This is a genomic window from Oceanibaculum indicum P24, from assembly GCF_000299935.1.
In the GTDB taxonomy this organism is placed as follows: Bacteria; Pseudomonadota; Alphaproteobacteria; order Oceanibaculales; family Oceanibaculaceae; genus Oceanibaculum; species Oceanibaculum indicum.
In genome coordinates this window covers 1-110,789 of record NZ_AMRL01000008.1, presented here as the reverse complement: position 1 = coordinate 110,789, position 110,789 = coordinate 1, and the positions used below count along the sequence as shown (strand labels likewise).

General features: G+C 65.8%; 110 protein-coding genes, 1 tRNA gene, 2 pseudogenes and 1 riboswitch (1 of these 114 running past the window's edge). Of the genes and pseudogenes, 47 read left to right on the top strand and 66 right to left on the bottom strand.

Annotated features, from left to right (window positions below):
- The 6 genes from P24_RS08675 to P24_RS19210 all read left to right on the top strand — a co-directional run.
- On the top strand, positions 1-201 hold the final stretch of the coding sequence (locus tag P24_RS08675) for an ABC transporter substrate-binding protein (RefSeq protein WP_008944333.1). The gene continues 891 nt to the left of window position 1, outside the view; 201 of the gene's 1,092 nt are visible here — the last part of the coding sequence; its start codon lies beyond the left edge, outside the window; the stop codon is at positions 199-201.
- A 129-nt stretch (positions 202-330) separates the two neighbouring features.
- Complete coding sequence (betI, locus tag P24_RS08670; RefSeq protein ID WP_008944332.1) at positions 331-1,056, top strand: transcriptional regulator BetI; 726 nt, start codon at positions 331-333, stop codon at positions 1,054-1,056.
- A gap of 156 nt (positions 1,057-1,212) precedes the next feature.
- Positions 1,213-2,118, top strand: a complete 906-nt coding sequence (locus tag P24_RS08665) for an ABC transporter permease (RefSeq protein WP_202802375.1) — start codon at positions 1,213-1,215, stop codon at positions 2,116-2,118.
- Positions 2,115-2,930, top strand: coding sequence for an ABC transporter permease (locus P24_RS08660; protein WP_008944330.1), 816 nt, complete (start codon positions 2,115-2,117; stop codon positions 2,928-2,930). The genes P24_RS08665 and P24_RS08660 overlap by 4 nt, the downstream gene beginning before the upstream one ends.
- A gap of 10 nt (positions 2,931-2,940) precedes the next feature.
- Entirely contained in the window at positions 2,941-4,035 is a 1,095-nt protein-coding gene (locus P24_RS08655) for an ABC transporter ATP-binding protein (protein WP_008944329.1), read from the top strand.
- 20 nt (positions 4,036-4,055) lie between these two features.
- Entirely contained in the window at positions 4,056-4,961 is a 906-nt protein-coding gene (locus P24_RS19210) for an FkbM family methyltransferase (protein ID WP_008944328.1), read from the top strand.
- Here the strand turns inward: P24_RS19210 and P24_RS08645 are convergent.
- From P24_RS08645 to P24_RS08625, 5 genes are read right to left on the bottom strand one after another with little or no spacing between them, the layout of a single operon-like run.
- Entirely contained in the window at positions 4,958-5,491 is a 534-nt protein-coding gene (locus P24_RS08645) for a sarcosine oxidase subunit gamma (RefSeq protein WP_008944327.1), read from the bottom strand. The genes P24_RS19210 and P24_RS08645 overlap by 4 nt on opposite strands.
- The gene (locus P24_RS08640) at positions 5,484-8,510 is read right to left on the bottom strand and encodes a sarcosine oxidase subunit alpha family protein (RefSeq protein WP_008944326.1); all 3,027 of its coding nucleotides are present in this window, start codon (positions 8,508-8,510) and stop codon (positions 5,484-5,486) included. The genes P24_RS08645 and P24_RS08640 overlap by 8 nt, the downstream gene beginning before the upstream one ends.
- The gene (locus P24_RS08635) at positions 8,507-8,788 is read right to left on the bottom strand and encodes a sarcosine oxidase subunit delta (protein ID WP_008944325.1); all 282 of its coding nucleotides are present in this window, start codon (positions 8,786-8,788) and stop codon (positions 8,507-8,509) included. Before P24_RS08635 ends, P24_RS08640 begins: the two co-directional genes overlap by 4 nt.
- Before the next feature lie 11 nt (positions 8,789-8,799).
- Positions 8,800-10,050, bottom strand: a complete 1,251-nt coding sequence (locus P24_RS08630) for a sarcosine oxidase subunit beta family protein (RefSeq protein WP_008944324.1) — start codon at positions 10,048-10,050, stop codon at positions 8,800-8,802.
- A gap of 58 nt (positions 10,051-10,108) precedes the next feature.
- Positions 10,109-10,480 carry a hypothetical protein gene (locus P24_RS08625; protein ID WP_008944323.1) on the bottom strand — a complete coding sequence of 124 codons (372 nt, stop codon included), beginning with the start codon at positions 10,478-10,480 and terminating at the stop codon, positions 10,109-10,111.
- A 79-nt stretch (positions 10,481-10,559) separates the two neighbouring features.
- On the opposite strand from P24_RS08625, the gene P24_RS08620 reads away from it, so the two are divergent.
- Entirely contained in the window at positions 10,560-10,979 is a 420-nt protein-coding gene (locus P24_RS08620) for a nuclear transport factor 2 family protein (RefSeq protein WP_008944322.1), read from the top strand.
- A gap of 2 nt (positions 10,980-10,981) precedes the next feature.
- Here P24_RS08620 and P24_RS08615 read toward each other — a convergent pair whose 3' ends face one another.
- Complete coding sequence (locus P24_RS08615; protein ID WP_008944321.1) at positions 10,982-12,256, bottom strand: M20 family metallo-hydrolase; 1,275 nt, start codon at positions 12,254-12,256, stop codon at positions 10,982-10,984.
- 62 nt (positions 12,257-12,318) lie between these two features.
- Between P24_RS08615 and P24_RS08610 the strand changes: the two genes are divergently transcribed.
- Positions 12,319-13,203, top strand: coding sequence for a polysaccharide deacetylase family protein (locus tag P24_RS08610; protein ID WP_008944320.1), 885 nt, complete (start codon positions 12,319-12,321; stop codon positions 13,201-13,203).
- A 4-nt stretch (positions 13,204-13,207) separates the two neighbouring features.
- On the opposite strand, the gene P24_RS08605 is transcribed toward P24_RS08610, so the two are convergent.
- From P24_RS08605 to P24_RS08590, 4 genes are all read right to left on the bottom strand, one after another.
- The gene (locus tag P24_RS08605) at positions 13,208-13,438 is read right to left on the bottom strand and encodes a hypothetical protein (RefSeq protein WP_008944319.1); all 231 of its coding nucleotides are present in this window, start codon (positions 13,436-13,438) and stop codon (positions 13,208-13,210) included.
- 224 nt (positions 13,439-13,662) lie between these two features.
- Positions 13,663-14,838, bottom strand: a complete 1,176-nt coding sequence (locus P24_RS08600; RefSeq protein ID WP_008944318.1) for an aminotransferase class V-fold PLP-dependent enzyme — start codon at positions 14,836-14,838, stop codon at positions 13,663-13,665.
- 74 nt (positions 14,839-14,912) lie between these two features.
- Complete coding sequence (locus P24_RS08595) at positions 14,913-16,238, bottom strand: branched-chain amino acid ABC transporter permease (RefSeq protein ID WP_008944317.1); 1,326 nt, start codon at positions 16,236-16,238, stop codon at positions 14,913-14,915.
- A 17-nt stretch (positions 16,239-16,255) separates the two neighbouring features.
- On the bottom strand, positions 16,256-16,855 hold the full coding sequence (locus tag P24_RS08590) for a cysteine hydrolase family protein (RefSeq protein ID WP_008944316.1): 600 nt from the start codon (positions 16,853-16,855) through the stop codon (positions 16,256-16,258).
- Positions 16,856-17,090: 235 nt separating this feature from the next.
- Between P24_RS08590 and P24_RS08585 the strand changes: the two genes are divergently transcribed.
- Positions 17,091-18,314: a multidrug effflux MFS transporter gene (locus P24_RS08585; protein ID WP_040707088.1), complete on the top strand. Its 1,224-nt coding sequence runs from the start codon at positions 17,091-17,093 to the stop codon at positions 18,312-18,314.
- 3 nt (positions 18,315-18,317) lie between these two features.
- On the opposite strand, the gene ggt is transcribed toward P24_RS08585, so the two are convergent.
- A complete protein-coding gene (ggt, locus tag P24_RS08580; protein WP_008944314.1) occupies positions 18,318-19,916 on the bottom strand; it encodes a gamma-glutamyltransferase in 1,599 nt (532 codons plus the stop codon).
- 149 nt (positions 19,917-20,065) lie between these two features.
- On the opposite strand from ggt, the gene P24_RS08575 reads away from it, so the two are divergent.
- Genes P24_RS08575 through P24_RS08565 form a run of 3 tightly spaced genes read left to right on the top strand, consistent with a single transcriptional unit; the run spans position 20,066 to position 22,078 of the window.
- Positions 20,066-20,812, top strand: coding sequence for a CDP-alcohol phosphatidyltransferase family protein (locus P24_RS08575; protein WP_008944313.1), 747 nt, complete (start codon positions 20,066-20,068; stop codon positions 20,810-20,812).
- Positions 20,809-21,420 (top strand): YceI family protein, encoded by a 612-nt coding sequence (locus tag P24_RS08570; RefSeq protein ID WP_008944312.1) that lies wholly within the window; start codon positions 20,809-20,811, stop codon positions 21,418-21,420. Before P24_RS08575 ends, P24_RS08570 begins: the two co-directional genes overlap by 4 nt.
- 1 nt (position 21,421) lies before the next feature.
- The gene (locus P24_RS08565) at positions 21,422-22,078 is read left to right on the top strand and encodes a RibD family protein (protein ID WP_008944311.1); all 657 of its coding nucleotides are present in this window, start codon (positions 21,422-21,424) and stop codon (positions 22,076-22,078) included.
- Here P24_RS08565 and P24_RS08560 read toward each other — a convergent pair.
- The 5 genes from P24_RS08560 to P24_RS08540 are packed head-to-tail and all read right to left on the bottom strand — an operon-like array spanning position 22,075 to position 26,290.
- Positions 22,075-22,929 carry a class I SAM-dependent methyltransferase gene (locus P24_RS08560; protein ID WP_008944310.1) on the bottom strand — a complete coding sequence of 285 codons (855 nt, stop codon included), beginning with the start codon at positions 22,927-22,929 and terminating at the stop codon, positions 22,075-22,077. The two genes, P24_RS08565 and P24_RS08560, sit on opposite strands and share 4 nt — an antisense overlap.
- Complete coding sequence (locus P24_RS08555) at positions 22,926-23,966, bottom strand: glycosyltransferase family 4 protein (RefSeq protein WP_008944309.1); 1,041 nt, start codon at positions 23,964-23,966, stop codon at positions 22,926-22,928. Before P24_RS08555 ends, P24_RS08560 begins: the two co-directional genes overlap by 4 nt.
- Positions 23,963-24,367, bottom strand: a complete 405-nt coding sequence (locus P24_RS08550; RefSeq protein ID WP_008944308.1) for a 6-pyruvoyl trahydropterin synthase family protein — start codon at positions 24,365-24,367, stop codon at positions 23,963-23,965. Before P24_RS08550 ends, P24_RS08555 begins: the two co-directional genes overlap by 4 nt.
- Before the next feature lie 10 nt (positions 24,368-24,377).
- Entirely contained in the window at positions 24,378-25,349 is a 972-nt protein-coding gene (locus P24_RS08545; RefSeq protein WP_008944307.1) for a zinc-dependent alcohol dehydrogenase, read from the bottom strand.
- Between the two features lie 29 nt (positions 25,350-25,378).
- Positions 25,379-26,290, bottom strand: coding sequence for a hydrogen peroxide-inducible genes activator (locus tag P24_RS08540; protein ID WP_008944306.1), 912 nt, complete (start codon positions 26,288-26,290; stop codon positions 25,379-25,381).
- A 109-nt stretch (positions 26,291-26,399) separates the two neighbouring features.
- On the opposite strand from P24_RS08540, the gene P24_RS08535 reads away from it, so the two are divergent.
- From P24_RS08535 to P24_RS08520, 4 genes are all read left to right on the top strand, one after another.
- Positions 26,400-26,939 carry a peroxiredoxin gene (locus tag P24_RS08535; protein WP_008944305.1) on the top strand — a complete coding sequence of 180 codons (540 nt, stop codon included), beginning with the start codon at positions 26,400-26,402 and terminating at the stop codon, positions 26,937-26,939.
- Positions 26,940-27,050: 111 nt separating this feature from the next.
- The gene (locus P24_RS08530) at positions 27,051-27,608 is read left to right on the top strand and encodes a carboxymuconolactone decarboxylase family protein (protein ID WP_008944304.1); all 558 of its coding nucleotides are present in this window, start codon (positions 27,051-27,053) and stop codon (positions 27,606-27,608) included.
- 60 nt (positions 27,609-27,668) lie between these two features.
- Positions 27,669-28,148 (top strand): Dps family protein, encoded by a 480-nt coding sequence (locus P24_RS08525; RefSeq protein WP_008944303.1) that lies wholly within the window; start codon positions 27,669-27,671, stop codon positions 28,146-28,148.
- A gap of 86 nt (positions 28,149-28,234) precedes the next feature.
- On the top strand, positions 28,235-29,035 hold the full coding sequence (locus P24_RS08520; RefSeq protein ID WP_008944302.1) for a ZIP family metal transporter: 801 nt from the start codon (positions 28,235-28,237) through the stop codon (positions 29,033-29,035).
- Here P24_RS08520 and P24_RS08515 read toward each other — a convergent pair.
- From P24_RS08515 to P24_RS08500, 4 genes are read right to left on the bottom strand one after another with little or no spacing between them, the layout of a single operon-like run.
- Positions 29,032-29,994 (bottom strand): DMT family transporter, encoded by a 963-nt coding sequence (locus P24_RS08515; protein ID WP_008944301.1) that lies wholly within the window; start codon positions 29,992-29,994, stop codon positions 29,032-29,034. The genes P24_RS08520 and P24_RS08515 overlap by 4 nt on opposite strands.
- Positions 29,975-30,883: a DMT family transporter gene (locus P24_RS08510; protein WP_008944300.1), complete on the bottom strand. Its 909-nt coding sequence runs from the start codon at positions 30,881-30,883 to the stop codon at positions 29,975-29,977. The genes P24_RS08515 and P24_RS08510 overlap by 20 nt, the downstream gene beginning before the upstream one ends.
- A 9-nt stretch (positions 30,884-30,892) precedes the next feature.
- The gene (locus tag P24_RS08505; RefSeq protein WP_008944299.1) at positions 30,893-32,002 is read right to left on the bottom strand and encodes a serine hydrolase domain-containing protein; all 1,110 of its coding nucleotides are present in this window, start codon (positions 32,000-32,002) and stop codon (positions 30,893-30,895) included.
- Between the two features lie 44 nt (positions 32,003-32,046).
- Entirely contained in the window at positions 32,047-33,495 is a 1,449-nt protein-coding gene (locus tag P24_RS08500) for an amidohydrolase family protein (protein ID WP_008944298.1), read from the bottom strand.
- 148 nt (positions 33,496-33,643) lie between these two features.
- Between P24_RS08500 and P24_RS08495 the strand changes: the two genes are divergently transcribed.
- A complete protein-coding gene (locus tag P24_RS08495) occupies positions 33,644-35,233 on the top strand; it encodes a peptide chain release factor 3 (protein WP_040707135.1) in 1,590 nt (529 codons plus the stop codon).
- A gap of 198 nt (positions 35,234-35,431) precedes the next feature.
- On the opposite strand, the gene P24_RS08490 is transcribed toward P24_RS08495, so the two are convergent.
- Positions 35,432-37,165, bottom strand: coding sequence for a hydantoinase B/oxoprolinase family protein (locus P24_RS08490; protein WP_008944296.1), 1,734 nt, complete (start codon positions 37,163-37,165; stop codon positions 35,432-35,434).
- A 14-nt stretch (positions 37,166-37,179) separates the two neighbouring features.
- A complete protein-coding gene (locus P24_RS08485; RefSeq protein ID WP_008944295.1) occupies positions 37,180-39,288 on the bottom strand; it encodes a hydantoinase/oxoprolinase family protein in 2,109 nt (702 codons plus the stop codon).
- Between the two features lie 116 nt (positions 39,289-39,404).
- On the opposite strand from P24_RS08485, the gene P24_RS08480 reads away from it, so the two are divergent.
- A complete protein-coding gene (locus tag P24_RS08480) occupies positions 39,405-40,076 on the top strand; it encodes a DUF4286 family protein (protein ID WP_008944294.1) in 672 nt (223 codons plus the stop codon).
- A gap of 47 nt (positions 40,077-40,123) precedes the next feature.
- Here the strand turns inward: P24_RS08480 and P24_RS08475 are convergent, their stop codons facing one another.
- Positions 40,124-41,512 (bottom strand): amidase, encoded by a 1,389-nt coding sequence (locus tag P24_RS08475; RefSeq protein WP_040707133.1) that lies wholly within the window; start codon positions 41,510-41,512, stop codon positions 40,124-40,126.
- Between the two features lie 211 nt (positions 41,513-41,723).
- On the opposite strand from P24_RS08475, the gene P24_RS08470 reads away from it, so the two are divergent.
- From P24_RS08470 to P24_RS08455, 4 genes are all read left to right on the top strand, one after another.
- Complete coding sequence (locus P24_RS08470) at positions 41,724-42,197, top strand: RT0821/Lpp0805 family surface protein (protein WP_008944292.1); 474 nt, start codon at positions 41,724-41,726, stop codon at positions 42,195-42,197.
- Between the two features lie 12 nt (positions 42,198-42,209).
- The gene (locus P24_RS19205; RefSeq protein WP_008944291.1) at positions 42,210-42,854 is read left to right on the top strand and encodes a peptidoglycan-binding domain-containing protein; all 645 of its coding nucleotides are present in this window, start codon (positions 42,210-42,212) and stop codon (positions 42,852-42,854) included.
- A 76-nt stretch (positions 42,855-42,930) separates the two neighbouring features.
- Positions 42,931-44,565, top strand: coding sequence for an acyl-CoA synthetase (locus tag P24_RS08460; RefSeq protein WP_008944290.1), 1,635 nt, complete (start codon positions 42,931-42,933; stop codon positions 44,563-44,565).
- Positions 44,562-45,164, top strand: coding sequence for a 2-hydroxychromene-2-carboxylate isomerase (locus P24_RS08455; RefSeq protein ID WP_008944289.1), 603 nt, complete (start codon positions 44,562-44,564; stop codon positions 45,162-45,164). Before P24_RS08460 ends, P24_RS08455 begins: the two co-directional genes overlap by 4 nt.
- 334 nt (positions 45,165-45,498) lie before the next feature.
- Here the strand turns inward: P24_RS08455 and P24_RS08450 are convergent, their stop codons facing one another.
- Together P24_RS08450 and P24_RS08445 are read right to left on the bottom strand one after the other, a co-directional pair.
- Positions 45,499-46,671, bottom strand: a complete 1,173-nt coding sequence (locus P24_RS08450; protein ID WP_008944288.1) for an iron-containing alcohol dehydrogenase — start codon at positions 46,669-46,671, stop codon at positions 45,499-45,501.
- Between the two features lies 1 nt (position 46,672).
- Positions 46,673-48,040, bottom strand: a complete 1,368-nt coding sequence (locus tag P24_RS08445; protein WP_008944287.1) for a glutamine synthetase family protein — start codon at positions 48,038-48,040, stop codon at positions 46,673-46,675.
- A gap of 170 nt (positions 48,041-48,210) precedes the next feature.
- On the opposite strand from P24_RS08445, the gene P24_RS08440 reads away from it, so the two are divergent.
- Together P24_RS08440 and P24_RS08435 are read left to right on the top strand one after the other, a co-directional pair.
- Positions 48,211-48,771, top strand: coding sequence for a molybdopterin-dependent oxidoreductase (locus P24_RS08440; protein ID WP_008944286.1), 561 nt, complete (start codon positions 48,211-48,213; stop codon positions 48,769-48,771).
- Positions 48,772-48,781: 10 nt separating this feature from the next.
- Positions 48,782-49,780 carry an LLM class flavin-dependent oxidoreductase gene (locus P24_RS08435; RefSeq protein WP_008944285.1) on the top strand — a complete coding sequence of 333 codons (999 nt, stop codon included), beginning with the start codon at positions 48,782-48,784 and terminating at the stop codon, positions 49,778-49,780.
- A 328-nt stretch (positions 49,781-50,108) separates the two neighbouring features.
- Here the strand turns inward: P24_RS08435 and uvrB are convergent, their stop codons facing one another.
- The 3 genes from uvrB to P24_RS08420 form a co-directional block, all read right to left on the bottom strand.
- A complete protein-coding gene (gene uvrB / locus P24_RS08430) occupies positions 50,109-52,262 on the bottom strand; it encodes an excinuclease ABC subunit UvrB (RefSeq protein ID WP_156816230.1) in 2,154 nt (717 codons plus the stop codon).
- Positions 52,263-52,375: 113 nt separating this feature from the next.
- Positions 52,376-53,143 carry a class II aldolase/adducin family protein gene (locus P24_RS08425; RefSeq protein WP_008944283.1) on the bottom strand — a complete coding sequence of 256 codons (768 nt, stop codon included), beginning with the start codon at positions 53,141-53,143 and terminating at the stop codon, positions 52,376-52,378.
- 25 nt (positions 53,144-53,168) lie between these two features.
- Positions 53,169-54,404: an MFS transporter gene (locus P24_RS08420; protein ID WP_008944282.1), complete on the bottom strand. Its 1,236-nt coding sequence runs from the start codon at positions 54,402-54,404 to the stop codon at positions 53,169-53,171.
- Between the two features lie 183 nt (positions 54,405-54,587).
- Here P24_RS08420 and P24_RS08415 point away from each other — a divergent pair, with 183 nt between their 5' ends.
- Positions 54,588-55,790 (top strand): pyridoxal phosphate-dependent aminotransferase, encoded by a 1,203-nt coding sequence (locus P24_RS08415; RefSeq protein WP_008944281.1) that lies wholly within the window; start codon positions 54,588-54,590, stop codon positions 55,788-55,790.
- A gap of 59 nt (positions 55,791-55,849) precedes the next feature.
- On the opposite strand, the gene P24_RS08410 is transcribed toward P24_RS08415, so the two are convergent.
- The gene (locus tag P24_RS08410) at positions 55,850-56,992 is read right to left on the bottom strand and encodes an AI-2E family transporter (protein WP_083859640.1); all 1,143 of its coding nucleotides are present in this window, start codon (positions 56,990-56,992) and stop codon (positions 55,850-55,852) included.
- 247 nt (positions 56,993-57,239) lie between these two features.
- Here P24_RS08410 and P24_RS08405 point away from each other — a divergent pair, with 247 nt between their 5' ends.
- The 3 genes from P24_RS08405 (at position 57,240) to P24_RS08395 (ending at position 58,660) form a co-directional block, all read left to right on the top strand.
- Positions 57,240-57,554, top strand: coding sequence for a DUF883 family protein (locus tag P24_RS08405; protein WP_008944279.1), 315 nt, complete (start codon positions 57,240-57,242; stop codon positions 57,552-57,554).
- Positions 57,555-57,566: 12 nt separating this feature from the next.
- Positions 57,567-58,025 carry a sensor histidine kinase gene (locus tag P24_RS08400; RefSeq protein ID WP_008944278.1) on the top strand — a complete coding sequence of 153 codons (459 nt, stop codon included), beginning with the start codon at positions 57,567-57,569 and terminating at the stop codon, positions 58,023-58,025.
- A gap of 107 nt (positions 58,026-58,132) precedes the next feature.
- Positions 58,133-58,660 (top strand): GNAT family N-acetyltransferase, encoded by a 528-nt coding sequence (locus P24_RS08395; RefSeq protein ID WP_008944277.1) that lies wholly within the window; start codon positions 58,133-58,135, stop codon positions 58,658-58,660.
- Here the strand turns inward: P24_RS08395 and P24_RS08390 are convergent.
- The 4 genes from P24_RS08390 to P24_RS08375 form a co-directional block, all read right to left on the bottom strand.
- Positions 58,657-59,520: an alpha/beta hydrolase gene (locus P24_RS08390; protein WP_008944276.1), complete on the bottom strand. Its 864-nt coding sequence runs from the start codon at positions 59,518-59,520 to the stop codon at positions 58,657-58,659. The genes P24_RS08395 and P24_RS08390 overlap by 4 nt on opposite strands.
- Positions 59,520-60,368, bottom strand: a complete 849-nt coding sequence (locus P24_RS08385) for a fumarylacetoacetate hydrolase family protein (protein ID WP_008944275.1) — start codon at positions 60,366-60,368, stop codon at positions 59,520-59,522. Before P24_RS08385 ends, P24_RS08390 begins: the two co-directional genes overlap by 1 nt.
- Before the next feature lie 31 nt (positions 60,369-60,399).
- The gene (locus P24_RS08380; RefSeq protein WP_008944274.1) at positions 60,400-61,143 is read right to left on the bottom strand and encodes an SDR family oxidoreductase; all 744 of its coding nucleotides are present in this window, start codon (positions 61,141-61,143) and stop codon (positions 60,400-60,402) included.
- Between the two features lie 123 nt (positions 61,144-61,266).
- Positions 61,267-61,767 (bottom strand): hypothetical protein, encoded by a 501-nt coding sequence (locus tag P24_RS08375; protein WP_040707083.1) that lies wholly within the window; start codon positions 61,765-61,767, stop codon positions 61,267-61,269.
- A gap of 368 nt (positions 61,768-62,135) precedes the next feature.
- Here P24_RS08375 and P24_RS20625 point away from each other — a divergent pair, with 368 nt between their 5' ends.
- Positions 62,136-63,206, top strand: coding sequence for a methyl-accepting chemotaxis protein (locus tag P24_RS20625; protein ID WP_008944272.1), 1,071 nt, complete (start codon positions 62,136-62,138; stop codon positions 63,204-63,206).
- 21 nt (positions 63,207-63,227) lie between these two features.
- Here P24_RS20625 and P24_RS08365 read toward each other — a convergent pair.
- A tRNA-Val gene (locus P24_RS08365) sits at positions 63,228-63,302 on the bottom strand.
- 627 nt (positions 63,303-63,929) lie between these two features.
- On the opposite strand from P24_RS08365, the gene P24_RS08360 reads away from it, so the two are divergent.
- From P24_RS08360 to P24_RS08340, 6 genes and pseudogenes are all read left to right on the top strand, one after another.
- Positions 63,930-64,718, top strand: a complete 789-nt coding sequence (locus P24_RS08360; protein ID WP_008944271.1) for a substrate-binding domain-containing protein — start codon at positions 63,930-63,932, stop codon at positions 64,716-64,718.
- Positions 64,715-66,181, top strand: coding sequence for a sensor histidine kinase (locus P24_RS08355; protein WP_008944270.1), 1,467 nt, complete (start codon positions 64,715-64,717; stop codon positions 66,179-66,181). The genes P24_RS08360 and P24_RS08355 overlap by 4 nt, the downstream gene beginning before the upstream one ends.
- A pseudogene (locus P24_RS20475) lies at positions 66,093-67,006 on the top strand (sigma-54-dependent transcriptional regulator); the annotation flags it as partial. The gene P24_RS08355 and the pseudogene P24_RS20475, both read left to right, overlap by 89 nt.
- Complete coding sequence (locus P24_RS20465) at positions 67,007-67,498, top strand: AAA-type ATPase lid domain-containing protein (protein WP_456319889.1); 492 nt, start codon at positions 67,007-67,009, stop codon at positions 67,496-67,498.
- A 171-nt stretch (positions 67,499-67,669) separates the two neighbouring features.
- Positions 67,670-68,191: an arsenate reductase (azurin) small subunit gene (locus tag P24_RS08345; RefSeq protein WP_008944269.1), complete on the top strand. Its 522-nt coding sequence runs from the start codon at positions 67,670-67,672 to the stop codon at positions 68,189-68,191.
- 15 nt (positions 68,192-68,206) lie between these two features.
- Positions 68,207-70,666: an arsenate reductase (azurin) large subunit gene (locus P24_RS08340; RefSeq protein WP_008944268.1), complete on the top strand. Its 2,460-nt coding sequence runs from the start codon at positions 68,207-68,209 to the stop codon at positions 70,664-70,666.
- 117 nt (positions 70,667-70,783) lie between these two features.
- Here the strand turns inward: P24_RS08340 and P24_RS08335 are convergent, their stop codons facing one another.
- From P24_RS08335 to P24_RS08320, 5 genes are all read right to left on the bottom strand, one after another.
- Positions 70,784-71,620: a transglutaminase domain-containing protein gene (locus P24_RS08335; RefSeq protein WP_008944267.1), complete on the bottom strand. Its 837-nt coding sequence runs from the start codon at positions 71,618-71,620 to the stop codon at positions 70,784-70,786.
- Positions 71,617-72,648 carry a permease gene (locus tag P24_RS08330; RefSeq protein ID WP_008944266.1) on the bottom strand — a complete coding sequence of 344 codons (1,032 nt, stop codon included), beginning with the start codon at positions 72,646-72,648 and terminating at the stop codon, positions 71,617-71,619. The genes P24_RS08335 and P24_RS08330 overlap by 4 nt, the downstream gene beginning before the upstream one ends.
- Entirely contained in the window at positions 72,635-72,979 is a 345-nt protein-coding gene (locus P24_RS19645; protein ID WP_083859632.1) for a DUF1127 domain-containing protein, read from the bottom strand. The genes P24_RS08330 and P24_RS19645 overlap by 14 nt, the downstream gene beginning before the upstream one ends.
- Positions 72,976-73,299 (bottom strand): ArsR/SmtB family transcription factor, encoded by a 324-nt coding sequence (locus tag P24_RS08325; protein WP_008944265.1) that lies wholly within the window; start codon positions 73,297-73,299, stop codon positions 72,976-72,978. The genes P24_RS19645 and P24_RS08325 overlap by 4 nt, the downstream gene beginning before the upstream one ends.
- 298 nt (positions 73,300-73,597) lie before the next feature.
- The gene (locus P24_RS08320) at positions 73,598-74,641 is read right to left on the bottom strand and encodes an NAD-dependent epimerase/dehydratase family protein (protein ID WP_051013113.1); all 1,044 of its coding nucleotides are present in this window, start codon (positions 74,639-74,641) and stop codon (positions 73,598-73,600) included.
- 117 nt (positions 74,642-74,758) lie between these two features.
- Here P24_RS08320 and P24_RS08315 point away from each other — a divergent pair, with 117 nt between their 5' ends.
- The gene (locus P24_RS08315) at positions 74,759-75,367 is read left to right on the top strand and encodes a TetR family transcriptional regulator (RefSeq protein ID WP_008944263.1); all 609 of its coding nucleotides are present in this window, start codon (positions 74,759-74,761) and stop codon (positions 75,365-75,367) included.
- Positions 75,368-76,016: 649 nt separating this feature from the next.
- On the opposite strand, the gene P24_RS08310 is transcribed toward P24_RS08315, so the two are convergent.
- The 13 genes from P24_RS08310 to P24_RS08250 form a co-directional block, all read right to left on the bottom strand.
- Entirely contained in the window at positions 76,017-77,306 is a 1,290-nt protein-coding gene (locus P24_RS08310) for an MFS transporter (RefSeq protein WP_008944262.1), read from the bottom strand.
- Entirely contained in the window at positions 77,303-78,214 is a 912-nt protein-coding gene (locus P24_RS08305) for a DMT family transporter (protein ID WP_008944261.1), read from the bottom strand. The genes P24_RS08310 and P24_RS08305 overlap by 4 nt, the downstream gene beginning before the upstream one ends.
- A 438-nt stretch (positions 78,215-78,652) precedes the next feature.
- A complete protein-coding gene (locus P24_RS08300) occupies positions 78,653-79,822 on the bottom strand; it encodes a trans-sulfuration enzyme family protein (RefSeq protein ID WP_008944260.1) in 1,170 nt (389 codons plus the stop codon).
- Between the two features lie 3 nt (positions 79,823-79,825).
- Entirely contained in the window at positions 79,826-81,196 is a 1,371-nt protein-coding gene (locus P24_RS08295; protein ID WP_008944259.1) for a pyridoxal-phosphate dependent enzyme, read from the bottom strand.
- 169 nt (positions 81,197-81,365) lie between these two features.
- The gene (locus P24_RS08290) at positions 81,366-82,091 is read right to left on the bottom strand and encodes an ABC transporter ATP-binding protein (protein ID WP_008944258.1); all 726 of its coding nucleotides are present in this window, start codon (positions 82,089-82,091) and stop codon (positions 81,366-81,368) included.
- Positions 82,075-82,950 (bottom strand): ABC transporter permease, encoded by an 876-nt coding sequence (locus tag P24_RS08285; RefSeq protein WP_008944257.1) that lies wholly within the window; start codon positions 82,948-82,950, stop codon positions 82,075-82,077. The genes P24_RS08290 and P24_RS08285 overlap by 17 nt, the downstream gene beginning before the upstream one ends.
- Entirely contained in the window at positions 82,947-83,954 is a 1,008-nt protein-coding gene (locus P24_RS08280) for an aliphatic sulfonate ABC transporter substrate-binding protein (RefSeq protein WP_008944256.1), read from the bottom strand. Before P24_RS08280 ends, P24_RS08285 begins: the two co-directional genes overlap by 4 nt.
- A gap of 109 nt (positions 83,955-84,063) precedes the next feature.
- Positions 84,064-84,142, bottom strand: a riboswitch (SAM riboswitch).
- Between the two features lie 58 nt (positions 84,143-84,200).
- Positions 84,201-84,728 carry an OsmC family protein gene (locus tag P24_RS08275; RefSeq protein ID WP_008944255.1) on the bottom strand — a complete coding sequence of 176 codons (528 nt, stop codon included), beginning with the start codon at positions 84,726-84,728 and terminating at the stop codon, positions 84,201-84,203.
- 315 nt (positions 84,729-85,043) lie between these two features.
- Positions 85,044-86,159, bottom strand: coding sequence for a tRNA epoxyqueuosine(34) reductase QueG (queG, locus tag P24_RS08270; RefSeq protein ID WP_008944254.1), 1,116 nt, complete (start codon positions 86,157-86,159; stop codon positions 85,044-85,046).
- Complete coding sequence (queF, locus tag P24_RS08265; RefSeq protein WP_008944253.1) at positions 86,156-86,620, bottom strand: preQ(1) synthase; 465 nt, start codon at positions 86,618-86,620, stop codon at positions 86,156-86,158. Before queF ends, queG begins: the two co-directional genes overlap by 4 nt.
- A 169-nt stretch (positions 86,621-86,789) precedes the next feature.
- Positions 86,790-87,938 carry a tRNA guanosine(34) transglycosylase Tgt gene (tgt, locus tag P24_RS08260; RefSeq protein ID WP_008944252.1) on the bottom strand — a complete coding sequence of 383 codons (1,149 nt, stop codon included), beginning with the start codon at positions 87,936-87,938 and terminating at the stop codon, positions 86,790-86,792.
- Positions 87,914-88,942 carry a tRNA preQ1(34) S-adenosylmethionine ribosyltransferase-isomerase QueA gene (gene queA, locus P24_RS08255; RefSeq protein ID WP_008944251.1) on the bottom strand — a complete coding sequence of 343 codons (1,029 nt, stop codon included), beginning with the start codon at positions 88,940-88,942 and terminating at the stop codon, positions 87,914-87,916. Before queA ends, tgt begins: the two co-directional genes overlap by 25 nt.
- On the bottom strand, positions 88,939-89,499 hold the full coding sequence (locus P24_RS08250) for a queuosine precursor transporter (RefSeq protein WP_192813237.1): 561 nt from the start codon (positions 89,497-89,499) through the stop codon (positions 88,939-88,941). Before P24_RS08250 ends, queA begins: the two co-directional genes overlap by 4 nt.
- Positions 89,500-89,663: 164 nt before the next feature.
- Between P24_RS08250 and apbC the strand changes: the two genes are divergently transcribed.
- The 5 genes from apbC to P24_RS08225 are packed head-to-tail and all read left to right on the top strand — an operon-like array spanning position 89,664 to position 93,567.
- Positions 89,664-90,881, top strand: coding sequence for an iron-sulfur cluster carrier protein ApbC (apbC, locus tag P24_RS08245; protein WP_008944249.1), 1,218 nt, complete (start codon positions 89,664-89,666; stop codon positions 90,879-90,881).
- An 8-nt stretch (positions 90,882-90,889) separates the two neighbouring features.
- Positions 90,890-91,660: a biotin/lipoate--protein ligase family protein gene (locus P24_RS08240; RefSeq protein WP_008944248.1), complete on the top strand. Its 771-nt coding sequence runs from the start codon at positions 90,890-90,892 to the stop codon at positions 91,658-91,660.
- Between the two features lie 2 nt (positions 91,661-91,662).
- Positions 91,663-92,145, top strand: a complete 483-nt coding sequence (locus tag P24_RS08235) for a DUF6505 family protein (RefSeq protein ID WP_008944247.1) — start codon at positions 91,663-91,665, stop codon at positions 92,143-92,145.
- A 22-nt stretch (positions 92,146-92,167) separates the two neighbouring features.
- Complete coding sequence (locus P24_RS08230; protein ID WP_008944246.1) at positions 92,168-93,193, top strand: DUF6352 family protein; 1,026 nt, start codon at positions 92,168-92,170, stop codon at positions 93,191-93,193.
- 20 nt (positions 93,194-93,213) lie between these two features.
- Entirely contained in the window at positions 93,214-93,567 is a 354-nt protein-coding gene (locus tag P24_RS08225; protein ID WP_008944245.1) for a hypothetical protein, read from the top strand.
- 256 nt (positions 93,568-93,823) lie between these two features.
- On the opposite strand, the gene P24_RS08220 is transcribed toward P24_RS08225, so the two are convergent.
- The 4 genes from P24_RS08220 to P24_RS08205 all read right to left on the bottom strand — a co-directional run bounded on the left by P24_RS08220 (position 93,824) and on the right by P24_RS08205 (position 97,135).
- Positions 93,824-94,804: an ATP-grasp domain-containing protein gene (locus P24_RS08220; protein WP_008944244.1), complete on the bottom strand. Its 981-nt coding sequence runs from the start codon at positions 94,802-94,804 to the stop codon at positions 93,824-93,826.
- Positions 94,804-95,229: an OsmC family protein gene (locus P24_RS08215; RefSeq protein WP_456093835.1), complete on the bottom strand. Its 426-nt coding sequence runs from the start codon at positions 95,227-95,229 to the stop codon at positions 94,804-94,806. Before P24_RS08215 ends, P24_RS08220 begins: the two co-directional genes overlap by 1 nt.
- On the bottom strand, positions 95,226-96,419 hold the full coding sequence (metZ, locus tag P24_RS08210; RefSeq protein ID WP_008944242.1) for an O-succinylhomoserine sulfhydrylase: 1,194 nt from the start codon (positions 96,417-96,419) through the stop codon (positions 95,226-95,228). The genes P24_RS08215 and metZ overlap by 4 nt, the downstream gene beginning before the upstream one ends.
- 68 nt (positions 96,420-96,487) lie before the next feature.
- Positions 96,488-97,135 (bottom strand): LysE family translocator, encoded by a 648-nt coding sequence (locus P24_RS08205; RefSeq protein ID WP_008944241.1) that lies wholly within the window; start codon positions 97,133-97,135, stop codon positions 96,488-96,490.
- A gap of 162 nt (positions 97,136-97,297) precedes the next feature.
- Here P24_RS08205 and P24_RS08200 point away from each other — a divergent pair, with 162 nt between their 5' ends.
- From P24_RS08200 to P24_RS08185, 4 genes are all read left to right on the top strand, one after another.
- The gene (locus P24_RS08200) at positions 97,298-97,534 is read left to right on the top strand and encodes a DUF3297 family protein (RefSeq protein WP_008944240.1); all 237 of its coding nucleotides are present in this window, start codon (positions 97,298-97,300) and stop codon (positions 97,532-97,534) included.
- Between the two features lie 145 nt (positions 97,535-97,679).
- Entirely contained in the window at positions 97,680-98,297 is a 618-nt protein-coding gene (locus P24_RS08195) for an HD-GYP domain-containing protein (protein WP_008944239.1), read from the top strand.
- 86 nt (positions 98,298-98,383) lie between these two features.
- On the top strand, positions 98,384-99,016 hold the full coding sequence (locus P24_RS08190; protein WP_008944238.1) for an HD-GYP domain-containing protein: 633 nt from the start codon (positions 98,384-98,386) through the stop codon (positions 99,014-99,016).
- Between the two features lie 263 nt (positions 99,017-99,279).
- Positions 99,280-100,641 carry a hypothetical protein gene (locus P24_RS08185; RefSeq protein ID WP_008944237.1) on the top strand — a complete coding sequence of 454 codons (1,362 nt, stop codon included), beginning with the start codon at positions 99,280-99,282 and terminating at the stop codon, positions 100,639-100,641.
- Here the strand turns inward: P24_RS08185 and P24_RS08180 are convergent.
- The 8 genes and pseudogenes from P24_RS08180 to P24_RS08150 form a co-directional block, all read right to left on the bottom strand.
- The gene (locus tag P24_RS08180; protein ID WP_008944236.1) at positions 100,638-101,324 is read right to left on the bottom strand and encodes an ABC transporter ATP-binding protein; all 687 of its coding nucleotides are present in this window, start codon (positions 101,322-101,324) and stop codon (positions 100,638-100,640) included. The two genes, P24_RS08185 and P24_RS08180, sit on opposite strands and share 4 nt — an antisense overlap.
- Positions 101,324-101,455 carry an ABC transporter ATP-binding protein C-terminal domain-containing protein gene (locus P24_RS20700; RefSeq protein WP_407669829.1) on the bottom strand — a complete coding sequence of 44 codons (132 nt, stop codon included), beginning with the start codon at positions 101,453-101,455 and terminating at the stop codon, positions 101,324-101,326. Before P24_RS20700 ends, P24_RS08180 begins: the two co-directional genes overlap by 1 nt.
- Before the next feature lie 99 nt (positions 101,456-101,554).
- Positions 101,555-102,034: pseudogene (locus P24_RS20695) on the bottom strand (ATP-binding cassette domain-containing protein); the annotation flags it as partial.
- A gap of 32 nt (positions 102,035-102,066) precedes the next feature.
- Positions 102,067-103,023, bottom strand: a complete 957-nt coding sequence (locus tag P24_RS08170; protein ID WP_008944234.1) for a branched-chain amino acid ABC transporter permease — start codon at positions 103,021-103,023, stop codon at positions 102,067-102,069.
- Positions 103,016-103,888, bottom strand: a complete 873-nt coding sequence (locus P24_RS08165) for a branched-chain amino acid ABC transporter permease (RefSeq protein WP_008944233.1) — start codon at positions 103,886-103,888, stop codon at positions 103,016-103,018. The genes P24_RS08170 and P24_RS08165 overlap by 8 nt, the downstream gene beginning before the upstream one ends.
- 70 nt (positions 103,889-103,958) lie before the next feature.
- A complete protein-coding gene (locus tag P24_RS08160; RefSeq protein WP_008944232.1) occupies positions 103,959-105,137 on the bottom strand; it encodes an ABC transporter substrate-binding protein in 1,179 nt (392 codons plus the stop codon).
- A 232-nt stretch (positions 105,138-105,369) separates the two neighbouring features.
- The gene (locus tag P24_RS08155) at positions 105,370-105,612 is read right to left on the bottom strand and encodes an Lrp/AsnC ligand binding domain-containing protein (protein WP_008944231.1); all 243 of its coding nucleotides are present in this window, start codon (positions 105,610-105,612) and stop codon (positions 105,370-105,372) included.
- A 3-nt stretch (positions 105,613-105,615) separates the two neighbouring features.
- A complete protein-coding gene (locus P24_RS08150; protein ID WP_008944230.1) occupies positions 105,616-107,115 on the bottom strand; it encodes a DEAD/DEAH box helicase in 1,500 nt (499 codons plus the stop codon).
- A gap of 146 nt (positions 107,116-107,261) precedes the next feature.
- On the opposite strand from P24_RS08150, the gene P24_RS08145 reads away from it, so the two are divergent.
- Positions 107,262-107,822 carry an isochorismatase family protein gene (locus P24_RS08145; protein ID WP_008944229.1) on the top strand — a complete coding sequence of 187 codons (561 nt, stop codon included), beginning with the start codon at positions 107,262-107,264 and terminating at the stop codon, positions 107,820-107,822.
- A 6-nt stretch (positions 107,823-107,828) separates the two neighbouring features.
- Positions 107,829-108,530, top strand: coding sequence for an alpha/beta fold hydrolase (locus P24_RS08140; protein WP_008944228.1), 702 nt, complete (start codon positions 107,829-107,831; stop codon positions 108,528-108,530).
- A gap of 139 nt (positions 108,531-108,669) precedes the next feature.
- Here P24_RS08140 and P24_RS08135 read toward each other — a convergent pair whose 3' ends face one another.
- Positions 108,670-110,148, bottom strand: coding sequence for an N-acyl-D-amino-acid deacylase family protein (locus tag P24_RS08135; protein ID WP_008944227.1), 1,479 nt, complete (start codon positions 110,146-110,148; stop codon positions 108,670-108,672).
- A gap of 70 nt (positions 110,149-110,218) precedes the next feature.
- Positions 110,219-110,662: a DMT family transporter gene (locus P24_RS08130; protein WP_008944226.1), complete on the bottom strand. Its 444-nt coding sequence runs from the start codon at positions 110,660-110,662 to the stop codon at positions 110,219-110,221.
- Positions 110,663-110,789 lie beyond the last annotated feature (127 nt).

Here is a 110,789-nt window from a genome sequence, read left to right as displayed (position 1 = left end):
GACTTCCTGGTGAAGGAGATGGGCTATGGCCCGGCCAACACCAAGGCGCTGAAGGCGATCGATCCGGCGGTGCGCGAAGCAGCCGAACTGCCGGAGGACGTGGATGCCTTCCTCGCCAGCGGTTTCTTCCAGCAGGCGATCCCGGAGAAGGACAAGCTGGTCGCCATGTGGCAGGAAATCCGCGCGCTTTCGGGCCGCTGATCGTCTGAAGGTCCGGAGGAGGGTGGCGCCGTCGGGCACGGTGCCGCCCTTTTCCGTTTCGCGCTGGATTTTCGCGCCGCTTTACGCGAAACATACCGCCACATCGGAGGGACGGAGGTACGAGGGGAAATGGTGTCAGCGCCGCGTTCCACGGCCCGGCGGGGACGGCCGCCGAAATCCCTGACCGCGCCACAGAATTCCGGCCGGACCCAGCGCCCCGGCACGCAGCGCGCCGCCGCCAAGGAGGCGACCCGGCTGAAGCTTATCGAGGCCACCATCGATTCCATCGCCCATTCCGGATTCGCCGACACCACGCTGGCCAAGGTGTCCGAGGGGGCTGGCCTGTCGCGCGGCATCGTGAATTTCCACTTCACCAGCAAGGATGCGCTGCTGGTGGAGACGCTCACCCATCTGGCCGACGAATATACCGGCTTTTGGAAGGCGGCGGTGGAGAAGGCGGGCAGCGATCCCGCCGCGCGGCTGAGCGCCATCATCGACGCGGAATTCCATCCCACCGTCTGCAACCGCAAGAAGATCGCCGTCTGGTACGCCTTCTGGGGCGAGGCGCGGTCGCGCCCGACCTATCTGGATGTGTGCGAGCGCCAGGACCGCGAGCTGCTGGAGACGGTGCAGGCGCTGTGCGCCGAACTGGTGGTGCAGGGCGGCTATGAGACGGTCGAGGCGGAGGATGTCGCCACCGGCCTGATGGCGCTGACCGACGGGCTGTGGCTGGATTTGCTGCTGACCCCGACGCGGTTCGACCGCAATGGCGCACGGCGGGTGTGCATGGCCTTCCTGACCGGGATGTTCCCGCGGCATTTTCCCAGCACCGGGGCAGCTGTTCCAGCAGCCTGACCGGCCTTGCCGCACTTGCGAAACCGGGCTTTTTCCGAATAGATAGAAGGCGGGATTACCGGCTGCGCCAGATGGCCGGAATTCATGAGATGTCAGCAGTGATATCCGGGGGGCGTCATTCGGCATGAGCGGACCGAACCGAGGGAGAAGGCGCGGTTGAGCGACCCCATGACGGCCGGCTTTCAGGGCGGCGCACGGCTCCTCTGGGCGCGCAGCGAGGCGTTGCGCGGCTTCACGCTGCTGTCTCCCACCCTGTTCGTGGTGGTGGCGGCGATGGCGGTGCCGCTGGCTCTGATGGTGGCCTACAGCTTCTGGTCGCAGAGCTATGTGACGCTGGATACCAGCTTCACGCTGAAGAATTACCAGGATGTGTTCAGCCGCGAGATTTACCGCATCCTGTTCCTGCGCTCGGTCGGTATTTCCGCGATGGTGACGCTGGTCACCGTGCTGCTGGCCTATCCCATCGCCTATTTCGTCGCCTTCGACGTGAAGCGCCACAAGCTGCTCTGGCTGATCTTGCTGACGCTGCCCTTCTGGACCAGCTATCTGCTGCGCGTGTTCTCCTGGAAGGTCATCCTCGGCTATAACGGCGTCATCAATTCCGGGCTGATGTCGCTGGGGCTGATCTCGGAGCCGCTGCAGTTCCTGCTCTACAATCCCTTCGCCGTCATCGTGACGCTGGCCCATGCCTGGGCGGCCTTCGCCATCCTGCCGATCTATGTCTCGCTGGAGAAAATCGACCGCACGCTTCTGGAGGCCGCGACGGATCTGGGCGACGGGCCGGTCCGGCGCTTCTTCCGGGTGACGCTGCCGCTCTCCATGCCCGGCGTGATCGCCGCCTCGGTGCTGATCTTCATCCCGACGGTCGGTGACTATGTGACGCCGACCATGGTAGGCGGCACCGGTGGCGTGATGATCGCCAACATCATCCAGGCGCAGTTCGGCAAGGCGAATAACTGGCCGCTGGGCTCGGCGCTGGCGATCACCACCATGCTGGGAGTGACTGCGATTGCCTGCCTGACGATCTGGCTATCGAAACGCGGCGTGGCGAGCATCAAATGAGCGGGGCAACGCGCGATAGTGGGCAGCGGCTGCGCATGGTCTATGCCGGCCTGTATCTGGCCTTCCTCTATGTGCCGATCTTCGTGCTGCCAATCTTCTCCTTCAATGATTCGATCTTCGTCGCCTTTCCGCTGAAGGGCTTCACCACGCAATGGTATGCGCAGCTAGCGGAAACCCCGCGCATGTTCGATGCGCTGGCGGCCAGCCTGAAGGTCGCCATCTTCACTGCCGTCGCCAGCACTTTGCTGGGCATCCTGGCGGCCAAGGCGGTAACCCGCTATCGCTTCCCGCTGCAGCGGCCGCTGTTCGGGCTGGTCATGCTGCCGCTGGTGATCCCGGAGATCATCCTCGGTATCTCGCTGCTGATCCTGGTGAACCGGCTGGGCCTCAGCCTCTCGCTGCTGACCGTCGCCGCTGGCCATGTGCTGCTGTGCGTGCCGTTTGCCACCGGCGTGCTGATGTCACGCTTCGAGGGCTTCGACCGCAGCCTGGAGGAGGCCTCGATGGATCTGGGCGAAAGCGCCTGGATGACCTTCTGGCGGGTGACTTTCCCCATCGTGTTTCCGGGCATTGTCGCCAGCCTGCTGCTGTCCTTCACCATCAGCTTCGACGAATTCATCATTGCCTTCTTCCTGTCGGGCACCGAACCGACGCTGCCGCTCTATATCTTCAGCCAGTTGCGCTTCCCGCAGCGCCTGCCCGGCGTGCTGGCGCTGGGCACGCTGATCCTGCTGGGCTCTGCCCTGCTGATCGTGCTGGCGGAATGGCTGCGGCGGCGCGGCGTGCAACCCGACAAGCAACCCGATTTATGATGGGATCGCCATGAGCACAGACGAATCCTTCATCGATATCCAGGGCATCTACAAGCGCTTCGGCGGGTTCACCGCAGTGGACGGCGTCGATCTGGCGATCCAGCGCGGCGAGTTCTTCTCGCTGCTCGGCGCGTCGGGCTGCGGCAAGACCACGCTGCTGCGCATGATCGCCGGCTTCGAGACGCCGACCGAGGGGCGCATCCTGATCGACGGGCAGGACATGACGGTGGTGCCGCCGAACCGCCGCCCGACCAACATGGTGTTCCAGAGCTACGCGATCTTTCCGCACCTTACCGTGCGCGACAACATCGCCTACGGACTGCGCAAGGACCGGCTGCCGAAGGCGGAACTGGACCGCAAGGTGGCCGAGGCGCTGGAGATGATCAATCTGGCCGGCTATGGCGACCGGCGGTCCAACGAGCTGTCGGGCGGGCAGCGACAGCGCGTGGCGCTGGCGCGTGCCCTCATCAAACGCCCGAAGGTGCTGCTGCTGGACGAGCCGCTGGGCGCGCTGGACAAGAAGCTGCGCGAGAAGATGCAGCTGGAGCTGCGGCAAATCCAGGACGAGGTCGGCATCACCTTCGTGTTCGTGACCCACGATCAGGAGGAGGCGCTGACCATGTCCTGCCGGGTCGCCGTCATGTCCGAGGGTAAGGTCATGCAGGTGGCGACCCCGCGCGAGCTATACGAAGCGCCGAACTGCCGTATGGTGGCTGACTTCATCGGCAGCATGAATTTCTTCATGGCCTCGCCGCGCGGACAGGAGACCGACCGGCTGGTGCTGGAGGCGGAGGGGCTGGGCACGATCCGCGCGCCGCTGCCGGGCTTCGCCGTGAATGGCCGGGCCATCGCCGCGATCCGGCCGGAGAAGCTGGCGCTGACGACGGACAAGCCGCTGGAAAACCTGCCCGCCGTGCAGGGCAACATCGCCACCTCGGCTTATCTGGGTGACCGCAGCCAGTTCTATGTGCGGCTGCCGGGCATGGCCGCACCGGTTGCCGTGTCGGCGCAGAATGTCGAGCGAACGGTGCGCGAGGATCTGGATGACGGTACTCCGGTCTGGCTCTCCTGGCGGGATGACGCCATAGTAGTGCTGCCTGAATAACCCAGCGAACGGACTCTCCCATGATCGTCCTAGCCCGGCAGGCCCGTCGCCTGGCGGGCAAGGTCAAACGTACGCTCTTTCCGCCACCGCCGGCGCTCCTTCCGCCGACGACGCTGCATACCGGGGCCGTCGATGTGATCGAGACGCGGCATGGCTGGATGCTGATTCCACGCAGTGACACCACCATCGGCGAATCGCTGCGGCGCTATGGCGAATGGGCGGAATCGGAAATCGCCCTGATGGGAAATTTCGTCGGGCCGGGCGGCACGATTCTGGAGGTTGGCGCCAATCTGGGCGCGCACACGCTTGCCTTTGCGAAGATGGTCGGGCGCGAGGGGCGGGTGATTGCGGTGGAGCCGCAGCGCTACATCCATGCCTGCCTGTCCGGCAGCGTGGCGGCCAACGGCCACACGCAGGTGTTGATCCTGAATGCGCTGGCCGGCGACCGCACAGACCACGTCCTGCCGCCGCTCGTCGATTATGCGGCGGCAGGCAATTTTGGGGCGGTGCATTTCCGCGATGTCCAATCCACCACCCGCAGCTTCGAGGCGATCCCGATGATCTGCGCCGACGATCTGGCGCTTGACCGGCTCGACCTGGTGAAGATCGATGCGGAGGGCATGGAGGCGGAGGTGCTGCGCGGCATGGCCGGCACGCTGGAACGGCTGCATCCCGCCCTGTTCGTGGAGGCGACAACCAGGGGCAGGGCCGAGGCGGTGGAGGCCGTGCTGCACCCGCTGGGCTATCGCGGCTGGACGGCTAAAGCGATGGCCTACAACCCGGATAATTTCCGCGGCGACAGGTACAATATCTTCGGTGCTTCAACCGAGACCAACGTGCTGTACCTGACCGAAGATCAGGCCGCGCGCCATGCCGCCGCACTCGCTGACATGCCGCCCTTCAGCCCCTCGGATATGCCGCTTTAGCCGCCATATTCCCGCGCCGCATCTTCCAGCCACAGGCCGGCATAGTCGGCGAAGGAGCGCAGAACATAGAGCCGGAAACCCTCTGCGCTGCGCAGCAGCGTGATATCGGCCTTCGCCAGCGTGGTGCGCGCGACGTGGCCTTGCGCGAAGGCCGTCGGATGCAGGTCGAGGCTGCATCCCTTGGCCAGCAGCTCGGCCGCCTTCTCGCCGGCGACATCGAATCCGAGATAGACGTCCGAGACATCGACGATGGCGGCATGCTGCCCGGCCAGCCCGGTTTCCAGCGCGGCCTGCAGGGCTGCACGCTCCTCTTCCGTGCAGAGCAGCAGCCACTCGTCCGGGCCAAGCCAGCACACCGTCGCCTTGTCGCTGGCGGTGCTGGTCAGCGGTTCGGTCGGCAGGGCGACGCCCAGTGCCTTCTTCGCGGCAGCGGCGATCTTCTTGTCCGCCGCGTCGGCGCGCAGGATCAGCTTGCCCCCGGCTGGCAGCGGCGCGATGCGCACCGGCGTGTCCGTCATCGTGTCAGCCATTGGCGCGTTCCCCCTTGGGATCGAAGAAGACCGGCTCGGTCACCGTCACCTTGATGACCCGGTCCGGCATCGGCACGGACAGGGTCTTGCCGGCCAGCGAGCGGCCGCCCTTCAGCACCGCCAGCGCGATGGAGCGCCCGACATTCGGGCTGTAATAGCTGGAGGTCACATGCCCCAGCATCGGCATGGGCGGCTTGTCCAGCACCGTCTCCACGACATGCGCGCCTTCCTCCAGTACCTCTTTCGGGTCCTCGGTCAGCAGCCCGACCAGCTGCTTGCGGCCCTCGCGCACCGTGTCGGAGCGGGCGAGCGAGCGCTTGCCGACGAAGTCCGGCTTCTTCGCCGAGACGATCCAGCCCATGCCGAGATCATCCGGCGTCATCGAGCCATCGGTTTCCTGGCCGACGATGATGAAGCCCTTTTCGGCGCGCAGCACATGCATCGCCTCGGTACCGTAGGGGGTGATGCCGAAGGGCTCGCCGGCCTGAATCAGCGCTTCCCACAGCTCCCGGCCCCGGCTGGCGCGGACATTGATCTCGTAGGACAGCTCGCCGGTGAAGCTGATGCGGATGACCCGCGCCGGAATGCCGGCGACAGTGCCCTCACGCAGGCTCATATGCGGAAAGGTCTCGTTGCCGGTGTCGATGTCGCCGGTCAGACCCGCCAGCAGCTCGCGGCTCTTCGGCCCGTTGATGGTGATGGTGGCGTACTGCTCCGTGACCGAGGTGAGATAGACCTTCAGATCGGGCCATTCGGTCTGCAGGTAATCCTCCAGATGCACCAGCACCTGTGCGGCGTTGCCGGTGGTGGTGGACATCAGGAACCGGTCCTCCGCCAGCCGCACGGTCACGCCGTCGTCGAACACCATGCCGTCCTCGCGCAGCATCAGGCCGTATCGCGCCTTGCCGATGCCCAGCTTCAGCCAGGCATTGGTGTAGATGCGGTTCAGGAACTCCGCCGCATCCGGCCCCTTCACCTCGATCTTGCCGAGGGTGGAGGCATCCAGGATGCCCACGCCGGTACGCGCCGCCTTCACCTCGCGGTTCACGGCGGCGTGCATGTCCTCACCCACCTTCGGGTAATACCAGGCGCGCACCCACTGGCCGACATTCTCGAACTTCGCACCCTGCGCTTCGTGCCAGCCATGGATCGGCGTGCGCCGCACCGGGTCGAACAGCTTGCCGATATTGCGCCCGGCGATGGCGCCGAAGGCGACCGGCGTATAGGGCGGGCGGAAGGTGGTGGTGCCGACCGCCGGGATATCCTGCCCCAGCGTTGCCGACAGGATCGCCAGCGCATTCACATTGCTGGTGCGGCCCTGATCGGTACCCATGCCGGTGGTGGTGTAGCGCTTCACATGTTCGACCGACCGGAAACCCTCGCGCGCCGCCAGCTTCAGGTCGGCGGCGGTGACGTCATTCTGGAAATCGACAAAGCATTTGGCCCGCGCCAGCGGCTTCTCCGGTGGCAGCAGCCAGACCGGGGCGGCTGCCGGGACTTCCGGCTCCTCGATCTTCAGGCTGGGCGTCTTGCCGGCGGTGAAGCCGGCATCGCTTGCCGCTGCCGCCCCGGCGGCGAAGCCTTCCGCCAGGCACTCAGCCGTCGTCAGCGCACCATTGCCCATGCCGGCGCTGCGCAGGGGCTGGGTCGCCTCGCCAGGGATGAACACGCCGTCCGCCTCGCGGAAGGAGAGCTTGCCGCGCGACTGCGAGAACAGGCTGACATTGGGGTTCCAGCCGCCCGACATGGCGACGAGGTCGCAGGGAATGCCGAAGCCCTTGCCCTCAATGCGGCTGCCGTCCGGGGACAGCTTCGCCAGCCTGACGCCATCGACGCGCAGCCGGCCGGTGGTGCCGATCACGCCATGGCCCTGATAGAGCCGCAGGCCCGCCGTGCGCGCCGCCTGGGCCAAGGGGGCGGGCAGGGGACCGGTGGCCTCTGCCCGTGTATCGACGATGGCGGCGACACCAATGCCGGCCCTGTGCGCTTCCAGCGCGGTCAGGTAGCCGCTGTCGTTGCTGGTGACGACGACCAGCGCATTGCCGGGCCGCGTACCATAGCGCGCAATATAGCTGCGGACCGCACCGGCCAGCAGGATGCCGGGCCGGTCATTGCCGGCGAACACCAGCGGCCGCTCGATGGCGCCGGCCGCCAGCACCACCTGCTTCGCGCGGACCTTCCACAGCCGCTGGCGCGGCAGATGCGCGGGCGAAAACGGACCCAGATGGTCGGTCACGCGCTCCGCCAGCCCCAGCCAGTTATGGTCGTAATAGCCGAAGGCTGTGGTCCGGCGCAGCAGGGTGACATTCTCCATAGCGGCCAGCTCGGCCACGGTCTTTTCCACCCAGTCGGTGGCCGGGCGGCCACTGATGCGGATGCCGTCCCTGCCTTCGGTGAGCAGCCAGCCGCCCATCTCCGCCTGTTCGTCGGCCAGGATGACCCGCGCTCCGGCGCGGCCCGCCGCCAGCGCCGCCGCAAGGCCTGCAACGCCGCCGCCGGCGACCAGCACGTCGCAATGGGCGTGGCGGTGCTCATAGGTATCCGGGTCCGGCCCGTCCGGCGCGCGGCCAAGCCCGGCCATGCGGCGGATCGCGCGTTCATAGGTCATCCAGCCGCGCTTCGGCCACATGAAGGTCTTGTAGTAGAAGCCCGACGGGATCAGCGGCGAAGCGATATCGTTGACCTCCCCCAGATCGAAGGTGAGCGAGGGGAAGCGGTTCTGACTGGCTGCCACCAGCCCGTCATACAGCTCGATCTGCGGCGCGCGCAGGTTCGGCTCGGTATGGTTGCCGAGGCCAAGCTGGATCAGCGCGTTCGGCTCCTCCGACCCGGCGGAGAAGATTCCGCGCGGCCGGTGGTACTTGAAGCTGCGCCCGACCAGATGCACGCCATTGGCGATCAGTGCCGAGGCCAGCGTATCGCCGGGATGGCCCTCATAGCGGTTGCCGTCGAACAGGAAGGAAAGCGTGCGCGACCGGTCGATCCGGCCGCCATCGGGAAGGCGGTGCGACTGGCTCACTTGCGCACCTCCGGCTTTTTCTCGCCCGGCTTATAGACCGCCAGCACCGTATCCGTATGGGTGTTGCGGATGGCGTTGAACCAGCGTCGGCAGCCATGCGCGTGATACCAGCGTTCGGCATGGTCGCCCTTCGGGTTCGTGCGCAGGAACAGGAAGTCGGCCCATTCGGCGTCGGAAAGAGTATCCGCCCGGCTTTCGCGCTTCAGGTGCGCTTCGCCGCCATAGCGGAATTCATGGACGTCGCGGTCGCCGCACCAGGGGCAGGGGATGGTCAGCATATTTCTATTCCTCAGTGCGCAACAGCGGCGGCGCCATGCTCGTCCACCAGCTTGCCAGTGGTGAAGCGCTCTAGGCTGAAGGGAGCGGCCAGCGGATGCGGCTCGCCGCGCGCGATGGTGTGGGCGAAGACATGGCCGGAGCCGGGCGTGGCCTTGAAGCCGCCGGTGCCCCAGCCGCAATTGATGAACAGCCCCTCGACCGGAGTCTTCGACAGGATCGGGCTGGCATCCGGGCAGGTATCGACGATGCCGCCCCATTGCCGCAGCATCCGCATCCGGCTGAACATCGGGAACATCTCGACGATGGCGTGCAGCGTGTCCTCGACCACGTTGAAGCCGCCGCGCTGCGAATAGGAGGTGTAGGTGTCGATGCCGGCGCCGATCACCAGCTCGCCCTTGTCCGACTGGCTGACATAGGCATGCACCGTGTTCGACATGACCACCGTGTCCAGGATCGGCTTCACCGGCTCCGACACCAGCGCCTGCAGCGGGTGGCTCTCCACCGGCAGGCGGAAGCCCGCCATGCCGGCCAGCACGCCGGAATGGCCGGCGGTGACGATGCCCACCTTCTTCGCGCGGATGGTGCCCCGGCTGGTCTCCACACCGGTGACCTTGCCGCCCTCGCGCAGGATGGCGGTGACTTCGCAATTCTGCAGGATATCGACGCCGCGCGCATCGGCGGCGCGGGCATAGCCCCAGGCCACCGCATCGTGACGGGCGACGCCGCCGCGCCGCTGCACGGTGGCACCCAGCACCGGATGGCGGATATCGGGCGATAGATTGATGAGCGGGCAGAATTCGCCGACCTGCTCGCGGCTCAGGAAGTCGCAGTCGATACCATTCAGCCGGTTGGCATGCGCCCGGCGCTTCAGCTCGCGCAGATCGTGCAGGTTGTGCGCCAGGTTCATGACGCCGCGCTGGCTGAACATGACGTTGTAATTGATGTCCTGGCTCAGCCCTTCCCACAGCTTCAGCGAATGCTCGTAGAGGGCGGCACTCTCGTCCCACAGATAGTTGGAACGCACGATGGTGGTGTTGCGTCCGGTATTGCCGCCGCCGATCCAGCCCTTTTCCAGCACGGCGACATTGGTGATGCCGTGTTCCTTGGCCAGATAATAGGCGGTCGCCAGCCCATGCCCGCCGCCGCCGATGATGAGGACGTCGTATTCCGGCTTCGGGTCGGGACTGCGCCAGGCGCGCTCCCACCCCTCATGATAACCAAGCGCGTTGCGGGCCAGGGCCCAGATCGAATAGCGGCGCACGATGTTCTCCTAAAAGCTCGCGGGCAGCATAACGGGTTGCTCGCATCGCGGAAACGGCTCAACCCGCATGGCCGCCTGCACTATCTGCGGACCAGTAGGCGATGGCCTGTTCCAGCAGAATCCGGTAATGGGCGATGGCCTCATCGCCCTCAGGCGGGCCGTCATAGCGGCCAAGCTCGGTCAGCAGCCAGAAGAAGCCGCGGCCGGGGATCAGCCCGTCCTTGCGCGTCGCCAGTGCTGCCAGCAGCGGCAGGCCGGCGGCATGGTCGGCGCGGACCATCTGCTCCAGCGCCTCGGTCACGCGGTGCACCAGATGCGGCGGCTGCATGCCGGCAGCATGGGCAAGCTCCAGATAGGCGATGGTCTCGCCATTCCGGGCGCAGCCTTTCAGTACGGCGCGCAGCCGTTCCTGCAGATATTCATCTTCCATGGCCCTGCACAAACACCATCTATGGCTATAAGGCAATGGTGCAAGGATAAGGGCTGCAGGTCGGGGCAAGGGGGCAATCATGCATGAACGGATGGCGCTGCTGTTCGCCAACGAGGCGTTCTACGCGGCCTTCGCCGGGCGGGATTATCCGGCGATGGAGGCATTGTGGGCACGCCGGGCGCCGGTTGCCTGCATCCATCCCGGCTGGGGCGTGCTGGAAGGACGCGAGGCGGTGATGGAAAGCTGGCGCGGCATTCTGGGCAATACCGGCAACGCGCCGTCCGTCACCCCGCGCGACGCCCGCGCCTTCGTACTGGGCGAGGCCGGCTATGTCACCTGCTTCGAGGCGTTTCCCGAGGGCTTCCTGATTGCCACCAACCTGTTCGTCCGGGAAGAAGGCGAGTGGCGCCTCGTCCACCATCAGGCCGGCCCGACCCGCGATCAGCCGCCCGAAGACGAAGACGAGGACGACCCCACAAGGCCCCGGTCGGTGCAGTAGGGCTAGCTGTTCGCCAGTTCGACCATCGCCTCGGCGAGTACGCGCGCGCCGGCGGCGAGGTCGCTGGCGCTGGCGCGCTCCAGCTCGTTATGGCTGATGCCCTTCTCGCACGGCACGAACACCATGCCGACCGGCGCCACCGCGCTGATCAGGCCGGCATCGTGGCCAGCACCTGAGGGCATGTCCATCGAGGGCAGCTCCAGCCGTTCGGCGGCGCGGCGCACCGTATCCACAACCTGCTTCGGGAAATGCACCGGCGGGTTGGTGCCGAAACCCTTCACCGTGACCGGGCAGGGGGCGGCCTTTTCCTTGGCGATCCGCTCCACCGCATCGCCGCGCTGCTTCAGCACCTCCATGTCCGGGTGGCGGAAATCGATGGTGAAATGCACATGGCCGGGCACGACGTTGGGGGAGCCGGGCGAGACCTCCATGCGGCCGACGGTGAAGCGCACCACATCGTCAGGATCGTGCATCAGCTCCTCCAGCGCCGCGATCACGCGCACGGCGGCCGACAGCGCATCCTTGCGGTTGGCGCGTGGCGTGGTGCCGGCATGGGCTTCTTCGCCCTCGATATCGATCTCGAAGCGGCGCATGCCCTGGATCGAGGTGACGACGCCGATTTGCAGCCCCTCGGCCTCCAGACGCGGCCCCTGCTCGATATGGGCCTCCAGATAGGCGTGGATCGGCGTGCCCAGCGGGCGTCGGGTGGCGTCCGGCGTGGCGGCCAGGCAGGGTTGCAGCGCGTCGCGCACGCTGATGCCGGCGCGGTCCGTCATGGCCAGAATCTCATCCAGATTCTTGCGCCCGGTGAACACGCCGGAACCGACGCAGCCCGGCTGGAAGCGGCTGCCTTCCTCATTCATCCAGATACCAACTTCCAGCGGCCGGCGGGTCTTCACGCCATTGCGCTCCAGCGCTTCCAGCACCTCGAAGGCGGCCAGCACGCCATAGGCGCCGTCATATTTGCCGCCGGTCGGCTGGGTGTCGATGTGCGAGCCGGAAACCACGGGCGCGGCGTCGGGGTCAGTGCCCTCGCGCCGGATGAACATGTTGCCGATCGGGTCGGTGGCAATGGTGAAGCCTAGTCCCTTCGCCCAGCCGGCGATCAGCTTGCGCGCCTCCACCTCCTCGCCGGTCAGCGCCTGCCGGTTCACGCCGCCCTTGGGCGTGCCGCCGATGGCGCCCAGCGTCTCGTGGCGGTCCCACAGCCGCGCCTCGTCGATCAGCGGGCCGACCAGGTTGGGCCGTGCTGCAGACTGGGACGCTATATCGGTCATGCGCTATGCTCCTGTTTCTTCGGATTTCGGCGCAACCTTAACATCCACTTCGCGAGGTTTGAATGCTCCCGACCCATGGCCGCTATGAGTATGTGCCCATTGTTGGCCGGCCGGACTATTGCTGGCCGGGCGAGAAGCGGCTGGCCGTCTATATCGCACTGAATCTGGAGCATTTCGCCTTTGGCGAGGGGCTGGGTGCGGAGCTGGCGCCCGGCGGGCCGCAACCCGATGTGCTGAACTATGCCTGGCGCGACTATGGCAACCGGGTCGGCGCCTGGCGCATGCTGGAGCTGTTCGACGAGCTGAAGCTGCCGGTCAGCGTGCTGGTGAACAGCGAGATCTACGGCTATTGCCCGCAGCTGATGGATGCCTTCCGGGCGCGCGGCGACGAGGTGGTGGGGCATGGCCGCACCAATGCAGAGCGGCAGGGCGTGCTGGACGAGGCGGCGGAGCGCGCGCTGATCGCGGAGGCGACCACGATCATCGAACGGCATGAGGGAAAGCGGCCGCAAGGCTGGCTCGGCCCCTGGATATCGGAGAGCCGTTTGACGCCCGACCTGCTGCAGGAGGCCGGCTACCGCTATGTGCTGGACTGGTGCGCGGATGACCAGCCGATCTGGATGAAGACAAGGCAGGGGCGTATTCTGGCTATGCCCTACCCCCAGGAAATCAATGACATACCGGCGATTGCCGCACGCAAGGTCGAGGGTGATGTCTTCGCCGATATGATCGTCGATGCGTTCGAGGAAATGCTCCGCCAATCCGAAAACCAGCCACTGGTCTTCGGTATCGCCTTGCATGCCTATATCGTCGGCCAGCCGCACCGGCTGCGCCATCTGCGGCGGGCTCTCAGCCACATCGCGTCACGGCGCGACGATATCTGGCTCACCCATGCCGGCGCCATTGCCACGCATGCCCTGGCGCAGCCTGAGGGCGTGGTGCCCTAGGCTCTTAAAAGAGGGCCATGGTGCCCTTGATGCCGAAGATCAGCGCGCTGATCAGCAGGATCAGGTCGCCGATCACCAGCATCTCAAACCAGCTGGCATCGCCCACGGTGCCCTGGCCGCCGGTCCCGAGGACCTTGCCGTTGGGGCGGAGGGAGAGCTGTTTCAGGTAGCGCGAGAAGAAGACGAAGGACGCAAGCAGCAGCACGGCGAGGCCGAGCATCAGAAGCGCGTTCATGACCGGAGTGGCCCTTGGAACACGAGTTGCCGCCGGACGGTTCGCATCGACGACAGGGCGGACTCCCCGAAACGGGGCGCCTTTCGCCGTCCGGCACGGGCCGTACGATACGGCCAGCGGCAGCATCGCGCCGGGCGCCGCGCGGGAGTAACGCAAAGATAGCATGGGAGAGCCCGCAGCCATGCAGCAGCGTCATTTGGAGGGCTGGGGGCCTTAATCCCCTGTTATTTCACGCTTTCCAGAACCTCCAGGAAGCGGTCCAGCTCGGCATCGTTGTTGTAGTAATGCACGCCGGTGCGGAGCACCTTCTCCAGCCCGCGCTGGGTCATGTCGATACGGGTCGAGGTGATGCGCGAGACCGAACAGTTGATCTTGTTGGCGGTCATCGCCGCCATGATCGCCTCCGGCTCCACGCCGTCACGGGTGAAGGTGACGATGCCGCAGCGCTTCTCCCCAAGATCGCGCACGGTGACGCCGGGAATGGCGGAGAGCTTGTCGCGGAAGCCGTCCGCCAGCTCGGTCACCCGCGCCTCGATGGCGTCGATGCCCCAGCCCATCGCATAATCGATGGCGGTCTTCAGGCCAATCTGGCCGGCGACGTATTTCTCCCAGTTCTCGAAACGCTTCGCGTTGGGCTGCATCTTGTAGCTGTCAGGGCCGGTCCACAGCGCCGAATGCAGGTCGAGGAAGGGTGGCTCCAGCTTATCGAGCATCGACTTGCGGACATAGAGCAGGCCGGTGCCGCGCGGGCCGCGCATGTATTTGCGGCCGGTGACGGAGGCCATGTCACAGCCGATCTCCTGCATGTCCAGCTTCATCTGGCCGAAGGACTGGCAGGCATCCAGCAGGTAGGGGATGCCGGCGGCGCGGGCGACCTTGCCGATGGCGGCGGCCGGGTTCACCAGCCCGCCATTGGTCGGCACATGGGTGACGCTGATCAGCTTCACCCGGCTGTCGATCATGTTCTCCAGCGCCTTGACGTCAAGCTGGCCGCTATTGTCGTTCGGCACCACCTCGACCACCGCGCCGGTGCGCTTGGCCACCTGCAGATAGGCGATGTAATTGCTGGCATATTCGGCCGCGGCGGTCAGGATGCGGTCGCCCGGTTTGAAGGACATGGAATAGAAGGCCATGTCCCAGGCAACCGTCGCGTTCTCCACCGAGGCGATCTCGTCGGTCGAGCAGTTGAAATAGCGCGCCGCGCTTTCGTACAGCCCCTCGACCTCTTTGTCCCGCGCGCGCCGCGCCTCATAGCCGCCGATCTGCGCTTCCAGATCCAGATGGTCCTTCACCGCCTTCAGCACCGGTGCCGGCATCAGCCCGGCCCCGCCATTCGCCAGATGAATGACCGTCTCGCAACCCGGTGTCTCCGCCCGTGCGCGCGCCACATCGAAACCCATGTCCAAGCCCCTGATTGATTATCGTTCTGAATTGACCCTGCAGCCTGTCACCGCCGGCAGGCGGAGGCAACGCCTCAGTCGCCGCGCTCCTTACGCCTGCCCAACAGCCCGTGTGGGCGGAAGATCAGTATCACGGCCAGCAGGGCGAACACCGATACATCTTTGTAGGCCCCGGTAAAATAGGCGGACCAGAAGGTCTCCAGCGCGCCGATGACGAAGGCGCCGAGGATCGCCCCCGGCACCGAGCCGATGCCGCCGATAATGGCCGCCGCCAGCGCCTTGAAGCCGATCAGGAACCCCATGTGGAAGTTCACCCCGCCATAATAGAGCGCCAGCAGCAGGCCGGCCGCCGCGGCAAGCGCGCTGCCGATGGCGAAACACAGTGCCACCGTGCGGTCCACATCCACGCCCAGCAGCGCCGCCATGCGCGCATCCTCGCCGCAGGCCCGGATCGCCCGGCCGGTGCGGTGCCGGGCAAGCAGGAACAGCAACCCGGCCAGCAGCGAAGCGGCGGTCGCGATCAGCACCAGCTGGCCGAGGCTGGCATAGACCGCGAAATCGCCGCTGTCGGCGATGCGGTAGCGCGCCGAGAACACCGGTTGCAGCCAGCGGTCGCGCGTGCCCTGGACCAGCCGGACGCCCTCCTGCAGCAGGATCGACAGGCCGATGGCGGCGATCAGCACGGCATGGGACGGGCTGCCGCGCAGCGGGCGGAACACCAGCCGTTCGCTCTGCCAGCCATAGAAGCCGGTGATCGCCATGACGGCGGCCAGCAGGCCCAGCAGCACCAGCGGATTGGTGAGGACCCCTCCGGCCTCGCCCGCCAGCACGGCCAGCAGCACGGTGACATAGGCGCCCAGCATCGCCATCTCGCCGAAGGCGAAGTTGATCCGTCCGATGATGCCGTAGATCAGCGTGAAGCCCGCCGCCAGCAGCGCGTAGGGGCTGGCCACGGTCAGCGCGTTCAGCAGCTGCTGGAAGAAGTAGGCGGCCGGTTGCCAGGGGGAGGCGGGGCGCTCCGGGGCCGGGCCGGCCAGCCGCAGCGCCAGGAACAGCATGTGCCGCTGTACCGGCGTCAGCACACCCTTGCGGTCGGTCTCCAGCCGGATCAGCGCGAAGCTGCCATCCTCCTGCGCCTCGGCGGCGAAATCGCAGCGAATCCAGCGGGTGACCCCGCTGCCCGCCAGCCGGTACTCGCCGCGCACATTGTTCAGCGTGCCCTCGGGGTGGCGCCAGCGCAGCCAGTCGATGCGGTCATAGCCTGGCTCCAGCACCGACAGGAAGCGCTCGCAGGCGGCGCTGCGGGCGATATTGGTGCCGCAGCCGCCCAGCGGTGCCATCAGCAGCACCAGCAGCAGGCAGGCAAGACCGGTCCGGAGATGGTGTCGCGGGCCGGTCATGCCTGCGCCATCACCGCTTAGGCCGGCAGCGAAGCCGCGTTCGGCGCGATGATGGCGAAGCGGTCGGCCAGTGCCGCCAGCGAGGCGCGGTGCAGTTCCGCCGCGCCGATGGTGCCGCCGCCGGGTGCCGGCAGGTCGCGGGTTGCGCACGCACTCTCCACGATGGTGCAGCGATAGCCGAGATCGAGCGCCGCGCGCGCCGTGGAACTGACGCACATATGGGTCATGAAGCCGACCAGGATCAGCTCCTTGCGGCCAGTGGCCTTCACCGCCGCGTCCAGATCGGTCTGGGCGAAGGCGTTGGGCAGCGGCTTCCAGATCACCGTCTCGCCCTCCGCCGGCTTTACCGGTTCGGCGATCTGTCCGCGCGGGGCATCTGGATCGAACGCCCCGCCGGACTTGCCGCGATGGGCGATATGGATGATCGGCGTGCCGGCGGCGCGCGCGGCGGCGATCACCCGGGCGCATTCGGCCAGCGCGCTCGCCACGCCGGGCAGAGCCAGCGCACCATTCACATATTCGTTCTGGCAATCGATCGAGACGATGGCGGCAGCGGACAGGGCAGACGGCGTCAGCGGCGCGCCGGACATCTCAAGCAGGGTTTTCGGACCAGTCATGGGGTTCCTCTGGGAATTCCTTGGATGGGTTTGTTGATTGGTCAACAAGCTAGTGCCTTTCCCGGTTTCAGGGAAGCGGCAGCGCCATGCCCGCGCGAGTAGCCGCATGGATGTTTTTTGTGAATGCTCCTTACAGGCGGGATATTGAGTTTTGAAATCTCGTGCTACTTTTGCGGGAAGACACCGCGCCAGACAATTTCCTGTCGCCAATTTGCCCGTCTGTTTTTGGTACCGAATGAATTTGGAACGCCGGACGCCGCCGACCGCGATGCTGATCGCGGTGACCATGACCGGACCGCTGGCGCTGAATATCTTTCAGCCCTCCATGCCGAACATGGCGCGCGTCTTCGCCACCGATTACGCGACGATCCAGCTCAGCCTGACGCTGTTCCTGGCGGGCGTGGCGGTGGGGCAGCTGTTTTATGGCCCACTGTCCGACCGGTTCGGCCGGCGGCCTGTGCTGCTGGGCGGGCTGACGCTCTATGTCCTGTCCAGCCTGGTGGCGATGGTGGCGCCGACGGTCGAATTCCTGATCCTGGGCCGCATCGCGCAGGCGCTGGGCGGCTGTGCCGGTATGGTGCTGACCCGTGCCATGGTGCGCGATATCTATACGCGCGACCGCGCGGCCAGCGTGCTGGCCTATATCGTCATGGCGATGGCGGTCGCGCCGGCCATCGCGCCGGCCATCGGCGGCTATCTCGAATCCTGGTTCGGCTGGCAGGCGAGCTTCCTGTTCGTGGCCGTGTTCGGCGCGCTGGTCATGGCCGCTGCCACGCGCTGGCTGCATGAAACCAACTTCCAGCGTATTGAGGGGGCGAGCCTCGGGACCATGATCGGCATCTATGGCCGGCTGATGCGCCAGCCCGTCTATGCCGGCTATGCGCTGTCGGTTGCGTTCTCGACCGGGGCCTTCTTCGCCTTCATCGGTGGTGCGCCCTATGTGGTGATCGAGCTGATCGGCGCCTCGCCCCAGGATTACGGCATCTATTTCATCCTGGTGGCGGTCGGCTACATGACCGGCAGCTTCATCGCCGGGCGGCTCAGCATGCGCTATGGCGTGGACCGGATGATCCGGCTGGGCGTGGCGATCTCGACAGTGGGGGTGGTGGCGATGATCGCGGCGGCACTCTGGCTGCCGCTGTCGCTCTTCGGCCTGTTCGCGCCGATGGGGGTTATCGCCATGGGCAATGGCGTCAGCCAGCCGAGCGGGGTCTCGGGTGCAGTCAGCGTGGACCCGGGCGTTGCCGGATCGGCCTCCGGCCTGCTGGGCTTTTCCCAGATGGCGCTGGGCGGGTTGCTGACCTTCATCATCGGTCATGCGCTGTCCGACAGCGCCTGGCCGCTGATCATCATGATGGCGGTCTGCACGGCGGTCGGCTATGGCGCCTTCGTCCATGCCTGCCGCAGCCGGCTCAGGGCGGCCAGGGCCACCCTGAGCGAGGCACGGGCGGGTGACTAGCCTTTAATAGCCCAGCGCGCAGCCATCCTTGCGCGGGTCGGAGCCGGCGACCAGAACGCCGGTCTCCAGATCGCGGAAGATCGCCTGGCTGCCGCCGATCGGCTTCTTCGCCGGGGCACGTTCGACCGTGTGGCCGCGCTTTTCCAGATCGGCGATGGTCGCGTCATCGACGCCGTTCTCCACCTGCAGCGGACCGCCATAGGCGAAGGTACGGGGGGCATCCATCGCCTCCTGGATGTCCATGCCGCGATCCAGCATGTTGGTGATGAAGCCGGCATGGCCGGTGGACTGATACTGGCCGCCCATTACGCCGAACGGACCGACACAGGTGTCGCCCTTCATCGCCATCGCCGGGATGATGGTGTGCATCGGCCGCTTGCCCGGCGCGATGGAATTCACATGGCCCGGCGCGAACTTGAAGGACAGGCCGCGATTCTGCAGCACCACGCCGGTCTTCGGCGTAACGATGGTGCTGCCGAATCCGTGGAACACCGAGTTGATGAAGGAGATCGCGTTGCCGTCCTTGTCCACGACGCACAGATAGGTCGTGTCCTTGTGCTCCACGCTGTCCACATCGACGGAGACCGGCGCGCCGGCCTTGCTCATGTCGATCCGGGCGCGCAGCGCGTCGGCATAGCCGGCACTCAGGATCTTCTCCACCGGGATCTTCACCTGGGCCGGATCGCCGATATAGTCGTCGCGCTGGTGATAGGCCAGCTTGGTCGCCTCGGCCAGCAGATGGATGCGGTCGGCCTCGCTGAGGCCGGTATCCTTCAGGTCGAAGCCGGACAGGATGTTCAGGATGATCAGCGCGGTGATGCCCTGGCCGTTCGGCGGGCATTCATAGATGTCGAGGCCCTTGTAGGTGGTCTTGATCGGCTCGACATATTCCGGCGCGGCGTTGGCGAAATCCTCCAGCGTGTGCAGGCCGCCGCGACTGTTCAGGTGGCTGACGATATCCTCCGCCACCTCGCCGGTGTAGAAGCCGTCCCGGCCCTTAGCCGCGATCTTCTTCAGCGTGGCCGCCAACAGCGGCGCCTTGAAGACGGAGCCGATGGCCGGCGCCTTGCCGTCCACCAGCACGATCTTGCTGCTGACCGGATCGGCGGCCAGGCGCGGCGCATCGCCGGCCCAGTCGCTGCCGACCTTCGGGGCGACGACGAAGCCTTCCTCGGCCGCCTTGATGGCCGGCTGCAGCAGCTCGCCCAACGACTTGGTGCCATGATCGGCGACCAGTCGGTCCCAGGCGGCGACGGCGCCCGGAACGGTGACACCATGCGGGCTGTTCAGCGGCTGCGTGGTCTCGCCGCGCTCGGCATACCATTCGGCATGAGCGGCGGCCGGCGCCTTGCCGGACCCGTTCAGCGCGATCACCTTGCCCTTGCCCTTCGGCACGTACAGCACGAAGCAATCGCCGCCGATGCCGGTCATCGCCGGTTCGATGACACCCAGCAGCGCCACGGCGGCGACGGCAGCATCGACCGCGTTGCCGCCCTGCTGCAGGATGTTGAGGGCGGCCAGGGTGGCCTGCGGATGCGAGGTGGCGACCGCGGCGTTCTGGGCATAGACCGGCGAGCGGCCGGGACGGTGGAAGTCTCTCATGGGGCGTCCATCTTATATGTGTTTGCAAAGTGCCGGGCCGGTAGGAACTGGCGAGGGCGGCATGTCGAGTGCCATCTTTCAGAGTGGGTCGGCGCGGTCAAGCGTTACGGCATATGAACTGTCATGAATTATCGTGAGGCCAAGGGGCGATGATGTTTCCGGGCGAGGCTGGTACGGCGATAACGCCGCGTCTGCGCCGCGACGCGGTGCTGGCCGTCGCGCTGACGGCGGCAGCCATGCTGGCCCTGCTGATCGGCCAGATGGCGCACCCGCTGCAATTCGCGCAGAGCCTGCTGCCCTTCGCGCTGATCGGCGGGTTCCTGATCCGCGGGCTGTCCCACCACGCGCCGCATACCCGCTTTGGCGCCGCCAATCTGGTCACGCTGCTGCGCGCCGCCGGCGTGTGCCTGCTGGCCGGCCTCATCGGCCGCGTGGAGGAAGCCGCCAATCTGGGCTGGCTGCTGCCGCTGACGGCGCTGGCGATCCTGGCGCTGGACGGGCTGGATGGCTGGCTGGCGCGGCGGCTGGGTCTGGTCAGCGCCTTTGGCGCGCGCTTCGATATGGAGGTCGATGGCTTCCTCATCCTGGTGCTGTGCCTGCTGGTGGCGGAAGGCACGGCGGCCGGCCCCTGGGTCGTGCTGTGCGGCGCGCTGCGCTACCTGTTCCTAGCCTGGCTCACGCTGATGCCGCGCTATGACCGGCCGTTGCCGCCCAGCCTGCGCCGCAAGAGTGTCTTCGTCGTGCAGGCCATAGCGCTGGTGGCGGCACTGGTGCCTGGCCTGCCGGATTTCGCGGCCACTGCCCTGGCGGCGCTGGCGACCGGCCTTGTGACTGCCTCATTCGCCATCGATAGTCTCTTTCTGTACCGAACCGAACGGAAGGAGCGAACCTTATGACCCTGATGCGGCAACTTCCCGCGCTGACGCTGGCAGCCCTGCTGACGCTGGGCGCCGTGCGCGCCGAAGCGGCGCCGGAGGCCTACAAGATCGACCCGGAGCATCTGTCCATCGGCTTCCTGGTCGATCACATCGGCTATGCGAAGGTTCTGGGCCTGTTCCGCGAGGCCGAGGGCAGCTTCCGCTTCGACCGCGAGACGCGGCAGCTCTCCGACCTCACGGTCAAGATCAAGAGTGCCAGCGTCTATACCGCGCACGAGAAGCGCGACGAGCATCTGCGTGGCCCTGACTTCCTGAATGCCGGGGAATTTCCGGAGATGGTCTTCACCATGACCGGCAGCGAACCGACCGGCGAGCGTACCGGCAAGGTCACGGGCGACTTGACCATCCTTGGCGTCACCAGGCCGGTCACGCTGGACGTGACCTGGAACAAGAGCGCCGAGTACCCGTTCGGTGGCGGCCTGCTCTCCAAGCCCAATTTTGTCACCGGTATCTCCGCGCGCGGCAGCTTCAAGCGCAGCGATTTCGGCATGATGTACGCAGTCGAGAATGGCTGGGTCGGCGACAGGGTCGATCTCATCATCGAGGCCGAGGCGATCCGGCAATAGCATGGCCGACAGCGATCCCTGCGCCGGTCTGGAGGACGGCCCCTGGGTGCTGGCCCATCTGGGGCAGAGCCTGGATGGCCGCATCGCGACCGCCAGCGGCAAGTCGCATTATGTGACCGGGCAGGAGAATATCGTCCATCTGCACCGGCTGCGCGCACTGGCCGATTGCGTGCTGGTCGGTGCCGGCACGGTGGCGGCGGACGATCCGGCACTGACCGTGCGCCATGTGCCGGGCCGCAACCCGGTGCGCGCGGTGATCGACCCGATGGGCCGCCTCCCGCGTGATCGCAGGATATTCACCGACGGCGAGGCCCGCACGCTGGTGCTGACCGGCACCGTTGACGGGCCGGGGGAGCGGTTTGTGCTTCCGGCACGGCCGGAAGGCATCGCTCCCGCCGATATCCTGTCGGCGCTGCGCGGGCTGGGCTTGTCCCGCATCTTCATCGAAGGCGGCGGGCGCACCGTCTCCGGCTTCCTGCAGGCCGGGTTGCTGGACCGGCTGCAGATCGCGGTGGCGCCAATGCTGATCGGCTCCGGCGTACCGGCGATCACCCTGCCGGTCATCGACAGCCTAGACAGCGCCTTGCGGCCGCCCTGCCGCATCCATCCGATGGGGGCAGATGTGCTGTTCGACTTCGACCTCAGAAAGAATAGTTAGCCTGGCAGGGCCAGCAGATCGGTATGGCCGACGCGGTGGCGGCTGGTGCCGGCACCGATGGCGAAGCGACGGCGCTGCCGCCAATGTTCGATCTCCCCGGCGCGATCCGGCGCGATCTCCAGCGCGGCCTGGACATAGCCGGCCAGCAGCGCCTCCTGCATGTCGCGGTCGCCGGCCTCCATCTGCCAGTCGCTGCGGCCCGTCTGGACAGTGAACTCGGCGGCGCGGAAGGCGGCTGTCGCGGCCTGCGCGGCATCGGGGCCGAGCGCCGGGCCGAAGCTCTTGGTGCCGCGCTGGTGCCGGTCGAACAGCGCGTGCATCTCCGCATCCAGCCGGTCCACCGGTGTCCAGTCGAGCCGCCCGTCATAGGTCAGCGCGGCATAACAGGCGAGGCCGTGGCGACGGCAGAGATCGACAAGGCTTGCCAGCCAGTCCGCCGAGACCAGATCGAGCAGTGCCGAGGCGGTGACCAGGCGCACGCCGTCCAGCGGCAGATCATCCAGTCCGGCGGCCAGATCGGCCCGGTGCGGGACCAGACTGGCGGTGAAACCCGTGCCGGTGACAGCGTCTCCCGTCATCTCATGGCCAGCCGCCGACGCCCAGCGGGCGGTGTGGTCCGGGATCGCCTTCAGCAGGGCAGGGTCATGATCCGCCATCACCCAGCGCTGCGTGCCGCGCAGCAGCGGCGCCAGCGCCCGCAGGGAGGCACCGGTGCCGCAGCCGAGATCGAGAATGCCGATCCCGCCATAGCGCACGCGCCAGTCCCGCAATCGGTCTAGCAGCGCCTTGTCGCGCGCCGCATCGTCATAGGGTGCGCGCAGGGCGAGCCAGTCGGATGAGAAGCCGCTCATAGCGTCTCCAGCAGGGTTGCGAGGGCGCGGGCCTGATCCGGCCAGCGCGGCAGGGTATCGCGTGCCTTCAGCGCGCCATCGCGGAGAGTCTGACGCAGGGCATGATTGGTCATCAGTCTTTCCAGCGCCTGCGCGAAGGCATCGGCATCGCCGGGTGGCACCAGCAGCCCGGCCTCGGGCGGAACGGTGGTCGGGATCGCGCCGCCGGTGGTGCCGATGACCGGCAGGCCGCGCGCCAGCGCCTCGGCGAACACCATGCCATAGCCCTCATAATGCGAGGCCAGCGCGAACAGGTCGGCCCGGTCATAGAGGGCCGCCAGTGCCGCGCCATCGACTTCGCCAGCCATAGTGACACGATCCGATAAGTTCTTGTTCTGAAGCAATTTTTTGACCAGCGCCGCTGTTGCCTCGTCGCGTGCGCCGCCGGCCAGTGTCAGCGTCCAGTCATGGTGCAGCAGCGTGCCCAGCGCGGTCAGCAGCACGTCATGCCCCTTGCGCGGCGTCAGCGTGCCGACGGCGAGGATATGCAGACCGGGGTTGCCGGAGCCCTGCGCCACCGGGGCGGGGTCGGTGCCGGGCAGGATCACCGTGACGCGCTGTGCCGGCACGCCATAGGGGACCAGCGCCGTGGCTGTGAAGGGGCTGGTGACGACGACATGGCGGACCATCGCCAGCGCCGCCTTCTCGCTTTCGAACAGCCAGTGCCGGGCCGCTTCGTCCAGTCCGGTTTCCTCGGCGAGCGGATGGTGCACCAGTGCGGCGAGGCGCAGCCTTGTGGCGTGCGGAGCGATCACGGCGGGCAGCACGCCCAGCGCCAGCCCGTCGATCAGCACCAGCGCATCGTCCGGCAGGCTGGCGAGGATATCGCCCGCCTGGCCCAGATCTGTGGCGCCGGGGAAGGGGAAGCTGTCGGCCAGCCGATGGCGATGGAGCGTCCAGCCAAGCGCTTCCAGCCCGGCGGTGATGCGGGCATCATAGAGGTAGCCGCCGGTGCGCGTCTCCGGATCGCCCGGCAGCAAGAAATGCAGGCTGCTCACGCTTGCAGACTGCCCTCATAGGCGGCCCAGGCGGCGTGACTTTCATGCAGGGCGACCTTCATGCCGGTGAGGCCACCGGCCTGCGCGCCCAGATCGCCCGCCGCGATGCGCGCCGCCATGCGGTCGAACACCACCTTGGCCATGAATTCGGTGGTGGTGTTCTGGCCGCGGAACTGTTCTTCCTCGTCCAGATTCTTGAAGTTGAACTCCGCCAGCACGGCTTTCAGCGTGTCGGTCGCGCGGCCGATATCGACGACGATGCCGTCGCTGTCCAGCTTCGGGCGGCGGAACTCGACATCCACCACATAGGTGGCGCCATGCAGCGCCTGGGCAGGGCCGAACACTTCACCCACGAAGCTGTGGGCGATCATGAAATGGTCGCGGACGGTGACGCTGAACATGATGGATTCCTCAGTAACGGATGCGGTGGCAGAGCGTGCCGGCAGGGTTTGACGCGAGTGTGGGCATGAGGTCCGGCAGTTCCTCGAACGGGCTTTCACCGGTGATCAGCGCGTCCAGCCGGTCATCGGCCAGCAGCGACAGGGCCAGCGCCATGCGGTCGGCATAGCAGCGCCGCGCCCGCCGGGCCGGGGAGATGCCGCCGACCTGAGATGATTTCAAAATCAATCGTTTGGAATGAAACTCTTCACCCAATGGAAGAGGAACAAGCGTGCTGCCGTACCAGCTCATTTCCAGCACTGTGGCTTCATAGGCGGCGAAGGTCAGCGCGCTTTGCAGCCCCATCGGGTTACCGCTGGCATGGATGACGATATCGGCCTCGCGGGTGGCGTCGCGGGTCAGCGCGAAGGGGATGCCCAGCGCCTCGGCGATGGCGGCCTTGGCCGGATCGATATCGATCAGCTCGACCTTTGCGCCCGGCAGGCGGCTGGCCAGAAAGGCGACCAGACAGCCGACCACGCCGGCGCCGATCACCGCGATGCGGTCACCGACCAGCGGGGCGGCATCCCAGAGCCCGTTGATCGCGGTTTCCATATTGGCGGCCAGCACGGCACGTTCCGGCGGCAGGCTGTCGGGCAGGGGGGTGACGGCATCGGCCGGCACGACATAGCGGTCCTGATGCGGGTACAGGCAGAAGATTGGGGTGCCGGCGGGCAGGGCGCCATCCTCCACCACACCGATATTGATGTAGCCATATTTCAGCGGGGCGGGGAAGAAGCCGCCCTGGAAGGGAGCGCGCATCGCCTGCCACTGGCTCTGCGGCACCTTGCCCTGGAACACCAGGCTCTCCGTGCCCCGGCTGACGGCGCTGTAGAGCGTGCGTACGCGCACTTCGCCCCCGGCCGGTTCCGGCAGGCTCTCCTCGCGGATCACGCCCTTGCCGGGCCGGTCAATCCAGAAGGCGCGGGCTGTGTTGGTTATCATTCTATGGTCCTGCCGGAAAAGCTTTAAGGTCAGGTAGATAGCGCCGCCATCTGCGCTTTCAAGAAATCGGCGAGAAGCTGGAATTCCTCGCGCCGGGCGGTGCCGCGCCGCCAGACCAGCCCGATCTCACGCGTGGCCTCAGGGTCGTCCATGGGCCGCGCGACCAGACGGGTGCCGTCCAGCAGCTTGCCATCCAGCGCCAGCTTCGGCAGCAGCGTGACACCCAGCCCGTTATCGACCATCTGCACCAGCGTATGCAGGCTGGTGGCGCGGAAGCCCTGGCTGTTCCGCGCGCCTTCCAGCCGGCAGGCGGCCAGCGCATGGTCGCGCAGGCAATGCCCGTCTTCCAGCAGCAGCAGATTCTCGCCCTTCAGCGCTTCCACCGGGACAAGGTTGCGCTGCGCCAGCGGATGCTCCGGCAGGCAACAGAAATAGAAGCTGTCTCCGGCCAGGGAGACGGTCTCGACATCGCCGATGTCGTACGGCAGGGCCAGCAGCAGGATATCCAGCGCGCCCTCCTTCAACTGCTCGACCAGCCGTTCGGTGCGGTCCTCGGTCAGATACAGCTTCAGTGCCGGATAGGCCTCCCGCAGGGCGGGCAGGATGCGGGGCAGCAGGAACGGGCCCACCGTCGGGATGACGCCCATGCGCAGGCGGCCGGACAGCGGCTGCCGGCCGGCGGCGGCCTCCTCCACCAGTTCCTCCGCATCACTCAGCAGCTTTCTTGCGCGCTGCAGCACGGCCTCACCCACAGGGGTGAAGATCACACTGCGGTTGCCGCGATCCACCAGCACCGTGCCCAGCAGGGTTTCCAGCTCTTGGATGCCGGCGCTTAGGGTGGATTGGGTGACGAAGCAGGCCTCGGCGGCCTTACCGAAATGATGATGTTCGGCCAATGCCACGAGATAGCGGAGCTGCTTCAGGGTGGGGAGTGGGGTCATTGATTTTATCGATTGTAACTATCGGATTAACTCATTGGAAAGAATGCGTGCGCTGCAGCATATTCCGTTTGTCGGCTTACCCGAACCCAATTCATGGAGAGACATCAACATGCTTACCATTGGCGACAAGTTCCCCGCTTATTCCCTGAAGGCCGTTGAGTCGGCCGAGCTGCCGAAGGACTTCCCGGTTCTGAACCAGGACAGCTTCGAGGGCAAGTGGAAGGTCTACATGTTCTGGCCGAAGGACTTCACCTTCGTGTGCCCGACCGAGATCGTGGCGTTCGGCGAGCTGAACGAGGATTTCGCGGATCGCGACGCGGTTCTTATCGGCGGCTCCACCGACTCCGAGTTCGTGCATGTCGCCTGGCGCCAGAGCCGCGATGACCTGAAGGCTGTCACCTATCCGTGGCTGGCCGACATCAAGAAGGAGCTGAGCGCTGCCCTCGGCATTCTCGACAAGGAAGAGGGCGTCGCCAACCGCGCCACCTTCATCGTCGATCCGGACGGCATCATCCGCTTCGTGTCGGTGAACGACCTGTCGGTCGGCCGCAACCCGAAGGAAGTCATCCGCGTGCTGGACGCGCTGCAGACCGACGAGCTGTGCCCGTGCAACTGGCAGAAGGGCGAAGAGACCCTCAAGGCCGCCTAAACAGCGCCTGAGGGGCGGCGGATGGCCACCCGTCATCCCACCCTCTCATCCCCCGCGGGTGAACCGTCCGCCGCTCTCTGCCTCTACCGGATTTCCAATAAGGAGCCTGCCATGAGCATCGACACCCTGAAGAGCGCGCTGCCTGACTATGCGCGCGACCTGAAGCTGAACCTGTCCAGCCTCGCCGACGAGGAGACCCTGACCCAGCAGCAGCTGTGGGGCACCTTCCTCGCCTCCGCGATTGCCTCGCGCAATGCCGAGGTGATTGCCGCCATCGAGGCGCAGGCAGCTGAGAAGCTGTCGCCGGAGGCGCTGACTGCCGCGCGGTCTGCTGCCGCGATCATGGGCATGAACAACATCTACTATCGCTTCGTGCACCTCTCCTCGAACGAGGAGTATCACACCATGCCGGCGCGCCTGCGCATGAACGTGATCGGCAAGCCCGGCGTGGAGAAGGCGGATTTCGAGCTGTGGAGCCTGGCGGTTTCCGCCATCAATGGCTGCGGCATGTGCATCGATTCGCACGAGCGCGAGCTGCTGAAGCACGGCCTGAAGAGCGAGGCCATCCAGGCGTCGATCCGCATCGCCGCCGTGGTTCATGCGGTTGCAGTCACCCTTGAAGCGGAGGCTGTCAGCGCGCAAGTAAATAAGGCGCAGGAGGCCGCCTGATCCAGGTCATCATCGGCCATCCCCCCAGGGGCATCCTCGCCAACCGGAAGGAGAGTTCGGATGGGCACGAGTACGGAAATCGACATCGGCATCAGCAAGAAGGACCGCAAGGCGATTGCGGACGGGCTGTCCCGGCTGCTCGCGGATACCTACACGCTGTATCTGAAGACGCATAATTTCCACTGGAACGTGACCGGGCGCATGTTCAACACGCTGCACCTCATGTTCGAGGAGCAGTACAACGCCCTGGCGCTGGCGGTGGACGAGATTGCCGAGCGTATCCGTGCCCTCGGTTTCCCGGCGCCGGGCAGCTATTCGCAGTATGCGAAGCTGTCCAGCGTGAAGGAAGAGACCGGCGTTCCCTCCGCCGAGGAGATGATCGCCCAGCTGGTGAAGGACCAGGAGGCGGTGGTGCGCACCGCGCGCGAGTTGCTGCCGCTGGCCGACAAGGCCGGCGACGAACCGACGGTCGATCTGCTGACCCAGCGCATGCAGACGCATGAGAAGACCGCCTGGATGCTGCGCAGCCTGTTGCAGTAATCCTCCGCGAATAGTCTCGCACAGGGCGCCGGACCGTCTTAAATAGTCCGGCGCCCTTTTTGCGTCCGCTCAAGGAAAGAATCCCAATGGCGAGTGTCGAACTGTTCTTTGCCGGCCTGCCGATGATCTGGATCGGCGTCATCGCCAGCCTTGCGGCGGGCGCGGCGACCGGTGTCGGCGCCTTGCCGGTCTTCGCCGTTACCACCATCTCGCAGCGCACCCAGGACATGCTGCTGGGCTATGCGGCGGGTATCATGCTGGCGGCGGCCTGCTTCTCGCTGATCCTGCAGGGCGTGGATATCGGCGCGGAGCAGTATGGCAGCGCGCTGGCCGGCGTCGTTGTGGTCACGCTGGGCATGATGATCGGCGCTTACGGCCTCTATGTCGTGCACCGGTTCCTGCCGCATGAGCACATGATCAAAGGGCCGGAAAATGTCGATGCCGTCGAAATCCGTCGGGTCTGGCTGTTCGTGCTGGCCATCACCTTCCACAATTTCCCGGAAGGTCTGGCGGTCGGCGTCGGATTCGGCGGCGGCGATATTTCCAACGGGCTGTCACTGACCAGCGGCATCTTCATCCAGAACCTGCCGGAAGGCTTCATCGTGGCGCTGGTCATGCTGGGCCTCGGCTACAGCCGCGCAGTGGCCATCGGCATCGCGCTGCTGACTGGCGTGGTGGAGGTGTTCGGCGGCTTCATTGGCGCCGGCCTCGTCAGCGTCGTGGAGCCGGCGCTGCCCTGGGCGCTGGCGGCGGCGGCAGGGGCGATGATCTTCGTCATCAGCCATGAGGTCATCCCCGAGACCCACCGCAATGGCTATGAGACGCCGGCGACCTTCGCGCTGATGGCCGGGTTCGTGACCATGATGCTGCTGGACGTTGTCATCTAGCGACGCTTAGCCAGCCGCGTCTCGCGGTGCCAGATGAACAGGTTGGAGCCGATGACCACGGCGGCGCCGGCCAGCATGGTCGCGTTCGGGACATCGCCCCAGAACAGATAGCCGAAGATCGCCGCCCACAGCAGGTTGATGAAGCGGAAGGGCGCGATCAGTGCCGCCTCGGCGAAGCGATAGGCGGTGATCAGCAGGAAATGCGCCGAGGCCAACAGGATGCTGGTGGCGGCCAGCAGCAGCGTCAGCTGGCTGTCCAGCGGCACCCAGCCCAGCGGCCAGGTGGCGAGGCCGGACAGGGTGACGCAGAAGGTCGTCACCAGCAGCGTACCGGAGGTGGTCTCGGTCGCCATCAGCTTGCGGGTGACGATGTCGCGCACGGCGCCCGTGCAGGCACCGCACAGCGGCAGCAGCACGATCCAGCCAAGCTCCCCGGTGAAGGCGGCCTGTGGGCGGACCATCAGCAGCACGCCGCCGAAGCCGATCAGCACAGCACTCCAGCGCCGCCAGCCCACCCGCTCGCCCAGGAAGAACGGTGCCAGTGCGGTGGTGAAGAGCGGCCCGGCGAAACCGATGGCCACTACATCGGCCAGCGGCAGGTATTTCACCGAGTAGAAGAAGAAATAGGAGCCGGCGACCACAAGCGAGCCGCGCAGCAGCTGCGCCTTCCAGCGGCCCACGCGCAGCGTGCGCCAGCCACCGGTCAGGCAGGCCAGCAGGCAGATGAAGGGTATGGCGAAGCCGCCGCGCACGAACAGCGCCTCGCCGACCGGCAGGAAGGCCGACAGCCATTTCATGATGGCGTCGTTGAAGGTGATGATCGCCGTGCCGCCGACGGTCAGTCCGATGCCCTTGCCCGGTGCTGTCGAGACCGAGACAGGCCGTACCGGCGGCGCCGACTGCGCGGTCGGCGAACTGGGCAGCGGAATGGCCGAGGGCCTATCGTCTCTGTCGGGCAAGGGTGATCTCCCGGCGGAAGATGAACAGCCCGCTGCCGATCACCACGGCGGCACCGATCCATTGCCAGATATCCGGCACATAGCCCCAGATCGCGAAGCCGATGACAGCACCCCAGATCAGCTGGGTGTACTTGAACGGCACCACGAGGCCGGCCTCGGCCAGGCGCAGGCTCTCGATAACCAGATAATGCGCCAGCACCATGCAGCAGGCAGCCGCTACCATGATCGCCAGATGCGAAGGCTCGGGCATGATCCAGTCGCCGGCGAAGGCGGTCGGCACGCTGGTCAGCGTGACCATCACCGTGGTGACCATCAGGATCGAGGCGGAGGTCTCGGTCGCGCTCATCTTGCGGGTCAGGATGTCGCGCACCGCGCCGACGAAGGCGGCGATGATCGGCAGGGTGGCGAAGATCAGCACGATGTCGCCGCCTGGCCGCATCATGATCAGCATGCCGGCAAAGCCGACCAGCACGGCCGTCCAGCGCCGCCAGCCGACCCGCTCGCCCAGCAGCGGCACCGCCAGCGCGGTGACGAACAGCGGAGCGACGAAGGACAGGCTGATGGCGGTCGCCAGCGGCAGATGGTGCAGCGCGTGGTTATAGATGAAGGCCGCCAGCCAGAACAGGAAGCCGCGGGCAAGCTGCGCCTTCCAGCTGTTCACCCGCAGCGACTCGCGGCCGAACAGCCGGCGCATCGTCAGATAGACCAGCACGATGGCAACGCAGCCGCGGATGAACATGACCTGGCCGACCGGCACGCCGTCGGTCGTCAGCCATTTCATCGCGGTGTCGTTCAGCGTGATGATCGCCGATCCGGTGATCATGCACAGGATGCCCTTCACCGCGTTGGGAAGGGCGCCCGAATCCGGGGAGGGGGTGGGGGAGGACATGGCACCCCCTTAGCGCATCGCCTCCATCACGCGTCGGCAGAAACCGTCGAAGCCCGGCTTGGCGATCCAGCGCACCACGGCGACGAGGTCGTGCGTCGGGTCCATCCAGATGATCGAATTGCCGGCGCCGACCGCAAAGAAGCTGGTCTCCGGCGCGCTGGGATATTGCTTCCGGTCGGTGTTCAGCCACCACATATAGCCGTAGATCGGCTGCAGGTCGCAGGGCTGCAGCGAGGCGTCGATCCAGCTCTCCGGCAGGATTTCCGTGCCGCTCCACTTGCCCTTGTTGGCCATCAGCAGGCCGACGCGGGCATGGTCGCGCGAGCCGATCATCATGCCGCCGCCCCAGTGGCCGCCGCCGGAGACGGACTGCACCTGCTTGCCGCCGATCTCGACATAGGAATTGCGGTAGCCATGCCATTCCCAGTCCTGCGAGGCGCCGATCGGGTCCATCACCTCGCGCTTCAGCACGGCAGGCAGGCCTTCGCCCAGCACGCGCAGCAGGGCCAGCGACAGCCGGTTCACGCGGATGTCGTTATATTCCCAGAAGCTGCCCGGCTTCTGCAGGTCGCGGTGGGTGCCCTTCTTGGAATTGGCACCCTCGCTGGTCAGGTCGCGGTGGCGGTCCAGCAGGTCCGGCTTGTCCCACAGCGTGCCTTCCCATTCGCTGGTCTGCTGCAGCAGATGATGCCAGGTGATGTCGCGGTTCTGCTCCGACTCGAAGCCGCCATCCTTCACCAGCTCGCGGATCGGGGCGTGGATGTCCTTGATCAGCCCCTTCTTCACGGCAAGGCCGGCGCAGATCGACAGGTAGCTCTTGGAGACCGAGAAGGTCATGTCGGCGCGGCTGGTATCGCCCCATTCGGCGACGATGCGCCCGCCCTTCAGGATCAGGCCGTTCGGCCCCGTGCGCTCGCGCACCGGCCCCAGGATCTCGTTATAGGGCGGCGGCTCGAAATGGCCCTCGGTCAGCACCTTCATGATGTCGCGGTCCCAGCCGGTCTCGTGCGAGATGGCGTGATCGACGGCGGCCTGAAGGGCCGTGGCATCGAAACCGGCAGCCGCCGGCTCCTGCCGTTCCCAGTCGGAACCGGCAGCCGGAAAATAGGTCTTGGTCATGGTTTGGGCGTTTCTTTTTTTGAAGGTTGAGTGACGATTCGAGGTCAGTTTAGCCGGTCAACGGTGCGATAGGCCATAGGGGCCAGCTCATCCGCGCTGCGATTGTTCCAGTCCAGCTTGGAGACCTTCTTCAGGGAGCGCTTCTGCGCCTCCTCCAGTGCCTCGGAGGCAGTCTGCAGATCGATGGTCAGGCACTTGCCGTCCTGCACCACCTGTCGTCCATCGACGAACACATCGTTCACCGCGCGGTCGCCGGCGACATAGACCAGGCTGCGCACCGGCTCACGCAGCGGCATCATCGCCGGGTGCTTGGCGTCCAGCAGCACGATATCGGCCTTGAAGCCGGGCGCGATGCCGCCGATGTCCGGCTGGCGCAGGGCCTTGGCACCGCCCAGCGTGGCGGCGTTGAACACGTCGGAGGTGTTCAGGTCGTCCACACTCTCGCCGATGACGCGGGCATACATGGCGACGCAGCGCATCTCCTCCAGGAAATTATGCGGATAGGTGTCGGTGCCGATGCCCATATTCACGCCGGCCCGGATATAGCCGCCGAAGGTGCGCAGCGTGATGCCGCGCCGGGCGAACACGGTCGGGCAGTGCGCCACGGTCGAGCCGCTGTCGGCCAGCAGGCCCAGATCCTTGCGCGTCGTCCAGTGCAGCCAGGGATGATGGTCGAGGAAGATGCCGTGGCCGATGATCGAATGCTCGCCCAGCGCGCCGATGGACTCCATCCACTGGATCGGCGTCAGCCCGTGGCGGCGCTGCATCTCCAGGAATTCGGTCACCGCCTGCGCGGCGTGGATCTGGAACGGCAGGTTCTTCTCCACCGCATAGTCGAAGCTGTCGCGGATCAGCTCCGGCGTGCAGGTGTCGATCTGCGCCGGGCAGACCATGCCGGACAGCCGGCCGGACGGGTGCTGGTTGGCAAGGTCGATGATCCGCCGTGCCTTCTCGAAGCCCTTGCGGCCATTCTCCGGGTTCCAGTCATATTTCAGCTCGTGCCCGTCGGTCGTGTACCAGCGCGCGTCGCGGTACATCGGCGCGACCACGGCGCGGATGCCACTGTCGGCCAGCGTGTCGAGCCACCCCTCGAAGGCAATCGACAGGTCGGCCACGGTGGTGCAGCCGCTCATCAGCAGCTCCGCCATCGCCACCTGCATGCAGGCCTGATAGCCGTCGGGATCGTTCTCGAAGACAGTCAGGTACTCGTACAGCGAGGAATGCCAGAAGCCGGGGCTGCGGGTCTCGTCGGTGATGCCCTTGCGCAGCGGCTCGCTGGTCGGGTGCGAATGGGCATTGACCATGCCCGGCATGACGACACGGTTGCGGCCGTCGATCTCGCGGTCTGCCTTGCCCTCGTAGCCCTTGCCGACATGGGTGATGCGGTTGCCCTCGAAGGCGACGTCGGCATCGCGCAGATAGACATGCTCGCCCTTCGCCTTGTCGAAGGCCACGACCCAGTCGGCATTGCGGATTAAGGTGGTTTCGGTCATCGCGATGGCATCCCTGAAATGTAACTCTTGCTATCAAGTTGGCCGCAGAACGGCCCGGCAGGCAAGGGGGAATTTCCCAGCGGCCATTGACTTCGCGGGCGCGACGGGGCACCTAACGCCCACGTTTCGAAACGCCCTTATGAGTTCCATGACCGAGTTCGCCGACACCGTGTCGCGGCGCCGGACCTTCGCGATCATCGCGCATCCGGACGCCGGCAAGACCACGCTGACCGAAAAGCTGCTGCTGTTCGGCGGCGCCATCCAGCTTGCGGGTGCCGTGAAGGCGCGCGGTGACGCGCGGCGTGCGCGCTCCGACTGGATGAAGGTGGAGAAGGAGCGGGGCATCTCGGTCACCGTCTCGGTGATGACCTTCGACTATGAGAACCGCACCTTCAACCTGCTCGACACGCCGGGCCATGAGGATTTCAGCGAGGACACCTACCGCACGCTGACGGCGGTGGATTCGGCTGTCATGGTGATCGACGCCGCCAAGGGCATCGAGGAGCAGACCCGCAAGCTGTTCGAGGTCTGCCGCCTGCGCAACGTGCCGATCATCACCTTCATCAACAAGATGGACCGCGAGGCGCGCGATCCGTTCGAGCTGCTGTCGCAGATTGAGGACGAACTGCAGCTGCATGTCACACCGGCCTCCTGGCCGATCGGCATGGGGCCGGGCTTCCTTGGCTGCTATGACCTGATGAAGGACCGGCTGGTGCTGATGCCGAAGAGCCGCAGTTCGCTGGCCGGCGAGACCACGACATGCGACGGGCTGGACGATCCGAAGATCGACCAGCTGCTGCCGTCCCATGCGGCGGCGGAGCTGCGCGAGCAGGTGGAGATGGCGCGCGGGCTGATGCCGGAATTCGATCTGGAAATGTACCGCGAGGGGCATCTGACCCCGGTCTATTTCGGCAGTGCGGTGAACAGCTTTGGCGTGCGCGAGCTGCTGGACGGGCTGGCCGAGCTGGCGCCGCCGCCGCGCCCGCAGCCGGCGGTCGGCCGCAATATCGACCCGCTGGAGGACAAGGTTAGCGGCTTCGTGTTCAAGATTCAGGCGAACATGGACCCGAAGCACCGCGACCGCATCGCCTTCTTCCGGCTGGCCTCGGGCCATTTCAAGCGCGGCATGAAGCTGAAGCATGTGCGTACCGACAAGCAGGTGAACCTGCACAATCCGCTGCTGTTCCTGGCGCAGGACCGCGAGATCGCGGAGGAGGCGGTGGCCGGCGACATCATCGGCATCCCGAACCATGGCAATCTGCGCATCGGCGACGCGCTGACCGAGGGCGAGCCGATCCAGTTCACCGGCATTCCCAGCTTCGCGCCGGAAATGCTGCAGCGGGTGCGCCCGGAAGACCCGATGAAGGCGAAGCATCTGGGGGCCGCACTGATTCAGCTGGCGGAGGAGGGGGCGGCCCGCGTGTTCAAGCCGAACCTCGATTCCGGCTGGATTGTCGGCGTGGTCGGCGTACTGCAGTTCGACGTGCTGGCCGACCGCATCCGCACCGAATACGGCATCCCGGTAAAGTTCGAGCAGACCCAGTACATCACCGCGCGCTGGATCGAATCGGATGATCCCGTGCTGCTGAAGAAGTTCCGCGATGCCAACGGCTCGACCCTGGCGGAGGATCATGACGGCGATCCCGTCTTCCTCGCGCGCAACAACTGGCACCTCGACACCGCCATTGAGCAGAACCCCAAGCTGCGCTTCCTGAAGACGAAAGAGAAGTTGGCTTAGGGGTTCTTAATACCGCGGGAGGCGCAAAGTCGGCGCAGCTTCCCCAGACTGTCATTCCCGGGCTTGTCCCGGGAATCCAGGATTCAGCCTACTCGGGCGGGCATCCAGCAAGCTGAAGCCTGGACCCCCGCAACAAGTGCGGGGGTGACGGGCGGAGTATATGGCGTGTGATGGGCGGGGGCGGGGGAGAGGGAAACTCTACTCCGCGGCCGCCTGCGCGCGGCGCTGCTGCGTGGCGGCCTCGTCCACGGCGAAATTGTCGTTCAGGACCACGCCATAGTCGCGCTCGGCTGCCTCGCGGGAGACGAAGCCGGCCAGCACGTCCGCCGCAACCTCCGCCGCTGGCCGCTCATAGGGGCGTCCGAAGCCGCCGCCGCCCGGCATCTCCAGCACCAGCGTCTCCCCGGCGGGGATCGGCTGGCGGCCCTTCGGCTTCATGCCGGTGCCGGTCCCGCGCTGGTACATCTTGCCGACCTGCCCCTCGGCGCCGCCCTTGCGGCCACGCGGCGGGTGGATCATGCGATCGAACATGGAGGAAATGGCGAAGGGCGCGCCCTCGGCATGGGAGATCACCATGACCTGCCCGGTGCCGCCGCGATAGCGCCCGGCGCCACCGGAATCGGTCCGGTATTCCTTCTTCCAGACGATCAGCGGGGCGACCGTCTCGTTGATCTCCACCGGAGTGTTGCGCACGCCGGACGGGAAGGCGGTGGCCGAGAGGCCATCCTTTCCGGGCCGCGCGCCGGTGCCGCCGGTATGGAACAGGTTCACCGCGAACGGCGTGGCCTTACCGTAATCGGCATCGCCGACCAGCCCATGGCCGCCCAGCAGCATCGGGTTCCACAGGCAGGAGGTACCTTCCGCCGGCACATCGCCGATCACCTGCTCCAGGCAGCCCAGCACCACATCCGGCAGCATCTGGCCGATGGCGTGGCGCGCGGCGACGGCGCAGGGATGTGGCGCGTTCAGGATGGAGCCTTCCGTCGCGGTGACGCGAACCGGCTCCAGCGAGCCGGCATTGTTCGGCACCTTGCCGCCGATCATGCAGCGCACGCCGAAGCTGGCATAGGCCTGGGTATAGGTCAGCGGCACGTTGATGCCGTAGGTGGAGACCGGCGAGGTGCCATCGAAATCGACATCGATGCCGTCCTCGCCGACCTTCATGGTGGCGACGATGTCGATCGGCTTGTCATAGCCGTCGATGCGCATGGCGTTCTTGTAGGTGCCGGCCTTCAGCGCGCGGATTTCCTCCAGCATTGCCGCCCGGCTGTGCTCAATGATGTGCTCGCCCAGCGGGTCGATGCTGTCCAGGCTGAATTCCCGCATCATGTCCACCAGCCGGCGGCTGCCGGTCTCGTTGCAGGCGGCCAGCGAATAGAGATCGCCTTCGACCTGCACCGGTTCGCGTACATTGGCGCGCACGATCTGCAGCAGCGACTCGTTCATCGTGCCGGCATGGGCCAGATGCATGATCGGGATGTTGATGCCTTCCTCATAGACCTGCCGGCCATCGGCGCCGAAGCCGCGCCCGCCGACATCGACGACATGGCTGGTGGAGGCGAACAGCGCAACGATCTTCCCGTCCTTGAAGGTGGGCGTAACGACGGTGAAATCGTGCAGATGGCCGGTGCCGAGCCAGGGGTCGTTGGTGACGAAGACGTCGCCTTCCTTCATCGTTTCCGCCGGGAACCGCTCCAGGAAGAAACCGACCGAGGCGGCCATCGCGTTCACATGGCCGGGCGTGCCGGTAACGGCCTGCGCCAGCATGCGGCCGCGCGTGTCGAACACGCCGGCTGACAAATCGCCGGCCTCGCGCACGGAGGTGGAGAAGGCGGTGCGGATCAGGGCCTGCGCCTGTTCCTCGACAACCGAGAGCAGGCGGTTCCACATGATCTGCAGATGGATCTGGTCGAGGGCGGAATTCCGGGTCATCGCGATGTCCTTCCTCAGGCGGCCGTCTTGCGGACGAGAACAATATACTCCAGCTCGTTGATCAGCGCATCGAAGCTGGAGGAGACGACGGTGGTGGTCTGTTCCTCGGCGATCAGCGCCGGGCCGGGAATGCGCATGCCGGGCTTCAGGTCGGGCCGCCAGTAGATGCCGGCCTCGACATGGTCGGTCTTCACCGGATCGAAGATCGGCTTGCGCGATTTCGGTTCCGGAGCCGGCAGGCTCTCCACCGGCATCGGCACGGTCGCGGGCTTCTCCACCTTGGTGCTGACGGTCAGCGTCCAGCTCAGGATCTCGATATCGAGATTGGGGATGGTCCGGCCATACAGCGCCGCATAGGCTTTGGCGAACACATCGGCCATATGCTGCGCGTCGGCCTGCGTCAGGTCGCGCACCGGCACATCGACGGCGATCTCGTGGCCCTGGCCGACATAGCGCATATAGGCCTGTCGGATTTCCACCAGTTCCGCCTTCGGCGCGCCCTCGCGCACGATGGCCAGCGCCTCCTCCTGCATCTCCTTCAGCGTCGCGTTGGCGATGGAGGCGTCGAATTGCGACAGCTTCATGTGCCGGCTGCGCACCACCTCATAGGCGACGGGGGCCTTCAGGAAGCCCAGCGCCGAGCCGACACCGGCCCCGGTCGGGATGATGACGCGGTCGATCTCCAGCTTCTCCGCCAGCCGTGCGGCGTGCAGCGGGGCGGCACCGCCGAAGGCGATCATCGCGCGCTTGGCGATGTCCTTGCCCCATTCGATGGCGTGCACGCGCGCCGCGTTGGCCATGTTCTCGTCCACCACCTCGGCGATGCCGAAGGCGGCCAGCGCGTCGGAGAGGTTCAGCTTCGCGCCGATCTCTGTCGCCATCGCCGCCTTGGACGCATCGGGGGCCAGGCTGACCGAGCCGCCGGCGAAGACATCGGGGTCGATGCGGCCCATCACCACATCGGCGTCGGTCACGGTGGGCTGCGTGCCGCCCCGTCCATAGCAGGCCGGGCCGGGGACGGAGCCGGCGGATTCCGGGCCGACGGTGATGCGCTTCATCGTATCGACATGGGCGATGGAGCCGCCGCCGGCGCCGATCTCCACCATCTCGATGACCGGAATGCGGATGGGCAGGCCGCTGCCCTTCATGAAGCGATAGACGCGGTCCACCTCGAAGGTGCGCGAGGCCAGCGGCTGCGCTTTGTCGATCAGGCACAGCTTCGCCGTGGTGCCGCCCATATCGTAGGACACCACTTCGTCGAGCCCGCATTCGGCGGCGATGCGGCTGGCCAGGATGGCGCCGCCGGCCGGGCCGGATTCGACCAGCCGGATCGGGAATTTCATCGCCGTTTCCAGCGCCGTCAGACCGCCGCCGGAGGTGATCATGAAGAACGGGCAGCCATAGCCCAGATCGTGCAGCTGCGCCTTCAGCCGGGCGAGGTAGCTGGCCATCAGCGGCTGCACATAGGCGTTGGCGCAGGTGGTCGATTGCCGCTCATACTCGCGCACTTCCGGGCAGACCTCGGAGGACAGCGTATAGGACAGGTCGGGCAGGGCCTCGCGCAGGATATCCGCCGTGCGCTGCTCATGCGCCGGGTTGGCGTAGGCATGGATGAAGCCGATGGCGATGCTCTCCACGCCTTCCCGCTTCAGCACCGGGATCAGGTCGCGCACGGACTGCTCGTCCAGCGGGATCAGCGCCTCGCCCTTCACATTCAGCCGCTCGCGCACCGGCAGGCGCAGATGGCGCGGCACCAGCGGCTTCGGCCGGTCGATATTGATGTCGTACTGCTCGAACCGGTTCTCGTAGGCCATCTCCACGGAATCGCGGAAGCCCTCGGTGGTCAGCAGCGCGGTCTTCGCACCCTTGCGCTCGATCAGCGCATTGGTCGCCAGTGTCGTGCCATGGATGATGATCGACACGTCGGACGGCGCGATGACGGCCTGTTCGATCACCTTGGCGATGCCGGTCAGCACGCCTTCCTCCGGGGCTGCCGGCGTGGTCAGCACCTTGGTCGTCACCAGCCGGCCGCCAACCTCCAGCGCCACATCGGTGAAGGTGCCGCCGATATCGACGGCGAGACGCGCACCAGCGGATGAGCCAGCGGGAGAGGAAGCAGTCATGAAGGCACTCCATTCGGGCGGGCCGGAAAGGGAAGGAACGGCACGCTACAATCGCCCCCGGAGTTGTGCAACATTGATGACAACTTTGGTCATACGCCACGCGAAAAGGAGACGAGATGGCGCTGCAGGGCACCGGCATGCTGATCGTGGGAACCGACATTCCCGCCGCTTGGGAAGAGGAGTTCAACCGCTGGTACGACCGCGAGCATATTGCGGAGCGGGTGGGAATTCCGGGCTTCCTGTCGGCGCGGCGCTATATCGCCGTCTCGGCCAGCCCGAAATATATCTCCTTCTACGAGACGGAGGATTTCGCCGTCCTCTCCAGTCCGTCCTACAAGCAGATGCTGGCGAACCAGACCGACTGGTCGAAGAAGGTGATGGCGAATTTCCAGAATGTGAAGCGCCAGGTCGCCCGCACGACCGCCGGCCTTGGCGCCGGCCTTGGCGGGGCTGCCGCCGTGATCCGGCTGCGCCCGGCGGACAATGATTCCGCCACGGCGCGCGAGGCGCTGAAGGTGGTTCTGGCGGACCTTGTGACGAAGGATGGCACGCTGGCCGCCCATATCATGGAAAGCGACCCGGAACTGTCCAAGCCGCTGGCCGAGCACAAGGACGCGCCGAAAGACGCGCCGGAAGCGAAGGACTGGATCGTGCTGGTCGATACCACCTCGGCGGAGGTCGCCGCTGCCGCCGCCAAGGCGGTTTCATCGGCCAGCCTGCCGGGGCTGAAAGCCATCGACAGCGGCACCTACGCGCTGATGTGGATACTCGGCAAGCCGGAGCTTTAGCGGCTTTCCCTCGCCCCGGCAGGGGCGAGGGGGTTCTCAGCTACCCCTTACACAAACCCCTTCAGGTTCGGGGCAGGCGGCGTGCCGAACAGCTCCTCCATCGCCAGAGCGATCGAAAGCGCGCGTTCCTCTGCGAAGCCGGGGCAGAGCAGCTGCAGGCCGATCGGCAGGTCGCCATCGCCGAGATGCTGGATTGGCGTCGAGGTGCCGGACTGGCGGAAAAGGTTGCCGGGCTGGGTGTTCTGCGTCACCAGCCGCGCATATTTGCCGCCGACTTCCGGGTCTTCGAGATCAGCCACCGGTGCCGGCAGGATCGGCGAGGTCGGCGTGATCCAGCCATCCAGCCCCGCCATGCGCTGTTCGGCGATCTTCTCCAGATCGCGGGTGCGCCAGATCGCGTGCAGATATTCCGGCGCGCCAACCGTGAGGCCGGATTCGGCGCGGGAGCCGACGACCGGGTCCATCTTACGGCGGCCGGCCTTGAAGCGCTTGCGCCCCAGCGCCGCCACCAGCTCGACCGGAAGCACGACCGGGAAGATCTTCGCGCGTTCGGCGGCTTCCGGCACCTCGATATCGACGATGGAAGCCCCGGCCTTGGCCAGCTTCTCCAGCGCCTTCTTGGTCGCCTGCGCTACCGGCTTTTCCAGATTATCGAAGAAATAGCCCACCGGCCGGCCAAGCCGCAGCCCGTCCAGCGGTGCGGCCTGCACCACCGGGCGGCCGGTCAGGCCGGCGAAGACCTGCGCCGCGTCCGCTGCCGACTTGGTCAGCGGGCCGATGGTGTCGAAGGTCGGCGACAGCGGGAACACGCCGTCCGTCGCCCACAGCCCGACCGTGGTCTTCAGCCCGAACAGCCCGCACAGCGCCGCCGGAATGCGCACCGAGCCGCCAGTGTCGGAGCCGATGGCGAACCCGCACAGGCCGGCAGCCGTCGCCACGGCGGAGCCGCTGGAGGAGCCGCCGGGCAGGCGCGCCACCTTGGCGTCCCATGGGTTCCACGGCGTGCCGCGCGGCTTGCTGATACCGGTGGCGCCCAGCGCGAACTCGACGGTCTTGGTCTTGCCCAGGATGACGCAGCCGGCGCGCCGCAGCATCCTCACGAAGCTGCCTTCCCCGCCGATCAGGTCGGCGACGTCCAGCTTCGTGCCGGCGAAGGCCTTGGTGCCCTCGATGGCGAACAGGTCCTTCACCGCCACCGGTACGCCCATCAGCGGGCCGAGATCGGTGCCGGCGGCCAGCAGCCGGTCGATGGCCTTCGCGGCGGTCAGCGCCTGCTTGACCATCACCAGCTGGAAGGCACCCAGCTTCGGGTCCAGTGCCTTGATGCGGTCGAGATAGGCGCGGGTCGCGGCTTCGGCTGTGGTCTTGCCGGCGCGCAGGTCGCGGCCATAGGCAGCGATACCGGATGCGAGGGGATCGGGCGGAAGGGCGGTCATGGAATGTCTCTCGAAATTGGTAAGGGGCGAATGTGGGGCAGGCAGGGAATCGGTGGCGCCATCCTGCCGCGCTTTCACCGCATGGGCCAAGTGCGATCTTTACAAAGCCGCGACGGAATTTCGCCGCAATGGCGTTGAAAGGTGAGGAACCGGGTAGCGCTGGACCCGTTACACCGGTGTACAGGATTGCATCCCACAAGGGAGAATAAAGATGCGTACCAGGATCATCGCCATCGCACTTGCCGCTCCGCTGGCGCTTGCCGCCTGCGAGAATAGCGGTGTCGGCACCAAGCAGGGCATCGGCGGCGTTCTCGGCGGTGTCGGCGGCGCCGTTGCGGGCGCGCAGTTCGGCAGTGGCACCGGCCAGCTGGCGGCGACGGCGGCGGGCGCGCTGCTGGGCGCCTATCTCGGCTCCGAGGTTGGCCGCGGGCTGGACGAGGTGGACCGCCAGCGCGCGCAGAACGCCTTCAGCCGGGCCAACACCGCACCGATTGGCCAGACCATCACCTGGAACAACCCGAATACCGGCAATTCCGGCAGCGTGACGCCGGTGCGCGACGGCACCGCCTCCAGCGGCGAATATTGCCGCGAGTATCAGACAACGGTCTATGTCGACGGCAAGTCGCAGAACGCCCATGGCGTGGCCTGCCGACAGGCTGACGGCAGCTGGAAGATGGTGAATTAGGGAGCCGGTCCGATGCGCGCCAAATCTCTTGTGACGGCTGCGAAAACCGAACCAGGCCGGGTCGCGTTGCTGGCACTGGCCGCCATCGCCTTCTGGGCGCTGGCCAAGCCGGCGGCCGGCATGACCCTGCCGCCGGTGCCCGACCACGCGCCGGTGCCGACGCCGCTGGTCATGGCACAGGCGGTGGAGAGCATGCCGGAGCAGATGCGCACCGCCACGATCCGCGCGATCCAGGAGACGCTGAACGAGAAGGGCTTCAAGGCCGGCCCGGTCGATGGCGCAATGGGGCCGCGCACGCGCAGCGCCCTCCGCGACTATCAGCGCAAGGCCGGCCTGCCGGTCGATGGCGTCGCCAGCAAGGATGTGCTGGACCATATGAAGTTCGCGCGGCCGGAAGTGTCGGCGGGCACGGGCAGCACAGCCCCGAAGCAGGTGGCGGGCGATCCGCTGACCCGCGACGTGCAGCGCGAGCTGCTGCGGCTGGGCTATTATGGCGGTGCCATCGACGGGCTGTATGGCCCGGCGACCCGGCAGGCCATCGAGCGCTACCAGTACGACCACGGCAAGAGCGTCACCGGCAATGTCGGCCAGGACCTGCTGGAGGAGCTGCGCGGCATGAAACCGGGGCAGGTCGGCACGACCGGCCTTCGCACTTAGGGCCTTCGCACCTAGTAAAAGCTTCCGCTCCGCCGTTATCATCCTCCCAACAAGAAAAGTGGGAGGATGGGACGCCATGCTGGCCAGAGTGGCACGCTATGAGGAGGCCGTCGCCGGATTCCGCTGGCGGGTGCCGCAGCGCTACAATATCGGCGTCGATGTGTGCGACCGGCACGACCCGTCAGCACTGGCGCTGATCCATGAAAATGAGGATGGCTCGATCCGCCGCTACAGCTTCGGCGAGATATCGCGCCTGTCGAACCGGCTGGCCAATCTGCTGCTGGCGCAGGGGCTGACGCCGGGTGACCGGGTCGGCATCCTGTTGCCGCAGCGGCCGGAGGCGGCGATTGCCCATGTCGCCTGCTACAAGGCCGGGCTGATCGCCGTACCCTTGTTCACCCTGTTCGGGCCGGAGGCGCTGGAATACCGCCTCGGCAATGCCGGCTGCCGCGCGCTGATGACGGATGCCGAGCGGCTGCCGGTGATTGAAGAAATCCGCCCGGCCCTGCCGGACCTTTCCGTCGTGCTGGCGGCGGATGCGGCACGGGACAGCGATTTCTTCCTGTCGCTGGAGACCGCGCTTACGAAGGCCAGCGACAATTTAATCCCCATCGACAGCGTCGCCGACGATCCTGCCCTCATCATCTATACCTCCGGTACCACCGGCCAGCCCAAGGGCGCGCTGCATGCGCATCGCACGCTGCTGGGCCATCTGCCGGGGGTCGAATTTCCGCAGGAATTCTTCCCGCAGCCGGGCGATCTGTTCTGGACGCCGGCCGACTGGGCCTGGATCGGCGGGCTGATCGATGTGCTGCTGCCCAGCTGGCATCACGGCGTGCCGGTGCTGTCCCACCGTATGCGCAAGTTCGACCCGGAACACGCCTTCCACCTGATTGCGAAACACGGCGTGCGCAATGCCTTCCTGCCGCCGACCGCGCTGAAGATGATGCGCCAGGTCGAGAAGCCGAAAACCCGCTGGGACTATGCCATGCGCTCCATCGGCTCCGGCGGCGAGACGCTGGGGGCGGAGCTGCTGGACTGGGGCCGCGAGGTTTTCGGCCTGACCGTCAACGAATTCTATGGCCAGACCGAATGCAATCTGGTGGTGGGCAATTGCGCCTCCATCCTGCCGGTCCGGCCGGGGGCGATGGGGCGCGCCATTCCGGGCCATGATGTGCAAATCGTCGATGCGGACGGAAATATCCTGCCCGTGGGGAGCGTCGGTACAGTCGGCATCCGCAAGGGCGACCCGGTGATGTTCCTGGAATACTGGAAGAACCCTGAGGCTACGGCGGCGAAGTTCGCCGGCGATTTCCTGCTGACCGGCGATCAGGCGCGGCAGGATGAGGAGGGGTATTTCTGGTTCGTTGGCCGTGATGACGATGTCATCACCTCGGCTGGCTACCGCATCGGCCCGGCGGAGATCGAGGATTGCCTGCTGAAGCATCCCGCTGTGGCGATGGCAGCCGTGATCGGCGTGCCCGACCCCTTGCGCACGGAGGCGGTTAAGGCTTTCCTTGTGCCGAAACCGGGCATCCTGCCCGACGCGCAACTGGTCAGCGACATTCAGGACTTCGTGAAGACACGGCTGGCGGCGCACGAATATCCCCGCCATGTCGCCTTCGTGGACAGCCTGCCGATGACCGCGACCGGCAAGATCATGCGCCGCGAATTGCGTGCGCTGGAAACCGAAAGGCAAGAGAACCGATGAGCAAGATTGTCGACTACTATTTCACGCCGCAGAGCCCCTGGGCCTATCTGGGCGGCAAGCGCTTCGCCGAAATCGCGAAGAAGCACGGCGCCACGGTGGCGGTGAAGCCGATTGACCTTGGCAAGGCCTTCTCCGTCTCCGGCGGCCTGCCGCTGGCCAAGCGCCCGCCGCAGCGCCAGGCCTACCGCCTACTGGAGCTGGCGCGCTGGAAGAAGAAGCTGGGCGTGCCGCTGGTCACCCATCCGACGCATTTTCCCGGCGATGGCAAGCCGGCCAGCCTGATGATCATTGCCGCGCGCATGAATGGCGACGATGCGCTGGCGCTGGCCAATGCCTGTGGCGCCGCGCTGTGGGCGGAGGACCGCAACGTCGCCGACTGGGACGTGCTGGTCGATGTTGCCAACAAGCTGGGCATGGACGGCAAGGGACTGCGGCTCGCCGCCGAGACCAATTCCGAAGTCGAGCAGGATTTTCAGACCGCGACGGAGGAAGCCATGGCCCGCGACGTATTCGGCGCGCCCAGCTACATCATTGATGGCGAGCTGTTCTGGGGCCAGGACCGTCTGGACTTCGTCGAGGACAAGCTGGCCGGACGGTGAGTGTTTACCCCTCACCCAGCGTCGCCTAATTCGCTTCGCTCATAAGGCTCCACAACCCTCTCCCGCAAGGGGAGAGGGAAAGAACAGAGCGCGCAGACAATAACCCTCTCCCCTGGCGGGAGAGGGTGGTGAGCGTAAGCGAACCGGGTGAGGGGGCAACTCTCTTAAAGCCGTCATTCCCGGCCTTGTGCCGGGAATCCAGGGTTCAGCCTGCTAGACCGACGATCCAGCTAGCGGAAGCCTGGACCCCCGCAATAAATGCGGGGGTGACATTTAGAGAATGGGGGTGACGGGCAGAGATGAACGGGGAAGACAAGCGGGCGAACGCTAACCCCTACAACCGCCCCGCCACCGCATCCTCGAACAGTTTCTGCAGGATGGCAGGCGTCAGCGGGATCGGGTTGCCGCCGGCGCTGGGATCGTCGGCGGCATACTTCCCGATCTCTCCGGAGCGGGCGGCATCGACGCCGATTTCCGCCAGCGTATGGGGAATGCCGAGGTCGCGGCGGAAGGCCAGGATCCAGTCCATGAATCCGTCGAACCTGCCCGCGATATCGAGGAAGGCCGCCAGCCGGCCGATCTTCGCCTCCACCGCCGGGCGGTTGAACGCCAGCACATAGGGCATGACCACGGCGTTGGTCAGCCCGTGATGGGTGTCGTACAGCGCGCCGACCGGGTGGCTGATCGCGTGGATGCCGCCCAGCCCTTTCTGGAATGCTGTGGCGCCCATGCTGGCGGCGACCAGCATCTGGCCGCGCGCCTCGATATCCGTGCCGTCTTTGCAGGCGCGCGGCAGATATTCCTTCACCAGCCGCATGCCCTCCACCGCCACGCCCTCGGCCAGCGGGTGGAAGGAGGGCGCGCAATAGGCCTCCAGGCAATGGGTGAAGGCATCGACGCCGGTTGCCGCCGTCAGGTGTGGCGGCAGGCCGACGGTCAGGGCGGGGTCCTCGATTACCACGGCGGGCAGCATCTTCGGGTGGAAGATGATGATCTTGCGGTGCGTCTCCTCATTCACGATCACGCCGGCGCGCCCGACCTCCGACCCGGTGCCGGCGGTGGTCGGCACGGCGACGATGGGGGCGATGCCCTGCAGGCTGGCATCCTTCCAGCCCGGCCCGGCATCGTCGAAATGCCAGACCGGCAGGCTCTGCCCGGCCATGAACGCAACGACCTTGCCGGCATCCATGGCGCTGCCGCCGCCGACCACGACCACGCCGTCATGCCTGCCGGCGCGGAACGCCTTCAGCCCGACCTCGACATTGCTGCCGGTCGGGTTCGGCTTCACGTCGGAAAACAGCTCCGCGCCAAGGCCGGCCTTGCGGCAATCCTCCAGCATGGCAGCGAGTATCGGCAGGCCGGCGAGGCCGGGGTCGGTGACCAGCAGCGGGCGCTGCATGCCAAGTTCGGCGCAGGTCCGGGGCAGCAGCGAGATGGAGCCGGCGCCGAAGCGGATCGTCGTCGGGAAGGTGAAGGTCGCGCGCAGGGTGGCGAAGTCGTGGTTCATGTCAGATGATCTCGAAATAGCGTTGCAGTTCCCAGTCGGAGATGTGCTTGCGGTATTGCCGTTCCTCCCACTCGCGGGTGGCGGCGAAATGCTCGACGAAATCCTCGCCCAGCATCTGCCGCGCGGCTTTTGAGCGGCGCAGCTTCTGCGCCGCCTCCCACAGCGTGGCGGGGAAGGCGAGGCGGGCGGGCGGCTTCACCTCATAGGCATTGCCCTTGATCGGCGTTTCCGGCTCGATCTCGTTCTCGATGCCCCACAGGCCCGAGGCGAGTGCTGCCGCCTGCACCAGATAGGGATTCCCGTCCGCCGCCGCGACCCGGTATTCGATGCGCTTGGATTTCGGCGAATCGCCGATGAGGCGCAGCGCGCAGGTGCGGTTCTCCACGCCCCACAGTGACGCGATGGGCGCCCAGTAGCCGGGAATCAGGCGGGAAAAACTGTTCACCGTGGGCGCGATCAGCGCCAGCATCTCCGGCATCAGCTTCTGCTGCCCGCCGAGGAAATGCCGCATGGTCGGGCTCATGCCGTGCTCCGCCGCCGGGTCATGGAACACCGGCTTGCCGTCCCTGTCGGTCAGCGACAGATGCAGGTGGCCGCTCTGCCCCGGATAGTCGGGCGACCATTTCGCCATGAAGGTCGCCATCATGCCGTTGCGCTGCGCCAGCACCTTGGTGAAGCTCTTGAACAGGGCGGCCTTGTCGGCGGCAGCCAGCGCGTCATCGACGGTAATCGCGGCCTCCAGCACGCCGGGGCCGGTCTCGGTGTGCAGCCCCTCGATGGGGAAGTCCATGCGCTCCGACAGTTCCAGCAGGGCGTGATAGAAATCGGCATGCACGGTGGAGCGCAGCACGGAATAGCCGAACATGCCGGGCGTGATCGGCTTCAGCCCGTAATAGCCCTTCTCGCGGATGCTGTCGGGCGTCTCGTCGAACAGGAAGAATTCATACTCGAAGGCGGCCCTGGCCTTGAAGCCCATGGACTCCGCCTTGTCCAGCACCCGGCGCAGCGTGCCGCGCGGGCAGACCGTCTCCGCCTTGTCGGCGAACTCGCCCAGGAAGAACAGCATATTGTCCTCGAAGGGCAGCTCGCGGCAGCTTTCTGGCAGGATGCGCACCGGCGCGTCGGGATAGGCGGTGTGCCAGCCGGTGAAGCGTGTGTTGTCGTACAGCTCGTCCTGCGAATCCCAGCCCAGCACCACGTCGCAGAAGCCGAAACCGCCTTCCAGCGCGGAGAAGAACTTGTCGCGCGCCATATACTTGCCGCGCAGCACGCCATCGATGTCGCTGACGCCGACCTTCACATGGCTGAGGCCGCGTGCCTCGACGATCCGCCTTGCCTCCTCTTCTGTCTTTACCTCTCTGGCCTGCATGTTTCGTCCTGCCTCCTGTCCGGTCGGTATGGCACCCGATTATTTATATACGTACCTATGATCCTGGATCAGACCGGAAAACCACGCGCCTGTCGAGCGGTGCGGATGACCCGGCCGGCAAGCGGCGCTATAGTCCCCTTAACCATTCGACACTCGGGATCGGAGCCATCATGAAGTCTCGTCTGTTCGGCGCGTTCGTCGCCCTCGGCCTGCTGGTTTCCAGCGCCGTCTCGGCGCAGCAATTGCCGGAACCGTCCGGGCCGGTCGTCCTCACCATCACCGGCACGGTGGACAAGTCCAATCGGGGGTCGTTCGACCCGTTCATGGACGGGCTGCTGAAAAGCCACGGCGTCACCGGCTTCGAGAAGGCGGTGGCTTTCGACCTCCCGATGCTGGAGGCGCTGGGCATGAAGAGCCTGACCGTGCGCTACCCGGAATGGCCGAAGGGCTACACCTTCGAGGGGCCCCTGCTGCGCGATGTGCTGAAGGCCGCCGGTGCCAGGGGCAGCACCATCCGCTTCCTGGGGCTGGATGGCTATGAGCCGGAAATCCCGGTGACCGACGCCTATAATCACGATGCCGTGCTCGCGGTGAAGGCCGATGGCCGCTATCTCGGCATCGGCGACCGTGGCCCGGTCTGGCTGGTCTATCCGCGCGATACCGACCCGAAGCTGAAGGGCATGGACGATTCCAAATGGCTCTGGGCCGGCTTCTACATGACAGTGGAATAGGGGGATGGCGATGATTCCCTTTTCGGTTCTCGATCTGGCGCCGGTGCCGCAGGGCTCCACGCCCGGCGATGCGCTGCGCAACACGATCGACCTTGCCCGTCATGCGGAGCGCTGGGGCTATAACCGCTACTGGCTGGCCGAGCATCACAACATGACCGGCATCGCCAGTGCGGCGACCTCCGTGGTGATCGGCCAGGTGGCCGCCGCCACCAAGACCATGCGGGTGGGGGCGGGCGGCATCATGCTGCCGAACCATTCGCCGCTGGTGATCGCGGAGCAGTTCGGCACGCTGGAATCGCTGTTTCCGGGCCGCATCGATCTTGGCCTTGGCCGTGCGCCGGGCACCGACCAGATGACCTGGCGGGCGCTGCGCCGCGACCCGATGGCGTCCGACCAGTTCCCGCAGGATGTGCTGGAGCTGCAGGCGCTGCTCGGGCCGTTGCAGCCGGACCAGCGCATCCAGGCTGTGCCGGGGACGGATACCAACGTGCCCTTATGGATTCTGGGCTCCAGCCTGTTCGGCGCGCAGCTGGCGGCGGTGCTGGGCCTGCCCTATGCCTTCGCCTCGCATTTCGCGCCGGGCGCGCTGATGCAGGCGCTTTCCGTCTATCGCGAGGGCTTCAAGCCGTCCGAGCAGCTCGACCGGCCGCATGCGATGGTCGGGGTGAATGTGTTTGCCGCCGATACGGATGCGGAGGCGCGCTATCTCTTCACCTCCGCGCAGCAGCGGGTGATCGGCATGATCCGCGGACGGCGCGGTCAGCTGCCGCCGCCGGTCGAGGATATCGAAAGCCTGTGGTCGCCGGACGAGAAGGCGCATGTCGCGCGCATGCTGGCCTGTTCCTTCGTCGGCTCGGCGGAAACGGTGCGGGCCGGTCTGGAACGCTTCATCGCGGATACCGGCGCCGACGAGCTGATTGTCGCCTCGGCGATCCACGATCATGGGAAGCGCCTGCGCTCCTACGAAATCCTCTCCGGCATCGTCAGCGACCTGCGCGCGGCGGCGTAGGAATGTAAACCCTCTCCCCTTGCGGGAGAGGGTGGTGAGCGTCAGCGAACCGGGTGAGGGGGCGGCTCCGCCCTTGCGGTTACCCCTCACCCAGCTCCGCCTAATCTCGCGTTCCGCTCGATAAGGCTTCGCAACCCTCTCCCGCAAGGGGAGAGGGCAAGGAAAGTTGAATCACATAGCGGGCGGTTTCTCCTGCCGTCATTCCCGCACTTGTTGCGGGAATCCAGGGTTCAGCTTACTCGACCGACGATCCAGCGGGTTGAAGCCTGGACCCCCGCAATCAATGCGGGGGTGACGGGCGGAGACGGTAGGGGAGAGGGATAGCTTATTACGCCCCCCGGCGCTTGTTGGCTTTCGGCTTTCCCCGCGGCGGCTGGATATCGCCCTTCACACGCGCGGTTGACCCGTTGGGGACCTGAACGCGGGTGACCGGGCCGCCGCGTAAGGGTTTGCCGTCGGTGGTGAAGCCCAGCTCGGCGGCTTCCAGCCGCTTGATCTCGTCGCGCAGGCGGGCGGCTTCCTCGAATTCCAGGTCGGCGGCGGCGGTGCGCATGCGCTTTTCCAGATCGCCGATGACTTCGCGGATGTTCTTGCCGACCAGCGCGCCTTCCTCGGCGCCGGTTTCCACCGTCAGATGGTCGCCGCGCTCATACACGCTCTGCATGATGTCGTTGATCTTCGACTTGATGCTTTCCGGCGTGATGCCGTTGGCGGCGTTGTAGGCCTGCTGCTTCTCGCGGCGGCGGTTGGTTTCGTTGATCGCGTATTCCAGGCTTTCCGTCATGCGGTCGGCATAGAGCAGGGCGCGGCCCTCGACATTGCGCGCCGCGCGGCCGATGGTCTGCACCAGCGAGGTCTTGGAGCGCAGATAGCCTTCCTTGTCGGCATCCAGGATGGCGACCAGCGCGCATTCCGGGATGTCCAGCCCCTCGCGCAGCAAATTGATGCCGATCAGCACGTCGAAGGTGCCGAGGCGCAGGTCGCGGATGATCTCGATGCGCTCCAGCGTTTCCACATCGGAATGGATGTAGCGCACCTTGATGCCGGCCTCGTGCATGTATTCGGTGAGGTCTTCGGCCATCTTCTTGGTCAGCACGGTGATCAGCACGCGCTGGCCCTTCGCCGCCGCGTCCTTGCATTCGGCGATCACGTCATCGACCTGGTTGCCGGTCGGGCGCACGATGCAGACCGGGTCGGTCAGACCGGTCGGGCGCACCACCTGCTCGACGAACACGCCGCCGGTGCGCTCCATCTCCCACGGGCCGGGCGTGGCCGAGACGAAGATGGTCTGCGGGCGCATCTGCTCCCACTCCTCGAACTTCAGCGGCCTATTGTCGATGCAGACCGGCAGCCGGAAGCCGAACTCCGACAGGGTGGATTTGCGCGCATAGTCGCCTTTGAACATGCCGCCGATCTGCGGCACGGTGACGTGGCTCTCGTCCACGATCAGCAGCGCATTCTCCGGGATATATTCGAACAGGGTGGGCGGCGGCTCGCCCGGATTGCGGCCGGTCAGGTAGCGGGAATAATTCTCGATGCCGGCGCACGATCCGGTGGCGGCGATCATCTCCATGTCGAAGGTGGTGCGCTGTTCCAGCCGCTGTGCCTCCAGCAGCTTGCCCTGGCTGTTGAACTCCTCCAGCCGGGCCTTCAGGTCCACCTTCATCTTCTCGATGGCCTGCTGCAGCGTCGGGCGCGGCGTCACATAGTGGCTGTTGGCGAAGATGCGCACGGCTTCCAGCTTCGCGCTCTTCTCGCCGGTCAGCGGGTCGAACTCGACGATCTCCTCGACCTCGTCGCCGAACAGGCTGACGCGCCAGGCCCGGTCCTCATAATGGGCTGGGAAGATTTCCACCGTGTCGCCGCGCACCCGGAAGGTGCCGCGCGCGAAGGCCGCGTCGTTGCGCTTGTACTGGATCTCGACCAGGTTGCGCAGCAGGGTGGTGCGGTCGATGCTCTGGCCCTGCTCGATCTTCACGATCATCCGGCTGTAATCTTCCGGCGATCCGATACCGTAGATGCAGGAGACCGAGGCGACGATGATGACATCCTCGCGCTCCAGCAGCGCACGCGTCGCGGCGTGGCGCATCCGGTCAATCTGCTCGTTGATCGAGCTTTCCTTCTCGATATAGGTATCGGTGCGTGGAACGTAGGCTTCCGGCTGGTAATAGTCGTAGTAGGAGACGAAGTACTCCACCGCGTTATTCGGGAAGAAGCTCTTCATCTCGCCATAGAGCTGGGCGGCCAGCGTCTTGTTCGGCGCCAGGATGATGGTCGGGCGCTGCACCTGCTGGATGACATGCGCCACGGTGAAGGTCTTGCCCGACCCGGTGACGCCCAGCAGCACCTGGTCGCGCTCGCCCTCGTTCAGCCCGGCGATGAGCTGGCGGATCGCCTCCGGCTGGTCGCCGGCCGGCTTGTAGTCGGAAACGATTTCGAGCGGCTGGCCGCGATCCTGCGGGGCGGCCTCGCCGGCCAGCATCGGCGGGCGCTTCTCGCGCGCGCCGCCGAGCGGGTGCATATGGAAGGGGGCTGTGCTGGACATGGCGCTAACATAGGACCGCGCGCAGACGGTTTCCAGCGGAGAGGTGGGGCCTACTCCTTGTAGCTGGGGTCCAGCTTGTCGAGCCGGCGCAGATGGCCCGGCCAGTCGCGCGTGCCGAGGATGCCGAACGCCTCATACTGTCGCGCGGTATGCTCGCAGACCTGCCCCGGCGGGATGGTCAGCTTCTGGCCGCCGGACAGCGCGTCGATCTGCGACTGGCAGCATTTCTCCAGATAATGGATCAGGCTGAACGCCTCGGCCACGGTGCGGCCGGCGGACAGCAGCCCGTGATTGCGCAGGATCAGCGCGCGGTGGGTGCCCAGGTCGCGCACCAGCCGCTTCTTCTCGTCCTCGTCCTGCGCCAGCCCTTCATAGTCGTGATAGCCGAGCCGGTTGTAGAAGCGCATGGAATGCTGGCTGATCGGCAGCAGGCCGCATTCCATCGCGGAGACCGCCATGCCGGCGCGGGTATGGGTGTGCAGCACGCAGTCCACATCCGGGCGCGCGGCGTGGATCGCGGAATGGATGACATAGCCCGCCTTGTTCACCGGATAGGGCGAGGGCAGCAGGATATTGCCGTCATAATCCACCTTCACCAGGCTGGAGGCGGTGATCTCGTCGAAGAACATGCCGTGCGGGTTGATGAGGAACTGCCCCTCGACGCCCGGCACGCGGGCGGAGATGTGGGTGGCCGTCAGGTCGGTCATGCCGTACAGCGCGGTCAGCCGGTAGCAGGCGGCGAGATTGACACGGGTCTCCCATTCCTCGGGGCTGACCAGGTCGCGGACGGGCCGGTCTAGAGCTGTCACGGCATTCATATCGGTTCCTCCTCGGTATATTTCTTCAAGCTTCCAATGCCTGGCCCATGCGGGGCAAGCGTTTCATCGACCAGGCCCAGGCGACCAGCGACAGGATGCAGGCGGCGGCCAGCGGCCAGTGCAGGCCGAACAGTTCCGACGCGGCACCCATGGCCAGCGCGCCCAGCGCCGGGCCGCCGCGGAAAATCATCCAGTAGATGCCCATGACGCGGCCGCGCATCTCGCTCGATACTGCATTCTGCATCAGCGTCTGCATGCCAACGCCGTTGGCGACCAGCGCCGCCCCGGCGAAGCACATGGTAATCATGCCGATGGTCAAATCCTCGGTCGCGGCAAAGCCCAGCAACATCAGGCAGGACGCAAACACCGCCCACAGCGAGATGCGCGTCAGGCCGCGCAGGCTGCCGCGCAGACCGAGCCAGATACCGGACAGGATGGAGCCGGCGCCGGCGGCGGCGACCAGCATGCCCAACCCCTCGGCGCCGGCCTGGAACACGCCATCGGCATAGGCCGGCATCAGCTCCAGCACGGCGCGCAGGCTGGTCGAGGTGACGATGACCAGCACCAGCAGCGGGCCGATGCCGGCATGGCGCGCGGCGTAGAGATAGCCTTCGCCCATCTCGGTGAAGAGCGGCCGGTTGCCGTTTTCGCGCGGCGTGTGCGCCGGGAGCTTCAGCATCAGCAGGGCGGCGAGGAACCAGCAATAGGTCATCGCATTGATGGCGAAGGTCCAGCCCGCCCCGCCAGCGGCGATGATGCCCCCGGCAATCGCCGGGCCGATGAAGCGCGCCAGGTTGAAATTGATCGAGTTGATGGCGATGGCCGCACCCAGATCCTCGCGCGGCACCAGCATCGGGATCATCGCCAGCCGGGCGGGCTGGTAGAAGGCGGTGACCGAGCCCAGAAAGGCGGTCAGCGCGATCAGCATCCAGATATCGATCAGGCCGGTGAAGGTCAGCAGGGCCAGCGTCGTTGCCTGCGCGACTGCCAGATATTGCGCCACGCGTGCCACCTTCATCGGGCCGATGCGGTCCACCGCGACTCCGGCGAAAGCGGTGACCACCACGGTGGGGAACAGATCGGCGAAGGCGACGATGCCGAGCCAGGCGGCGGAGCCGGTCAGCTCCCACGCGACCCAGCCAATGCCGATGCGCTGCATCCAGGTGCCGATGAGGGAGGCCATGTTACCGGTGACATAGAGCCGGTAATTCGGGTGGGAGAGGGCGCGGCCGACGGGGCCAAGGCGGGCGGACAGGGGCATCGGAGGATCATAGCCGGTTTTGCGGACGGCTGTTATGCCGTTCGGGGAAGGCCGGCACGCGCAAGAATCCTGCCGCCGCGGGGCGAAATACCGTTGAACGCATGGCATACCGGGCGTAGGGTTCGCGGCTGTCGGCCCTGCCGGCATTCCAGCCTGTCAACCAGTCTCTTGCGAGGAACAGAAATGGCTCTGATCGCCCAGCGCCTGAACCGGATCAAGCCGTCCCCGACCATCGCCGTCTCCATGAAGGCGCGCGAGCTGCAGGCGCAGGGCCGTAAGGTCATCGCGCTGTCGGCCGGCGAACCGGACTTCGATACTATCGATTTCGTCAAGGAGGCCGCCATCGAGGCGATCCGCAAGGGCCAGACGAAATACACCAATGTCGATGGCACCAACGAGCTGAAGCAGGCGATCGTCGACAAGTTCAAGCGCGAGAACGGGCTGGACTACAAGATTTCGCAGGTGACCGTCGGCACCGGCGGCAAGCAGATACTCTACAACGCGCTGATGGCGACGCTTGATCCGGGCGACGAGGTCATCATTCCCGCTCCCTACTGGGTCAGCTATCCGGACATGGTGCTGCTGGCCGAAGGCACGCCGGTCATCGTGCAGTGCCCGCAGGAAAACGACTTCAAGCTGCGTCCGGAGGATCTGGAAAAGGCGATCACGCCGAAGACCAAATGGATCATCCTGAACAGCCCGTCCAACCCGACTGGTGCGGGCTATACCTGGGATGACATGAAGGCGGTCACCGATGTGCTGCTGCGCCATCCGCAGGTCCACATCATGACCGACGACATGTACGAACATCTCGTCTATGACGATTTCAAGTTCTGCACCCCGGCCCAGGTGGAGCCGAAGCTGTATGACCGCACGCTGACCTGCAACGGCGTGTCCAAGGCCTATGCCATGACCGGCTGGCGCATCGGCTATGCCGCCGGGCCGGAGCCGCTGATCAAGGCGATGGGCGTGATCCAGTCGCAGTCCACCTCCAACCCGTCCTCGGTCAGTCAGGCGGCGGCGGTGGCCGCGCTGAACGGCTCGACCGACTATATCCAGGAGCGCAACGTCGCCTTCCGCGAGCGCCGCGACCTGGTCGTCTCCATGCTGAACCAGGCCAGCGGCCTCGATTGCCCGAAGCCGGACGGGGCGTTCTACGTCTATCCGTCCTGCGCCGGGCTAATCGGCAAGAAGACGCCGGAGGGCAAGGTGATCGCCAGCGATACAGACTTCGCCACGGCGCTGCTGGAGGCCGAGGGCGTGGCCGTTGTGCAGGGCGAGGCGTTCGGCCTGTCCCCGCACTTCCGCATCTCCTACGCCACCTCGACCGAGCAGCTGGAGGATGCCTGCACGAAGATCCAGCGCTTCTGCAATTCGCTGCGCTGAGGTTTTCAACCTCGAATAAAAGAAAACCCCGGCCTTGTGCCGGGGTTTTTTGTATCTGCTCACTCCATGGCGGCGCGCAAGGCTGGTGGCGTGCCGGGCATATTGCTGAGCACGATCTTGCCGATGGTGAGGATCGGCACGGCCAGCAGCGCGCCGGGCAGGCCCCACAGCCAGCCCCAGAAGATCACTGCCAGGAACACCAGGATCGGGTTCAGCGTCAGCTGCCGGCCCAGCAGCAGCGGGGTGATGAACTGCCCTTCCAGCACGGTCAGCGCATAGGCCGCCAACGGTGGCATCAGGATCTGAGTCCAGCTATCGAAATTCAGCAGCGCGGCACTGGCAATGATGACCGCCGTGATCGCCGGGCCGATATAGGGAAGGAAGTTCAGCACCGCGGCGAGGGCACCCCACAGCCAGGGGCTGGGCATATCGAGCGCCCACATCGCCGCCGCCGTCGCCACGCCGAGCGCCAGGCTGATAAGGGTGAAGGTGCGCAGATAGACCGATATCTTCCACTGCACCTCCAGCAGCATGCGTTTTAGCCGCCGGCGCTGGTCGGCCTGCGATACGGCCTCGACGATGCGGTTTGCGGTAGAAGGCCCAGCGGCCAGCAGGAAGAACAGCAGCACGGTGGTGATGGCCAGCGTGGTCAGGATCGATTGCGCCTGGCTGGCCAGGGTTTCGGTCAGGCTGCCCTCGACCACCACGATCCGCTGTCCCTCGTTATTCTCCAGCTTGGCTATCTCGGCGATCTTTTCGGTGGTTTCCTGCGCCTTGCGCAGCGGCAGTTTCAGTTCGGCCAGCTTCCGTTCGATCTTGTAGAGCACGTTCGGCCCCAGATCGAGATGCTCCGCCGCCGGGCCGGCAAGCTGCACCGTGCCGGCGGCAAGACCGGTCCCCAGCATGGCAACGATCAGGAAGGCGCTCAGCGTCTGCGGCAGGCGCAGGCGGGTCAGCAGACGCACCGCCGGCATCAGCAGGATGGTGAGCAGCAGCGCCAGGAAGATCGGCAGCAGGATCGGTTTCGCGAAATAGGCCGTGTAGATCAGCGCCAGAATGAGCAGCCCGATGGCGGCCATCCGGGTGACGCTGCTGGCCTGCAGGAAGGCGAGTGCCGAACCACCTTCCACACCCTGATCGGCTGTGGCTTCAGAAGAGGTGTCTGAGGGAGCAGGGCGGGTGGCTGGCGGCGAATCGCTCATAGATCTTCATATGCCTTCATAATGAATTTCGCCATATGGTCATTAAAATGCCACATGGCCCATGAATAACTTTTTCCTGCAACGCAAAGTTCCCTGAACGGGCGGCGCGTATTTTCAGAAAATATACACCCAACGCCCGCCGGTGTTCTGATTTTCCGGAACAATATGATTTTCCCTGCGTTCTTTACCTGTAGAAGCGTTCACGCCGAACGCAATCTTGACTTACAAGCAACGAAAGGAGCCTTTCATGGCTACTCGTGAACCGGCTGACGATATTGCCGCCCTGAAGAACGATCTCGCGGCGCTGCGCAAGGATGTCGGCGCGCTGGCCAAGACTCTGGGCGAGCAGGCCTCTACGACGTCCGACGACAAGATGGCCCAGCTGAAGGAGCGGGTTGCCGCGCTGCGCAGCGAACTCGAAGGCGCGGCCAAGACGGCCCGGGCGCGCGGTGCCGAGGGTGTCGCCAGCGTCGAGCGCCATATCGAGGACAAGCCGCTGCAGAGCATGCTGATTGCGCTGGGTGCCGGCCTGCTGATCGGCAAGCTGCTGGATCGCCGCTAAGGCGGGCGCATCGTGCGGTATCTCCTCGACATAGCGCTGCCCTACGCGCAGGCGGAAATCCGCAATGCGAAGGACAGTGCCGGGCGGCTGTGCTGGCGGGTGGCGGGGTTCGCCGCCGCCGGCCTCGTCGCCGCCCTTGGCCTCGGTTTCCTGGCGCTGTCCTTCCATCTCTGGCTGCTGCGCCATGTGCCGGCGCCTGACGCCGCGCTGTTCACCGGGCTGCTCTGCCTCGGTGTGGCTGGACTGGTGGCGCTGACCGCCTGGCTGGCGACGAAGGTGCGCAGCCGCACCCGTCACCGCGAGGTGGCGCAGGCCGCCACGCTGGCGGAGCTGCAGTTGCTGCAGGCGGAGCTGGAGCAGGGGCTGCGTGCCAATGCCAAGACCGGCACGCTGGGTATGCTGGTGGCTGGCCTGGCGCTCGGCGCCAGCCCCGGCCTGCGCGGTGCATTGCGCGATTTGGCGCGGTTTTAGGGTTTCCCGGGTTATGCCTTGAAATAGTGACTGGAACAGAAGGTGTATCCAGGCGATAGCTGGTCTAGATTCTTCGGAGATTTTGCGTCTCCTTGAATAGGGCTGGAATGTCTGCAATCCCCGATATCCACGAAATCCGACCTGCGGACTTTTCCGCTGTAGAAGCCCTCTATCCGAAAGCCTTTCCCGAAGAGGATTTGCTGCCGCTGGTCAGCGCACTCTTGCGGCAGGGGAGGGACGTGATTTCTCTGGTCGCGACCCTCGACGGGGTGCTGGTCGGGCACATAGCCCTGACAAGCTGCCGGATTGAGGGGGTAACGGAAAGGATCGCTCTTCTAGGCCCGCTCGCGGTAACACCGGAATGGCAAGGCAGAGGCATCGGCGGCGCCCTTATCCGCGACAGCCTGGAACGATTGAAAGACCAGGGCTTTTCATGGGTTTTTGTGCTTGGCGATCCTGGTTATTACGGGCGCTTTGGCTTCCAGCCCGAGACTCACCTTCTGCCACCCTATGAAATACCCGAAGAATGGCGGACAGGCTGGCAGTCCATTCGCCTCGCCGGCAATAAAAGCGCGCCGGGAGCGAGCCTCATCGTGCCACCGGTGTGGCGCAATGAGGCGCTCTGGCGGCCCTAAAGTCCCATCTGGGCCAGCATGGCGCGGACCAGCGGATGTCTGGCTTCGCCCATGCGGTCGCAGATCGAGAAATGATGTTCGCGGCCGATTTCCCAATAGTCGGTCGCAAGCCCGCGTTTCCGGCACAGCTTCGCGAAATCGGCGGATTGCCGGATCCAGTCCGGCGTCTCGCCGCCGCCCACAGCCACCAGAATCGGGCAGACTGGCCGAGGCGGGTTCGCGGCCAGGCTGTTGCGTGCTGCCTCATCGGCGGTCAGGCCGATTTCCGCATTCACCTTCAGCATCGTCACCGGTTCCAGCTCATAGACGCCGGAAACCGCGACCACCCCCTTCACGATATCGGCCGGGCGGCCTTCCGCCGCCCAGTCGCGCGCCAGCATCATGGCGGCCAGATGCGCGCCGGCGGAATGGCCGGACAGGTACAGCCTGTCCGGATTGCCGCCAACCTGCCGCGCATTGGCGTGCAGCCAGCGCACCGCTTCCGCGATCTGCGCCACGATGCCGCTGATGGTCAGCTTCGGCGCGAGATCGTAATTCACCATCGCCACCGTGGCACCGGCGGCGACCAGCGGCTCTGCGATGTAGCTGTAGAAGCTCTTGTCCAGCCCGCGCCAGTAACCGCCATGGATGAAGGCGTGAACCGGCGCGTTCGGTGTCTTTGCCGGGAAGATGTCCAGCGTCTGCAGCGGCCCGTCGCCATAGCTGACATCCAGCGAGCCGGCCAGCGCATCACGGGTGCTGGTGGCACGGCTGGCCTGGGCGTCGAGATAGGCCTGGAAGTCCGGCGCGGCGAGGCGCGGGTTATATTCCCGCTCCAGCGCCTCGCCGGACAGGCCCTTATAGCTCGGAGCCGCAGACATCAGCCCTTGTACCCCACGACGTCCTGGTGCTGCTCGCCCAGCCCCTCGATGCCCAGCTTCATCACATCGCCGGGCTTCAGGAACATCGGCGGCTTCATGCCCGCACCCACGCCTGGCGGCGTGCCGGTGGGGATGACGTCGCCGGGCATCAGCGTCATGAACTGGCTGATATAGCTGACCAGATGCTTCACCCCATAGACCATGGTGGTGGTGGAGCCGTCCTGGCAGCGCTTGCCGTTCACGTCCAGCCACATCTTCAGGTTCTGCGGGTCGGCGACCTCGTCCCTGGTCACCAGCCAGGGGCCGATCGGCGCGAAGGTGTCGGCGCTCTTGCCCTTCACCCACTGGCCATGCCGCTCGATCTGGAATTCGCGCTCCGAGATGTCGTTCACCAGCACATAGCCGGCGACATAGTCCAGCGCGTCCTTCTCCTCGACATATTGCGCCTTCTTGCCGATGACAATGCCCAGCTCGACTTCCCAGTCGGTCTTCTTGGAATGGCGCGGGATCACCACCGTATCGTTCGGGCCGTTGATGGCGGTTGTCGCCTTCATGAAGATGATCGGCTCCGCCGGTACCTGCATGCCGGTCTCGGCGGCATGGTCGGAATAGTTCAGCCCGACGCAGATGATCTTCCCGATATTGCCGACCGGGCAGCCAAGGCGCGGATTGCCGGAAACAGCCGGCAGGCTGGCAGGGTCAATGGCCGCCAGCTTTTTCAGCCCGTCCGGTGAAATGCTCCCGCCATCGATATCGGCGACATGGCCGGACAGATCGCGCAGCGTGTCGCCGGCATCCAGCAGGCCGGGCTTTTCCTTGCCGGCTTCTCCATAGCGCAAGAGACGCATGATGATACTCCCTGTTCTGTCGTGATTTGGGTCAGAGGGTAAGGCCACCATCGATCAGATGGGCTACACCCGTCGTATAGGCGGATTCGTCGGAAGCGAGGTAAAGCGCCAGCGCTGCGATCTCCTCCGCCGTGCCCAGCCGTCCCATCGGCTGGCGGGCGATGAAGGCCTGGCGCGCGGCGACCGGATCGTCGAAGGCGTTGATGCGCTCGTGCAGCGAGGGTGTCTCTACCGTGCCCGGGCAGATGGCGTTGCAGCGTATGCCCTTGGAGATAAAGTCGATGGCGATGGATTTCGTCATGCCGATGACGGCGGCCTTGCTGGCGGTATAGACGAAGCGGTTCGGCACGCCCGCCGCCGAGGAGGCGACCGAGGACATCAGGATGATGGAGCCGCCGCCCTTGCCGATCATCGCCGGCAGGAAGGCGCGGGTGATGCGGTACATCGCCTTGGTGTTCAGTTCGAAGGAGAAGTCGTAATCCTTCTCCTCGCACTCCAGGATGGTGCCGTTGGCGACGAAGCCGGCGCAGCTGAACAGCACATCGACTGCGCCCACCGCCTTTGCAGTCTCCTGCACCGCGGCGCTGTCGGTCACGTCCAGCAGGCGGGTCTCGATCCCCGGCGCCTCCGCCTTCAGCGCCTCAAGGGCGGCGGCATTGATATCGGTTGCGACGACGGTCGCGCCCTCGCGCGCGAAGGCAAGCGCGGAGGCCCGCCCGATGCCCTGTCCGGCGGCGGTGACAAAGGCTTTCTTTCCGCTGAGGCGGTTTCCCATCCTGTGATGCTCCCAGGTCGCATCGTTTCTTTATTAGGGTTCCTGTAGCGGCTTGGAGGGCTGTCTGGCAAGCCCGACGCGTTCACGGCAGGAATGCGGGATGTGGCGGGGAGGGGAGAAAGGCTAGAGGTTCAGCAGGCTGGGAGCGCGTTCGATGATCTCGTTCAGGATGTTCTCCGCGACCTTCATGTTGCGGTCGGCATCCTCGTCCAGCAGATGGGCATAGCGCGGCTGCGACAACTTTTCCCGCGCCAGATGCAGGTTGCGTAATTCCTGTACAAAAATCTCGCGTGAGCCGATGGGCAGAGCCGGGCTCTTGCTCAGCGCCAGGAAGAATTTCGTGCTGGTGCGCAGCACCGCCTTGGAGATCAGGATGTTCAGCGCGTCGAATTGTTCGTCCAGCCGTTCGTCGCGTCCGGTTTCCAGATTGCGCAGGCGGTTCTCGATCAGGATGCCGAAGGTCTCGAATTCCGAGATCTTGTCGCGGAACTGCCGGTAGGAATGGAAGCTGTGCTGATGGACATTCTTCTCGGTCTGGGTCGCCAGAATGACGATTTCCCGCGCCTGGCGCTCCAGCGCGGTGAGCATTTCCTGGGCTTCTTTCTTGCTATAGCTACGCGACATTGGTGGCCCCCTTGTCGCGCTTCAAGAGAAAAACCTGCTTTTCACACCATCGGCTCATATTCGACATCATATCTCTATGCTTGATGAAATGTTTCCTAAACTAGCATTTGCGACTTGATTAAAAACAAAGAAATACGTTGAATGCTTGCCTTGCCTGCGTTTTCTCCCGCCTGGGTGTGAAATTTTTTCGTTTCAGCCAGCGCGGTAAGGAAAGTTTAATAATTCCAATGACAACATGCATTGGAAAAAGCCCGCCCCGAAGCGGGCTGTAGGGACGAATCCTGCTTCCGGCATTGCGGTGAACCTGTCCAGGCGCGCCGCAATAGATCGTATTTTGCGCTTTTGCCCGGAGAATTCTCTTGAATACCATGCAGAATCATAAGATCGGCGCCAAGGATGGTATGCCGGCGGCGGACGATAACAAGCCGGAACGGATCATCGAGCTGACCTCCGACCTAGCGGCTCTGACGCGCGACAAGATCACGGCAATCCGCGCGATCACCAGCCGGACCAAGATCCTGGCGCTGAACGCGCTGATCGAGGCCAACCGCGCCGGCGAGGCAGGGCGCGGCTTCGCGGTGGTGGCCGGTGAAGTGAAGTCGGTGTCCGGCGAGATCGAGCTGATCTCAAACACGCTGGAAAGCGAGCTGTCGCAGCGGGTCGAGGGGCTGCAGCGGCTGGGCGGCAATCTGGTCGATCATATGCGCGGCGACCGGCTCGTCGATCTGGCGCTGAACGCTGTGGAGCTGATCGACCGCAATCTCTACGAACGTACCTGCGACGTGCGCTGGTGGGCGACCGACAGCGCGGTGGTCGATTGCGCCGTCGATCCGTCAGCGACGGCCTGCGCCTATGCGTCGAAGCGGCTGGGCGTCATCCTGTCGGCCTATACGGTCTATCTCGACCTGTGGATCGCCGACATGAACGGCAAGGTGATCGCCAATGGCCGCCCCGATGCCTACAACGTGAAAGGCGCCGACGTGTCGCGCGAGGCCTGGTTCCGGGACGCGCTGAACACCGCCACGGGCGACGATTACGCGGTTGCCGATATCGCATCATCGCCGCAGCTGGGCAACAAGCCGGTGGCGACCTATTCGGCGGCGATCCGCGAGGGCGGGGAGGCGCGCGGCAAGGTGCTGGGCGTGCTGGGCATCCATTTCGACTGGGGACCACAGGCCGAGGCCATCGTGAAGGGCGTGCGGCTGACGCCGGAAGAGGCGGAGAATACCCGCGTCCTGCTGCTGGATAACCGCTTCCGGGTGATCGCCTCCTCGGATGGCAAGGGCATCCTGAGCGAGACGCTGCGGCTGAACACCGGATCGGCGCGCAGCGGCCATTACCGCGACGATGCCGGCGGCCGGGTCGGCTTTGCGCTGACGCCAGGCTATGAGACCTATGCCGGCCTCGGCTGGTATGGCTGCATCGTGCAGCGTACCTGATTGATATTCCAGAGGGGGGAATGGTGGGCGGTACTGGGATTGAACCAGTGACCCCACGCGTGTGAAGCGTGTGCTCTCCCGCTGAGCTAACCGCCCGTTAGGCCCGCCGTCTGGCGGCGGAGGGCCTTCGTATAGGGCCCGTGCTTCCGGCTGTCAAGCGATGGCGTTCGCCGGTAGTGTCTCAGTTTGAATCTCAGCTCTCGAACTCATTTCAACCATTGCTGCTTCAAGCTGGCAATTACCACGTCGGGCCGGGAGCGGTCTGTCTGCTCCCGGCGCCGGAACTCAATAAGCGGCCGTTGCGATAGTCGGCCGATGGCGGCCCCTCAGGTGACTATGAAGGGCCACCGTCGCCGTCAGATTTCTGTACCCTCGGAGAGGGCAAGCGCATCTTCGATGTCCACGCCGCTCGAGCCAGGCGAGCAGGCTGGCGCGCGCATCGCTCATCAGTTCGAACTGGACTGGCCGATAATTTCTGATGGCCGCAGTAGCTGGCGAATTGCCTATGCCGTTTACACTTGTTCTGCTTACCCCTGTCTTGGAAGTAGGCTAGGCTGAACAAAACACAGAACAGCCAGGGGGAACGCCATGCGCCGTGACGGGCGAAAGCCGTCGCCGGCCGCAACAGGGTGGCGCACCGAGCGACGGGAGTTCCTGACAGCGGCGACCCTTGCCGCCGCATCTTTGCTGTTGCCTTCCGCTAGCCACGCCGCCGATGCGGGAATGGCACCGCGCCAGCCCATCCGCTTTGGCCTTACCCCGGTCTTTCTGACCAACGACCTACTCCTGCTCGAACAGCTGCAGGCCTATCTTGAGAAAGCCACGGGCCACCCCGTACAGCTGGTCACCCGGCGTTCCTATCAGGAGATCACCTCGCTGCTGCTGGCCGGTCAGATCGATCTCGCCTGGATCTGCGGCTTTCCCTATGCCGTGCATCGCGATGCGCTGGACCTTGTGGCTGTGCCGGTCTGGAAGGGCCAGCCGCTCTACCGCTCCTACCTCATCTGCGGCGCCGAACGGGAGGTCACGGGATTCGAGCAATTGGCCGGCGATACCCATGCCTATTCCGACCCGGACAGCAATTCCGGCTATCTGGTGACACGGGCGCTGATCACCGAATCGGGGCACAGGCCCGATTCGTTCTTCGCGCACAGTTTCTTCACCTATGGCCATCGCAACGTGGTACGCGCGGTTTCCACCGGTCTGGCCCAGAGTGGCAGCGTCGACGGCTATGTCTGGGATGTGCTGAGCGAAACCGAACCCGCCCTGACGCGCGGCACGCGCATTGTTCGCCAGTCGGAGCTGCTTGGCTTCCCGCCGGTCGCCGCGCTGAAGGAGAAGGCGGACAGTCCGGAACTGATTGCGGCCCGCCGCGCGCTGCTCGACATGGCGCAGGACGAGGATGGCCGTGCCGTACTGGCGATGCTGCGGCTGGACGGCTTCCAGGCTGCGGAGCCGGCCCTTTTCGACCGTATCGCCGCCAAGGTGGCGCTGGTCGGGAGGCTGGGATGACCGGTGCGAGGCTACCTTCCTGGCGGTCCGGCGCGTGGCCGCTGACGCTGAAGGTGCCGCTGCTGGTGGCGGTGCTGATGCTGGCGGTCAGCCTGCTGGTATCGGACCGGGTGCTGGACAGGCTGGCAGACACCCAGAAACGGCATCTGGAGGAACTGACAGGGGCGTATCTGGACAGCCTTTCCTCCGCCATCCTGCCGCATGTGCTGCGCGAGGATGTCTGGGAAGTTTTCGATTCCCTGGATCGGGCCCGCCATCTCTATGCTGGCCTCGACGTGCTGACCACCATCGTCGTCGACAGCGATGGCCAGATCATTGCCGCCACGGACCCGCAGCGCTATCCGACACGCAGCCAGTTGTCGGCCGGTCAACTGCGTCCCTTCGGCACCCGACCGTCGCTGGCGCTGGAAGCCGATGGCGAGCGTGCCTATTCGCAGCGCCCGCTGACCTACCAGTCACGGCAACTCGGCACGATCTATGCCGTGTTCGATGTACGCACGCTGATCGCCGAGCGGCAGGAAGTGATGGCCACCCTGATCCTTGGCAACAGCTTGCTGGCCTTGGGACTGGCAGCCCTGGGTTATCTGCTGGTACGCCGCATGGTCCGCCCGGTACAGCTGCTGACCGAGCGCATCGGTTATGGTTCGGAAGGCCGCATGGTGCCGATCCCCGAGCGCGAGGTGCGCGCCCAGGGCGGCGATTTTCAGGCGCTGTTCCGTCGCTACAACAGCCTTGTCGAAGCGGTGAACGAACGGCAGGCGCTCTCGGCGCGGCTGACCCAGGAGGAAAAACTGTCGAGCCTCGGGCGGCTGGCCTCGGGCATGGCGCATGAGATCAACAACCCGCTGGGCGGTATGTTCAACGCCCTGGATGCGCTGAAACGCCACGGCCAGCAGGAGGCCGTTCGGGCGACCTCGATCAGCCTGCTGGAGCGTGGGCTGGCCGGTATCCGTGATGTCGTCCGGGCCGCCCTGGTCACCTACCGTTCCGGCGCGGAGACGGAGCCTTTGCGGCATGCCGATTTCGAGGATCTGCGCCTGCTGGTCTCGCCGGAAACCCGGCGCAAGCAGCTCATCGTCGGCTGGCACAACACCATTCCGGACAGCCTGCCTGTCTCGCGCAGCGCGATCCGCCAGATCGCCCTTAACCTGTTGCTGAATGCCTGCACTGCGACGCCGGATGGCGGCGAGATTGGCTTCACGGCAATCTGCGATGAACGGCATCTGCGTGTGACCGTCACTGACAGCGGTCCCGGACTGCCGGCCTGGGCGCTCGAATATCTACGTCAGGCCTCGCCGCAGAACATGCCGATCCGTGAGGCCAGCGGCCTCGGCCTGTGGATGATCCAGCGCCTTGCGGCCGGCAGCGGCGGTCATGTCGAGGCAGAGAACCACCCGGCAGGCGGCGCCACGATCCGCATCATCCTGCCGCTGCGCGAAGGGGAGCTGCGCCATGTCGCCTGAACCGCCGCTGATCGGCATCGTCGAGGATGACGCCATCATGGGCGAATCCCTGGTTCAGAGCCTGACGCTGGAAGGCTATGCCGTGCACTGGTGGCAAGATGGCGCCTCGGCCATTGGCGAGATCGAGACCCTGCGGCCGGACCTGGTGGTGTGCGATATTCGGCTCCCCGATGCCGACGGCCAGACGGTCTTCAAGACCGCCTGCAATGCCGGCGGCAAGGCACCGTTCCTGTTCATCACCGCCTATGGCGATATCGATCAGGCGGTGGGGCTGATGCGGGCCGGCGCCGGGGATTACCTGACCAAGCCTTTTGCGATGGAGGATTTCCTCAACCGGACGCGGCAGTTGCTGGATAGCGGCCAGCGCGATCAGGCCGAGGGCGTACTCGGCATTTCCCGGCCCATGCTGGAACTGGAAGCCTTGCTGCGCCGGCTGGCGCAGCGCCCGAGCAGCGTGCTGATCGCCGGGGAAACGGGGGCTGGCAAGGAGGTCTGTGCCCGCTTCCTGCACACCAACAGCCCGCGGAAAGACGCGCCCTTCATGGCGGTGAACTGCGCGGCGATCCCGGACAACCTGCTGGAAAGCGAGATTTTCGGGCATGAGCGTGGCGCCTTCACGGGCGCCAGTGGCCGGCATCAGGGATATGCGGAGCGGGCCCGTGACGGCATCCTGTTCCTCGACGAGATCGGCGACCTGCCCCTGCCCTTGCAGGCCAAGCTGCTGCGCATCCTGGAGGAACGCCGCTTCACCCGGCTGGGCGGAGAGCAAGCCTTGCCTTTGAGGCGCGCCTGATCTGCGCGACCAATGCCGACCTGTATCAGGCGGTGCGGGATGGCAGGTTCCGAGAGGACCTGTACTATCGCATCAATGTGGTCAGCATCGAGGTACCGCCGCTGCGGGATCGGCCTGAGGATATTAGCTGGCTGATGCAGCGTTTTTTCGCGGAGTTCACGGCCAGCATGGGGGTGGAGTTGCGCGGCATCGGCTCGCTGACCGAGGAGGTGGCGCTGGCGCATGACTGGCCTGGCAATGTGCGCGAGTTGCGCAACCGCGTGGAACGCGGCGTCGCCCTGGCGCTGGGCGACATGCTGATGCCCGCCGACCTGTTCCCGGAATATCGCGGCGCCAGCGACGAAACGGCGGCCATCGCCAGCCTTGCCGAGGTCCGCGAGGCGGCGGAACGCCGGCAGATCGAGCGTGCGCTGGCCGAAACCCAGGGCCAGATGCAGGCGGCGGCCCGGCTGCTGGGCGTGTCGCGCACGACCTTGTGGGAAAAGCTGCGGCGCTATGGCCTGACCGCCGGTCTTACCGACTGACCGGCGTTCGGAAATCCGAACACTCCCCCGGCAGATTCCGGTTATCCGAACGCGCCGCCGCAACTGCGAAGGCTGTATCCCGCGCGTCGCGGGCCTGGCGTGTGCAGTGCGTCATGGCACCGGCCTTGCTCCCCCTTGTTCAGGAGTTTGTTCACCAGGGGGAGGATAATCATGAAGCGATGCACCATGCTGGTCGATGTCGGCCGGCGCCAGTTCCTGCGCGGCAGTGCCATGGCGGGCGCGGGGGTCGCGGCAGCGACCGTTGCCGCCACGCCAACGAAGGCCGCACCCGCCATGGCGCGGGTGGAATACCCGTCCAACCGGCTGGCCAACATCAAGGACCTGAAGCCGAACGAGCCGCTGGATGTCGCCTATCCGGACACCGACGCGCCGGGCGTGCTGCTGAAGCTGGGCAAGCCCGTCGAGGGCGGTGCCGGCCCCGATGGCGACATTGTCGGCTTTTCGACCGTCTGCCCGCATAAGGGCTTCCCGATGTCCTACAACGCCGCGGATCGCACGCTGAACTGCCCCGGCCATTACTCGCGCTTCGATTGCGAGAAGGGCGGCCAGCAGGTCTGGGGGCAGGCGACGCAGAACCTGCCGCAATATTTCCTGCGGGTCGATTCCAAGGGCGACATCTATGCCGATGGCGTGGACGAGTTGCTCTATGGCCGCCTCAGCAACGTGCTCTGACCGGGAGGAACCATCATGGCTTACAAGCGCAATATCGATCGCCTGCCGATCGTCCCGGCCGACGCCAAGGAACACAACGTCGTCTGCCACTACTGCATCGTCGGCTGTGGCTACAAGGCCTATAGCTGGGACGTGAACCGCCAGGGCGGCACTCAGCCCGACAGGAACAAGTTCGGCGTCGATCTCTCGAAGCCGCAATTCGCCGAGGCCGAGGCCTGGTACGCCCCTTCGATGTACAATATCGTGAAGCAGAACGGCCGCGACGTGCATCTGGTGATCAAGCCGGACAAGGGCTGCGTGGTGAATTCAGGCCTGGGCTCGATCCGCGGCGCGCGCATGGCGGAGATGACCTTCTCCGAGGCGCGCTCGACCCAGCAGCAGCGCCTGACCGATCCGCTGGTCTGGCGCTACGGCCAGATGCAGCCGACCTCCTGGGACGATGCGCTGGACCTGGTCGCGCGGGTCACCGCCGCCGTCATCAAGGAACAGGGCGAGGACGGGTTGTTCGTCTCCGCCTTCGACCATGGCGGCGCCGGCGGCGGCTACGAGAATACCTGGGGCACCGGCAAGCTGTATTTCGGCGCGATGAAGGTGAAGAACATCCGCATCCATAATCGCCCGGCCTATAACTCCGAGGTCCATGCCACCCGCGACATGGGCGTCGGCGAGCTGAACAATTGCTATGAGGATGCGGAGCTAGCGGACACCATCGTCGCTGTCGGCACCAATGCGCTGGAAACCCAGACCAACTACTTCCTCAATCACTGGGTGCCAAACCTGCGCGGCTCCTCGCTCGGCAAGAAGCGCGAGCAGCTGCCGGGCGAAGCCCATGCCGCCGCGCGCGCGATCATCGTCGATCCGCGCCGCACCGTGACGGTGAATGCCTGCGAGGTCGAGGCCGGCAAGGACAATGTCATGCACCTCGCCATCGAGTCCGGCACCGATCTGGTGCTGTTCAACGCGTGGCTGACTTATATCGCCGAGCAGGGCTGGATCGACCGCGACTTCATCGCCGCCTCGACCATCGACTGGGACAAGGCGCTTGCGGCGAACAGGACCAGCCTGGAGGAAGCAGCGCGGATCACCGGCCTCAGCGTCGAGCAGATCCGGCAATCGGCACGCTGGATCGCCGAACCGAAGGAAGGCAAGCGCCGGCGCGCCATGTTCGCCTACGAGAAGGGGCTGATCTGGGGCAACGACAATTACCGCACCAACGGCGCGCTGGCGAACCTTGCTCTGGCGACCGGCAATATCGGCCGTCCCGGCGGCGGCTGCGTGCGCATGGGCGGGCATCAGGAAGGCTATGCCCGGCCTGCCGATGGTCATGTCGGCCGCCCAGCCGCCTATGTCGACCGGCTGCTGATCGAAGGCAAAGGCGGCGTCCATCACATCTGGGGCTGCGACCATTACAAGACCACGCTGAACGCGCACGAGTTCAAGCGGGTCTACAAGCGCCGCACCGACATGGTGAAGGATGCGATGAACGCGGTGCCCTATGGCGACCGCGAGGCGATGGTGGAAGCGATCATGGGCGCCATCCGCCAGGGCGGGCTGTTCGCCGTCGATGTCGATATCGTGCCGACGCAGATCGGCCAAGCCTGCCATGTAATGCTGCCGGCCGCGACCTCGGGCGAGATGAACCTTACCTCGATGAATGGCGAGCGGCGCATGCGGCTGACCGAGCGCTACATGGACCCGCCGGGCGAGGCGATGCCGGACTGCCTGATCGCCGCCCGACTGGCCAACCATATGGAGCGCGTTCTGGCCGCCAGCGGCATGGCCGACTATGCCAAGCAGTTCAAGGGCTTCGACTGGAAGACCGAGGAGGACGCCTTCATGGACGGCTACCACGCCACCGCGCATGGCGGGAAGCACGTCACCTACGAAAGGCTGCGCGCCATGGGCACCAACGGCTTTCAGGAGCCGGCGGTGGATTTCAAGGATGGCCGGATCGTCGGCACCAAACGCCTCTATGCCGACGGCAAGTTTTCCCGGCCCGACGGCAAGGCGCAGTTCATGGAAACCAAATGGCGTGGCTTGCAGGCCGAGGGCAAACAGGCTCAGAAGGATGCCTATCCCTTCCTCATCAACAATGGCCGCGCCAACATCGTCTGGCAGTCCGCCTATCTGGACGTCCAGAACGAGCTGGTGATGGACCGCTGGCCCTTCCCCTTCATCGAGATGAACCCGGCCGACATGGCGAAGCTGGGCGTGAAGGAAGGCGATCTGGTGGAGGTGTACAATGACTCCGGCTCCACCCAGGCAATGGCCTATCCGACACCGGAAGCGAAGCCGGGCCACACCTTCATGCTGTTCGCCTATCCCTCCGGCGTGCAGGGAAATGTGGTGAATGCGGGGGTGAACGAGTTTGTGATCCCGAACTACAAGCAGACCTGGGGCAATATCCGCAAGATTTCCGACGCCCCGAAATCGGTTGCGCATCTGACCTTCAAGTCTAAGGAGTATAAGGCCTGACGGCCCCCGCAGACGGGAGCAAAACTCTACGGGCGCCTTCGGGCGCCCGTTCTTTTTGTTGCTAGCAGCCCCTCCGCCCTGATCGGAAACAGCGAGAGGAATGGCCGCTGCCCGCTGTCATGAAACGCGGATTTCCAGCATCGCATCCGCCAGATGGCCATCGGGCAGCAGCCACATCGGTTCAGCTAGCAGCTTCATCTCGACTTCCCTGTCATCGAGCTGGAAGCGGTGGCCAAGCCCGTACCCGACAGCCCAACGCTCGCCCGGTTTGGGATTATAGGCGGCGGCGATGCGTGCCTCGCCTATCTTCATGTGATGGGCGATATCCCATTCCAGTATCTCGCCCTCATGGCGGGTTGCGACCCAGCAATGCATGTCGTTGGTGAGGCCGTCCCGTTCCCGGGGAAAGAAATAGCCGGCGATATAGGCGGCCTCGTAACCAGCGCTGCGCAGCGCGGCCATCAGATAGGCATTGATATCGACGCAGCTGCCTTCGGTCAGGCCGCAGCCGAGATGCGGTATGGCATCCTGACCGTCATAGTATTTCTCCGCCGGATGGCCATAGCGGAACTTCGCGGCCGTGGCCTCGACGAGGGCCTGGATGCCGGCGCGCCCGTAGCCGGCCGCAAGGGCAATAGTCTCGGCCTCCGCCGCCAGCGCACGCGCCGCCCGGCTCCATCGGTTCTCGGTGGAAAGAAAAGCCTGTTCCGACAGGCCGCCAGTCTCCGCCGCGAAACCGTAGCGCAGGGTCAGCCTGTCTGCTGACGGTGCTTCCACAAATGCCACCATCTGGTCGCTGTCCCTGTCGGGCAGCAGGCGAATCCTGCTGCCCTGCGGCGGCTCGAAAGAAAGGAGGCGCTGGCGATTCGTCGAGATTCCGCAAGGAACCAGCAGGCCGAGCGCGCCATGATCGGCGGCCCGGTCCTGCAACTGGACGGTCACGATCAGCGTCACGCTCGCACTGCGAGCTGGAACAGCACGCCGCTGAGCAGCGAGCCGGCGAGCGCAAACAGGATATAGAGCGCGAAGACCTGCTTCTTCGCCAGCGCCCATACCGCAATCGCCGCCGGGATGGAGGTGATGCCGCCAGCAACCAGGAAGGCCATGCCAGCACCCGGCGCCATGCCCTGCTGGATGAAGCCGCCGACCAGCGGCAGCGCGGCATAGCCGTTGAGGTAGGCCGGCACGCCCACAAGCGTCGCCACCAGGATCGACAGGAATCCGCCATCGCCGACCAGGCCGCGCACCGCCTCCGCCGGGACATAGGCCAGCATCAGGGATTCCAGCAGGAAGGCGAGCGCCAACCACTTGCCGAGGAACAGCAGCGTGTCGAAGGAAGCGCGGCTGAATTTGGCCAGCCTTGCGTCGTCTTTCCAGAAGCGCCAGACCACCGGTTTGTGGCTGCGGATCGACGCCGCGCCGCAGCCGCCATTGCCGATGCCTTCACGCAGTGGATCGGCCAGCGCGCCGGCCCGGGTCAGCGCATAGGTGCCATAGCCGCCCAGCAGGCCGACGCCGATGGCCGCCGCCGTCTTGGCTAGTGCGAAATCGAGACCCAGCGTGCCCAGGGTCAGCACGAACATGGTCGGGTCCATGATCGGCGAGGCCAGCCAGAACGCCATCACCGGCGCCAGCGGCACGCCCATCGACAGCAATGCCGCGATGACCGGGATGACGCCGCAGGAGCAGAAGGGCGACAGCGCGCCGATCAGTGCGGCAAAAGCGACCATCTGCACTTCGCGCCCGACAAAGGCACGGGCGATCAGCGCATCCGCCCCGCTGGCCTTGGCACCGGCGGCCAGCGCCACCGAGACCAGCAGGAAGGGCAAGACGCCGAGAAGGGAACTCAGGGTGAAGTCGATGCTGGCGGCAAGCTGTTCATTCGCGAACAGGGCTAGCGCCAGCAGGGTGACGGTTAAGGCAACCACCGCCCCGTCCGGCTTCGGCAGCCGGGCAGCGCGGAGGGCTTCAGCAACAGACATGACGGCTCCTTTCCGAGCGGAAAATCAACGGGCGGCGTTGCCGCAGATAGGTTGCGAGCAACCGGACAAGCGAAGGCGGTCCGGCCTCACGCAGCAACAGAGGCGACAGGCCGATATCCGCCAGCGCGGCCGCATCCATCTGTCGCAGCGCTTGCCAGTCGCGGCGCTCCCGCCGCCAGTGCCGCCAGAGGGCAGGCAACGAGGCCAGGCACAGCGGTTCCTGCCAGGACAGGAGAACAGCTAAAGGCTTGCCTACGGCAGGTCGGGCCGGAAATTTCACTATATTTCCGGAATTATCGAAATAATGAGCCGAACGAGAACGCTGCATCATGCCGCATCCTCCTTCCCGCAGGTGATGCCGACATCCTTGCAGCACTCGTCGGCGAGATAGCCGATCAACCCCTGCATGACGGTGAAATCGGCGCGGCAGATCAGCGTGGTCCCCGCCCGCTCCTGCGTCACCAGCCCGGCGATCAGCAGCCGGTGCAGATGATGCGACAGGGTGGAGGCCGGCAGGCCCAGCTTCTCCTGTATCTGGCCAACCGAAAGGCCGGGGTCGCCAGCCCGCACCAGCGTGCGGAAGATCCGCAGGCGGGACGGGTTTCCAAGCGCCTCAAGCCGGGCGGCGGCGGTTTCAAGGTCATCGGTCATAGGGACACTATGCGCGCCGGCAGTCTTGCCGTCAACGGTATTTCCAGAATTATAGAAATAAAGATTCTCAATGGCACCCAAGCGATATCCGCCACTCCCGCGAGGCGTCTTGCGTTTACGCGACTGACCGCCCTTCCACCGGAAGCGCTGCAGGTGATCGACCAGCGCGCGCAGCCTTGGGGGGCCGGAAGCGGACGGGCGGCAATAGCGAATGGGCGCGACAGCCACGCCCGGAAGAAGGTTGCACCGTCGGCGCCCGCAAGGGTTGCCGCAAGCCTCATGACGGGGCCGCGAGACGTCATAGATGGCCATCGACGGCCGTGTAAGCCGGAGTTGCCTCGCCGGCCCGCATGCGGCGCATGCCATCGGCCGGCGAAGTCACTGGAGCGTAGCCGAGGTCATTGCGCGCACGGCGAATGTCGATGGTGAAATCCTTGCCGATCAGCCGCAGCATCTGCCGGGTGATCGGCGGCTCGCCCTTGCGGCGGAATATCCGCCAGACTGTGTCCATCAAGCCGGCCATCGTCCAGGCGACACCGAAGGACACAGAGCGATCCTTGGGCGTCACGCCGCGGCTGCCGAGCAGGCGCGTCAGGAAGGACTTCAGAGTCGTGTCCTCGCCGTCGCTCACGAACCAAGCTTGCCCGCCTGATCCGTGATCGGCGGCGAGGATCAGCGCGTGGCAAAGGTTCTCGACATGGCAGGTGGAAAGCGCCTGTCCGCCGCCCGCGACCCATTGGAAATGCCCGGCGCGTACGGTCTCGACCATGTGGTCGAGCGCCGGCATATCCGGGCCCCAGATGAAAGGCGGGCGGATGGCCACGATGGAGAAGCCCGCGCGGCGGCCGTTCGCAGCGAGTAGCACTTCCTCCGCTTCGGCCTTGGATGTGGAGTAAGGGGCAAACGGCATCTTGTGCAGGGGCATGTCCTCGGTCACGCCACGCATCGGTTCGGGGCGGCCCATGACGACGGCGGCGGCGCTGACATAGACGACGCGGCGCACGCCGGCCCGATCGGCAGCCTCGACAACATTGCGGGTGCCTTCGACATTGATCCGGCGGAACAGGGACATCGGCCCCCAAAGCTTGAAATGCGCCGCGACGTGGAACACGACCTCGACACCCTCCATCGCACGGGTCAGCGCGGCACGGTCCGAAAGGTCGCCCGCGACCGGTTCGGCGTCGAGCACCTGAACGCCCGCCAGCGCTTCGACGCTGCGCCCAAGCGCGCGGACGCGCCAGCCATCGGCAAGCAGGCGGCGGATGAGATGTCCGCCGACGAAACCAGAGCCTCCAGTGACGAGGGCCAAGCGGGCCGGACTTTGGTGAGGATAGTGGCTCATGGGACTCTCCTAAGGTGGGGTTTGTCCCAACGTGTCACACGAAACCATATTACACAATACATATTATGTAATATGTTACTTGTTGCAATACTTCCATCTGTCCGGTAGAAGCTGCGCATGACAACCGACGCGCCCGATCATCGCGACCGCATTCTCGACACGGCTGCCGAGCAGGTCCGTCGCTTTGGTGAGGCCAAGACCAACGTGGTCGATATCGCCAAGGCCATGGGCCTGTCGCATTCGGCGATCTACCGGCACTTCCGGTCGAAGGCGGATATCTTCGACGCCCTTGCTGCGCGGACGATGGCCGAGGAAGCCGAACTGGCGGCGCGCTTCGCGAAGGCCGAGGGTCCTGCGGCAGAGCGGCTGCGCGGCCTCGTCCTGGCGCTCCACCGCAGCAAACGCGCCAAACTCGGCGAGGACCCGGAGATCCACGGCCTCTACCGCCGGATCGTGGCCGAACGCCCGGACCTTGTCACCGACTATGCGCGACGCATGACCGGGCTCGTCCGCCAGGTGTTGGAGGACGGGATCGCGGGGGGTGAGTTCCGCATCCGTGACCTCGACACCTCTGCGGGTGTGGTGCGCGACGCGGTCACCGTGTTCGTCCATCCCGCTCATGTGGAGCAGGCTGTCGTGGCCGGGCTGGATATGGAGCCCAGACTTCAGGCGGTGATCGACGCCTTGATCGCGGCGTTCGAAGCAACCGGCCGACATGACAAATAGTCTCCGCCGATCGGCACAATCACCCAACGAGTTCCAGGCTCCGCCCTTGGATGTGGCATGATCCGAAGGAATGCTCACGGTCAGGGACATTAAATATTCGGTGGTCCTGGATTGTTGCACATCCGTCCAAAAGGCTGGCCTAGGCGACTAGAATCGTCTCATCGTGCGAGGAAGGCGGACGGCGACGCGGTGCGAGGCCGGCGGCCTAGAGCTACCTCCGCCTTGGGCTTGACACTGCCTGCGCGTGAGCCGGACGCGAATGACCAAAAGAAGCCATGGTGGCCACAATAACGCTGCGCCGGTCGATGGTGCTGAGCACAGATAGTCGGACCATAGCGTCGAATCGGCGGTTCTCAGGGGCGCTTGGTGCAAGTACGGTGACCGACGGCAATATCGCGCTATAGAGGGCAGTTGGCGGCATTTGGCGGACCGCGTGGGATTCGAATATACACGCCGAAGTAATCGGCTGACGCTTGGCTACCTCATAAGTAATGTCGGCTTACGGGAAGTCTCAAGGGTCAATCGAGCGGCCGAAATGAGGGCGCGAAGTGGTTGTTGGCAGCTCGCTTCCGGGCGGACCGCATTCCATTCGGGAAGCCGGAATTCAAACTGAGATACGCTCGTTAAGTGCCGGGGCACTTCTTTCCTGCTACAGGCTGGTCGGGCTGTCGGGGCCGCCCTGGCCCTCCTCGGCGAGGCTGCGGCCGGCGCGCCGGATGGTACCGTTCAGCATGACCATCAGGCCGAACATCACGAACAGGATCACGCCTGCGAGGTAGGGCAGGCTGGGGTCCAGCTTGTAGAGCGGCATGGCGAAGATTGGCGAGATCACATGCCCGGCCGCCCCCGTCGCGCCGACCAGACCGGCCACCGATCCCTGCTCGTCCTGCCTGACCGACAGCGAGGCGGCGGCGGCGATGCCGGGGCGGGCGAGGCCGAAGGCGAGGCCGGAGACGACCAGCGCGAACACCAGCGGGCCATAGCTGTCGGCCAGCAGGAAGATGGTGTAGGCGGCGATGCCAATGACGCAGCCGATGCGCATCAGGAACTGCGCCGAGGGGTTCAGGCGCGGGATGATGGCAAGCTGCGCCAGCACGGCGGCCATGGCGGATGCCATCAGCCCGACGCCGACATACTGCACCGTCTCGGCGGCGGCCAGCCCCAGCACATCCATGAAATAGAAGGCGGCGGTCTGGATCGTCAGCGCCTGCACCGTGGTGATCATGATGCTGGCCAGCAGAAAGGGCCACACACGCCGGTCGAACGGGCTGAGCCGGGGCCGCATCGTCTGGCCCTTGGGCGGGGTCTGCTCGGGCAGCATCAGATAGAGCGATACGGCGCTGACCAGCGCCAGCAGGGCGATGCCGTAGAACGGCATCAGCAGGCCGAACACCACCAGCGCCGCCCCCACGCCGGGGCCGATTGTGACGCCCAGGCTGAAGCCGGCATTCATGCCGGCGACGGCGCGCACGCGCTCCGCCCGGCTGGTACGGTCGGCGACGTAGGCCTGGCCGGCGGCGATAGTGCCGGCCCCCAGCGCGCCATAGAGAATGCGCGCCAGCACCAGCAGCACGACGGCGGGAATGACGGTCAGCCAGCCCCACAGCGCCATCTGGATGATGAAGCCGAAGGCGGCTGTCGAGACGGCATAGGCGACCAGCCCGACCAGAATGACCGGACGGCGGCCCCAGATGTCGCTGCGGCGGCCCAGCATCGGCGCGCAGAACACCCAGAAGATGGCGGAGACCATGAAGATCGCGCCGACATGGAACTCGGAGAATCCAAGCTCGCGGGCAATCGGCGGCAGGTTGGCGAACATCAGCGACTGGCCCATGCCAAGGCAGGTCAGGCTGAAGAACAGCAGCTTGAAGGCGCGCTTGCGGGTCTCCGGGGAGGAGGGCTGCCGCGGTTGGTCGCCGGGCTGCTGCACGTCGCTCATGCCGGGCGCCTCCTGCCGCTGCCATTGGTGCGGATCAGGATAATGCCGACGGCAACCAGCACCATGCCGATGATGGCGGAGATGCCGAAGGTCTCGCCGAACATCAGCCAGGCCAGGATCGCGGTGAAGGGCGGCACCAGGTAGAACAGGCTGGCGACCTGCGAGGCCGCCCCGCGCTTGATGAGCACATAGAGCAGGGTGGTGGCACCGATGGACAGGATGACCGACTGCCAGACCAGGGCGAAGACGAACTCGCCGGTCCAGTGCACCACATTCGTCTCGAACAGCAGCGCACACAGCCCGAAGGCGAAGATGACGGTGATGAACTGCACGCAATTGCCGCCCACCACATCGACCCCGTGGCAGTATTTCTTCTGGTACAGCGTGCCCAGCGTGATGCCGAGCAGGCTGGCGACCGTATAGAGCGTTGCCCAGGCGGCGCTGGCGCTGGCGGTGTCGATCTTCTCCACGATCACGGCGGCGACACCGGCCAGGCCGAACAACAGGCCCAGCCATTGCCGGCGGGTGACCTTCTCGCCCAGCATCGGGCCGGCCAGGGCGGCCGTCAGAATCGGCTGCGCGCTGACGATCAGCGCCGCGACGCCGGCCTGCACGCCATGATGGATGGCGATGAACACGCCGCCCAGATAGACGCCCTGCACCAGCAGCCCGACTAGGGCTACATGCTTGATCTCATGCGGTTTCGGCCAGCTGATCTTCAGCATCAGGGCAATCGGCACCAGCAGCGCCGCCGCCAGCAGGAAGCGCAGCAGCAGGTAGGTCAGCGGCTCGGCATAGGGCAGGCCGAATTTCGCGCCGACGAAGCCGGTGCTCCACAGGAAGGTGAAGAGCAGCGGCGACAGGGCGACCCAGACGGCTTGCGTGCGGCTGGTGGAAGAAGGCGGCATTGGCGTTGAATCTTGAGAATGCGGGCGTTTTTTTCAGTAAGAACCCGCTTTGCCTTGCGCGCAACCATCATCTCCGCGCGCCTGCCCTGTTCCGGGCGGAGAGGGGGGCGAACAGGTATCCCTCCAATCCCCCTCACCCAGCTGCGCCTAGTTCGCTTCGCTCACAAGGCTTCGTAACCCTCTCCCTCCGGGGGAGAGGGAAAGAGAAAATGAGAACGCGATTAAAACTCTCTCCCCCTTGCGGGAGAGGGTGGTGAGCGCCAGCGAGCCGGGTGAGGGGGCAGGACCCCCATAGTCTGTCGCCACTACGCACTGGCTGTCATTCCCGGCCTTGTGCCGGGAATCCAGGGTTCAGCCCGCTCGACAGATGATCCAGCAAGCGGAAACCTGGACCCCCGCAACGAGTGCGGGGGTGACGGGTGGAGAAAGACGTCCTTCCTAAGCCAGCGCGTTTTCCAGATCGGCGAGCAGGTCGGTCAGATCCTCGACGCCGACGGAGAGCCGCACCAGCCCGTCGGAAATGCCGAGTTCAGCGCGGATGTCCGGCGGGATCGAGGCATGCGTCATGATCGCCGGATGCTCGATCAGGCTTTCAACACCGCCCAGGCTCTCGGCCAGGGCGAACAGCTTGGTGCGCTCCAGGAAGCGCCGGCTCTCGTCGAGCCCGCCCTTGATGACGGCGGTGACGATGCCGCCAAAGCCGCCGATCATCTGCCGCTTCGCCAACTCGTGCTGCGGATGGCTGGCAAGACCGGGATAGACCACCTTCTCGATCTTCGGGTGGGCCTCCAGCCATTGCGCGATGGCCAGCGCGTTGGCGCAGTGCCGCTCCATGCGCAGATGCAGCGTCTTCAGCCCGCGCAGTGCCAGGAAGCTGTCGAATGGTCCGGCAACCGAGCCGATGGCGTTCTGCAGATAGGCCAGAGGCTGGCGGTGCGGGCTGCCCTCGCGTACTACGGCGACGCCGCCCACCATGTCGGAATGGCCATTCAGATACTTGGTCATCGAATGGATGACGATGTCGAAACCGTGATCCAGCGGTTTCTGCACATAGGGCGAGGCGAAGGTGTTGTCGGCCACCGCGATGAGGCCGTGCTTCTTCGCCATGGTGGCAATCGCCTGGAAATCCGCCAGCCGCAGCATCGGGTTGGTCGGGCTTTCGACCCAGACCATCTTGGTGTTCGGCCGGATTGCGGCTTCCAGCGCCGCCGGGTCGGACAGGTCGACGAAGGAGAATTCCAGCCCGGCCGAGCGCTTGCGCACATTCTCGAACAGCCGGTAGGAGCCGCCATAGAGATCGTCCATGGCGATGACATGGCTGCCGCTGTCCAGCAGCTCCAGCACCGTGCCCATGGCGGCAAGGCCGGAGGCGAAGGCGAATCCCGCCTCGCCATTTTCCAGATCGGCGACGCAGGCTTCCAGCGCCATGCGCGTCGGGTTCTGGCTGCGCGAATATTCGTAGCCCTTATGCACGCCGGGGCTCTGCTGCACATAGGTCGAGGTGGCGTAGATCGGCACCATGATGGCGCCGGTTGTCGGGTCCGGCTCCTGGCCGGCATGGATGGCGCGCGTGCCGAAGCCGGCGCGGTTGGTCTTGTTCTGGGTCATCGTTCAGGCCACCGATTGACGGAGATGGTTGATGAGATCGACCTTGGTGATGAGGCCGAGGAATTTCTCGCCTTCGACCACGATGGCGACATGGTCCTTGCGGAAGATCGGCATCAGGTCGGCGATTTTCGCGGTGGGCGCGACGGTTTCCAGCCGGCTGGTCATGGCCCCCGACACCGGCCGCCGGAAGCCGTCCGGGTTGTCGTGCGTCGCCAGCAGCAGGTCGCTTTCGTCGAGGATGCCGGCAAGGCGCCCATCGGCCAGCACCGGCAGCTGCGAGATATCGTAGAGCCGCATGCGGCCATAGGCGGTCAGCAGCGTGTCGCCCGGCTCCACGCTGATCACCTCGCCGCGCACCGCCTGCCGGGCGATCAGGTCGCGCAGATCGCCGGTCTTTTCGCGGGCGGTCAGCCCCTGATCCTGCAGCCAGAAATCATTATAGGCCTTGGAGAGGTACTTGTTGCCGCTGTCGCAGACGAAGGTGACGACACGCTTCGGCGTGGTCTGGGCGCGGCAGTAGCGCAGGGCGGCGGCGATCAGCGTGCCCGAAGAGGTGCCGGCCAGGATGCCTTCCTTCATCAGCAACTCGCGCACCGTGGCGAAGGCCTCCCGGTCATCGATGGTGATGGCGCTGCCGACCAGGTCGAGGTCGCAGTTTGGCGGAATGAAATCCTCGCCGATGCCCTCGACCAGCCAGGAGCCGGCCTCGCCGATATGGCCCGACCGGCTGGCCTCGGCCAGGATCGAGCCCTTGGGGTCGGCCAGCACCATCTCGACATGGGGTGCGGTCTTCTTGAAGTAGCGTCCCAGCCCGGACAGCGTGCCGCCGGAGCCGACGCCGCAGACCATCGCATCCATGTCGCCATCCATCTGCGCCCAGATTTCCGGACCGGTGCCGGTCTCGTGCGCCAGCGGGTTGGCCGGGTTGGCGAACTGGTTCACCCAGAAGCCGCCGGGAATCTCCTTCTCCAACCGCTCCGCCATGTCCTGGTAATAGGCCGGATGACCGCGCCCGACATCGGAGCGGGTCATGACGATCTCCGCCCCCAGCGCGCGCAGATGGTTGATCTTCTCCTGGCTCATCTTGTCCGGGATGATGAGCAGCAGCTTGTAGCCCTTCTGTGCCGCGACCAGTGCCAGCCCCAGGCCGGTATTGCCGGCGGTCGCCTCGATCAGCGTGGTCTTGCCGGGCGCGATCTTTCCCTCCCGCTCCGCCGCCTCGATCATGGAGAGGCCGATGCGGTCCTTGATCGATCCGCCGGGGTTCTGGCTCTCCAGCTTCAGGAACAGCCGGCAGGGGCCGGTATCCAGGCGGGTGACTTCGACCATCGGCGTGTTGCCGATCAGCGCAAGGACCGATTGCGGGGCGGGCATATAATAATCCTGTATTTATTTGTGAATTATAAAAATCACTCACACATGACTGTAAATTGTATCTGGCCTTATCCGGTCAAGGAAAAAAGAAGCCCCGGTCCGGGAACCCTCCATGAAAACCGGGGGCATCGGACCGGGGCAGGAAAGGACCCGGGAGGATGGAAAGGGGTTACGACAGATCCAGCGCCTGGACGATCTTTTCCTTCCAGTGCTGGAAATCGCTGTCCGTGCGCCGGCGCGGGCGTGGCAGGTCGAGCGCGAATTCAGCGTGGATATGGCCGGGATTGCCGCGCATCACCACGATGCGGTCGCTGAGCGCGACGGCTTCCTCGACATCGTGGGTGACGAACACCATGGTGAAGCGCTCCTCGCGCCACAGCTCCAGCAGATGATCCTGCAGTTGCAGCCGGGTGAAGCTGTCCAGCGCGCTGAACGGCTCGTCCAGCAGTAGGATGGAGGGCCGGCGCACCAGCGCGCGGGCAATCGCCACGCGCTGCGCCATACCGCCGGACAGCTGACGCGGATAAGCCCCGGCGAAATCGGCCAGCCCGACCTTCGCCAGAACGGCGGCGATCTTGCGGTCCTGGCTCGCCTTCTCCTCACCATTCAGGGCGAAGCGCACATTGTCGGCCACACTCAGCCAGGGCATCAGCCGTGCTTCCTGGAACACCATGCCGATTTCCGGATGCGGGCCGCTGACCGGATCGCCATCGATGGCGACGCGGCCGTGGCTGGCGCTTTCCAGCCCCGACAGGATGCGCAGCAGGGTGGACTTGCCGCAGCCCGAGGTGCCGACGAGGCTGACGATCTCCGACTGGTCAATGGCCAGATCGACATCGTTCAGCGCGATGACGCCGTTCGGGAAATGCTTGGCGAGACTATCGATTGCGAGCATGGGTCGCTCCCTTCATGTCGCCGAAACCGTCCTGCCAGGCGAGGAACGGGCGGGTGGCCCCGGCCAGCACGGCGTCGGTCAGCTTGCCGGCGATGGCGAACAGGATGAGGCTGGCGACGATCACCGCCGGGCGGCCGGTCATCTGCCCATCGACCATCAGATAGCCGAGGCCTTCGCTCGCCCCCATCAGCTCGGCCGCGATGACGAACATCCAGCCCAGCGCCAGACCGGCGCGCAGGCCGACCACATAGGAGGGCAGGGTGGCCGGCAGCAGTACCCGGCGCACCAGATCCAGCCGGCTGAAGCGGTTCAGCTTCGCCACCTCCACCAGCTTGCGGTCAACGCCCTGAATGCCCTCGACCAGGTTCAGATAGATCGGGAAGAACACGCCGACCGCGATCAGCGTCACCTTGGAGGCCTCGAAGATGCCGAACCACAGGATGAACAGCGGCACCCAGGCCAGCGAGGGCACCGCCTTCAGCGCCTGCAGGGTGGGGTCCAGCAGCTCCCGCGCGGTGCGGGAATAACCGGTGACGGCCCCCAGCAGCGTGGCCGCCGCCGTGCCGGCCAGGAAGCCGAACAGCACGCGGGTCAGCGTCACGCCGATATGGCTGGTCAGCTCGCCGCTGGCCCACAGGGCGGAGATTTCTTCCAGCACCGCTTCCGGGCTTGGCACCAGATTGGGCGCGAACACGCCGGTCCAGGACAGCGCCGCCCAGCCGGCTAGCAGCAACAGGGGAACGATCAGCCCCTTGGTGCCGGCCAGTGCCGCCAGCGGGTTGCGCTTGCGCGGAGAAGCAGCGGCCCCCGAGGGAGCCGCCGCCTTCGCGGTGTCGCGGTCATAGACCTCGGCGGTCATCGCTGCGCCGCCTGCTGCCGGTTGACGCGCTGGATGTACTGGTCGTCGATCAGGTCGGCCACCAGCGCCGGCACATCGGTATCGGCTTTCAGCACGCCGATCTCGCGCAGCACGGTGCCGGCAGCTGTCAGCGCCTTGCGGTGCTCCTCGCCGATTACCGGGTTGGTGAGGTCGGTGCGCTCGCCCAGCTGCTTCCTGGCGATCTCGTCCTCGACCTTGGCGGCCTTCACGAGGTAGCCGCGCAGCTCGTCCGGATTCTCCAGCGAATATTTGCGGGCGCGCTCATAGATGGCCAGCAGACGCTCGACGATTTCCGGATTCTCCGTGGCGAAATCCTCACGGACATTCAGCACGCCATAGGTGTTCAGCGCCGGGTCGCGGTGGAACAGCCGGGCACCCTCCTGCAGCTCATGCTTGGCCATGTGCGGGTCGAGGCCGGCCCAGGCATCGACCTGACCGCTGACCAGCGCGCGCCCGCCATCGGGGTGCTGCAGCAGCACCGGCTTGATGTCCTTCTCGGTCAGGCCGGCCTGGTTCAGCGCCTGCAGCAGGAACAGATGCGGGTCGGTACCGCGGGTCACGGCGACGCGCTTGCCCTTCAGGTCGGCGACAGACTTGATGCCGCTGTCCTTGCCGGTGACCAGCGCCGTCCATTCCGGCCGCGAATAGATGTAGATCGCCTTGATCGGGTTGCCGTTGGCCTTGCCGACCAGCGCTGCGCCGCCGGCGGTGGAGCCGAACTGGATGGAGCCGCCATTCAGGAATTCCAGCGCCTTGTTGGAGCCCAGGCTCAGCACCCAGCGGACGTCGATGCCGTCCTTCTTGAACTCCTCCTCGACCCAGCCCTTGTCCTTCAGCAGCAGGCTGACCGGATTGTAATAGGCGTAGTCGAGGCCGATGCGCTCCGGCGCGGCCTGGGCGGCGCCTGCTCCAACGGTCACGGCGAGGGCTGCGGCGGCGATGCTGCCGAGCTTGAAGGTGCGGCGGGTGATCTTGATGGTCATTCTTGCTCTCCTTGCGTGTGCGCTAGCGGCGCAGGTAAGGAGGCTCGGAAGAGTGGGGTCCGTCTGGTCCAGCTCCGGGACGAAAAAAATCCGCCTCGGCTCCAGAGCCGGGCGGATTTGCCCGCTCTCTTTAGCAGAATTTATAAAGCGCCCCGCAAGCTGAGCCTCAAATCGGCGCTATGTCGTCTTTATAATCTACAGTTTCTGTGCCGTCAATCAGAAAAATTGCACAGTTGAATTTTGTTGTTAGGCGGCCTTGGCCTTGCCGTTCACCGTGTGGCTGACCGCCAGCACCGGCTTGTTGTTCAGGGTCTGGAACACCACGCAATAGCGCTCGGTCAGCTTGAACAGGCTGGCCAGCTGCTCCTCGTTCGCGTCGGTGTCGATATCGAAGGAGAGGCGGATATCGGTGAAGCCGACCGGCGCCTCGCGGTCCACCGCCAGCGTGCCGCGGAAGTCCAGGTCGCCCTCGGCCTTCACCGTGCCTTCGCGGATCTCGATGCCCAGCGCCGTAGCGACCGCCTTCAGCGTGACGCCGGCGCAGGCCACCAGCGCCTGGAGCAGCATGTCGCCGGAGCAGGCGGACAGGCCGTCGCCGCCGGTCGCCGGATGCAGCCCGGCCTCGACCAGCGCGCGCCCGGTATCGACGGAGCAGGTGATGGCTTCCTCGCCCAGCCTGCCGTCGGCCTTCAGGGTGATCTTCGCGGCGTCCGGCTGGTCCTTGTACTGCGCCTTCAGCGGCGCCTGCAGGGCCTTCAGGGTGGTCGCGTCCATGATCCGTCTCCGCATGCTCGTCAAAAAAAATCCGCCGCAGCCAAAGCTGGGCGGATCGGGGCCGACGCTTTAGCTGCATTTGTAAAGCGCCCGCAAGCTGATGCTCAAATCGGCGCTGACCGGGAAGATAGGGGCGGGAGGATGAGGAGTCAACGGGGCGCTGACAGGTTTCTTTCTTCGCTCCGGTTTCCTCAGACCGTCACCCCCGCATTTATTGCGGGGGGCCAGGCTTCCGCTTGCTGGATGCTCGCCCGAGTAGGCTGAACCCTGGATTCCCGGGACAAGCCCGGGAATGACGGTTGGCGGTGAACGAGATTATCCTTCCAGCCACTCCGCCCTGACGTCTTCATCCGTTTCGGTTGGCAGATGCCGGTCGCGCAACGCCGCGAACCGGTCGGCATCGAGCAGGCGGGACAGCGCCCAGACCGCCATGCCGCGCACCAGCGGGGAGCTGTCTGAAAGCAGGCTTTCCGTAATTGGTACAAGCGTTTGTGACCCGCTGTTGCCAATCGCGATCAGTACATTGCGCACGAAGCGGTCGCGGCCGATGCGCTTCACCGGCGAGCCGGAGAAGAGCTGGCGGAAGCCGGCATCGTCGAGCTGCGCGAGGTCGGCCAGGCGCGGGGCCATCAGCTCGGCGCGCGGCAGGAAGGCGTCATGGCCGGTCGGCTTTGCGTACTTGTTCCAGGGGCAGACGGCGAGGCAATCGTCGCAGCCATAGATGCGGTTGCCCATCGGCTCGCGGAATTCCCGCGCGATGACGCCCTTATGCTCGATGGTCAGATAGGAGATGCAGCGCCGCGCATCGAGCTGGTAGGGCGCCGGGAAGGCGTCGGTCGGGCAGGCGGAAAGGCAGCTTGTGCAACTGCCGCAATGGTCGATCTCGGAGGTGTCGGGGGCCAGGTCCAGAGTCGAATAGACCTCGCCGAGGAACAGCCAGGAGCCGAAACCGCGCGACACAAGGTTGGTGTGCTTGCCCTGCCAACCGAGGCCTGCCTGCTGGCCCAGCGGCTTTTCCATGACCGGTGCGGTATCGACGAATACCTTCACGCCGCTGTCGATTTCCTCCGCCATCCAGCGCGCCAGCGCCTTCAGCCGGTTCTTCACATGATCGTGGTAGTCGCGCCCCTGGGCATAGACGGAGATACCGGCGCGCGTCGGGTGGTCGAGGATCGCCAGCGGGTCGCGGCCCGGACCGTAATTCATGCCCAGCACGACGATGCTGCGCGCCTCTGGCCACAGCACCTGCGGGTCGCCGCGCCGGTCGGCCTTCTCTACCATCCAGCCCATATCGCCATGCCGGCCCTCGGCCAGGAAATCGGCCAGCCATTGCCGCACCTGATTGCTGAGCTGCGCCGGAGCAAAGCCGACGGCGTCGAAGCCCAGCGCCAGCGCCTGCTCGCGGATGCGGGATTTCAGGTCTTCGGTCATCCCCGGCCGCGATAGGGGGGGACACCCTGATCGGGAATCCACACGCCCTCTGGCGCGGGGCCGGTCTGGTAGAACACGTCGATCGGGATGCCGCCACGCGGATACCAGTAGCCGCCGATGCGCAGCCATTCCGGCTGCATGACCTCCACCAGCCGGCGCGCGATGGAAACGGTGCAATCCTCGTGGAAGGCGCCGTGATTGCGGAAGGAGCCCAGGAACAGCTTCAGCGACTTGCTCTCCACCAGTCGGTCCTTCGGCACATAGTCGATGACCAGATGGGCGAAGTCCGGCTGGCCGGTCAGCGGGCAGAGCGAGGTGAATTCCGGGGCCACGAAGCGCACCATGTAGCGCACGTCCCCCTGCGGGTTCGGCACCGTCTCCAGCACCGCCTTCTCCGGGCTGTCCGGCAGGCCGGTCGCCTGTCCCAGCTGCGTCAGGCCGCTATAGATGCTGTCGGTCATTCGGTATATCCCCTCAATCGGTCCTTCGCGCCTGAGAAAATGAAGTTTCTCTTTCGTCATGGTCGGACTTGATCCGACCATCCATTGACCGAGCGAACTGCACGGACCGCTGGACCCTCGGGTCAAGCCCGAGGGTGACGAATCAAAGTATTAGCCTCAAGCCGCAACCCTATCCCAGCGCCGGGATATCCCCGCCGGCCTGTGTCTCATGGAAGCCGGCCACAAAATCCTCCAGCGATCCGGCCTCTATGGCGGCGCGCAGGCCCGCCATCAGCCGCTGATAATAGGCCAGATTGTGCCAGGTCAGCAGCATCAGCCCGAGAATTTCCTCCGACCGGACCAGATGATGCAGATAGGCGCGGCTGCAGGAGGTACAGGCCGGGCAGGGGCAGCCTTCCTCCAGCGGCCTTGGATCGTCCTGATGCCGGGCATTGCGCAGGTTCACCGTGCCGCGCGCGGTGAAGGCCTGCGCGGTGCGGCCGGAGCGGGTCGGCAGCACGCAGTCGAACATGTCGATGCCGCGCTGCACCGCGCCGACGATGTCCGCCGGCTTGCCCACACCCATCAGATAGTGCGGCCGGTCGGCGGGCAGATGCGGCACCGTCTCCTCCAGCACCCGGAACATGATCTCCTGGCCCTCGCCGACCGCGAGGCCGCCCACCGCATAGCCATCGAAGCCGATGGATGCGAGCGCTTCCGCCGAACGCTTCCGCAGATCGGGATAGACGCTGCCCTGCACGATGCCGAACAGCCCATAGCCGGGGCGCTTCTTGAAGCCGTCCTTGGAACGCTGCGCCCAGCGCATCGACAGCTCCATGGAGGACAGCGCCTGTTCATGCGTCGCCGGATGCGGGGTGCATTCGTCCAGCACCATGGTGATGTTGGAATCCAGCAGATGCTGGATCTCGACCGAGCGCTCCGGCGACAGGAAATGCACCGACCCGTCGATGTGGGAGCGGAAGGTGACGCCCTTCTCCTCGATCTTGCGCAGGCCCGCCAGCGACATGACCTGAAAGCCGCCGGAATCGGTGAGGATAGGCTTCGGCCAGTTCATGAATTTGTGCAGGCCGCCCAGCGCCGCGACGCGTTCCGCTCCCGGCCGCAGCATCAGATGATAGGTGTTGCCCAGCAGGATTTCCGCGCCTGTCTCGGCCACCGATTCCGGGCGCATCGCCTTCACCGTCGCGGCGGTGCCGACCGGCATGAAGGCGGGCGTCTCGATGGTGCCGTGCGCGGTCGTCACCCGGCCGCGCCGGGCCGCGCCATCGGTGCCGAGGAGCTGGAAGCCGAACTCTACCGGCTGGGATGCAGCAGACATGCGTCACCGTAGGAGTAAAAGCGATAGCCGGCCTCTATCGCATGGCTGTAGGCAGATTGCATGCGCTCCAGCCCGGCAAAGGCCGAGACCAGCATGAACAGGGTGGAGCGCGGCAGGTGGAAATTGGTCATCAGCAGATCGACCGCCTTGAAGCGGTAGCCGGGCGTGATGAAGATATCGGTGTCGCCGGAAAAGGCCGGGACGGTGCCATCCTCCCGTGCCGCGCTTTCCAGCAGGCGCAGCGAGGTGGTGCCGACCGCGACCACGCGGCCGCCCTGGCGCTTCGTCTCGGTGATGCGCGCGGCGGTCTCGGGGTCGATGCTGCCCCATTCGGCATGCATCCGGTGGTCTTCCGTATCGTCGGCCTTCACCGGCAGGAAGGTGCCGGCGCCGACATGCAGCGTCAGGAAGGCGGTGCCGATGCCGCGTTCGGCCAGCGCCGCCATCAGCCGGTCGGTGAAGTGCAGCCCGGCGGTGGGCGCGGCGACCGCACCTTCCTCGCGGGCATAGATGGTCTGGTAGCGTTCGGCATCCGCTGCTTCCGCCTTGCCGCCGCGGATATAGGGCGGCAGCGGCATGGAGCCGTGGCGCTTCAGCGCCTCCAGCAGGTCGGCGGCGCCGGCGAAGGCCAGCCGCAGCTCGCCACCCTCGCGCTTTTCCAGGATGTCGGCGGCGAAATCCTCGGCGAAGCGGATCGTCTGGCCGGTTTTCAGCCGCTTGCCGGGCCGGGCGAAGGCCAGCCATGTGCCGTCGGCTTCCGCCTTGTGCAGCAGCACCTCGACCGCGACCTCGCCGCGATACCCATGCAGCCGGGCCGGGATCACGCGGGTATCGTTGAACACCAGCAGGTCGCCGGGGTTCAGCAGGGCCGGCAGGTCCAGAACACCGCAATCGCCGAGCCGGTCCGGGCGGATATCCAGCAGCCGCGCCGAATCGCGCGGCTCGGCCGGCATCTGGGCGATCCGCTCCGGTGGCAGGTGGAAATCGAAGAGATCGACCTTCACGAGGGGCGCGCGGTCCCCATCGGCCGCACCACCGCCATCAGCAGGCGGAAGGGGGAGAGGAAGAGCAGGGCCAGCGCCAGCTTCACCGCGAAATCGCCCAGCGCCAGCGTGACGAAGGGAACGGCGGTGCCGGCGAAGGCCAGCGTGAAGAACAAAGCGGTATCGACTGCCGAGCCGATGGAGGAGCTGGCCAGCGGCGCCTGCCACCAGCGTCCGCCGCGCAGCCGGTCGAACACATGGACGTCCAGCAGCTGCGCCACCAGGAAGGCGCTGCCCGAGGCCAGCGCGATGCGCGGCGTCGCCAGCCACAGCGAGCAGATCACCGCCAGCGCGAAGCCGATATAGACCACCTGACGCGCCCGCCTTGGCCCATAGGCACGGTTGGTGAGGTCGGTCACCAGGAAGGTCGCCGGATAGGTGATCGCGCCCCAGGTCAGCCAGTCGCTGAGCGGAAACTGCACCAGATAGTTCGATGCGCTGACCAGCACGATCATCGCCGCGACGGCGATCAGCATGCCGCGCAGTACGCTCCGGTCGATATTGGTGGCGGGGTTCATCTCTATCAGCATTTCCTGCGGGACTTTCGGACCCGGCTTATAGGCCAATCCGACCGCTTGTTGAAGGCCAAACCATATTGGTATGACCGGCGGGCTTGTCCAACCGCACCCAAGCCGTGATATCAGTAGGCCAAACCGCCACCTAACGCATAAAGAAGAACATCATGGTTCAGATTTCCGAAGACCAGATCCTGCAGGCACTGAAGTCCGTCCGCGACCCGGATCGCGGGCAGGATATCGTGTCGCTCGGCATGGTGACCGGCTTGTCCGTGCAGGAGGGCCGCGTCAGCTTCGCTATTGAGGTCGACCCCTCACGCGGCCCGAAGCTGGAAGGCCTGCGGCAGGAGGCCCAGAAGGCCGTCGAGGCGCTGCCGGGTGTTGCCGGCGTGACCACCGCACTGACCGCGCACAGCGCCCGCGGGCCCGCTGCGCCTGCTCCCGCTGCCGCACCGCGCCCGCTGGGCGGCAAGCCGGCGGCTGGCAGCCGTGTTGGCGGTACAGCTCCTCATGCCCATGGCCATGTGCACGGCCATTCGCACGCCCCGCAGCAGCCGGGGCAGCAGCCGGCCCAGGCGAAGCCGCTGGTGCCGGGCGTGCGTGCGATCATCGCCGTGGCGTCGGGCAAGGGCGGTGTCGGCAAATCCACAACCTCGGTCAATCTGGCGCTGGCGCTGGCTGCCATCGGCCGCAAGGTCGGACTGCTGGACGCCGATATCTATGGTCCGTCGCTGCCGCGCATGATGGGCATCACCGGCAAGCCGACCACCACGCCGGATGGCAAGACGCTGAAGCCGATGGAGAATTACGGCGTCAAATGCATGTCCATGGGCTTCATGGTGGCAGAGGATACGCCGATGATCTGGCGCGGCCCGATGGTGATGAGCGCGCTGGAACAGATGCTGCGCGATGTCGATTGGGGCGATCTGGACGTGCTGGTGGTCGATATGCCGCCGGGCACCGGCGATGCGCAGCTCACCATGGCGCAGCGCGTGCCGCTGGCCGGGGCGGTCATTGTCTCGACGCCGCAGGACATCGCCCTGCTGGACGCCCGCAAGGGTCTGAACATGTTCCGCAAGGTCGATGTGCCGGTGTTCGGCGTGATCGAGAATATGAGCTACTTCCTGTGCCCGCATTGCGGGGAGCGCAGCGACATCTTCTCGCATGGTGGCGCGCGCAAGGAGGCGGAGCGCATGGGCGTCGATTTCCTGGGCGAGATTCCGCTCGACATCGCCATCCGCGAGACCTCCGACGGCGGCAAGCCCATCGTGGTCTCGCAGCCTTCCAGCCCGCATGCGGCGGCCTATCGCGCCATTGCCGAGGCGGTCTGGGCGCGGCTGTCCGGTGGTGCCGTGCGGGCCATGCCGAAGATCAGCGTCGAATAGGCCGGATCATGGAGGAGGCAACCCGCAGCCTTCTGGAGGTGACGGAAAAGCCGGTCTTCCCGCCGGTCTATGAAGGCGTCCGGCTGCCGGCGGGCGAGGATGCGTTCGAAGCCGCGCTCGCCGCCGCCCGGCAGGGGGCCGATCCCGCCACCCTGTTCTGGGAGGACCGCGAGGAACGCGTCGAACTCGCCATCGTGCTGCACCCGGAGCAGGCGCTGGCGCAGGCCCTGCCGATCCTGCATGTCGGCATGATTGGCATCGGCGATGCGCTGGGCGCAATTGTGCCGCCGCAGGTGGCGGTGACCTTTGGCTGGCCGGACCGGATCGAGGTGAATGGCGGGCTGGCTGGCGGCTTCCGTCTGGCGGCACCGGAAGGCTGTGCGGCCGATGCCGTGCCGGACTGGCTGGTGCTGGGCCTGACCATCCTGGTGAAGCGTGAGCTGATCGGCGGCGAGGAGCCGGGCATGGACCCGACCCGCACCGCGCTGCATGAGGAAGGCTGCGGCGAGCTGACCGTGCCCGACATTCTGGAGGCGTTCAGCCGGCATTTCCTGCTCTGGGTGAACCGGTTCGAGGAGGAGGGGCTGCGCCCCATCGCGGCGCACTGGCTGGAGCGCGGCAGCGGCTACCGGGAAAGCGTCGCCCTGTCCCATGCCGGCGAACAGCATGCCGGCACCTTCATCGGGCTGGACGAGGAGGGCGGCATGCTGCTGCAGACCGAGGCGGTGCAGGCCTTGCCGCTGTCCGCCGTGCTGGCCGGGCCGGGCTGGGCGCTGTAGCCATGCTGTTTCCGCGCACCATCCGGATGGATTCCACCGATACGCAGGTCTTCGAGCAGGCGGCCGAGTCGGGCGAATGGGCGGTCTCCGGCAGCTTCGCCTTCGCCGACAGCGGGCCGGGCGATCTGGTCGGCAAGCGCCGTGTCGCTTTCCGCAGTGCCTTCCTGGGAACGGAAAGCTTTGGCTGGTCCACCTTCGTGTCGGTGTCGGACATCGATACGGAGTCCTACGAGGCGGTCATCCGCAGGCTGGCGGAGCATTTCGTCGCGCGCTACGGTGCGCCCTCGGTCGAGGCCGCGCTGCCGGTGGCCCGATCCGAGGCGGAGTTTGCCGCAAGCCTGGCGGCGGAGCACCGGGTGAACATGCTGCTGGCGGTCGAGCGCGAGATGGAGGAAGGCGGTATCCGTGAACGGTTCCGCGCCCTGCAGCCGCCGCGCGAGGCCGATCACGCAAAGATATGGGCGCTGGTGCCCGATAATGAATAATTGGTTCTGGAAAGTTTTCTAAATGCCTGATTTCTGGATATCTTCCGGCTATTATTTGCTGAAGCGGACGGCGGATAACCAGCTTGCGGTGACCGACGATTACCTGCGCGCCTACTTTAACCGGCCGGAGGTCGTGCCGGTCGAGGAATCCTGCGACAATGAGCGGGCGCTGCATGCCGCGCTGATGGAGGAGCCGCGCCGCGTTGTGAAGCCGGCGGAGCTGCTGCGCATGGAAGATGAGGATGCGCGGGAGAATTACGAGATCGTCCTGAATTTCCGCGACCATCTGCTGCGCCACGGCACCATCGAGGCCGCTTATGCCGCGCTGTTCAAGCTGGACGGGCCGGTGGAACCGGTGCGGCTGGCGCCGATCTTCCTCGACCAGATGGTGCATGTGATCCTGCGCGGCCTGCTGGAAGGCTGCGAGGACCCGTTCCGGCTGCGTGCCGCCGAGCTGCTGTTCCGCAGCCAGAAGGTGACGATCCAGGACGGCAACATCATGCTGGCCGATGAGGAGGTCATCGACCTCTATGCCTCCACCGGCGGGTTCGGCGATCTGGGCCGGCTGATCGTCGAGGCGCAGACGCCGCTCAGGCAGATCGACCTCGACGTGATGACCGAGGAGAACGCGCATCAGTACTGGGAGCGCGCCGAGCGCTTCGACATGGTGCTGGACATGACCTTCGGCCGGCCCGGCCTGGATGCGCTGTGCCGGGTGCTGGAGACCTGGATCGCGCATTTTACCGGCGCCGAGGTGCGGGTCGCCCCGGTGCAGTCGATCAGTGACGACCGCTGGAGCTGGCATGTCGGGCTCGACAGCGTGTCCACCAACATCCTGAACGACCTCTATGAGGGGCAGGAGGTCAGCGAGGAGAGGCTGGCCGATATCCTCTCCCTGTTCCGGCTGGAATTCCGCGACACAAACGCCATGCTGCCGCAGCTGGCGGGCCGGCCGATCTATCTCGGCCTTGCCAAGGGAGAGAATGAATTGCTGCGGATGAAACCGCAGAATTTGCTGGTCAATCTGCCGCTGGCGGAGACCGTCTAGCAAGCAAGGGAGGAAGAAGGATGGCCCAGGCAGCGAACGGCGCTTTCATCGACCGCCCGGCGGCGCGGGCGCTGGCGGCCCTCGTCTTTGTCGGGGCGGCGGCGTTCCTTGGCTATTACGAACGCGACAGGCTGTTCGGCAGCGGTGTTGCGGAAGGGCAGGCCGGGGCGGCGAACGACCCGTTCGCGCTGTGCTTTGTCGAGCGTGCGGCGCAGATCGACCAGATGGTGAAGGACAAGGTCGTCTCGGCCGCCCAGGCGGCGGACTTCAAGGGCCGCGCCGAAGCCATGTGCCGCGCCCAGACGAAGGGCGCCGGCGGCCCTCCGGGCGGTGCCGGCGGCCGTCCGCCGCCCGGTTTCACGCCGGTCAGGTGAGGGGGAGGTTCGTCTTCCCCTCATCCAGCATTCACTGTGTGCTGAAGAAGAATTTTCTCTCGTCGCCCCATTCCTCCTGCCGTCATTCCCGGCCCCAAATCCCATGGGGTGCCGGGAATCCAGACTTCAGCCAGCTCGACCGACATCCAGCAAGCTGAGGCCTGGACCCCCGCAACAAGTGCGGGGGTGACGGGCGGAGTTGAAAGGAGAGGCTGGCGAGCGTCAGCCAACCGGGCGATGGGGAAGGCGCAGAAACCTACTCAGCCGCGTGGGCGGTGCCGGGGTAGAGCCGGGCCAGTTCGGCGCTGAAAAAATCGGCCAGCGTGCCACGGCCCGACAGGCCGGCGCGGGCCTCCGCCTCGGTATTGTAGTTGGTGTTGGTGTTGATGTCGTAGGTGCGCGCCCGGCCATCGGCGCCGACGATGAACTCCACACCGGCCACTTCCACGCCGTTTTCCGCAAGCATCCGCTCGTAGCTGGCCTTCTGCACCGGGTCGATCTCCGGCACGATCTCGAATTTCGGCCGCGCCGCTTCCTCGCCGACCGGGCAGAAGGCGTCGCCGACCGCGCAGGCATCCGCCGGGCACAGCTCGAACCCGCCGCTGGTATCGACGCGCACGGCATAGAGGAAGCGCCCGCCGACGAACTCGCAGCGGGTGATGAAGGGCTCCGGCGCCTTGATGTATTCCTGCAGCAGGTGGATGCCGTCCACCGGCTCCTCATAGAGCGGGCTTTCGACATAGGCTGCCAGCCCATCCATGCTGTTGAACAGCTGCACGCCAAGTCCCTTGCCGCCGCGATTCGGCTTCAGGATCACCGGCCCGTCGCCGAAATGCGCCTTTGCGGCCTCGAACAGACGGTCGCGGCCCAGCACCATGACCGTGCGCGGCGTCTCGATGCCAGCCTTCTCCAGCGCCGCATACTGGCGTGCCTTGGAGAGTTCGAGGTCGAGCGCGCGCACACCGTTCACCACACGCCGTCCGTGGCGTTCCAGCCAGGTCAGCACACCGGCGGTCAGGTCGGTGGAGTAGCGATGGTCGCGGGTATGCGCGGAGGCGCTCATGCGGCTGAAGAATAGGCCGTGCGGCGGTTCCGACGAGATGTCGAAGGCCCCGTCCGACAGGTCCCAGCCCTGCCAGGGCAGGCCGCGCGCGTCGAACAGCTCCGCCAGCGGTGCCAGCCAGTCGGCGTTCTCGTAGAGCACGTAGATCCGCGCATCGTCCATGTCTGGAAACATCAGCCCAGCTCCTCAATCACGACCTCATGGGTCATGGCAGCCGTCTTGTTTATCACATGGGTGGCCGAGCAGTATTTATCGACCGAAAGTTCCACCGCGCGATGGACGGCATCCGCCGACAGGCCGCGCCCCTTCACGAGGTAGCGCATATGCACCTTGGTGAAGACCTTGGGATGGTCCTCGGCGCGTTCCGCCTCGATCTCGACCTGGCAATCCTCAATCGGCTGGCGGCCCTTCTGCAGGATCATCACCACGTCGAAGGCGGTGCAGCCGCCCAGCCCCAGCAGCAGCATCTCCATCGGGCGCGGCCCCAGATTGCGGCCGCCATTCTCCGGCGCGCCATCCATGACCACGGCGTGGCCGGTGCCGCTCTCGCCCATGAAGGCCATGCCGTCGATCCATTTCACCCGCGTCTTCATGCTCATACTGCCTCCAGTGCCGCATTCAGGTCGGCGATGATATCCTCCGCATCCTCCAGCCCGACCGAGATGCGCACCAGCCCGTCCTCGATGCCGAAGGCGGCGCGTTGTTCTGCCGGCACGGCGCGGTGGGTGGTGGTGGCGGGGTGGGTGATCAGGCTCTTGGCATCGCCCAGATTGTTCGAGATATCGATGAGGCTGAGGCCGTTCAGCAGCCGGAACGCGCCCTCCTTGCCGCCGGGCACGGTAAAGGCGATCAGGTTGCTGCCGCCCTTCATCTGGCGCTGCGCCAGCTCGTACTGCGGATGGCTGGGCAGGCCCGGATACAGCACCTTACCGACCTTGGGATGCGCCTCCAGCGCGGTCGCCACGGCCAGCGCGTTGCGACCATGCCGCTCGACGCGCAGATCCAGCGTCTCCAGCCCCTTCAGCAGCACCCAGGCGTTGAACGGGCTCATCGACGGGCCGGTATGCTTGTAGTAGGGCCAGAGGAATTCCTTGTGCCAGTCCGCCGGGCCCAGGATGGCGCCCCCCATGCAGCGGCCCTGGCCATCGATATGCTTGGTGGCGGAATAGACAACGATGTCAGCACCCAGCTCCAGGGGGCGCTGCAGCATCGGTGTGGCGAACACATTGTCGATGATGACGCGGGCCCCCGCCGCATGCGCCAGCTCCGCCACGGCGGCGATATCGACCAGCCCCAGGATCGGGTTCGATGGCGTCTCGAAGAATACGGCCTGCGCGCCCGGCTTCAGCGCGTCGCGCCAGGCCTCCAGGTCGCCGCCATCGACCAGCACCGTCTCGATGCCATAGCGCGGCAGCAGGGTGGAGACGATCCAGTGGCAGGAGCCGAACAGCACGCGCGACGACACCACCCGGTCACCGGCCTTCAGGAAGCACAGCATCGCCGCCGCGACGGCCGCCATGCCGCTGGGCGTGGCGGCGCAGGTCTCCGCCCCTTCCAGCAGGCGCAACCGTTCCTCGAACATGGCGACGGTGGGGTTGGAATAGCGCGAATAGACGAAGCGGGAACCTTCATTCTTGAAGGCAGCCTCGGCTTCCTCGGCGCTGTCATAGACAAAGCCGGAAGTGAGATAGAGCGCCTCTGACGTTTCGGAAAACGGGCTGCGCCTCTGCCCGCCGCGCACCAGCTGCGTCTGCGGCTTCCAGTCTGCGCGTCTGTCCTTGTCGGCCATGTCGGTTTTCCGCCCCCTGATCAAGCAACGGACGGTAGGCGGGCGGCCAAGCCCGAGTCAAGGTGCCCTCAGGGCGTCACCGGGTTGCGCGCATCGGCGAGGATGCGCCCGCCGATGGCGACGAAGCACACGCCGGCCAGCCGCTCGATCCAGTGCTGTGCGTTGCGGAACCGGCGCATCACCGGGCCGGAGGACATGAACAGGCTGACGATGGAATACCAGACGAGCGAGCTGGCCATCACCAGCGCCACCATCAGCCCCATGAACCAGAGCGGCGTGCCGGCGCTGACGGTGGGCGCGAACACGCTGGCGAACAGCACGATGGCCTTCGGGTTGGTCAGCGTGACCAGGAAGCCAAAGATCAGCGGGTTGCCGCGCGGGCGGCCTGATTCGCCGGCTGATTCGATGACGATCTCCTGTGGCTTGCCGCGGCTGGCGAGAAACAGCCGGATGCCGAGATAGATCAGGTAACAGCCACCCAGCACGCGCACACTCCAGGCCAGCCACTGATACTCCGCCAGCACCGCTGACAGGCCCAGTAGGCTGAGGCTGGCATACATGCCGAGGCCCAGCGTGACGCCCAGCGTGGTCATGAGGCCCGCCGCCGTGCCGCGTGTCATGGAGGAGCGCACCACGGCGATGAAGTCCGGCCCCGGCAGCATCAGGGCCGGGATGAAGATGGCGAACACGCTGGCGAGGATCAGGATCGGGGACATGGCGGAACCGGCGCTGTGGTGTCGATACTGGCCAATCCTAGCGCGCCCCGGACCGCTGTCACGGGGAGTATTGTCGCCCGTACAATAGGCCGGCCCTTGCCGAGTCCGTATTTCGACGTTAGGAGAGGGCGCAACATTTCCAGCCGACAGAAGGCCCGCGCCATGACCGATCTGCCCGACCGTCTCTCCGTCAATCCGGCCAGCCCCTATTTCGACGAGGAACTGCTGAAGCGCGGCGTCGGCGTGCGCTTCAAAGGCGTGGAGAAGACCAATGTCGAGGAATATTGCATCAGTGAGGGCTGGATCCGCGTCGCGGCCGGCAAGACGCTGGACCGCAACGGCAACCCGCTGACCATCCTGCTGAAGGGCCCGGTCGAGGTGTTCCTGAAGGAAGGCTGATATGCGGCCTGCATTGACATAGATCAATTTTCGGGCGGACGACTCGGCTATGGTGCCGCGCAAAGCGTGGTTATCCCGTTTCGTCGATTAAAGAAATTCCAGTGAAAGACAGTCAGCACGCGCGCCCGGCACACCGGGCCGCGCCATGAGTATTGGCGACCGCGCGGCGCTTGCCCGCCTCGAAGCCGACACCAGCCTGGATGGCGAGGCCAGGTGCCGGCTGCAGGCGCACCAGCACGCTGTTGGCGGTGTGGCCAGCCTGATTGCCCGCCGGCTTGGCCTCGGCCGGCCGCTCAGCGCGGCCATCGGCAGGGCCGCCGCCTATCACGATGTCGGCAAGCTTCGCATGCCCTCCGAAATACTGTGCAAGCCGGGGCGGCTGACGGCGGAGGAATATGCGGTGATCCGCCATCATACGCTGTTCGGCCACGATATTCTGGCGCGGCAGTCCGGCCGGCTGGCGCCGCTGGCCGCCCGCATCGCCCTTCATCACCATGAAGCAATGGACGGGTCCGGCTATCCGAACGGGCTGAAGGGGCGCGATATACCGGTGGAGGCGCGCATCGTCGGGGTGGCGGATGTCTATGACGCGCTGCGCGAGGATCGGCCCTACCGGGCGGGCATGTCGCACGATCAGGCGATGGCGGTTCTGCTGGACGGGGATGACCGGACCTGGCCGGCGAAGTTCTGCCCGAAAGTGCTGCGCGCCGCCGAGGAATGCCATGATGAGATCGCCCGAAGCTGGCGGCTGTGCAACGCCTGAAATCTGCCTCCTTGACGCAACCATTGCGATTAATAATCGAATTGTAATATCGTCGGCTCCAGGAGAACGCGTCACGACGGGGAAGCATGACCGAACCCGCAAGCGCAGAGTTGGAATCGGCGGAGTGGATCGCACGGCTCGAAGCCGATGCAGTCATTGGCGCCGATGCCCGATACCGGCTGAAGACCCATCAGAACGCCGTCGGCGATGTTGCCGAGGTGATCGCCCGCCATATGGGGGTGAGTGAGGGCCTGTGCCTGGCGCTGGGCACGGCTGCTGCCTATCACGATATCGGCAAGCTGCAGGTGCCGGCGGAAATACTGTGCAAGCCGGGCCGGCTGACGCAGGAGGAGTTCGCCCTGATGCGCGGGCATCCCGCGACCGGCCACGAGATGCTGATGCAGCATGTCGGCCGGCTGGCGAAGCTGGCGGCCAGCATCGCGTTGCATCATCACGAAGCGATGGATGGGTCCGGCTATCCCTTCGGGCTGAAGGGGGAGGAGATACCGCTGGAGGCCCGCATCGTCGGGGTGGCGGATGTCTATGACGCGCTGCGTGAGGACCGGCCCTACCGCGATGGCATGACTCACGATAAAGCCATGGCGATCATCCTGGAAGGCGACGAGCGCACGCCGCGCGACAAATTCTGCCCGCAGGTAAAGCGCGTGGTCGAACTGCACCATGCGGAAATCGCCTGGCACTGGCGGTGCTATCACTGAGGTTTTCCATGCCGGCCATGCCCTTCGAGACGCCGGCTTGTCGCCGGCTCCTCAGGGCGAGGGGTGTTTGGGATATCCGGCGGTGCCCTTTAGTGACCTCATGCTGAGGAGCCGCCCAAAGCCTTGGGCGGCGTCTCGAAGCATAAGGCAGCTTTGTTCTGAGATTTACCACCGCACACGCGCGGTCTAGCCATGCAATCTTCGCACCCGCACAATAGGCTGGAGCGGGCACAATAGGCCCCGACGAAACCGGCAGGGGCCTCATGGCGGAAGCGGCACGCGCGAAGAAACCCGGCGAGAAGCAGGCGGAACAGGCAATCCCCCTGCTGGTGCTGATCATCTGGATTCTGGCGGTGACGGAGCTGCTGTCCGGCTGGCGCTGGCCGATCACCGTCGCCGCGCTGATGGCGGCGATGATCGCGCTGTGGGGCGCTATCGTGCGCGGCGGCTTCCCGCGCTTTGCCGTCATCGTGTTCGGTGGCATCGGCACGCTGCTGATCTGGCGCGTCGGTGGCTGGGGCGAGGGGCTGGCAGGGCTGGAGCGGGCAGCCCGGCTGACCGCCTTCGTCACCTGTCTGCACGGGCTGCGCAGCATCGTCCAGACCGCACCGCGCCTCGCCGAGGTGCAGGACAGCCTCGTCGCCTTCCGGCTGCAGGCGCGGCGTGGCGCCATGCAACTGCTCAGCTTTGCTTTCTCCGTGCCGCTGGCGATTGGCGCGGTCAGCGTCATCGCCCCTTTCCTGACGCGCGAGCGCGACCAGGAGACCCGGCAGGACCTTGCGGTCTGGGGCATGCGCGGCATGGGCATCGCGATCTTCTTCTCGCCCTTCACCGTGGCGATGGGTGTCGCCGTGGCGGCGCTGCCGGAGGTCAATCTGCCGCTGCTGATGGGCATGGGCTTCGCGCTGGCGCTGGCGGTGCTGGCCTTTCCGTTCCTGATTGGCCAGTGCGCCTTGCCGCGCCAGCTGACGGGCCGGTTCTGGGGCGCGCTGGGTGCGGTGCTGCTGCCCATCGTGGTGATCGTGGTGGTTAACATTGCCACCATTCTGACGCTGGGCCTCACCACCGTGCAGTCGGCCATCGTGGTGGTGCCATCCTCGGCGCTGGTGATCGCTTTGCTGGCGGAGGTCGCGGGCGACCGCCGCACCAGCGGGCGGGGCATGGCGATGTTCCGGCTGGTGCGCCAGGTGGCGGTCAATTTCGACATGGAATCGGCGGTGTTCGTTGCCGCCATGTGGTTCGCCGCCGCCATCACGGTGACGCCGGAGGTTGGTCAGCTGGTCGAGATGCTGACGCCCTATCTCGATGCCGGGGCGATGATCGCGGTGACGCTGATCGTGATGATCTCGGTGGTTTCCGCCGGGGTACACATGATGGTGCCGATGACCGTGCTGTTGACCCTGTTCGGCCCGCACATGCCGGACCAGCTGCATCTGGCGCTGCTGGCGCTGGCCGGGCTGATCGGCTGGGCCTTCGGCGCGCTGGCTGCGATGGGCTCGATCTCCTTCCTGGTGTGCGCCAAGCTGTTCGAGGTTTCCGCCCGGCAGCTCGCCTACGGCACCAACCTGCGTCTCATGCTGAGCATTGTCGCGCTCTACAGCCTGGGGATGCTGCTGCTGGCCTAAACACCCAGATAGCGGTGGCGCAGCGCCTCGTCGGCGGCGAGTTCCGCGGAGCCGCCGGTCCAGACAATGCGGCCCTTCTCGATGATGTGGTGCCGGTCGGCGAGGCGCAGCAGCGCATCGATATTCTTGTCGATCAGCAGGATCGCCTGACCGTCCGCCTTCAGCGCCTCGACGCAGCGCCAGATTTCCTCGCGGATCAGCGGGGCGAGCCCTTCCGTCGCCTCGTCCAGGATCAGCAGGCGCGGGTTGGTCATCAGCGCCCGGCCGATGGCCAGCATCTGCTGTTCGCCGCCCGATAGTGTCCCGGCACGCTGCCCGGCGCGTTCGGACAGGCGCGGGAACAGGGCGAACACCCGCTCCTCGGTCCAGCCGCCGCCGCGCGCGGTGGCGATCAAATTCTCGCGGACGGAAAGGGTGGGGAAGACATGACGCCCTTCGGGCACCAGCCCGATGCCCGCCCGCGCTATGCGGTAGGGCGGCAGCCCGTCCAGCCGCTGCCCGTCCAGCGCGATCTCGCCCTGACGCGGCGGGGTGAGGCCCAGAATGGCGCGGACGGTCGTGGTCTTGCCCATGCCGTTGCGGCCAAGCAGCGTGGCGACCTCGCCGGCGCCGACCTCCAGATCGATGCCGAACAGCACCTGGCTGGCACCGTAGAAGCTTTCCACCCCGCTCAGCCGCAGCATCAGGAATCGCTCCCCAAATAGGCGGCGCGCACGGATTCGTCGGCGCGGATAGCGTCTGGCGTGCCGGTGGCGATGGCGCTTCCATAGACCAGCACGGTTATGCGGTCGGCCAGGCGGAACACTGCGTCCATGTCGTGCTCGACCAGCAGGATGGTGACGCTGCGCTTCAGCCTAGCCAGCAGCTCGGTCATACGCACCGATTCCTCCGGCCCCATGCCGGCCATCGGTTCGTCCAGCAGCAGCAGGTCCGGCTTGCCGGCCAGCGCCATGGCGAGTTCCAGCTGGCGCTGCTCGCCATGCGCCAGGGCGGCGGCGGGGATAGCGGCGCGGCCGGCGAGACCGACCTGGTCCAGCACCGCCATGGCAGTATCGCGCAGCGTCGTCTCGGCGAGGACGGGCTTCCAGAATCGGAAGCTGTGCCCGTCATGCGCCTGTGCCGCCAGCAGCACATTCTCCAGCGCGGTGAAGCCCTGCAGCACGCTGGTGATCTGGAAGGATCGGGCGAGCCCCAGCAGCGCGCGCCGCTCGACCGGCAGAGCGGTTATCGCCTGGCCCTTGAAGCGGATGGACCCGGCATCGGGTGCGATCTCGCCCGACAGCTGGCCGATCAGCGTGGTCTTGCCGGCCCCGTTCGGCCCGATGATGGCGTGGAGTTCGCCCGGCATTATGTCGAGCGTCAGGCTGTCGGTGGCGGTGACCCCGCCGAAGCGCTTCTCCAGCCCCTGGATGGAGAGCAGCGCGCTCATTTGCTTCTACCTTCGGGCGTCAGCAGCCCGTAGAGGCCGCGCCGCGCCAGCAGCACGATGAGGATGAGCAGCGGCCCCAGCACGATCATCCAGTGCTGGGTGATCTCGGCCAGCACATCCTCCAGCACCAGGAAGGCGAAGGCACCCAGCACCGGCCCGGCGATGGAACCCATGCCGCCCAGGATGACCATGACCATCAGCTCGCCGGAGCGTGTCCAGTGCAGCAGCGACGGGCTGACGAATTCCGTCAGGTTCGCCATCATCGCGCCGGCCAGCCCGGCCACCATGCCGGACAGCACGAAGGCCACCAGCTTGTAGCGGTAGGTCGCGAAGCCCAGCGCCTTCATGCGGCGCTCATTCTCGCGGATGCCGCGCAACACCAGCCCGAAGCGGGAATGCACCAGCCGGTACTTCAGGAACAGCACCGCCAGCAGCAGGACGAGGGCGAGGTAGTAGAAGCTGGCATCGTCCGACAGGTCGAGCGGGCCGGCAGCGGAGCGGGCCCACATCTGCATGCCGTCCATCCCGCCATATTCCTGCTGCGAGACGAAGAAGAAATAGACCATCTGCGCGAAGGCAAGCGTGATCATGATGAAATAGACACCGCTGGTGCGAAGGCTGATGGCGCCGGTCACCAGCGCGAACAGGGCGGAGACCAGCATCGCGGCGGGAAAGGCAATAAAGGCGCTCTCGGTGCCGAACCACTCGCCGGAATGGTAGGACAGGATGCCGACCACATAGGCGCCGATCCCTAGATAGGCGGCGTGGCCGAAGCTGACCATGCCGCCATAGCCCAGGATCAGATTCAGGCTGACCGCCCCCAGCGCCAGGATCAGCACGCGGCTGACCATCACTGTATAGAAGCCCTCGCCCAGCGCGTCGGCCAGCGGCGGCAGCACACAGAGCAGGGCAAGCCCGCCCCACAGGATGATGCGGCGCAGAAGGTCACGCATGTGCGGGAAACAGCCCTTGCGGGCGCCAGACAAGGATCGCCGCCATCAGGATATAGATCGTCATTTCCGACAGCGCGCCGGGCAGCAGCACGCGCCCGAACGTGTCGGCGATGCCGACCAGCAGCGCCGCCACGAAGGCGCCGCGCACCGAGCCGATGCCGCCGATGACGATGACCACGAAGGCAAGGATCAGGATGTTCTCGCCCATGCCGACCTCCAGCGCCAGCAGCGGCCCGGCCATCACGCCGGCCAGCCCGGCCAGCGCTGCGCCCAGCCCGAACACCAGCATGTAGAGCCGGTCCACATTCACGCCCAGCGCGTTCACCATCTCGCGGTTGGTAGCCCCGGCACGGATCAGCATGCCGATGCGCGTGCGGGTGATGAGAAGGTAGAGGAACAGCGCCGCCGCGATGCCGGCTGCGACGATGGCCAGCCGGTAGGCGGGGTAGGGCGCGCCGGGCAGGATTTCCACGCTGCCCGACAGCATCTCCGGCACCGCCATGAAATAGGCCTGCGGCCCCCAGAGGATCTTCACCAGCTCGTTGAAGAACAGGATCAGCCCGAAGGTCGCCAGCACCTGGTCCAGATGGTCGCGGTCATAGAGCCGGCGCAGGGCAATCGCCTCCATCGCCATGCCGACCAGTGCAGCGGCGGGCAATGCTGCCAGCAGCCCCAGCAGGAAGCTGCCGGTCGCCTGCTGCACGGTCGCCGCGACATAGGCGCCGATCATGTAGAGCGAGCCATGCGCCAGGTTGATCAGATGCATGATGCCGAACACCAGCGTCAGCCCGGCCGCCATGAGGAACAGCATGGTGCCGAGCTGCAGCCCGTTCAGGACCTGTTCGATGAAGAGCAGGAGGGTCATGCGGTATCCGGAATGGCGACGGGGACCGCGCTGACGCGATCCCCGTTCACGATGATTGTCGTCTCGTGGCTCACTTCATCTTGCACTGGTCGTGATAGGCGTCCATGTGCCGCGCGAACACCGTGCCGATCAGCTTGTTGGTGATGCGGCCCTCGTCGTTCTTCACCACCTGGCGCAGATAGAAGTTCTGGATCGGGTAGTGGTTGGTGTTGAAGGAGAAGGGGCCGCGCACCGACTCGAACTTCGCGGCGCGCATCGCGACACGGAACTTCGCCTCGTCCTTCACGCTGCCGCCGGTCTCGGCCAGCGCGGAGGCCAGCAGAAGCGCACCATCATAGGCCTGCGCTGCGAAGGGCGAGGGCGGGCGGCTGTACTTCGCCTCGAACGCCTTCACGAACTTCTGGTTCTGCGGGTTCGGCATGTCCGGGCTCCAGAAGCCGGTATTGTAGACGCCCAGTGCCGCGTCGCCGACCGCCGGCAGGATGGTCTGGTCGAAGCTGAAGGACGGGCCTAACAGCGGCACCTCCTCCTTCAGCCCGGCCTGCGCGTACTGCTTGATGAAGTTCACGCCCATGCCGCCAGGATAGAAGATATAGACCGCGTCCGGCTTGGCGGCGCGCAGCTGCGCCAGCTCCGCCGCATAGTCCGGCTGGTTGATCTGGGTATAGACCTCGCCGATGATCTCGCCGCCGCTGTAATAGCGCTTGAAGCCGGTCAGCGCGTCCTTGCCGGCGGGATAGTTCGGCGCCATCAGATAGACGCGCTTGAAGCCCTGATCCTTCACATGCTTGCCCATCGCCTCATGGCTCTGGTCGTTCTGCCAGGCGACGTTGAAGAAGTAGGGGCTGCAACGGTTGCCGGCCAGCGCCGAAGGGCCGGCATTCAGGCTCAGCATGAAGGTCTTGGAATCGAAGATCGGCTTGGCGACCGCCATCATGACGTTGGAGAACACGACGCCGGCGATCAGGTCCACCTTGTCGCGCTGGATCATGCGCTCGGCCAGCTGGCGGCCGACATCGGGCTTCAGCTGGTCGTCGCCGGTCACCAGCTCGACCGTGCGGCCGCCCAGCTTGCCGCCGGACTGCTCGATGCCGAGATTGAAGCCGTCCAGCAGATCCTTGCCCAGCGCCGCACCGGGGCCGGACAGGGTGGAGATGAAGCCGATCTTCAGCGGCTCGGCGGCGTGTGCCGGCGCCAGGCTGAAAGATGCGAGGAATGCGGCCGCGGCCAGCAGCGATGCCCGTTTCATATGTTCCCAAGCCTCCCGGATGCAGGGTCGTCAGACGGCGGGCATCCTAGCGCAGGCGGATTTGAAACCAAACGGCAATGTAGATTTCCAAGATCGTCATTCCCGCACTTGTTGCGGGAATCCAGACTTCAGCTTACCCGACCGGCGATCCAGCAGGCTGAAACATGGACCCCCGCAACAAGTGCGGGGGTGACGGTAAGAGATTATGTCAGGGCGAGGGAAAGACGTCGCCTTACCCGAATGCCTTGAAGGTGATCAGGGTGAAGGTGTCCTTCACGCCAGGCAGGGTCTGGATGCGCTCGGTCACGAAATGGCCGATATCGGCATCCTCGTCCAGATAGCACTTCATCAGCAGGTCGTACTGGCCGGAGGTGGAATAGACCTCGGAGACCTGCTCGACGCCCTGCACCGCCTCGTCGGCCACCTTGTAGGCCTGGCCGAGGTCGCACTTCACCATGATGAAGATGGCTTTCATGGCCTACGCACTCTTCTTCAGCTTCACCGTCCGCAGCAGGAAGGCCGGCACATCGTCGCCAAAGCCGGCGGTCACTTCCACGGGCTCGTCGTCGCGTGAATACCGGCGATCCCGCTCGCGCTTCGGTTCGTCGCGGCGGTCGCGGATCGGCTCGTGCCTTGGTGCCTCGGGGCGGGGTTCCGTCCTGGCAGATTTTTCCCGGGCCGGCTTTTCCCTGGTGGACTTCTCAGAGACCGGCTTGTCCTTGGCGGCCTTCTTCGCGGCAGGCTTCTCGGCGGAAGCGGTTTTCTTTGGCTCGTCGGTCTTCGCCTCCGGCTTGCCCTTGCTGCGGCCACCGCGGCGGCGCTTGCCGCCGACGTCGCTCATGTCCAGTTCCTCGGCGTCCACGTCATCGGGGGTGATGCGCGGAATCGGCTTGCCGATCAGGTTCTCGATGGCCGCGACATATTTCGCGTCCTCGGGCGTGGCGATGGTGTAGGCGCGGCCGGTCATGCCGGCGCGGCCGGTGCGACCGATGCGGTGGACGTAATCCTCCGCGTTGCTCGGTACGTCGAAATTGAAGACGTGGCTGACCGCCTGGATGTCGAGGCCCCGCGCTGCCACGTCGGAGCAGACCAGCAGCGACACTTCGTTGTTCTTGAACTTCGCCAGCGTCTCGGTACGGGCCGGCTGGGTCATGTCGCCATGCAGTGCCACGGCGGAAAAGCCGTGCTGCACCAGCGATTTCTGCAGCGTGCCGATATCGCGCTTGCGGTTGCAGAAGATGAAGGCGTTCTTCACATTCTCCGAGCGGATCAGGCTGCGCAGCGCCTCGCGCTTGGCCTTGGAGCCGACGACGACCAGATGCTGCGCCACCGTGTCGGCCGTGCTGGCCTGCTTGGCGACGCTGATTTCCTTTGGATTCATCAGGAACTTGTCGGCCAGCTTGCGGATTTCCGGCGCCATGGTGGCGGAGAAGAACAGCGTCCGGCGGATTTTCGGCAGCACGCCGACGATGCGCTCGATATCCGGGATGAAGCCCATGTCCAGCATGCGGTCGGCCTCGTCGATGACGAGGATCTTCACATCCTGCAGCAGGATCTTGCCGCGCCCGAAATGGTCCAGCAGCCGGCCCGGCGTGGCGATCAGCACATCCACGCCGCGGTCGATCTTCTTTTCCTGGTCGGCGAAGGAGACGCCGCCGATCAGCAGCGCCATGTTCAGCTTCTGGTACTTGCCGTATTTCTCGAAATTCTCGGCAACCTGGGCGGCCAGTTCGCGCGTCGGCTCCAGGATGAGCGAGCGCGGCATGCGGGCCTTGGCCCGGCCCTTGCCCAGGATTTCGATCATCGGCAGGGTGAAGCCGGCGGTCTTGCCGGTACCGGTCTGGGCGACACCCAGGACGTCGCGGCCCATCAGAACCTGCGGAATCGCCTGCTCCTGGATGGGAGTCGGTGTCGTATAGCCTGCGTCCTCAATGGCGCGCAGGAGGTCCGGGCTAAGTCCCAGGTCTGAGAAACCCATTATGGTCCGTTCTTTGGAAATGGCGCCTCAGGCGAATAAAATACCGCCTGTCGTCGCGGGCGATATTAGAGTTGCATGCGATTCTGTCAACTTTTGTCTGGCTTCGCGGGCTATTGAGCGCGCTTTTGCCGCAAAGCGAGGGGCCGATGCTGCTTCATCATGCCGATTGTTCGATGCTGCTGGTCGATGCGCAGGAAAGGCTGCTGCCGGCGCTCGACGGTCAGCAAGGCATGGTCGCGGCCTGCGGCCTGCTGCTGCGCGCCGCGCGGGAGCTGGAGGTGCCGGTGCTGGCGACGGTACAGTATCCGAAGGGGCTGGGCGGCGTGGTGCCGGATCTGGCCGGGCTGCTGCCCCCCGATGCCGTGGCCGAGAAGATATGCTTCGATGCGATGGCGGAGCCGGGGATGGCCGGCCGCGTCGCCGCGCTGAAGCGCCGCCGGGTCGTGCTGTGCGGTGCCGAGGCGCATGTCTGCGTGCTGCAGACCGCCTTCGGGCTCCAGGCGGCGGGCTATGAGGTTGTGGTGGCTGCCGATGCCGTCGCCTCGCGCGACCCTGAGGACCGGCAGCGCGGGCTTGCCCGGATGGAACGGGCCGGTATGCTCGTCGCCACGTCCGAGATGGTCGTCTTCGAATGGCTGCGCCGGGCCGATACGCCGGCCTTCAAGGCGATGATCCCCTTCATCAAGCGGTTGAAAGAAAAGAGCTGAGACGGAATGGCTGAGAAAATCCCCCTGGTCCTGCTGCCGGGCCTGCTGTGCGACGAGAAGCTGTGGGCGCCGCAAATGCAGGCGTTGTCCGACATGGCGGACTGCCAGGTTGCCGACCTCACGCGCCACGAATCGGTGAAGGAAATGGCGGCCTCCGCGCTGGAAGCCGCACCGGAGAAATTCGCGCTGGCCGGCCTGTCGATGGGCGGCTATGTCGCGCAGGAGATCATGCGCCAGGCGCCGGAGCGGGTTATGCGGCTGGCGCTGCTCGACACCTCGCCGCGTGCCGATACGGAGGAACAGTCGGTGCGCCGGCGCGGCCTCATCGATCTGGCGCAGAAGGGCCGCTTCAAGGGGGTGACGCCGCGCCTGCTGCCGCTGCTGATCCATCCCGACCGGCAGGAGGACGAGAAGCTGACCTCGATCATCTTCGCGATGGCCGAGCATGTCGGCATGGACGGCTTCATCCGCCAGCAGAAGGCCATCATGGGCCGGCCCGACGGGCGCGCCGATCTGGCGAAGATCGCGGCGCCGACGCTGGTGCTGTGCGGAAGGCAGGATGCGCTGACACCGCTGGACCTGCACAAGGAGATGGCCGCTGGCATAGCCGGATCGCGCTTGGTCGTGATCGAGGAATCCGGCCATCTGCCGACGTTGGAACGCCCCGCCGAAGTGAACATGGCGCTGCGCGAGTGGCTCCGGGGGTAGGGGGCATCTTTCTTGTCATGCCCGGGCTTGACCCGGGCATCCAGGGCGGTGCTTAGCCTGTGACTTCACAGCTTCGGATAAGCCGGTGCGGCTGGATTGCCGGGTCAAGCCCGGCAATGACAAGGTTTGCGACTGTGCCCTAAGCCGCCCCCCCAAACGCCCCCAGCTGCTGGCGGCGGATGGCGCGGCCGGGGCGGGTGCCGGTTACCGCGCCGTCGCGCCAGACCGGGCGGCCATTCACGATCACCAGCTCGATGCCGGTGGCCGGCTGCATCGGGTCGGCGAAGCTGGCGGTGTCAATGACGGTGGCGGGGTCGAACATCACGATATCGGCGTAATTGCCGACCTTCAGCGTGCCGCGGTCCTTCAGGCCGAACTGGAGCGCCGACAGGCCGGTCATCTTGCGCACCGCCTCCTCCAGCGGGAACAGCCCGACTTCGCGGCTGTAATGGCCCAGCACGCGCGGGAAGGTGCCCCACAGGCGTGGGTGCGGCTTGGTGTCGTGCGGCAGCCCATCGGAGCCGATCATCGAGTGCGGATACTGCATGATGCGCTGCACATCCTCCTCCGCCATGGAGAAATAGACCGCACCCGCCGGCAGCAGTTTCTCGGCGGCTTCCAGCGGCGGCAGGCCCATATCCTTCGCGATATCGTCGAGATCGCGGCCGGCATGTTCGGGGTGCGGCACCGACCAGGTGACCAGTACCCGGCTGGCGCCCATCATGCGCTTCGGGTTCAGCATGGTGGAGCTGGCGATATAGGGATAGACGTCGAGGCCGACACGCTGCTTCTTCATCGCCGCGTCGATCAGCGGCAGGGTCTCGGCGGAGCGGCCATGATTGTCCGCGCCTGAGCATTTATGGTGCGAGATCACCACCGGGATGTCGGCCTCGCGGCCGATGCGGAAGGTCTCCTCCAGCGAGTCGGTGATGTGGTCCGCCTCGTCGCGCATATGGGTGGTATGCAGCCCGGCATGGTCGTGCAGCGCCTTGCCCAGCTCGATCACCTCCTCGGTCGGGGCGGCCTGCGAGGGCGGATAGAACAGGCCGGTCGAAAAGCCGATGGCGCCGGCTTCCAGCGATTCTTCCAGTTTCTTCCGCATCTCCTTGATTTCAGTGGAAGAGGCGGCGCGGTTCAGGTCAGAAACAGCACCGACGCGCAGCGAGGAATGGCCGACCTGCGCCAGCACGTTGACTGCCGCCGGGGCGTCGTCCAGCGCCTTCAGGTAGCTGGCGAAATCGCCATAGAAGCCTTCCGGCGTGTCGCAGATCAGGTCGAGCGGGGCCGGTGGCCGGCGGTCGATCTTCAAGGGCGCCAGGCTGACGCCGCAATTGCCGGTGACGACGGTGGTGACACCCTGGCTGACCTTGTTCTTCATCGTCGGATTCACCAGCACGGCCCGGTCGTCATGGGTGTGCACATCGATGAAGCCGGGAGCGACCGCCTTGCCCTGCGCGTCGATCTCGGTGCCGCCGCTCATCCCGCCCAGCGCGCCCAGTGCCACGATCCTGTCGTCGCGGATGGCGATGTCGCCCTGGTAGGACGCCCCGCCGGTGCCGTCGATCAGGCGGGCGTTGCGGATGATGATATCGGCCTTGCCGTCGACGGGCGCGCTCATGGGATGTCCTCCGGTTACTTGTCAGCGCCGATTACAGACCAGCCGGCGGGGCTTGGCAAGGAGGCGGTACTCAGAAGGCGCGGATCAGCACCACGCCGGCGACCAGCAACACCACGCCCAGCACGCGCAGCAGCGTGATCGGGTTTTCCGGGAAGCCGACAAGGCCATACTGATCGATGATGAGCGAGGCGATCATCTGTCCGGCGATCACCAGCGCCAACAGGGTGGCGGCGCCCAGCTTCGGCGCCAGGAAAGTGGAGGAGGCGACATAGATCAGCCCCATCAGCCCGCCGGCATAGGCCCAGACCGGCACCTGCCCGAAGGCGGCGATGCCGGGCAGCGCCGGGCGCGTCACCGCCAGGATGATGGCCAGCGCGCTGGTGCCGATGATGAAGGACAGGAAGGTGGCGTTCAGGGCGCCGCCGATATGGCGCGCCATCACGGCGTTCAGGCCGGCCTGAACCGGCACCACGATGCCCGCGAACAGCGCCAGGGTGATATAGGCCCAACCCATCGATTTCTCCGTCAGTTTTCTGGGGGGATGGTTTCTTGTCGTATTTGTCTGCGCAATCCGTCGCCAAGGCAATCGGGACAATCTCTAACCGCCTTCAAGCTCAAACTGTCACCCCCGCATTTATTGC

What these genes read in the sequence shown, in the direction of transcription:
- betI (WP_008944332.1), top strand. Translation starts at nt 331, where the DNA reads ATGGTGTCAGCGCCGCGTTCCACGGCCCGGCGGGGACGGCCGCCGAAA.
- P24_RS08660 (WP_008944330.1), top strand. Translation starts at nt 2,115, where the DNA reads ATGAGCGGGGCAACGCGCGATAGTGGGCAGCGGCTGCGCATGGTCTAT.
- P24_RS08655 (WP_008944329.1), top strand. Translation starts at nt 2,941, where the DNA reads ATGAGCACAGACGAATCCTTCATCGATATCCAGGGCATCTACAAGCGC.
- P24_RS19210 (WP_008944328.1), top strand. Translation starts at nt 4,056, where the DNA reads ATGATCGTCCTAGCCCGGCAGGCCCGTCGCCTGGCGGGCAAGGTCAAA.
- P24_RS08645 (WP_008944327.1), bottom strand. Translation starts at nt 5,491, where the DNA reads ATGGCTGACACGATGACGGACACGCCGGTGCGCATCGCGCCGCTGCCA.
- P24_RS08635 (WP_008944325.1), bottom strand. Translation starts at nt 8,788, where the DNA reads ATGCTGACCATCCCCTGCCCCTGGTGCGGCGACCGCGACGTCCATGAA.
- P24_RS08625 (WP_008944323.1), bottom strand. Translation starts at nt 10,480, where the DNA reads ATGGAAGATGAATATCTGCAGGAACGGCTGCGCGCCGTACTGAAAGGC.
- P24_RS08620 (WP_008944322.1), top strand. Translation starts at nt 10,560, where the DNA reads ATGCATGAACGGATGGCGCTGCTGTTCGCCAACGAGGCGTTCTACGCG.
- P24_RS08615 (WP_008944321.1), bottom strand. Translation starts at nt 12,256, where the DNA reads ATGACCGATATAGCGTCCCAGTCTGCAGCACGGCCCAACCTGGTCGGC.
- P24_RS08610 (WP_008944320.1), top strand. Translation starts at nt 12,319, where the DNA reads ATGCTCCCGACCCATGGCCGCTATGAGTATGTGCCCATTGTTGGCCGG.
- P24_RS08605 (WP_008944319.1), bottom strand. Translation starts at nt 13,438, where the DNA reads ATGAACGCGCTTCTGATGCTCGGCCTCGCCGTGCTGCTGCTTGCGTCC.
- P24_RS08600 (WP_008944318.1), bottom strand. Translation starts at nt 14,838, where the DNA reads ATGGGTTTCGATGTGGCGCGCGCACGGGCGGAGACACCGGGTTGCGAG.
- P24_RS08595 (WP_008944317.1), bottom strand. Translation starts at nt 16,238, where the DNA reads ATGACCGGCCCGCGACACCATCTCCGGACCGGTCTTGCCTGCCTGCTG.
- P24_RS08590 (WP_008944316.1), bottom strand. Translation starts at nt 16,855, where the DNA reads ATGACTGGTCCGAAAACCCTGCTTGAGATGTCCGGCGCGCCGCTGACG.
- P24_RS08585 (WP_040707088.1), top strand. Translation starts at nt 17,091, where the DNA reads ATGAATTTGGAACGCCGGACGCCGCCGACCGCGATGCTGATCGCGGTG.
- ggt (WP_008944314.1), bottom strand. Translation starts at nt 19,916, where the DNA reads ATGAGAGACTTCCACCGTCCCGGCCGCTCGCCGGTCTATGCCCAGAAC.
- P24_RS08575 (WP_008944313.1), top strand. Translation starts at nt 20,066, where the DNA reads ATGATGTTTCCGGGCGAGGCTGGTACGGCGATAACGCCGCGTCTGCGC.
- P24_RS08570 (WP_008944312.1), top strand. Translation starts at nt 20,809, where the DNA reads ATGACCCTGATGCGGCAACTTCCCGCGCTGACGCTGGCAGCCCTGCTG.
- P24_RS08565 (WP_008944311.1), top strand. Translation starts at nt 21,422, where the DNA reads ATGGCCGACAGCGATCCCTGCGCCGGTCTGGAGGACGGCCCCTGGGTG.
- P24_RS08560 (WP_008944310.1), bottom strand. Translation starts at nt 22,929, where the DNA reads ATGAGCGGCTTCTCATCCGACTGGCTCGCCCTGCGCGCACCCTATGAC.
- P24_RS08550 (WP_008944308.1), bottom strand. Translation starts at nt 24,367, where the DNA reads ATGTTCAGCGTCACCGTCCGCGACCATTTCATGATCGCCCACAGCTTC.
- P24_RS08545 (WP_008944307.1), bottom strand. Translation starts at nt 25,349, where the DNA reads ATGATAACCAACACAGCCCGCGCCTTCTGGATTGACCGGCCCGGCAAG.
- P24_RS08540 (WP_008944306.1), bottom strand. Translation starts at nt 26,290, where the DNA reads ATGACCCCACTCCCCACCCTGAAGCAGCTCCGCTATCTCGTGGCATTG.
- P24_RS08535 (WP_008944305.1), top strand. Translation starts at nt 26,400, where the DNA reads ATGCTTACCATTGGCGACAAGTTCCCCGCTTATTCCCTGAAGGCCGTT.
- P24_RS08530 (WP_008944304.1), top strand. Translation starts at nt 27,051, where the DNA reads ATGAGCATCGACACCCTGAAGAGCGCGCTGCCTGACTATGCGCGCGAC.
- P24_RS08525 (WP_008944303.1), top strand. Translation starts at nt 27,669, where the DNA reads ATGGGCACGAGTACGGAAATCGACATCGGCATCAGCAAGAAGGACCGC.
- P24_RS08520 (WP_008944302.1), top strand. Translation starts at nt 28,235, where the DNA reads ATGGCGAGTGTCGAACTGTTCTTTGCCGGCCTGCCGATGATCTGGATC.
- P24_RS08510 (WP_008944300.1), bottom strand. Translation starts at nt 30,883, where the DNA reads ATGTCCTCCCCCACCCCCTCCCCGGATTCGGGCGCCCTTCCCAACGCG.
- P24_RS08505 (WP_008944299.1), bottom strand. Translation starts at nt 32,002, where the DNA reads ATGACCAAGACCTATTTTCCGGCTGCCGGTTCCGACTGGGAACGGCAG.
- P24_RS08500 (WP_008944298.1), bottom strand. Translation starts at nt 33,495, where the DNA reads ATGACCGAAACCACCTTAATCCGCAATGCCGACTGGGTCGTGGCCTTC.
- P24_RS08495 (WP_040707135.1), top strand. Translation starts at nt 33,644, where the DNA reads ATGACCGAGTTCGCCGACACCGTGTCGCGGCGCCGGACCTTCGCGATC.
- P24_RS08490 (WP_008944296.1), bottom strand. Translation starts at nt 37,165, where the DNA reads ATGACCCGGAATTCCGCCCTCGACCAGATCCATCTGCAGATCATGTGG.
- P24_RS08485 (WP_008944295.1), bottom strand. Translation starts at nt 39,288, where the DNA reads ATGACTGCTTCCTCTCCCGCTGGCTCATCCGCTGGTGCGCGTCTCGCC.
- P24_RS08480 (WP_008944294.1), top strand. Translation starts at nt 39,405, where the DNA reads ATGGCGCTGCAGGGCACCGGCATGCTGATCGTGGGAACCGACATTCCC.
- P24_RS08475 (WP_040707133.1), bottom strand. Translation starts at nt 41,512, where the DNA reads ATGACCGCCCTTCCGCCCGATCCCCTCGCATCCGGTATCGCTGCCTAT.
- P24_RS08470 (WP_008944292.1), top strand. Translation starts at nt 41,724, where the DNA reads ATGCGTACCAGGATCATCGCCATCGCACTTGCCGCTCCGCTGGCGCTT.
- P24_RS19205 (WP_008944291.1), top strand. Translation starts at nt 42,210, where the DNA reads ATGCGCGCCAAATCTCTTGTGACGGCTGCGAAAACCGAACCAGGCCGG.
- P24_RS08460 (WP_008944290.1), top strand. Translation starts at nt 42,931, where the DNA reads ATGCTGGCCAGAGTGGCACGCTATGAGGAGGCCGTCGCCGGATTCCGC.
- P24_RS08455 (WP_008944289.1), top strand. Translation starts at nt 44,562, where the DNA reads ATGAGCAAGATTGTCGACTACTATTTCACGCCGCAGAGCCCCTGGGCC.
- P24_RS08450 (WP_008944288.1), bottom strand. Translation starts at nt 46,671, where the DNA reads ATGAACCACGACTTCGCCACCCTGCGCGCGACCTTCACCTTCCCGACG.
- P24_RS08445 (WP_008944287.1), bottom strand. Translation starts at nt 48,040, where the DNA reads ATGCAGGCCAGAGAGGTAAAGACAGAAGAGGAGGCAAGGCGGATCGTC.
- P24_RS08440 (WP_008944286.1), top strand. Translation starts at nt 48,211, where the DNA reads ATGAAGTCTCGTCTGTTCGGCGCGTTCGTCGCCCTCGGCCTGCTGGTT.
- P24_RS08435 (WP_008944285.1), top strand. Translation starts at nt 48,782, where the DNA reads ATGATTCCCTTTTCGGTTCTCGATCTGGCGCCGGTGCCGCAGGGCTCC.
- uvrB (WP_156816230.1), bottom strand. Translation starts at nt 52,262, where the DNA reads ATGCTGGCCGGCGAGGCCGCCCCGCAGGATCGCGGCCAGCCGCTCGAA.
- P24_RS08425 (WP_008944283.1), bottom strand. Translation starts at nt 53,143, where the DNA reads ATGAATGCCGTGACAGCTCTAGACCGGCCCGTCCGCGACCTGGTCAGC.
- P24_RS08420 (WP_008944282.1), bottom strand. Translation starts at nt 54,404, where the DNA reads ATGCCCCTGTCCGCCCGCCTTGGCCCCGTCGGCCGCGCCCTCTCCCAC.
- P24_RS08415 (WP_008944281.1), top strand. Translation starts at nt 54,588, where the DNA reads ATGGCTCTGATCGCCCAGCGCCTGAACCGGATCAAGCCGTCCCCGACC.
- P24_RS08410 (WP_083859640.1), bottom strand. Translation starts at nt 56,992, where the DNA reads ATGAGCGATTCGCCGCCAGCCACCCGCCCTGCTCCCTCAGACACCTCT.
- P24_RS08405 (WP_008944279.1), top strand. Translation starts at nt 57,240, where the DNA reads ATGGCTACTCGTGAACCGGCTGACGATATTGCCGCCCTGAAGAACGAT.
- P24_RS08395 (WP_008944277.1), top strand. Translation starts at nt 58,133, where the DNA reads ATGTCTGCAATCCCCGATATCCACGAAATCCGACCTGCGGACTTTTCC.
- P24_RS08390 (WP_008944276.1), bottom strand. Translation starts at nt 59,520, where the DNA reads ATGTCTGCGGCTCCGAGCTATAAGGGCCTGTCCGGCGAGGCGCTGGAG.
- P24_RS08385 (WP_008944275.1), bottom strand. Translation starts at nt 60,368, where the DNA reads ATGCGTCTCTTGCGCTATGGAGAAGCCGGCAAGGAAAAGCCCGGCCTG.
- P24_RS08380 (WP_008944274.1), bottom strand. Translation starts at nt 61,143, where the DNA reads ATGGGAAACCGCCTCAGCGGAAAGAAAGCCTTTGTCACCGCCGCCGGA.
- P24_RS08375 (WP_040707083.1), bottom strand. Translation starts at nt 61,767, where the DNA reads ATGTCGCGTAGCTATAGCAAGAAAGAAGCCCAGGAAATGCTCACCGCG.
- P24_RS20625 (WP_008944272.1), top strand. Translation starts at nt 62,136, where the DNA reads ATGCAGAATCATAAGATCGGCGCCAAGGATGGTATGCCGGCGGCGGAC.
- P24_RS08360 (WP_008944271.1), top strand. Translation starts at nt 63,930, where the DNA reads ATGGCACCGCGCCAGCCCATCCGCTTTGGCCTTACCCCGGTCTTTCTG.
- P24_RS08355 (WP_008944270.1), top strand. Translation starts at nt 64,715, where the DNA reads ATGACCGGTGCGAGGCTACCTTCCTGGCGGTCCGGCGCGTGGCCGCTG.
- P24_RS08345 (WP_008944269.1), top strand. Translation starts at nt 67,670, where the DNA reads ATGAAGCGATGCACCATGCTGGTCGATGTCGGCCGGCGCCAGTTCCTG.
- P24_RS08340 (WP_008944268.1), top strand. Translation starts at nt 68,207, where the DNA reads ATGGCTTACAAGCGCAATATCGATCGCCTGCCGATCGTCCCGGCCGAC.
- P24_RS08330 (WP_008944266.1), bottom strand. Translation starts at nt 72,648, where the DNA reads ATGTCTGTTGCTGAAGCCCTCCGCGCTGCCCGGCTGCCGAAGCCGGAC.
- P24_RS19645 (WP_083859632.1), bottom strand. Translation starts at nt 72,979, where the DNA reads ATGATGCAGCGTTCTCGTTCGGCTCATTATTTCGATAATTCCGGAAAT.
- P24_RS08325 (WP_008944265.1), bottom strand. Translation starts at nt 73,299, where the DNA reads ATGACCGATGACCTTGAAACCGCCGCCGCCCGGCTTGAGGCGCTTGGA.
- P24_RS08320 (WP_051013113.1), bottom strand. Translation starts at nt 74,641, where the DNA reads ATGAGCCACTATCCTCACCAAAGTCCGGCCCGCTTGGCCCTCGTCACT.
- P24_RS08315 (WP_008944263.1), top strand. Translation starts at nt 74,759, where the DNA reads ATGACAACCGACGCGCCCGATCATCGCGACCGCATTCTCGACACGGCT.
- P24_RS08310 (WP_008944262.1), bottom strand. Translation starts at nt 77,306, where the DNA reads ATGAGCGACGTGCAGCAGCCCGGCGACCAACCGCGGCAGCCCTCCTCC.
- P24_RS08305 (WP_008944261.1), bottom strand. Translation starts at nt 78,214, where the DNA reads ATGCCGCCTTCTTCCACCAGCCGCACGCAAGCCGTCTGGGTCGCCCTG.
- P24_RS08300 (WP_008944260.1), bottom strand. Translation starts at nt 79,822, where the DNA reads ATGACCCAGAACAAGACCAACCGCGCCGGCTTCGGCACGCGCGCCATC.
- P24_RS08295 (WP_008944259.1), bottom strand. Translation starts at nt 81,196, where the DNA reads ATGCCCGCCCCGCAATCGGTCCTTGCGCTGATCGGCAACACGCCGATG.
- P24_RS08290 (WP_008944258.1), bottom strand. Translation starts at nt 82,091, where the DNA reads ATGCTCGCAATCGATAGTCTCGCCAAGCATTTCCCGAACGGCGTCATC.
- P24_RS08285 (WP_008944257.1), bottom strand. Translation starts at nt 82,950, where the DNA reads ATGACCGCCGAGGTCTATGACCGCGACACCGCGAAGGCGGCGGCTCCC.
- P24_RS08280 (WP_008944256.1), bottom strand. Translation starts at nt 83,954, where the DNA reads ATGACCATCAAGATCACCCGCCGCACCTTCAAGCTCGGCAGCATCGCC.
- P24_RS08275 (WP_008944255.1), bottom strand. Translation starts at nt 84,728, where the DNA reads ATGGACGCGACCACCCTGAAGGCCCTGCAGGCGCCGCTGAAGGCGCAG.
- queG (WP_008944254.1), bottom strand. Translation starts at nt 86,159, where the DNA reads ATGACCGAAGACCTGAAATCCCGCATCCGCGAGCAGGCGCTGGCGCTG.
- queF (WP_008944253.1), bottom strand. Translation starts at nt 86,620, where the DNA reads ATGACCGACAGCATCTATAGCGGCCTGACGCAGCTGGGACAGGCGACC.
- tgt (WP_008944252.1), bottom strand. Translation starts at nt 87,938, where the DNA reads ATGTCTGCTGCATCCCAGCCGGTAGAGTTCGGCTTCCAGCTCCTCGGC.
- P24_RS08250 (WP_192813237.1), bottom strand. Translation starts at nt 89,499, where the DNA reads ATGAACCCCGCCACCAATATCGACCGGAGCGTACTGCGCGGCATGCTG.
- apbC (WP_008944249.1), top strand. Translation starts at nt 89,664, where the DNA reads ATGGTTCAGATTTCCGAAGACCAGATCCTGCAGGCACTGAAGTCCGTC.
- P24_RS08240 (WP_008944248.1), top strand. Translation starts at nt 90,890, where the DNA reads ATGGAGGAGGCAACCCGCAGCCTTCTGGAGGTGACGGAAAAGCCGGTC.
- P24_RS08235 (WP_008944247.1), top strand. Translation starts at nt 91,663, where the DNA reads ATGCTGTTTCCGCGCACCATCCGGATGGATTCCACCGATACGCAGGTC.
- P24_RS08230 (WP_008944246.1), top strand. Translation starts at nt 92,168, where the DNA reads ATGCCTGATTTCTGGATATCTTCCGGCTATTATTTGCTGAAGCGGACG.
- P24_RS08225 (WP_008944245.1), top strand. Translation starts at nt 93,214, where the DNA reads ATGGCCCAGGCAGCGAACGGCGCTTTCATCGACCGCCCGGCGGCGCGG.
- P24_RS08220 (WP_008944244.1), bottom strand. Translation starts at nt 94,804, where the DNA reads ATGTTTCCAGACATGGACGATGCGCGGATCTACGTGCTCTACGAGAAC.
- P24_RS08215 (WP_456093835.1), bottom strand. Translation starts at nt 95,229, where the DNA reads ATGAGCATGAAGACGCGGGTGAAATGGATCGACGGCATGGCCTTCATG.
- metZ (WP_008944242.1), bottom strand. Translation starts at nt 96,419, where the DNA reads ATGGCCGACAAGGACAGACGCGCAGACTGGAAGCCGCAGACGCAGCTG.
- P24_RS08205 (WP_008944241.1), bottom strand. Translation starts at nt 97,135, where the DNA reads ATGTCCCCGATCCTGATCCTCGCCAGCGTGTTCGCCATCTTCATCCCG.
- P24_RS08200 (WP_008944240.1), top strand. Translation starts at nt 97,298, where the DNA reads ATGACCGATCTGCCCGACCGTCTCTCCGTCAATCCGGCCAGCCCCTAT.
- P24_RS08195 (WP_008944239.1), top strand. Translation starts at nt 97,680, where the DNA reads ATGAGTATTGGCGACCGCGCGGCGCTTGCCCGCCTCGAAGCCGACACC.
- P24_RS08190 (WP_008944238.1), top strand. Translation starts at nt 98,384, where the DNA reads ATGACCGAACCCGCAAGCGCAGAGTTGGAATCGGCGGAGTGGATCGCA.
- P24_RS08185 (WP_008944237.1), top strand. Translation starts at nt 99,280, where the DNA reads ATGGCGGAAGCGGCACGCGCGAAGAAACCCGGCGAGAAGCAGGCGGAA.
- P24_RS08180 (WP_008944236.1), bottom strand. Translation starts at nt 101,324, where the DNA reads ATGCTGCGGCTGAGCGGGGTGGAAAGCTTCTACGGTGCCAGCCAGGTG.
- P24_RS20700 (WP_407669829.1), bottom strand. Translation starts at nt 101,455, where the DNA reads ATGGACGCAGTGTTCCGCCTGGCCGACCGCATAACCGTGCTGGTCTAT.
- P24_RS08170 (WP_008944234.1), bottom strand. Translation starts at nt 103,023, where the DNA reads ATGCGTGACCTTCTGCGCCGCATCATCCTGTGGGGCGGGCTTGCCCTG.
- P24_RS08165 (WP_008944233.1), bottom strand. Translation starts at nt 103,888, where the DNA reads ATGACCCTCCTGCTCTTCATCGAACAGGTCCTGAACGGGCTGCAGCTC.
- P24_RS08160 (WP_008944232.1), bottom strand. Translation starts at nt 105,137, where the DNA reads ATGAAACGGGCATCGCTGCTGGCCGCGGCCGCATTCCTCGCATCTTTC.
- P24_RS08155 (WP_008944231.1), bottom strand. Translation starts at nt 105,612, where the DNA reads ATGAAAGCCATCTTCATCATGGTGAAGTGCGACCTCGGCCAGGCCTAC.
- P24_RS08150 (WP_008944230.1), bottom strand. Translation starts at nt 107,115, where the DNA reads ATGGGTTTCTCAGACCTGGGACTTAGCCCGGACCTCCTGCGCGCCATT.
- P24_RS08145 (WP_008944229.1), top strand. Translation starts at nt 107,262, where the DNA reads ATGCTGCTTCATCATGCCGATTGTTCGATGCTGCTGGTCGATGCGCAG.
- P24_RS08140 (WP_008944228.1), top strand. Translation starts at nt 107,829, where the DNA reads ATGGCTGAGAAAATCCCCCTGGTCCTGCTGCCGGGCCTGCTGTGCGAC.
- P24_RS08135 (WP_008944227.1), bottom strand. Translation starts at nt 110,148, where the DNA reads ATGAGCGCGCCCGTCGACGGCAAGGCCGATATCATCATCCGCAACGCC.
- P24_RS08130 (WP_008944226.1), bottom strand. Translation starts at nt 110,662, where the DNA reads ATGGGTTGGGCCTATATCACCCTGGCGCTGTTCGCGGGCATCGTGGTG.